The sequence below is a fragment of the Caulobacter vibrioides genome, assembly GCF_002858865.1.
In the GTDB taxonomy this organism is placed as follows: domain Bacteria; phylum Pseudomonadota; class Alphaproteobacteria; order Caulobacterales; family Caulobacteraceae; genus Caulobacter; species Caulobacter vibrioides.
This window is the reverse complement of sequence record NZ_PJRR01000019.1, coordinates 56336-171678: the sequence shown is the minus strand read 5'-3', so window position 1 is coordinate 171678 and position 115343 is coordinate 56336. Positions and strand designations below refer to the sequence as shown.

Below are 115343 nucleotides of genomic sequence, written 5' to 3'. Positions count from 1 at the left end.
GGTGCTGGAGCGATCCGGCCTCCTGGCGCCCGGCGGCCTGACCAGTCGGACGGTGCGCGTGGCGCTTTCGCCCAACCAGGATCCCCGCGCGGTCGGCAAGGCTGTGCAGGCCTCGCTTCCGGACTCGCGGATGCGGGTGCGCGACCGTCTGGACGCTGCGCCGGGCGCGCGCCGGCTGATCGACCAGCTGGAGTATTTTCTGGGCTTCATCGGCCTGGCGTCGCTGGTCGCCGGCGGCCTCGGCGTGGCGGGCGCGGTTTCGGCCTATCTGTCCGCGCGAGAGCCGGCGATCGCCGTGCTGAAGGCGCTGGGCGCGCAGAGCGGCCTGATCCGCGATCTGCACCTGATCCAGATCGCGGTCCTGGCCCTGCTGGGGATCGCGATCGGCCTTGTCGTCGGCGGCGCAGCGCCTCTGATCCTGGGGCAGCTCGCGGGCTCCAGTCTGCCGGTGCCGGCGCTGTTCAAGGTCTATCCCCTGCCCCTGGCCAAGGCCGCGCTCTTTGGCCTGCTGGCTGCGGCGGCGTTCTCGTTGCTGCCCCTGGCGCGAGCGCGGACAACGCCGCCGTCGGCCCTGTTCCGGCGCGCCCCCAAAGGTCGGCTTCCGTTCGGCGTCGAGACGGTCGGCGCGGCGCTGGCCGGCCTGGGCCTTGCCGCGCTGGCGGTCGCCACGGCGCCGACGCCGATGGCCGCCGCGATCATGATCGCCGGCGTGGCGGTGTCGTTTGGCCTCCTCGCCGCGCTGGGCCGGTCCGCGGCCTGGGCGGCCGGCAAGGCGCGGGGCCTCACCCGAGGCCCCGCCAAGCTGGGCCTCGCCAACCTCGCAGGGCCTCGCTCGGCGGCGCGAACGGCCAGCCCGGCGATCGGTCTGGGCGTTGCGCTCCTGGCGTGCGTGGTGCTGATCCAGTCGGCGCTGCTGGCCCAGGTCAGCGACGTGGCTCCCCGCACCGCGCCGGCCATGGTGTTCACCGAGATTCCGGCCGACCAGGCCGCGACCTTCGAGGCGACGGCAGCCTCGGTCATGGGACCGCTGACCGAGGACACCTATCTGCGCATGCCGTTCGTCACGGGTCGCATCATCGCGGTGAAGGGCAAGCCGATCGATCCGAAGAGCGTCAAGCCCTCGGCGCGATGGGCGTTCGACAACGACATCAGCCTGTCGACCCTGGGCAAGGAGCCGAAGAACGCCGGCGTCGTCGCCGGGCGTTGGTGGGCGGAAAACGACACCGGTCCGCCCAAGCTGGCCATGAGCGCCGAGATCGCCGAAGCCGCCGGCCTCAAGCTGGGCGACACGGTCACCCTGCTGGTTCTGGGTCAGGAGATCCAGGCGCGGATCACGGTGCTACGGACCATCGAGTTCGGCGGTTTTGGACCCAACTTCAACCTGATCCTCAATCCGGCGACGCTGGAAGGGGCCGAGCTTCGCAGCGTGGCGATCGCGCGTATGGACAAGGCCCAGGAAGCCGCCCTCACCCGCAAACTTGGCCAGACCCTGCCGACCGTCAACGTAATCAGCGTGCGCGAGCAGTTGGAGTCGGCCGCCGCCCTCTTCGACCGTCTGGCCCTGGCCGTACGAGGCGCGGCGGCGGTGGCCGGGCTGGCGGGCCTCCTGGTGCTGGCCGGCGCCATCGCGGCCGGCGCCCGGGCGCGGGCCCGGGAAGCCGCGACCCTGAAGGTGCTGGGCGCCACGCGGGGTCAGATCCTCCTGGCCTATGTGATCGAGTACGGCGCGGTCGGTCTGATCGCCGGGGCGGCCGGCGTGCTGTTCGGCTTTGCCGCCGCATGGCCGGTGGTGGTCAAGGTTTTCGAGGCCACGTGGAGCGTCGACTGGAGCGGTGTGCTGGCCCTGCTGGCGGGCGCGACGGGCCTGGCGACCCTGGGCGGCCTGATCGCCGCGAGCCTCGCCCTGGCGCAAAGGCCAGCGCCGGTTCTGCGGGGGGACTAGCGGCTCCGCAGAACCGGCCTTGGTCGCTTGGCCGGTTTAACCGCCGACAAGAGGGAGGCGGGGCGATCCGCCAGGACAACCGGCGTGATCGCACCGAAGCGCGACGGCCGGCTCCTACCAGACGAAGGTGCCCGCCGATCTGGCGGGCAAGGACGCCTTGAAGCGCGCTCCGGCCGACGCTATTGCGAAGTCGACCGCAGCGGTCGACACGTTCAGCACGATCAGCACGCGCTGACCATCGGGGTTCTGAAACGCAACGGTCCGAAGTCCCTCGATCTTGGCCGGCGAGCCGATCCGCACCGCGCCGGGCTTCACGAAACGGCTGGCGTGGCCAAAGGCGTAGTATTCCTGCGTGCGGGTGACCGCGCCGGTCTGGCTATCGATCGAAACCACCCCGCGACAGTCACCGCAGCCGCCCGCGTGGGGGCCGAACTTTTCGTCAAGCGCCAGGTTCCACATCAGCACGCCGCGCGCGTCGCCGCGCGTGGAGCCGATGATCAGCTGCTCGACCATCCAGGCGAAGCTGTCATCGAACTTGGGCGCCCATTCCCCGCCCGAACACTCGGTGAAGAACACCTCCTTGTCGGGATAGGCCGCGCGCACCTTGTCCTGCGCCGAGACCTCGCCCGCGTAGCAGTGCCAGGCCACGCCCGTCAGGAACGCGCGGGCCTTCGGGTCGGCCAGGACCGTCAGTGGCTGCTGGGGCTGGTCCCAGTTGTGGTCCCAGTCGAGCACGCGGGTCTTGATCTTCTCGCGCTTGAACACCGGGGCCAGGTGCTCGCCGAAGAACCGCGCGCGATCCTGCGGCAGCCACCGCATGCCCGGATAGTTCTCGGGCTCGAAGTCAGGCTCGTTCTGGACGCTGAGATAGTCGGTGGGCACGCCGACCTTGGCGGCTTCCTGAACGTAGCGGGCGAAGAACGTGGCGTAGACGGGGTAGGCCTCGGCCTTGAGCTGGCCTTTGAGCAGCGAGCCCGTGGTCTTCATCCAGGCCGGCGCGCTCCAGGGCGAGGCCATGACCTTCAGCTCGGGATTGATCTTCAAGGCCGCCCGGACGGTGGGAAACACGTGCTGCTTGGGCCGCGCCAGCGAGAAGTGCTTCAGCTCCGGATCCGGCGCGCCGTCCGGCGTGTCATTGAGGCTGTAGTGGTCCAGCGAAAAGTCGGACGCGCCGATGGTCACGCGGGTGAAGCTGAAGCCCAGACCGCCCTCCCCGCGTCCGAACAGTTCGCGCAGCAGCGCGTCACGGTCGGCGGGCTTGAGCTTGTTCTGGATCAGCCAGGCCGAGGCGTCGGTGATCGACGCGCCGAAGCCGACAATCGACTGATGACGCTCCTGGGCGTCGACCGCGATCACCGGCAGTCCGGCCAGCGCCTCGGCGGACGAGGCCGCCACTGGCGCCTGCGCGGCCAGGAGCTGGCTCTTGTCGCCGGTCGTCACCCAGGCGCGGAGCTTGGGCGCGGCCAGGACCGGCGAGGTCGCGGCCAGCGCCGCGACCGTGATGGACAAAAGGCGAAGGCGCATCAGGGCTTCCTCGACCAGGACTTCAGCTTGGCGCTGCCGGTCAAGACGGGCTCGCCGGCGTTGCGGCCCACATAGAGCGGATAGGTCCCCGCCGCGATGGTCCAGCCCGGCTTGGCGGTGTCGTAGTCCGCCAGGATACGCGGCTCGACGGTGAGGGTCACCCGCTTGGTCTCGCCGGGCGCCAGATCGACCTTCTGGAAGCCGGCCAGACGTAGCATGGCTTTACGCTGGCCCGAGGTGACATAGAGCTGAGGCGTGTCGGCGCCGGCGACCTTGCCGGTGTTGGTGACGTCGAAGCTGACCTTCAGGCCATCGCCGTCCTCGACCTTGAGGTTCTTGTAGCCGAAGCTCGTGTACGAAAGGCCATAGCCGAACGGATAGAGGGGCCGGCGCTTTTCCTGGGCGAACCAGCGGTAGCCGACCGCCGCGCCTTCAACGTAGCGAACCGGGAAGCCCTTGATCGGTCCCGCCTTCTGGCCGGCGCGGCGGGCGTCATCGATCGCCGCCTGCTCGGCGAAGCCCGGCGCGCTGGCGCGCGGCGCTTGGTCCTCGCTCTTGGGGAAGGTCATGGCCAGACGGCCCGACGGATTGACCTCGCCAAACAGCAGGCGCGCAATCGCCTGACCGCCCCGCTGGCCCGGATACCAAGCCTGCAGCACCACCCCGACCTTATCGAGCCAGGGCATCAGCACCGGACCGCCGGTCTCGAGCACGACGACCGCGTTCTTGTTGGCCGCCGACACCGCCTCGATCAGCGCGTCCTGGTTCTCGGGCAGCGCGATCGACGGGGCGTCCTGGGCCTCGGTCTGCCAGTGCCAGGCGAACACGATGGCGACGTCGGCGTCCTTGGCGGCCGCGGCTGCGGCGACGGGGTCCTTGCCGTCGATATAGGAGACCTCGGCGTTGGGGTTCGCGGCCTTGATCGCCTGCAGCGGTGAAGACGCATGCCAGGTGACCCGTACGAACGAAGCCGCCTCGCCGCCGTTCAGCGGGATCTCGACCGGCGCGCCGCCCACCGAGCGGACCTGCGAGGAGCCGCCGCCCGAGATCACGCCCACGTCGGCGTGGGCGCCGATCAGAACGATCTTCTTGGCGCTCTTGGCCAGCGGCAGCAGTCCGCGATCGTTCTTCAGCAGCACCGAACCACGCTCGGCCACGGTCTGGGCGACCTTGGCGTGGGCGTCGTAGTCGATCGGCTGGGCGCTCGTCGGGGTCGGATTGTCCATCAGGCCCGAGGAGATCACCCCGTGCAGGATACGCCGGACCATGTCATCGACGCGGGCCTGGCTGACCTCGCCCTTGGCCACGGCCGCCTTGAGGTCTTCGCCAAAGAAGATCTGGGCGTCGAGCTCCTGGCCCGACTGCTGGTCCAGCCCCGCCAGCGCCGCCTTGACCGTACTGTGCACCGCGCCCCAGTCCGACATCACCCAGCCCGGATAGTTCCAGTCGCGCTTGAGCACCTTGTTGAGCAGGAAGTCGTTCTCGCAGGCCCAGTCGCCATTGACCTTGTTGTAGGCGCACATGACCGAGGCGGGGTTGCTCTTCTCGATCGCGATCTGGAAGGCCAGGAGGTCGCTCTCGCGCAGATCCGCCTCGTCGATCTGGGCGTCCATCACGTGGCGCCCGGTCTCCTGGGCGTTCAGCGCGAAGTGCTTGATCGTCGAGACGATCTTGTTGGACTGCACGCCCTTGATCTGTTCGGCGACCATCTCGCCGGCCAGCAGCGGGTCTTCGCCCAGATACTCGAAGTTTCGGCCCGCCCACGGGTCGCGGGTCAGGTTCACGCCGCCGGCCAGCAGGACGTTGAAGGTCTTGGCGCGGGCCTCGGCCCCGATCATCGCGCCGCCGTCAAAGGCCAGCTTCGGCTCGAAGGTGGACGCTAGAGCCAGGCTGGACGGCAGGGCCGTGGCCACATCGCCCTTGCGCTGCTCCACCTGGTTGGCGACGCCCAGGCTGGCGTCGCTTTCGCGCAGGGTCGGGATGTTCAGGCGCGGCACGCCCGGCACATAGCCGGCTGACGGGATCATGTCCGTCGGCGCCGGCTTGGCCATCGGCGGGAACAAGCCGTGCAGATAGGTGATCTTCTCATCGAGCGTCATCTGTTTGACGAGCGCGTCGGCCCGCACCCAGGCCGGATCGCTAGGGCGAGCGGTCAGGGGCGCGCTGTCCTTGGTCGGCATGACCTGCGCGACCGCGCCCGACATCGGCAGGAACGCGAGCAACGCCACGGCGGCGGTGGTCCGGCACAGGATCCGCAAGGCGGATGATGGCTGGGCGGCGGTCGTCATGGCGGTACTCCGGATAAGCTTGGCTATGAGGTGGGAACAGGCGCGAGCGGCGGCGCCGGACAGGCGTGCGCGACGAACTCGGCATGGGAGGGCATCACGTTCAGGCACTTGCCGATGACCGTCTCGATATTGCCGAGGAACCGGGCGATCTCGTCGTCGGACTGGACATGCACGAGCGGGTCGTAGGCGCGCGGAATGACGCCCTGGCCGAGGAAGACCTGGATCCAGCTCTCCTCGGTGAACAGCTCGTCGTCTTCGCGGAACACCCGGCCGTTGGCGCGGAAGAGATCCATTTTCCGCTGCAGCGTGGCGGGGATCTCCATGTCGCGGCAGTAGCGCCAGAATGGGCTGTCGTCGCGCTCGGTGGCCTTGTAGTGCAGGATGATGAAGTCGCGGATCCGCTCGTATTCGAAATCGGTCTGGCGGTTGAACTCATCGATCGTCGCCTGATCGAAGCCGGCGTCCGGCAGCAGCCGCACCATGCGGATCACCGCAGACTGGATCAGGTGCAGGCTGGTCGACTCCAGAGGCTCCAGGAAGCCGCTGGCCAGGCCGATCGCGACGCAGTTCTTGTTCCAGATCTTCTTGCGCTTGCCGGTCTTGAAGCGGATGCGCAGCGGGTCGGCGCGCGGTGCGCCGTCGAGGTTCGAGAGCAGGACGCGCTCGGCCTCGTCGTCGTCGATGTACTGGCTGGAATAGACGTGGCCATTGCCCGTGCGGTGCTGCAGCGGGATGCGCCACTGCCATCCCGCCGTATGCGCGGTGGAGCGCGTGTAGGGCGTGAAGTGCTCCGAGCGATCGCACGGCACGGCGACGGCGCGGTCGCAGGGCAGCCAGTGCGTCCAGTCCTCGTAGCCGGTCTTCAGCGCCTGCTCGATGATCAGGCCCCGGAAACCCGAGCAATCGACGAAGAGGTCGGCCGTGAGCACCTCGCCGTCGTCCATGGTCACCGACTGCACAAAGCCGTCTTCGGCGCGCAGGGTGACATCGACGATCTTGCCCTCGCGACGCGTGACGCCGCGGGCCTGGGCGAAGGTCGACAGGTGCTTGGCGTAGAGGCCCGCATCGAAATGGAAGGCGTGAGCGATATGGCCGATCGGCGACTCCGCCATATCGGGCCGGGCGCGCATGAACTTGTTGCTCAGCGCCATGGCGTTGTTGATCGACAGGTTGTCGAATTCGCCCGCTCGGCCCAGGTCCCGCATGCGCAGCCAGTACTGATGGCAGCGCAGCCAGCCCAGGTCCTGGCCGATGACGCCAAAGCCGTGGAGATAGCTCTCGCCCTGGCGCCACCAGTTCTTGAACTGGATGCCCAGCTTGAACGAGCCCTGCGTCTTGCGCAGGAAGTCGTCCTCCTCCAGCCCGAGCAGTTCGTTGAATTTCTTGATGGCGGGGATGGTCGCCTCCCCCACCCCGACCGTGCCGATCTCCTCGGACTCGACGAGGACGATCTCGTAGAGCCCCTGGAACAGGCGCGAGCAGAGCGCGGCCGTCATCCATCCGGCGGAGCCGCCGCCAGCGATCAGAATCTTTTTGAGCGGTTGCAACCACCCGCCTCCCGTTAGGTCGTAGGTCGGGGCCGCCTTTCGACGACCCCGCCCCGATTGGTTCTTGCCTGGCGAACAGAGCCGCTGGGGAGAGCGACCCGTTCAGCCCCCGGCTTAGAACCGATAGTTCACGCCGAACAGAATCTGACGGCCGTACTTTTCGTAGGTTTCGGGCAAGGCGCCGCCGCCGCTGGTCTTGGTCCCGCCGCCGTCCAGGCCCAGACGGGTGCGGTACGCCGTATTGGTCAGGTTGTTGACCTGGACCAACAGCCCCAGGTTCTCCATCGGCCCGTCCTGGAAGGTGTAGCCGATCTGGGCGTCGACCTGTTTGTCAGCCAGGATCTCGGTGAAGCCGCGCGTGGCGAACAGCTGCACCACCTCGCCCTTGAACGCCGAACGATAGCGCTGGCTGATCCGCGCCTGGAAGCCGCCTCGCTCATAGTAGCCGGTGACGTTGTAGACCGTGCCCGACAGGCCGGGGATACGGACCTTCTGCTTGGGGTCGGTGCTGGTGGTCGGGTTCAGGTTCGACTTGGTCAGCGACAGGCTGCCCTGCATGCCGAAGCCCTTCAGCAGGTCGGCGAACTGGCCAAGATCGACGGCGCCGCTGAATTCCAGGCCCTTGACCACGCCGCCGTTGCCGTTGGCCGGCAGGGTGATCTGGCCGATCGGGCTGATGGTGATGCCCGGCGGGATGGCCGTGGCCGTCGTGGGCAGCGGGATGCCGGTGAAGTCGAACTTGCCGGTCTGCGAATAGATGTAGGTGTCGAGCTTCTTGTAGAAGCCGGCCACCGACACATAGGTCGCGGGGCTGACGTACCACTCGTAGGCAAGGTCGGCCGCCTTGGCCATCCAGGGCTTCAGGTTCGGGTTGCCGCCGCTCGCCGACCACGGATTGACCGTCGTGCCCGGTGCGCAGGGCTGGCCCGAACAGACCAGCGAGTTGAAGCCCGGCGTGACGTTGGCGCGCATGTCGTCCATGCGCGGACGGGCCATGGTCTTGGACAAGGCGAAGCGCAGGCGGTGGCCGCCGCCCAGGTCATAGATCAGGTTCATGCTGGGCAGGACGTCAGTGTAGTCGTCCTTGACGTTGATCTTGGTGGGCGTGATCGGCTTGCCCGGTTCGGTGCCGTTGATCACGACGCCCGAAGAGGCCTGCTCCTGCTTGACCACCTGAACGCCGAGGTTGCCGCGCAGGTCGCCGGCCTGGAAGTTGGCGCGGGCGAAGAAGGTCGTGACCTTCTCGGTAATCTCCCAGGTCTTGTCGTAGTAGTTGGCGTCCAGGATCGGCGCCCAGTTGTAGTACTTGCGCCAGGCGTCGCCGATGTTGACGCTCAGCACGCCGCCGAAGCCGGCGAAGCCGAGCTGCGTCGGGTCCACGAGGTCGGCCGCGTCGACATAGACCTGCTGGCGACCGTTCTTCAGGAACAGGTCGTTGTCCGAGACGGTCTTGCCCTTGTCGCGCTTGGTGTGGTTCACGCCCGCGCTGACCTGGGTGATGAAGCCGTCCAGCTCGTGCTCGAGGTGGACGTCGATCGTGGTCACGTCCTCCTTCACCTGCGGGAAGCGAATGGCACCGTCGTGGCCCCAGCCGCCCCAAGGCGCGCGATCGCCCAGCGTCACCTTGCCGGCGTCGGCGTAGTTGAAGCCTTCGTCGTACTGCGAGAAGCCGTTGTCAGCGACCTGGAAGCCGATCTTGTCTAAGACGCGGCCGATGTTAGGCGTGGCCGGCGTCACGCCACCGACGCCGCGGCCATAGCCGGCGTACGTCTCCATGATCTGTTCCTTCCGCTTGTTGGAGGAATAGGACAGATCGGCGACCAGCTTGGTGCGGTCCGAAAGCTGGAACTCGTTGTTCAGACCGGCCGAAAACAGCTGGTCCATACGGGTGTTGTAGTCATTCCGCAGCTGGGGGACCGCGTTGTTGAGCAGACCGCTGCGCGCGAACTGCGAACCGCCCAGGTCTTCGGTCTTGATGTTGGTGAAGGTGGCGTTGTCCGCCCAGCCGTTCGAGAACCATTGCGCCCCGCGCGTGGTCTCCTCCTGCCGGAACGTCGAATAGTAGAGGTCCAGGGTCGAGTGGATCTGGTCGTTCGGCTGGTACTCGAAGATGCCGATGACCGCGTCGCGCTTGTTGAGGCGCGAGGTCGCGAACAGCTCCTGGCCGTTGAGGATCAGGGCGTTGTCGGCGCTGTCGGGCGTGACGGCGAAGCCGAAGGCCTCATAGCCATAGGCCTTGTAGTGCTTCACCTGCGAGGGTGAATCCAGGTGGGCGTAACCCAGAGCCACGCCGAACGTGCCGTCGGCGAACTGGTTGATGTAGCTGGCGCTGTAGCGGCCGCCCCAGTTGCTGACATCGTCGTTCAGCTTCTTGCCGGCGGTCTTCTCGCCGCGGATGTTCACCGCAACGGCGCGCTTGCCGAACTCGAGCGGCCGCACGGTGCGCAGGTCAGCCGTGCCCGACAGGCCCATGCCCGAGACCTGGGCGTCGGGGGTCTTGTAGATCACGACGCTGGACAGCAGTTCTGACGGATACTGGTCGAACTCGACGGCGCGGTTGTCGCCGGAGCTGGCCTGCTGGCGGCCGTTGAGCAGCGTGGTGGTGAAGTCTGGCGCGAGACCCCGGATCGAGATCACCTGGGCGCGGCCGTTGACGCGCTGGGCGGCCAGACCCGGCAGACGCGCGATCGACTCGCCGATCGAGACGTCAGGCAGCTTGCCGATGTCTTCCGCCGACACGGCCTCGACGAATGAGGTCTCGTTCTTCTTGATGTTAATCGCGTTCTGAATGCCGGCCTTGATGCCGGTCACCACGATGGCCTCGACGGTGTCGTCCTCGGCCTTGGGCGTCTGGGGAGCCGACTGCGCCCAGGCGGCGCCGGACCCGGCCAGGGCCAGGGTGATCGCGGCGGCCGAGGCCGTGCCGTAGAATCGCTTGTTGGACGGACGCGCGCCGCCGTTCGTGCGGTTTCGCATAAGCTCTCCCCCTTCTAATTCGCCCTGCTGCGGCGAGATATCGTTCTTGTTGTCAGGCCAGTAGCCGTGAATGCGCCTCCATGGAAGCGCTTCCAATTGCACTCAAGGCGACAACGTTGTCAAGCTCAGGCGGTCTAGAGGTGGGGCGCGGTGGTAGTTTGCCGTGTCACGACGGCATGCTCGAGCTCGTCGAAAATCGCCGCGTCGGAGACGTTGACGCCCGTCAGGCGCGCGACCAGCAGCTCGACGGCGCGCTGGCCCAGGACCTTGACCGGCTGGTGCACCGTGGTGAGCGGCGGCCAGACGATGCCGGCCACAGGCGCATCGTCGAAACCTGTGATCGACAGGTCCTGCGGGATACTGAGCCCCCGCGCATGGGCGGCGGACAGGACGCCGGCGGCCATGTCGTCGTTGGCGCAGACCAGCGCGGTCGGCTTGAGCGGATGATCCAGAAGCTCCGGCGCTAGGCGGGTGCCCGACCGGAAGGTGAAGTCCCCCCGGAGCACGACACAGTCGCCCTCCCCCAGCCCCTGCTCGGCGAGCGCTCTGCGGAAGCCCTGCAGACGTCGGTCGGCCGAAAGGTGCCCTTCCAGGCCGGCGATGAAGCCGAATCGTCGGTGACCCAGACGCAGGAGCTCGCGGGTCATGTCATAGCCGCCGGCCTCGTCGTCGACGCCGACCCCGTCGGCCTTGCCGCGTCCCGGACCGCCAGGCGAGACGGTCACGACCTTGCAGCCCTGCGCCAGCGCCGCCTCGATCAGCGCGACGTCGTCGCTGTAGGGCGGCGACAGGATCAGGCCCTCGCAGCGTTGGGTGGTGATCAGGTCCAGGATCCGCTTCTGGTGATCGGGCGTCTGTTGCGGAACGTTCTGGACCAGCACCTGGTAGCCCAGCGCCAGACAGGCGCGCAGCGCACCCAGCTCCAGCGCGGATTCGTAGTACGAGTTCGGCTCGTTCTCGGGATCTGACGCGAAGACGAAGGCCAACAGCCGGCTGGCCCCGCCCGCGAGGCTGCGCGCCTGCGGATTGACCTTGTACGCCAGCGTCTCGACCGCCTGCATCACCCGCGCGCGGACCTCGTCGCGGACATTCGGACCACCGTTCAGCACCCGCGAGACCGTGACGCGCGCCACACCCGACAGGCGGGCGACATCGTCGATCGTAGGTCTTTTGGTGGTCAAATGGAGCTCCCCCTTCGAGCGCCGGGAAGATGGTCAGGAAAGCAAAGCAACACAAGCGGCTCAACGTCATGACGCGCACGGACCGACAGAGACCCGCCCTTGGTTGACCGCTGTTCCCGGCTCTGAGCCAATCAGAGGCAGGAGGTAGCCATGACTCGCGCCAAGCGTATCCTGACCGGAGGGGCCATCGGCCTTGTCGTGGTCGCCCTTGTCGCGGCCTATTTCGGCTCGCCGGTGCTGGCCCTGCACAGCCTGACCGAGGCGGCCAAGACCGGCGATCGGGCCAAGCTGGAGCGTCTCGTCGACTTCCCCGCTGTTCGGGAAAGCCTGAAGTCCCAGCTCAAGGCGGCGATGACCCGGGCGTTCGAGCAGGACCCCGAGCTGCGCGACAACCCGTTCGCCGCGTTCGGTCAGCTCCTGATGGTCGGCGTCGTCGACAAGGCGGTCGATGCCTACGCCACGCCGGACGCCATCGCGCAGATGGTGGCGACCAGCCGCGCGCCGTCGAAGATCTCGCCCTCGGATCATGGGCCGCACGTCGAGACCGCCAAGCCGCGCGCAAAGTCCGACACCGAGATCCGCTACGGCTTCCAGGACCTCGACCACTTCAAGGCGACCTATCGCGACAAAGCCAAGCCGGAAGAGCCCGCATTTGGCCTCACGCTGGAGCGGCAAGGCCTGTTCCGTTGGAAACTGGTGCGGATCGACCTCGCGCCCGCGACCTAGAGCGACAATCCGGCCAGTCTGGCCAGGGCCGGAATGTCGAACGATTGCTCCAGGACAGCCGCGATCTCGTCGAGGGCCAGATCCACGCGTGTGGCTTGATCGACGGCGTCGGACGCCGCGCCCAGCTCCGCCAGAAGCGCCGCGCGGGCCTCACCGCGATCGAACAGGCCGTGGACGTAGCAACCGCTGACCCGACCGTCCGCCGAGACGGCGCCGTCCGTCTCACCCGTGTCGAACGTCAGCATCGGCCGGGCCACGCCTGTGGTGCGGCCGACATGCATCTCATAGCCCTCGAAGCGCGCGCCACCGTCCAGGCGGCCCGTGACCGGCCGTAGCGTCTTCTCACCGGTCATCACGGTTTCGACGTCGAGCAGGCCAAGGCCTTCCGAAGTCCCCGGCGCGCCCTCGACGCCGTCGGGATCGGCCACGCGCCGGCCCAGCATCTGATAGCCGCCGCAGATCCCCAGCACGCGGCCGCCGCGCCGCAGATGGGCACGCAGGTCGATGTCCCAGCCCTGGGCGCGAACAAAGTCGAGATCCTCCCGCGTGGCCTTCGTGCCGGGCAGGATCACCAGGTCGGCGTCGCCCGGCAGCGCCGAGCCCGGCGGCACGAAGGCGAACTCGACCCCAGGCTCGGCGCGCAGCGCGTCGAACTCGTCGAAATTGGCGATGCGGGACAGCATCGGAACTACAATACGGACCCTGCCGCCACGCCCGGCCGAACGCACGTCCAGCACGACCGCGTCCTCGGCCGGGAGCCGGCGCGCCGCCGCCAGCCACGGCGCCATGCCAAGGTCGGCCCAGCCGGTGCGCTCTACGATCGCCCGCCGACCGTCGTCGAACAGGGCCGGATCGCCGCGAAACTTGTTGATCAGGAAGCCCTTGATCATCGCCCGATCTTCCGGATCGAGCACGGCGTGCGCCCCCACCAGGGCGGCGATCACATGGCCCCGGTCGATATCGCCGACCAGGACGACCGGCACATCGGCGGCGCGGGCGAAGCCCATATTGGCGATGTCGCCGGCCCGAAGGTTGATCTCGGCCGGGCTGCCGGCCCCTTCAACGATGACGAGATCGCTCTGGCGTTCCAGTGTGCGAAAGCTCTCCACCACGGTCGGCAGCAGGCTGGCCTTGTGGTCCTGATAGCCGCGCGCAGCCCACGCGCCGGCCATCCGACCGCGCACCACCACCTGCGCGCCGATATCGCTCTGCGGCTTGAGCAGCACGGGGTTCATGTCGACCGTCGGCGCCGTCCGACAGGCGATCGCCTGCAGGGCCTGGGCGCGGCCGATCTCGCCGCCGTCTGCGGTGACGGCGGCGTTGTTCGACATGTTCTGAGGCTTGAAGGGCCGCACCGCGAAGCCGCGATTGGCGAACACCCGGCACAGGCCGGCGACCAGCACCGACTTTCCGACATCCGAGCCGCAGCCCTGGATCATCAAGGCGGCCATGCGCTGCTTTCCTCCAAGACAAGGTGGCCGGGGGCGAGGGACACCGTCCCCCGCCCCTCCCATCCCTAGAAGCGCGCCCGCAGACCCAGGAACGCGCCCCGGCCCGGCGTGCCGTAGTTCAGGATGGTCTGATAGTCCTTGTCCAAGGCGTTCTCGACCCGGCCATAGACCTCCAGGGTCTCGCTGATCGGATAGGACGCCCGCAGATCCACCGTCGCATAGCCCGACACCGGTACGGTGTTGGCCTCGTTATTGTAGGTCTTGCCCACATAGCGCACCGCCACCGTGGTCGAGAGCCCCACCGGCCAGCGATAGGTCGCCGACAGGTTGGCGAGGTCCTTCGGGCGACGCGACAGCTGCTTGCCGGTGTTGGCGCCCGCCGCCAGTTCGGCCTCGGTATAGGTGTAGTTGCCGGTGATCGTCAGACCCTCGATCGGACGCGCCTCGGCGATCAGCTCCAGCCCTTGCGCCTTGGTTTTCTGCAGATTGCGGTAGTAGCCGAAGCGGAAGACCCCGCCCGGCGCGCACATCGCGTCGGTCGCGCCGAACGAACACGAGAAGAAGCGGATCTCGTTATCGGCCTCGCGATGGAAGACCGTCGCCGAGGCGCGGACCTTACCATCGAGGAAGCGCTGCTCGACGCCGGCTTCCCAGCTGTCGAACTCTTCTGGCGAGAGCGCGGCGTTACCGTATTCGCTGAACAGCTCGTAGAGGCCCGGCGCGCGGAAGCCCTGGCTGTAACCGGCGCGCAGCACGGTGGCCCCGTCGTTCAGCGCCCAGGCCGCCCCAACCTGACCCAGGGTGTGGGTTCCGTAGGCGTCGTGGTCTTCGTAGCGCAGACCGCCGGTCACCGTCAGGCCGGGCGCGATCTCGGCCTGCAGTTGGCCGTAAAGGCTGTCGGCGCTGGTCTTGCCGGTGCGGAACGCCACGTTCGGATTGGCGACCGACGGCGAGCGGGTGCGCATGCGCGAGCGTTCGCTCTCGGCGCCGAAGGTCGCGGTCCAGGTCTCGGTGATCGCGAACACGCCCTGATATTCCCAGCGCTTGTTCTTGCCGGCCGCGTCGAACGTCATCGGCACGGCCGCGCGGGCGGGGTTGTAGTTCTCGCGGTCGGTGTCGGTATAGGCAAAGCCGACGCGGTTGTTCCAGCGACCGTCCAGCAGGGCGGCGTTCAGGCCTTGATAGACCACCAGCTCCTTGGTGCGCCCAAACTCGGGGCTATCGGCGTTGAAGCCGTCGAAGTCGTTCTTGCCGCGCGAATAGACCGCCCGGGTCTCGACCGAGACCGTATCGGTCAGTTTCACCCGCAGGCGACCCGAGGCGCCGGCGTTCTGATAGCCGTCCGCCTCCTTGCCCGTCTTGTGGGCGGAGAAACCGTCGGTGGTGTAGTAGCCGCCCGCGACACGCCAGGTGACCTTGTCCGAAGCGCCGCCGACGGCGCCGCGCAGATAGCCGGTCTTGCGCGCGCCGGCCTCGGCCGACAGCGAGCTGGTGAACGGCGTGGTCGGTTCGGCGGTGACAATGTTGACGACGCCGCCGACCGCCTGGCTGCCCCACAGGGTGGATTGCGCGCCGCGCAGCACTTCAATGCGCGATATGTCGCCGACCAGCAGGTTGCCGCTGTTGAAGCCGCCCTGGATGGACGACGGATCGTTCAGCTTGACGCCGTCGATCAGCACGACGGTGTGATGGCTCTCGGCGCCGCGGATATAAAGGCTGGTCGCCGTGCCGACGCCGCCGTTGCGGGCGAAGGTCACGCTGGGCGTCTGGGCCAGCAGTTCGGTGACCGAGATCGCCTGGCTGGCCTCGATCGCGGGCTGGGTCAGGACGGTCACCGCGGCGCCGACCTTCTCGATCGGTTGCACGGTGCGGGTGGCGGTGACCACCAGCTCGGCGACGCCGTTGGCGCCGGTGGCGCCGGCCACATCAGCCTCAGGGGCCTTCTGGTCATCGGCTAGCGCGGGCGCGGCAAGCAGCGCGGTGGCCAGGGCGGTGGAGCTCAAGAGGGCTCGGATCATAATACAGTCTTCCCGTTATGAACGACCCACGCGACGTCTCGAACGCCCGCGAAGACGCGGACGCTCAGGCCGCCGCGCGGCCTGTTGACTGTCGTTTCTCGGGAGATCCCGTTCGTTCGGCGCACCCCGGCCGAGCGATGAACGACTGCGCCGGGCAGGTCTCCTGGCTCACGGGTCAATGCTTCTAGGCGTCGCCTTCCCAGGCCTTGGGGGCCCAGTGGCATGTGACGCGAAGCTCGCCGCTTACAGTTGCGGGGGCAGCCGAGGTCTTCAACCTCGTTCCCTTTTCATCCTCTTTCGAGGAACCTGACGCGAAGCCAGAGCTACATGCTGCACCGCACACGGTCAATGTGGCGCTTGGGTGACGGGATGTCGGGCTTCGGGCCCGAGCCTTGTTTCGGTTCACGACCCTGGGCTGACCTTGGCTCCCTGCGTCCTCCGAGGCGCGCTCAGGAGCACGCACCTCAGGATGAGGTGTTCAGCAACGGGTTTCCTCATCCTGAGGTGCGAGCCGTAGGCGAGCCTCGAAGGACGCAGTGCGGTAGAAGCCCGACCTCCCCGGCGAATGCCGGGGCCCAGATTCAGCCGGAACGGCTGGGGATGACGCGCCCTCGCTCCGGGCTGAAAGGATAAGCGTGAGCGGGTTCGATCTGGACCCCGGCATTCGCCGGGGAGGTCGGGTTTCTGGAAGTATGCTCGGGACTGCTTTCGACCCTGGGCGGACCTTGGCGCGTGTATCGTTAGTTACATATGCTTAGGCCATGCCTGCCGCAGAGCCGCCGCTTCAACCGATTGCCCCTTGGCCCCTGTCGGACGCCGAGGCTACGTTTATTAGGGAGACGGTCGAGCGCGTATTAGGTGCCGACACAGTGGTTCGCAATTTTGGAACCGACCCTGACCGGCTCGACCTGCATATCGAAACGAGCACGGCACCCGGCCTGAAGCTGGACGAGTGCAAAGGACACCTGTGGTGTCGAATTGAAAGGCCTATTTTTCTCATCGCTACAAAGCGCGGCACCCGCGCACACGGCCCCGCGAAGGTAGCGTACCGTCAGGGCATCATACTCTGACGGATGCCCCTGCGCCCGAACTCCACCTTGAGCGGACATTGGCCCTATGTCGGGAGCGAAACCTCTAAAGCTCGTCCTTCGAGGGATGGGGCATGGCCATTGCGTAGGATCATGACCCCTTTGGCCGTCCCGAGATGGAGGCCACGTGCATAGCCCGAAACCTGCTGCCAGCCTGTGTCGGTCTCCTCCTCAAGCGTCACTGCATACGGTCGTTTTCCGCGAGACCCAAACTTGCAGAAGAGCCGGACGGTGCCCGAGAGAAGACCATCTAGCGCCCTTGCGAATTCGGCTTCTCGGTCGGGATTATGGGCGGGAAACCACTCAATCGAAAAGAACTCATGCTGAATTCCGATTTCGTCGTTGTTCTGGAGGTTCAACCACAACGACCAATCCAGCCCTGGCTGCTTAGGGATATTCGCGGCCAGTTCAACTGGCGCATCTTCGTCCCATTCGAGGGCTAGAGCATGCTTTTCAGCGGCTCGGATGAACAGTTCACGGGCGCGGGCGATCATCCCGTCCACCCGCACTTCTGATGCCTCACCGGTTCCACGCCTGAACATGGCATCGAGCGTAGCGCGAGCCGATGTCTGCAATCCACCCCTCACCGACCTTGGTGATGTCCGCTTGCTGGATTGACGATCGAACGGTGTCTTCCGAGCACCCCAATCCCCGTCATCGCACGAGGATTTCCGCGCCGAGGTCCTAACCCAATCAACGCCTTAGCCCGCCGAGCGACGGGCCTATCCAAAATCGACGCCTCACCCACCAAACCACCTGCACAATGATTCCACCTCGTCGCGAGGAAAGGGCGCATGGCCAGCGACCATTTGCGGCGGCGGGGGGCGGTCGAGCGGGGACAGGTTCGAGGGGGGTACTCGGACGGTCCGGGGATCTGGTTGCTGGCCAGACCCGCCCGCCGTCGGCGTGGTCGCGGGAAAGGGTTCGTCCCTCTTCGATCGCCGGGCGCTGCCGGAAACGGAAGCGCCCGGGTCCCGGTAAGGCCCGAACAGGGCCACCTTCCCGGGAGGCTGGCGGATAACGGCTGCGCGGAGCGTTCGGCTTCGTCGAAACGGTATTCTTATCTCGCAATCCGGACGAACGTCCGGCGCTCCGCGTCCCTTTCCATCCCTTCAGCGGCAGGCCGCGTGAAGCAGCGGCGTCGTGCTCATATCGAGGAACAGGCTAGCGCTGGCCGGATATTCCTCGCACACTCGTTTGAAAGCGCGATCAACGGCGCGGGGAGAAGTAAGAGTATGTCCGAGGCCCAGTCTCCTCAGAAGGCGTCATCGTGGACGCTGGCCGCATTCGCGGCGCCCTGCATTCCAGTGGCGGCCATGGGCCTGCCGCTCGTGGTGTATCTCCCCGAATACTACATCAATTCCCTGGGCCTCTCGCTGACCGTGGTGGGTTCGGCGTTCCTGATCGTCAAGCTGATCGACATCCTGTTCGATCCGCTGTTCGGCGGTCTGCTGGATCGGACCCGCATGCGGATGGGCCGCTTCCGTCCGTGGATGCTGATCGGCGCGCCGATTCTGACCGTAGGCTGCTATGCGTTGTTCATGGCCAAGCCTGGCGTGGGGTCGCTGTATCTCTGGTTCTGGCTGTCGGTGCTGTACGCCGGCTACTCGATCGTCGTGCTCTCCCAGACCGCCTGGGGCGCGGTGCTCTCCAGCGACTATCAGCAGCGCTCGCGCATCTATGGCTGGTGGCAGGGCGCCAATGTCGTCGGGATGATCCTGGTGCTGTGCCTGCCGCCGTTCATCACCGGCGTGCTCAAGGGCGACCATATCGACAGCGTCCGGGCGATGGGCTGGTTTATCGTCATCCTGCTGCCGATCACGGTGCTGCTCGCCGTCATGACCGTGAAGGAGCCGGCGGCCCCGCCCCAGCACGGCAAGACGGGCCTGAAGCAATACTGGCGACTGCTGATGCGCCCGTCGGTGCAGCGCCTGCTGTTCGCGGACCTTCTGATGGGCCTGGCTCCCGGCATCGCCGGCACGCTGTTCCTGTTCTTCTTCGAGCGGATCAAGGGCTTCGACAAGACCCAGGCGGGCGTGCTGCTGCTGGTCTACTTCCTGGCCGCCCTGGCCGGCGCGCCGCTGTGGCCCATGCTGGCCAAGAAACTCGGCAAGCACAAAGCGCTCGTCGTCGCCGCAGTCGTCTACGCCTTCGTCCAGGTCGGCGCGGTGTTCATGCCCGCAGGCAGCTCGGTGATGGGTATGTTGCTGCTGGTGCTGGCCGGCCTGCCCTACTCGGCCGCGCCGGTGCTGGTGCGCTCGATGATGGCCGACATCGGCGATGAGGAGCGCCTGGAAAGCGGCGTCGACAAGACGGGCCTGCTCTACGCCATCGTCACCGGCACGGTGAAACTGGGCTACGCTCTGGCGGTGGCGGTGTTCATCGCGCTCGGTTGGATGGGTTTTGATCCCAAGGTCTCCACGCCCGAAGGCGACGCGGCCCTGATCGGCATGTACGCGATCGCGCCGGCCGCGCTGGGACTGGTGGTCGCCGCGATCATGATGCGCTATCCGCTGGACGCGACCCGTCTCGCCGAGATCCAGCGCCAGCTTGCGGCGCGGGACGCGGCGGCGGCGGACGCCTCCAAGTCCTCAGCCCCGTCGGATTCGCATGTCCCCTCAAACGCCGCCCTTGGCCCCGCCGAGTGACGACCAGCACCCGCTGTTCGCCCTGATCGAGATCATGGCGAAGCTGCGTGATCCGAACGGCGGCTGCCCCTGGGACCTGGAGCAGACCTTCGCGACGATCGCGCCCTATACGGTCGAGGAAGCCTATGAGGTCGCCGACGCCATCGAGCGCGGCGACCTGTCGGACCTAAAGGAAGAGCTGGGCGACCTCCTGCTGCAAGTCGTGTTCCATTCGCGCATGGCGCAGGAGCAAGGGGCCTTCGACATTGCGGACGTCGCGCGCGCCATCTCCGACAAGATGATCCGCCGACATCCCCACGTGTTCGGCGATCACGCCTACGAAGACCTCTCCGCTCAGGTGGCCGGCTGGGAGCAACTGAAGGCCCAGGAGCGCCAGGCCAAGGCCAAGACGGGCGTGCTGGACGACGTGCCGACCGGCCTGCCCGCCCTCACCCGCGCCGTGAAGCTGACCAAGCGCGCCGCCCGCGTCGGCTTCGACTGGCCGACGGCCAACGAGGTGCTCGACAAGCTGCGCGAAGAGACCGACGAGATCGCGGTCGAGATCGCGGCCGGCGATCTGGCCAAGGCGCGCGAAGAGCTGGGCGACATCCTGTTCGTCTGCGCCAACCTCGCCCGCAAGCTGGACGTCGATCCCGAAGACGCTCTGCGCGCCACCAACGCCAAGTTCACGCGCCGTTTCGGCTTCGTCGAGACCGAACTGGCCAAGCGCGGCAAGACGCCTGATCAGTCCGATCTCGCCGAAATGGACGGGCTCTGGAACAACGCCAAAGCTGCGGAGAAGAAGGGCTGATGGCGCGGATCGCCATCGCCTCTGACCATGCCGGCTTTCAGCTGAAGACTGAGCTGACGACATGGCTCGAGGCTGGCGGCCACGAGGTGACGGACCTGGGGCCCAGCACGGGCGAACGCGTTGACTACTCGGACTACGGATATGATCTGGCGGAACATATCGCCCTTGGCCAATCCCAATACGGCATCGCCATTTGCGGGTCAGGCATCGGCATCTCAATCGCCGTCAACCGCCATCCTGGATGCCGATGCGCCTTGGTCAGCGAGCCTGTCGCCGCGCGCCTGAGCCGCGAGCACAACGACGCCAACGTCATCGCGCTGGGCGCGCGCCTCGTGGAAGTCGATACGGCAAAGGCTTGCGTACAAGCATTCCTGACCACCGATTTCGCGCGTGGTCGTCATGTCCTCAGGGTCGAGAAACTCGGAGCTCCGCCTGGCCTTACGACGACTGAACAGCGGCGCTGACCTGTGCGCCGGGGAACTGGCGCTCGAACCGCCCCAGGGCCTGAGCATCGAGGCGGGCGACCAGCGTCACCTCGCCGCCTGGGCCGTCATAGCGGCTGAGCACGCGGCCGTTGCGATAGATCCAGGCCAGGGCCTGTCCGTCCTGTGCGGCGAGGCTCACCTCCACCGGGGGCGAGTCATCGATGAGGCCCGCGATGCGCCGCAGCAGCGCCTCGCACCCCTCGCCCGTGACCGCCGAAACCGCCGAGGCGTCGTTGCGCCGGGCCTGTCCCTCGACGATCTCGCGATCATCTTCCGACAGCAGGTCGACCTTGTTCCAGACCTCGACGACAGTCTTGCCCTCGTCGAAGGTGACGCCCAGTTCGGAGAGCACCGTCTCGACGTCACGGGCTTGCGCCTCGCTGTCGGGATTGGCCACATCGCGGACGTGCAGCACGACGTCAGCCTCCTGCACCTCCTCGAGGGTGGCGCGGAAGGCCTCGACCAGCTCGTGGGGCAGGTCGGAGATGAAGCCCACCGTATCGGACATGATCGCAGGGCGACCGTCGGGCAGCTTCACGGTGCGAAGCGTCGGGTCCAGCGTGGCGAACAGCATGTCCTTGGCCAGCACCTCGGCCTCGGTCAGCCGATTGAACAGCGTGGACTTGCCGGCGTTCGTATAGCCGACCAGGGCGACGGTCGGGTACGGAACCTTCTTGCGAGCGCTGCGGTGAAGCGTGCGTGTCCGCCGAACCTCCTCCAGCTCCTTCTTGAGCTTGAGGATCGTGCCGGCGATCAGGCGGCGGTCGATTTCAATCTGGGTTTCGCCGGGGCCGCCGGTCGAGCCGGTGCCGCCGCGCTGACGTTCCAGGTGGGTCCAGGTCCGCACGAGGCGCGAGCGCTCATAGTCGAGCCTGGCCAGCTCGACCTGCAGACGGCCCTCGCGGGTCCGGGCCCGGCGAGCGAAGATTTCGAGGATCAGGCCGGTGCGGTCGACGACCTTCACCTTCAAGGCCTTCTCGAGATTACGCTGCTGGATGGGCGTGAGCTGGTCGTCGAAGACCGCGACATCGATATGCTCGACCTCGCAGATCGCGGCGAACTCCTCGACCTTGCCCTTGCCGAACAAGGTGGCGGGCGTGACGACGCGCAGAGGCGCGACCAGCGCCTCCACGACGTTGAGATCAAGCGCCACCGCAAGGCCGACGGCCTCCTCGAGCCGGGCGTTGGGATCCCGGGCTTCGAGGGCGGCCTGGCCCCGCAAAGGGCGTGCGGGATGGATCACGAGCGCCTTCAGGATCGGCGCGGCGTGGTCAATCGACTTGGAACTGGATTTGGACAAACGGCTCTAGGGTCAGTCGTCGGCGTCGGCGCTCGGCTCATAGAGCTGAACGGGTTGAGCCGGCATGATGGTGGAAATGGCGTGCTTGTAGACCAGTTGCGACTGGCCGTCGCGACGCAGCAGGACGCAGAAATTGTCGAACCAGCTGACCACGCCCTGCAGCTTGACGCCATTGACGAGGAAGATGGTGAGCGGCGTCTTCGACTTGCGAACGCTGTTCAGGAAGGTGTCCTGAAGATTTTGCTTCTTTTCGGCGGACATACGGGGGTTCCCCTCTCATTGTTCTCGGAGGGCCACACGCCCCCCACACAAACAAGGTCATGCTAGAGGATTTTTCGCCGAAAGCGACACGCTCGCAGCGAAAAATTCCATCCAGCCTTGCGACCGAAAGCCGCCAACCCCGGAGATTGTTCCGATGTCAGACGGCTTTCTGGCGCGCCCGCTCGATATAGAGAGCCCGCAGCCGTTTCGCCACCGGGCCCGGCTTTCCGTCGCCCAGCTTCACGCCGTCCACCTGAACGATCGGGGTCACCAGAGAGCCCGCGCCGGTGATGAAAGCCTCACGGGCGGCCTGCGCCTCGGCGATGGTGAAGGGCTTTTCGTTGATCACCATGCCGCTCTCGCGGATCACGTCCAACAGCGTATAGCGGGTCACGCCGCGCAGGATGTTGGCGTTGGTGTCGCGGGTCCGCAGAGCCCCCTCGGCATCGACGATCCAGGCGTTCGACGACGCGCCCTCGGTGACCAGGCCCATGTCGTCGACAAACCACGCCTCGATCGCGCCGCGCTCACGGGCGGCTTGCTTGGCCAGGGCGTTGGGCAGCAGGCCGATCGACTTGATGTCGCAGCGGCCCCAGCGGTTTTCCTGAACCGAGATCACCGAAGCGCCCTGAGCCGCCTTGGTCTCGCTGGCCGCACGGTCCAGCGACCGCGCGGTCACCACCACTGACGGAAGGACCGCCGGGTTCGGGAAGGCGTGATCTCGCCGCGCGACGCCCCGCGTCACCTGCAGATAGCAAAGCCCTTCACGCACCTTGTTGCGCCGCACCGCCTCGCGCAGGACCATCGTCAGGGCGGCCTCGCTCATCGGATGGGCGATGCGCAGCTCATCAAGACTGCGCCACAGGCGGGCGAAGTGCCCTTCGGCGTCCGCCAGCTTGCCGTCGAACACCGCCCAGACCTCGTACACGCCGTCGGCTAGCTGATAGCCGCGATCCTCGATATGCACCGCCGCCTCGCCGTGGCGAACAAACCGGCCATTCACATAGGCGAAACGCGACATCTACTCTTCCTCATCACCCCGAGCGCCGGAAACGCCCAGGGACTTCAGCTTACGGTGCAGGGCGGACCGCTCCATGCCGATGAAGTTGGCCGTCCGCGAGATATTGCCGCCGAACCTCAGGATCTGGGCGTTGAGGTACTCGCGCTCGAACAGCTCGCGCGCCTCGCGCAGCGGCAGGGCGATGATCCGCTCCGCCCCGATCGCGCCGGCGTTGCCCGCGCTGGGCTGCTCGGCGCCCGACAGCATTTCGGCCGTGATCACGTCGCCGGGCTCGCCCGACGCCAGGATCAGCATGCGCTCGACGTTGTTGCGAAGCTGGCGAACATTGCCCGGCCATGCCTGGACCTGAAGCGTCGCCAGAGCATCCTCACCGAGGCGCCGGCGCGCCAGACCCGTCGCCTCGCTGATGCGCTCGACGAAGTAGTTGATCAGTTCCGGAATGTCCTCACGCCGCTCGGCCAGCCCCGGAACGCGCACAGGCACGACGTTCAGCCGGTGGAAGAGATCCTCACGGAACCGCCCGGCGGCGATCTCGTCACGCAAGTCACGCGAACTGGACGAAATGACGCGCACATCCACCTGGACGTCATTGTCGCCGCCCACCCGGCGGAAGCGCTGCTCCACCAGAACCCGCAAGATACGGCCCTGGGTCTCGCGCGGCATGTCGGCGACCTCGTCGAGATACAACGTCCCGCCGTGAGCCCGCTCGAACACGCCGATCTTGCGGGGCCGGCCGCCCTCGCCTTCCTCGCCAAACAACTCGACGTCCAGTCGTTCGGGCGCCATGCCGGCGGCGCTGACCGCGACAAACTCCTGACGGGCGCGCGTGCTCGCCCCATGGATCAGGCGCGCGACGAGTTCCTTGCCCGCGCCCGGCGGACCGGAGACCAGAACGCGGCTGTTGGCGGGCGCGACCTTCAGGATCAGCTGCCGCAGAGCCTGGGCCGGGGCCGATTTGCCGATCAGGCCGTCCGGAGACAGGGTCTGCGCACGAAGCCGACGGTTCTCCCGGCGAAGCCCCGCCGCCTCAAGGGCGCGCTCGACGATCAGCAAAAGCCGGTCCGACTTGAACGGCTTTTCGAGGAACTCGTACGCGCCGCGCTTGATGGCGCTGACGGCCGTCTCGATGTTGCCGTGGCCCGAGATCATGATGACCGGCAGGTCGGCGTCCAAGGCCTTGACCATGTCGAGCAGCTCAAGCCCGTCCATGCCGCCGCCCTGCATCCAGATATCCAGCACCAGCAAAGCGGGCTTGCGCGCCCGTATCGCGGCCAGGGCCTGGTCGGAGTCGGCGGCCGTGCGCACAGCATAGCCTTCATCCTCCAGGATGCCGGCGACGAGATCCCGAATGTCGGCCTCGTCATCCACCACAAGAACGTCGGCGCTCATATCATCTCCTCAACGCCACTCTGGGCCGCGACGGGCAGACGCGCGGTCGTTGGAAACTTCATCACGACGCGCGCGCCAGGCGGCTCGCGCGCATCGACGAGGGCCAGGCTGCCGCCGTGGTCCTCCATGATCCGCTTGACGATGGCCAGGCCAAGGCCTGTGCCCTTCTCGCGGGTGGTCACATAGGGTTCGGTCAGGCGGTCGCGGTCCTTGGCGGGCAGACCCACACCATTGTCCTCGACCGTCACGCACAGCTCGTCGCCTTCACAGACGAGGGTCGCGGTGATGCGCCCTTGGAGCTCAGGCTCGTTGGCGCGGCGCGCGCCGACCGCCTCGCCGGCGTTCTTCAGGATGTTGGTCAGCGCCTGGCCGACCATGCGTTCATCGCTGGTGATCCAGACGTCGCCATCGCCCGGCTCCTCCAGTCTGACCTCAATCTCGGCGTCCTGGAACCGTTGGGCGAAGACAGCCTGTCGCAGCATCTCCGTGAGGTTCGACGGCTCGAAGCGCGGCGCGGGCATGCGAGCGAACGCTGAGAACTCGTCGACCATGCGCCCGATGTCGCCAACCTGCCGGATGATGGTGTCGGTGCAACGATCGAAAGTCTCCAGATCGCTCGCGATCTCCTTGCGGTACTTCCGGCGAAGACGTTCTGCGGAGAGCTGGATCGGCGTCAGCGGGTTCTTGATCTCATGGGCGATCCGGCGGGCGACGTCCTTCCAGGCTGCATTTCGCTGGGCCGCTACCAGACGGGTGATATCATCGAAGGTCAGAACGAGCCCTTCTGCGAAATGGCCGGCCGCCCGCACGCGGAGCCGACGCGTCTCGCCCTCGCGCATGATGTCGACCTCGACGTCCGTATCGGGCCGGCTTTCCGAGAGCGAGGTCATGACCGTTTCGAACTCTGGCGCCAGCGCGATGAGATCCACGCCGAGCGCGTCATCGGGCAAGCCCAAGAGCGCCACAGCGCGCCGGTTGACCGCCGAGATCTTGCCGCGATCATCAAGGCTGACCACGCCCGCGCTGACGCCCGAAAGCACTGTCTCGATGAACTGACGGCGGCTTTCGGCGTCCAGGCTGGCGGCCTTTAGCGCGGCCTGCTGGAGCTGGAGCTCGCTGGTCATCATGTTGAAAGCGTTGGACAGCGCTCGGATTTCCTCTGGCCCCCGCTCGACTTCCACACGTGCGTCGAGATCGCCGCCTGAGACGCGGCCGGCCGCCTCGACCAAGCCTGCGACAGGCCCGGCGATGGAGTTCGCCGCCGCAATGCCCACCCAGATGGCGGCCACCAGCACAAGCAGGGCCGTCTCCAGATAGCTCAACCCGAAGATCGCCTGGATGCGGCCGCGACTGCGCTCGGCGTCGCGATAGGAGACCAGGGCGTCCTGAGTTTCGATGAGGTGGTTGAGAATGCCCTTCTCGATCGGTCGAACGACGTAGAGATAGCCGTCGTCGAACCCCTTGAGCTTGTAGAGCGTGCGGAACAGATCCGTCGATACAAAGCGCTGAGCGCTCGCCTCGCCGCCATCCGCCCAATCGAAACTTGCGGGCGGCGGCGCCAGGAAGGGCGGCGCGCCTTCCGCCTCGGTGCGGGCCAGAATCCGACCGTCGCGATCGAGCACATAGGCGGCCGAAAATCCGTTGTCCTGCGTCAGGCCGGCCAGAAAATGACCGAAAGCGACTGGCGACTGCGCCAGCGCCGGAGCGGCCTGGTTCAGGCTGGCCGCCATCGGGCCGATATGCTCGGAAATATAGTTCTTCTGCTGTTCGACGTAGGAATTGGCGACCTTGGCCGAGTTGCCGACCACGGTCTGGACCCGCTCACTGAACCAGCCATCGACGCCGCGGTTGACCAGCACGCCGAAGAACAGGGCGACGATGACGGCAGGCGCTACGGCCGCCAGCGAAAACAGACCTACAAAGCGCAGGTGCAGGCGAGCGCCTGCGTCGCTGGCCCGTGCGTCGATCAGCTCATACAGCCGCAGGCCGACGATGGTCGCGACGCCCAGAATGAGCACGAGATTGAAGCCGAGCACCACCAGGATGACGGTGCTGGCGGCGCCGATCGAGTCCGTGCGCGGTGGTGAAGACGCCAGGGCGACGCCTGTTACGGTCAAGATCACCGCCAGCGCGTATCCGCCGCCCATCAGATAGCGCGACCGCAACACCCCCCGCCACCAGGCCCGGCTAAACCGGGTCGGCGGGCTATCGGATCCCGTCGCGTAAGCCACTGAAGACATCGCTCACGAGTTTAGGAGCGTGTGGCTCAAATTCAACAGTTATGTGCCGCGAAAGCTGCAGCCGTCAGCGACGACCGCGGGTCATCTCCACGCCAAGGTCCTGGATCTTCTTGCGCAGCGTGTTGCGGTTGAGGCCCAAAATCTCCGCAGCGCGCACCTGGTTGCCGCGCGTCGCCGACAGGGTCAGCTGGATCAGCGGCCTCTCCACCTCCTCCAGAATCCGATCGTAGAGCCCCGGCGCCGGGACGCCGTCAGGCTGATCGGCGAAGTGCGACGCCAGATGGCGCTCCACCAGAGTCGAAAGCGTCACAGGCCCTTCTTCGGCCCGTACCGCAGGCGCGTGATCCTGCAGCTCCCGGTCCACGATGCGGTAGGTGATCAGCTCTTCGGCATAGAGCGCGCACATCCGACGCATCAGGTTTTCGAGTTCGCGCACGTTCCCCGGCCAGGGATGACTCTTCAGACGGTCCAGGGCGCCTTGGTCGATGGTCTTGGCCGGCAGGCCCTCCCGCGCGGCTCGAAGCAGGAAGGTGCGCGCCAGATCGGGAATGTCTTCGGCGCGATCGCGTAGCGGCGGCAAGCGGACGGGCGCGACGTTCAAGCGGAAGAAGAGATCCTCGCGGAACAGGCCCTGCTGGATCAGGCCGCGCAGGTCGCGATTGGTCGCGGCGATGATGCGCACGTTCGGCCGACGGCCGGTCTTCGGGTTGATCACCGGCTCGGTGCCATCGATCACGCGAAGCAGACGCGTCTGGGCGTCCAGGGGCATGTCGCCAATCTCGTCGAGGAACAGCGTGCCGCCGTCGGCCTCGACCAGCCGGCCGTTGTCCCCTTCCCCGCGTCCGAACAGCTCGGCCTCGACCCGCTCACGCGGCACGGCCGCCAGGTTGATGACCACGAACTTTCCGTCGCGACGACGGCCAAGCTCGTGCAGGGCGCGCGCCACCAGTTCCTTGCCGGTGCCGCTTTCGCCGAGGATCAGAACCGTCAGATCCGCTCCAACCAGGCGCGCGATGGTGCGGTAGACCTCCTGCATCGGCGCCGAACGCCCGATGAGTGGGAGGCGCTCGTCGCGCATGGCCCGCGCCTGGGCCTTGGAGGCCTCAGTGTCCGCTGGCCGCGACAAGGCGCGCCGCGCCGCAGCCGTAACGTCATCAAGGTCGAACGGCTTGGAGACGTATTCGAACGCGCCCGCGTCGGCGGCGTTGACGGCCGTCAGAAGGGTGTTCTGCGCGCTCATGACGATGATCGGAAGCTTGGGCCGCTCCTTCCGGATCCTGGGCAGAACGTCGAAGACGTTCTCGTCAGGCATCATCACATCGGTCACGACGAGATCGCCCTCGCCGTCGGTCACCCACTTCAACAATGTCGTGGCGTTACCCGTGGCGCGGACCTGGTAGCCCAGGCGGGTGAAGGCTTGACTGAGGACGAGACGGATAGAGCTGTCGTCGTCGGCGATCAGGATTTTCTTGCTCGCGGCGTTCATGCTCGGACGTCTCCGGAAGCGGCTTCAGGGGCAACAGGCAACAAGACGCGGAAGACCGTTCGGCCGGGCTCCGATTCAAAATCGATCAGACCGCCATGGGCGGTGACTAATTTTGTGACCAAAGCCAAACCCAGCCCCGTGCCGTTCGACTTGGTGGTGACAAACGGCTGGAAGAGATGATCGCGCAGCGTGGCGGGCACGCCCGGTCCGTTATCGATCACACGCACCTCGATCGGCGCGCCGCTCGTGGCTTTCCCATCAGCCCCACGGACACGGACGCCGGGCCGCCAGGCCGTGTGGATCGACAGCACACCACGGTCGTCGCCACGCATATGGGCGGCCTCGGCGGCGTTCTTCATCAGGTTCAGGAAGATCTGGATCAGGTGATCCTCATCCCCCCAGACAGGCGGCAGCGAAGGATCGTAGCTTTCCTTCAGCGTCAGGCCGTCTGCGACGCCATTGGCCACCAGCGCGCGCACCCGATCCAGCACCTGGTGGATATTGACGGGCTCACGCATGGTCGGAGCCTGCTCCGAAAACGCCTCCATGCGATCCACGAGACGGCGGATCCGATCGGTTTCGTCGACAATGAGTTGCGCCAGGGGCTGGTCGACGGCGCTGGCGCCCGTCTTCAACAGTTGCGCGGCGCCGCGAATGCCGGCCAAGGGGTTCTTGATCTCGTGGGCCAGCATCTTGCCGAGGCCGACGACGGAGCGAAGTCCGGCCGCATCGGCGCTGCGGTCCACGCCCAGGACGCCCTTCACGTGCAGGGTCAGAAGAACCGAGCCATCTCCCAGTGGCACGGCCGCGCCGTCCGCCTCGAAGGGCGGCTGACCGAAGAGATTGACCTCGACCCCGTGCTCGCGAACGAGGCAACCCTCGAACACGGCGCGATCCAGCAGTGACACCAGCACCGACCCGGGCGGCAGCGCTGCACGGAACCGCCCGCGCGCCAGAAGCGACAGACCGTGGCCGAACAGAGCCTCTGCGGCCTCGTTCACGGCGACAAGACCGCCGTCGTGATCAACGACCAATGCAGGCTCGGGGCTCAAGTCGAAAGCTGCAGCTTTCAGAGCTTCGGTGGCCACACCACCCAGAACGCGGGCGCGATCGGTCATGCGGCTTGCCTCCCCTCGGCTAGCCAAAGCGTACGGAGAGCGCTTTCCACAGCGACAGGATCTTCAAGGCGACAGAGACTGGCGCGCGCGGCCCTTCGCGCTTCGGCGGTTTCTGGCCAAGGCGCAGCCTCGATGTACGACGCAAGATGCTTGCGGAACATCTTCAAGCCCAGCCGCTCGCCATAGAACGACAGGCTCCGTCGGAAGTGGGTGATGGCGATGGCCAGACGCTCTTCCGCCTCCGGCTCCTGGAAGCCGCGCCCCTCCAGCGCCGCCTCGATCGCGCCCGCGATCCAGGGCCGCCCATAGACACCACGGCCGATCATCACGCCGTCGGCGCCGGACTGCTCCAGCGCCTGACGCGCGGTTTCGCCGTCGACGATATCGCCGTTCACAAGGACCGGCACAGAGACAGCTTGCTTGACCGCCGCCACCGCCGTCCAATCCGCGACGCCCTTGTAGAACTGGTTGCGCGTGCGCCCATGCACCGTGACGGCCTTGGCGCCAGCGGCTTCAGCGCGCCGCGCGATGTCAGGGGCGTTCAGGCAATCGATATCCCAGCCCAGCCGCATCTTGACCGTCACCGGAACATCCACGGCCTCTACGGCCGCCGCGACGAGGGCTTCGGCGAGGTCAGGCTCACGCATCAGAGCCGAGCCGCAGGCCGCGCCTGCGGCGACTTCCTTGGCCGGGCAACCAAAGTTCAGGTCGATGATCTCCGCGCCGGCCTCCTGGGCCATGCGCGCACCCTGCGCCATGAAGTCGACGTCGCGCCCCACCAACTGGATCACCGTGAGCGGCAAGCCCTCGCCGACGGCGGCGCGGCGCACGACGTCAGGACGCCCTTTGGCGAACTCGGCGCTCGCAACCATTTCGGTGGCCACATAGGGCGCGCCAAGCGCCGAGGCCGTCTCTCTGAAGGGCAGATCCGACACGCCGGTCATGGGCGCTATCCACACCCGGCCCGGAACCTCGACGCCACCGATATCGAGCGCTTTGCTCATTTTGTAATCATCCCCACAGCTACGTTTTTAGGCATATTGTGCGGCGCAGTAAAGCCCGGATCGACTGGACAAGCGGCGCGGCCAGACTAAACAGCCGCCATGACCTTCTCCGTCGTCATCGTCGCCGCAGGCTCCGGAACCCGGGCCGGGCCAGGCCAAGCCAAGCAATGGCGCGTTCTGGCCGGTAAGCCCGTCCTGCGCTGGTCGGTGGAAGCGTTTCTGGCGGCGGGCGCGGGCGAGGTCGTGATCGTCACCACGGCGGACGGCGAAGCCTTCCTCCCGCGCATCCTGGAGGGCCTCCAGGGCTGGCGCTCGACTCTGGGCGGCGCGACTCGGGCGCTATCTGTCCAGGCAGGCCTTGCCGCCCTGTCCGAGCGCCCGGGCGCTGAGCCGGTGATGATCCACGATGCGGCTCGCCCCTTCGTGTCGCGCAACGTGATCCTCGCCTTGCTCGGGGCGCTGGCCGACGCCGACCTCGCCCTGCCCGCCCTCGCCGTCGCCGACACCTTGAAGCGACAGCCGACCGGCGAAGCGGCTCAGACCGTCTCGCGCGAGCACCTGTGGCGCGCGCAGACACCGCAAGCGGCGCGTCGCGATACGCTCATCGCCGCCTACGCCGCCTGGACCCATGGAGAACCCACCGACGACGCCCAGGTCGTCGAGGCCGCTGGCGGGCGCATCGCTTTGACCGCGGGTGACCCGCTTCTCACGAAACTGACCTATCCAGAGGATTTCGCCATGGCCGAACATCTCGCCGGCGTCGCGCGCGTCACCCGTGTCGGCCAAGGCTTCGATGCGCATCGCTGGGGCCCTGGCGAGGAGGTCTGGCTCTGCGGCGTTGCGATCAAGCACGACGAGACCCTGGTGGGGCACTCGGATGCCGACGCCGGCCTGCACGCGCTGACCGACGCCATCCTCGGCGCGATCGGCGAAGGCGACATCGGCGACCACTTCCCGCCCACGGACCCCAAGTGGAAGGGCGCCGCCTCCGACCAGTTTCTGAAGCACGCGGTCGATCTGGTGACCGCCAAGGGCGGCGCGCTGGTCAATGTCGACGTGACGCTGATCTGCGAGCGCCCCAAGATCAAGCCGCACCGCCAGGCCATGCGCGAGCGACTGGCCGAGATTCTCTCGATCCCGGTCGACCGCGTCAGCGTCAAGGCGACCACTACCGAGAAGATGGGCTTCACCGGCCGCGGCGAAGGCCTCGCCGCCTCGGCCGTCGTCGCGGTCGAGACGCCGGCCTGATTGGGTTAGGCTGAACGCCCGCGAGACCGGAGGCTCTCATGTTCCCCCTCGAAATCCAGACCCTGTCACGCCTGCTGATCGACGAGGCCCGCGCGCGGTCCCTCCGACTGGTGACAGCGGAAAGCTGCACAGGCGGGCTGGTCGCGGGCGCGATCTGTTCGATCTCCGGCGCCTCGGACGTCTTTGAGCGCGGCTTCGTGACCTACACCAACCGGGCGAAGTCCGAGATGCTGGGCGTCGCGGGGGATCTCCTCGCCGACTATGGCGCGGTTTCGGAACCCGTGGCGCGGGCGATGGCGGAAGGCGCCTTGCGGGAGAGCAACGGCCATGTGGCGGTCGCGATCACTGGCGTCGCCGGTCCGGGCGGCGGCACACCGATGAAGCCCGTCGGGACCGTCCATTTCGCCGTGGCGCGGGCCAACCGCTCGGTGGCCCACCGCCACGAGCGTTTCGATGGCCAGACGCGCGAGGCCGTGCAACTGGCCGCCGTCCTTACCGCGCTGGAGATGCTTCGCGAAGCCGTTGCCTAGGCGCCGTGCAGTTGCTGGGCGCGTGCTTCGAAGCAGGCGATCAGCTTGCCCGCCGCGCGGTCCACGTTCGCGGCCAGCATGGCGTCTAGCAGCGCGGACTTGAACGCAAACTCGATGACGAATTCGACACGGGTCGCATCGCCCTCGGGCATAAAGCGCCAGCCATTGCTGAGGCGCTTGAACGGGCCGTAGAGCAGGCTGACATCGATCGATCGGGCGTCTTTGTCACGACGAACGCGGGTCGCGAACTTCTCGCGCAGAAACGAGAAGCCCACCTGGGCTTCAGCGTCGACGGTGCTCACGGGCCCATCGACGCGACCATTCCAGGTGCGCATGCCCGTGATCCAGGGCACGAACTTCGGATACGCCTCGACGTCTCCGACCAGCTCGAACAGCTGGTCGGGCGTATAGGGCAGCACCTTCGTAACGACGTGACGGTGCAAGGCTTAGGCGGTACGAGCGTCGAGGGCGCGCCGCGCGGCCTGCAACTTGGCGAAATCCTCGCCGGCGTGGTGCGACGAGCGGGTCAGCGGACTGGACGACACCATCAGGAAGCCCTTGGCGCGGGCGATCGCCTCATAGGCCTTGAACTCCTCAGGCGTCACGAAACGGTCGATCGCCGCGTGCTTGCGGGTCGGCTGCAGGTACTGGCCAATGGTGATGAAGTCGACGCCGGCCGAGCGCATGTCGTCCATCACCTGCATGACCTCTTCCTTGGTTTCACCAAGACCGACCATCAGGCCCGACTTGGTGAACTGCGAAGGGTCACGCTGTTTCACCCGATCCAGCAGGCGAAGTGAATTGTAGTACCGCGCGCCAGGCCGGATTTTCAGATAGAGCCGCGGCACGGTTTCGAGATTGTGGTTGAAGACGTCCGGCTTGGAGTCGATCACCACATTCTCGGCCCCCTCCTTGCGCAGGAAGTCCGGCGTCAGGATCTCGATCGTCGTGCCCGGGGCGGCGGCCCGGATGGACGTGACGACCTCGGCGAAGTGGCGCGCGCCGCCATCCAGCAGATCATCGCGGTCCACCGAGGTGATGACCACATGCTTGAGGCCCATCTTGGCCACGGCCTCGGCGACCCGGCGCGGCTCGTCGGGATCCAGCTGGGTCGGCAGCCCTGTCGTGACGTTGCAGAAGGCGCAGGCGCGGGTGCAGATCTCGCCCATGATCATCATGGTGGCGTGCTTCTGGCTCCAGCACTCACCGATGTTCGGGCAGGCGGCCTCTTCGCAGACCGTGTGCAGCTTGTGCTCGCGCACAATGCCCTTGGTCTCGTTGTACTGCCCCGATCCGGGCGCGCGCACGCGCAGCCACTCCGGTTTGCGGAGCACCGGCGTGTCCGGGCGGTTCTGCTTTTCGGGGTGGCGCGCCGCCCGGTCTTCCGAGCCGCGAGCCTTGAGGGTGTCGATCACCGTGGCCATGGCGCCTAAATCGGCCTTCTTGCCCTCCGGATCAAGCGCTTGATCTTGCGTAAGCCCGCAAGGCGCGAAATGACTGAGCTGTATGCGTCGCCGTCTCCTCGCAGCCGTCCCGGCTATCGCGCTCAGCCTGGTCGTCTCCGCCTGCGGTGACGGGGCCTCCCGCGCGCCGTTTGCAGAGAGTCGAACGCCGCCGGCCCTGACCGCCCGCTTCTATCCGTCACAGGGATGGGCCTGGGGATACATCCAGTCCGGCGACGGTCCAGTGCAGCGCTACGGCGTCACCGCGCCGCCGGTGTCGCCCCGAGGGACGATCCTGATCCTCACCGGTTATGGCGAAACAGCTGAAAAGTGGTTCGAAACCGTGTCGGACCTCACGCGGCGCGGCTTTACCGTCTGGGTCCTAGAACGTCAGGGACAGGGCGGGTCTGAACGACTGACGCCGTGGCGTGACCTTGGCCACATCGACAACTTCGATCCTGACGTGGCGGTCGTCAAAGCGCTGGTCAATACAGTGATCCGCCCCAAGGGCGGGGCGCGCTTCGTTGTGCTGGGACATGGTGAAGGCGGCTTGGTCGCGCTGCGAGCGGCGCAGACAGGTCTGCCCATGGACGCCCTTGTGCTCTCATCCCCGGCGTTCGGCCTGAGCGCCCTACCCCGGCCCCGCTCCGATTTCGCCAGATTTACGCCGGCGCTGAGAACCCTCCGACTGGGCTGGGTCCGCTCTTCGGACCAGAGGGGCTGGCGTCGAGACGGTCCGGACGGCAAGGCTGCGGGCCTCACCCACGACGCCGACCGCGGCAAGGTTCAGGCCGCCTGGATGCTGGCCAACCCGGATCTTCGCATGGGCGGGCGGAGCCTGGGATGGTTCGCCGCGTTCTTCGACGCGTCAGAGGCCGCCGCGCGCGATATTGGCAAGGCGACCGTCCCCGTCCTGATGCTCAACGCCGGCCGTGACCGCGTCGTCACCGCAAAACCTCAAACGCGCCTCTGCAGGGAGATGAAGGCCTGCCGCGAGATCCGCTACGCCGAAGGCGCACACGACCTGCACATGGAATCGGACGCCGTTCGAGTCCCTTGGCTGACCGAAGTTGCGAAGTTCGCAGCGCCCGATGCGCCGCCAAAACCCAGTCCGACGAAGGATCAAGGTCACGGATTGTGACTCTTCCTTGCAAAGCTGGACCTTCCTCGGCAGACTCGCTGTTTAACGAACGAGAGCGCCCACCGCTCATCGGGGAGGTTTCGCCGGGATGCCGGTAGCTTACGACGTGCGGAACGGCCAAAAGGCCATCTTCGACGCCCTCATCGACGCCCGCGACAAGTTCGGCGCAAAGAAGCCGATCCTGGAGGACCAGGATCGCAACCCGCTGACCTATACGGATCTGATCCGGGCCAGCTTTGCGCTCGGCCGCAAGATCGCCGCCATGACCAAGCCTGGCGAGCATGTCGGCGTGCTGCTGCCGTCGGGCGCGGGCTCGGTGGTCACGTTCTTCGCGCTACACGCCTTCGGGCGCGTGCCGACGATGCTGAACTTCACCGCCGGCATCCGGAACATCAAGGCCGCTTGCAAGCTGGCCAAGATCAACCGCGTGCTCACCGCGCACAAGTTCATCGAGCTGGGCAAGCTGCACGACATCGTCGATGCGATCGCCGAGCAGGCGCAGGTGACCTATCTGGAAGACGTTCGGGGCACGATCGGCCTTCCGGACAAGCTGTTCGCCGCCGCAGCCGGTATGTTCCCACGCCAGTTCCGGGCGCCGGCCAAGCCCTCGGACAAGGGCGTGGTGCTCTTCACCTCTGGCAGCTTCGGCGCCCCGCGCGGCGTTGTGCTGACCCAGGAGAACCTCGTCCAGAACGCCATGCAGGTCGCGGCGCACATCGAGCTCGACCCGGATTGGGTGATGTTCAATCCCCTGCCCGTCTTCCACTGCTTCGGCCTGACCGGCGGTGTGATCCTGCCGATCCTGACCGGCATGAAGGCGTTCCAGTATCCCTCACCCCTGCACACCAAGCAGATCCCGCCGCTGATCAAGGACGCCAAGGCCTCGATCCTGCTGGCGACCGACACCTTCGTGAACCAGTACGCCCGCGCGGCCGAGTCCGACGAGCTGTCGGGCCTGGAGTTCGTGGTCTGCGGCGCCGAGAAGGTTCGCGACGAGACGCACACGTTGATCAAGGAGCGCTTCGGCGGCGTGCCGCTGCTCGAGGGCTACGGCGCGACCGAGGCCTCGCCCGTGATCGCGGTGAACAAGCCGACCGACAATCGCCCCGGCACCGTCGGCGGACTGCTCCCGGGCCAGGAGGTGCGGATCGAACCCGTCGAGGGCATCCCCGAAGGCGGACGCCTGTTCGTGCGCGGTCCGAACATCATGGCGGGCTATCTGCGCGAGGACGGCGGCGTCGACGCCCCTGAGGGCGGCTGGCATGACACCGGTGATGTGGTCACCATGTCCGACGACCAGTGGATCACCATCAAGGGTCGCGTGAAGCGCTTCGCCAAGATCGGCGGCGAAATGGTCTCGCTGACCGCTGCTGAAGACCTCGCTTCGGCGGTCTGGCCGGACGGTCGCCATGCGGTGATCTCGATGCCCGACAAGAAGAAGGGCGAGAAGCTCATCCTGGTCACCGATCGCCACGACGCTGACGTCGCGCCGCTTGTCGCGCATGCCCAGACGATCGGCGCGCCCGAGCTGGCGGTCCCGCGCAAGATTCTGAAGGTCACCGAAGTGCCCGTGCTCGGCAGCGGCAAGACGGACTATGTCGCGATCCAGCGCATGGCGGAAACCGACACGCAAGCGGCCTGAGTAAGCTCCGGCGGCCTGCTCGCGGTCGTCGGCTAGAATGTCGCGCCGAGCGCTTCGAGCTCGGCGCGGAAACCCTGCTTGCGGATGTGCGCCGCCCGAAGGTCGGCGACGAAGCTCGCGTGATCCGGATATTCGCCGAAATCCGCGATCATGGCCGCCAGGGACTCGGCTTCCAGCAACTGGCGGGCGGCGTCAGCGTAGCGCGTCGCGACGCCATAGGTCAGCACGTGCTGGATGGAGCCGCGCAGCAAGAGGCTCGCCGCAAGCGGATAGCTTCCCTCCAACCGTCGCGCCGCCTCGGTGATCAGGACGTCGTCCGCGCCGTTGATCTCACCCGAGCGCGACAGGATCAGACGCGACGCCGCCGGAAAGTCGGGCCACGACACGAAGAACGCCAGAGCTGTGTCAAAGCGCGGGAAGCGACGCACGACCGCCTTGGCCTGATCCTCGGCCTCGACGTCGTCGAAGTCCGGAAGGCTCTTCAGATAGGCCCGGAGAAGCGGAATGGAGAGCGTGCGCTCGAACTCAGCCCAACGTCGCTTCTGCGCTTCCTGATGATGTCCTGTGGCCTCCAGCGCCTCCAGCATCACCTCTTCCCAGGCGGCGCGCTCCTCGACGGACGTCGGATGGCGGCCCCGTGCTTCACCGGGCGCACCGGCCTGCAGGGTGGCCAGGGCGTCTTCGCCACGGCCCGCCGCGAGAAGGCGTCTGGCGATCTCGGCTGAGACCAGCGGCGTGCGACGAAGCTCAGGCGCGAAGGTCGCCTCGAAGGCGTCGATATCGCCGCTGGCGTCCGCCAGGCGCCGCAAGGCGTCCTTGTAGACCGCCGACATCGGGTCAGCGCCCCGCAGCCGCTTGGCGTTCATCGCCAGGACCGTTTCCAGCACCTCGCGCAGATGGGCCCGCCCCTGCGGTCCCATGGCGGGGGCCAGGGCGCTGGCGAGCGATCCCATCTGGGCGTGATAGTCAGTCGCCAGGATCTTGGCCGTTCGCTCCGCCAGAGCGATCGGCTCGGGCACGGCCTTCTCGGCGATGGCGCCGATGGCGTCACGGGCCGCCAGGAACACATCACCGATCGGACCGTCGGGCTGGCTGAGCCGATCCAGGGTCGGAGAGGCCAGATCCAGCAGATCGAGCATGAGATCGAGCGCGGCGGTCGCATCGTCCTGAGCCAGCCGCTCGATCATCCGGCGATGAAGGTCCAGGTCCCGGGCGAACGCCGGACGCTTGCGCCAGTGGATCCGCGACGAAGACTTGCCGATCGTCGCCAGGCGCTTGGAAATCTCCAGCGTCAGGCCTTCGCTGCCGGCCTCAGCAAACAGCTCCAGCCGAAGCACCCGCTTGACGTGGCTGTCACTGGACAGGTCGAGCAGGATGGCGGCGAGCCGCTCAGCGCCAAGATCGGCCAGATTGGCTTCGGAAAGGGTCGTCTTCGACCCCTTCCGCACCTTCGGCTTTTCGCCCGCTGTCGCGGCGGCCTTGCGCGCCATCCAGACTCCCTAAGCTGCCCTAGATGTGCAGCACGCGTCCGTAGGCGTCCAGAGCCGCTTCGTGCATCGCTTCCGACATGGTCGGGTGGGCGTAGACGACGCCGTGCAGGTCTTCTTCAGTGGCTTCCAGGGTGATGGCGGTGACGAAGCCCTGGATCATCTCGGTCACTTCGTGGCCGATCATGTGAGCGCCGATCAGCGCGCCCGTCTTGGCGTCGAACACGGTCTTGACGAAGCCCTCGGTCTCGCCCGCCGCCACGGCCTTGCCGTTGACGCGGAACGGGAAGCGGCCGGCCTTGACCTCGATGCCCGCCGCCTTGGCGCCGGCTTCGGTGTAGCCCACCGAGGCCACTTGCGGATTGGCGTAGGTGCAGCCCGGGATCGGCGAATGGACGTTGGGCGTCTTGTAGCCGGCGATCGCCTCGGCCGCGTGGATGCCCTCGTGGCTGGCCTTGTGGGCGAGCCACGGCGCGCCGGCGATGTCGCCGATGGCGTAAAGGCCGGGCACGTTGGTGCGGCAGTGCTTGTCGGTCACGACGTGACCACGATCCAGGCTCACGCCCAGCGCTTCCAGGCCGTCATTGTTGGGCGCGATGCCGACGGCGACGATGCACTTCTCGGCGGTCAGCTGCTCGATCTTGCCACCGGCTTCGACGGTGACGGCGACGCCGTCCTTGGTCTTCTCGATCTTGCTGACCTTCGCGCCGACACGGAACTTGATACCGCGCTTCTCGAACGCCTTCTGGGCGGCCTTGGAAACTTCCTCGTCCTCGACCGGCATGATGCGGTCAATGGCTTCGACGACGGTCACTTCGGCGCCCAGCGCACGGTAGAAGCTGGCGAACTCGATGCCGATGGCGCCCGAGCCGATCACGACCAGCGACTTGGGCATAGACTTGGGCGCCAGGGCGTCGCGGTAGGTCCAGATCTTGTCGCCGTCCGAGACCGCGCCGATGGCCGGGATCTCGCGGGCGCGGGCGCCGCTGGCCAGGATCACGTTCTTGGCCTGCACCGTGCGGCTGCCGCCGGCCTTCAAGGCGACAACGACCTTCGGAGCCGGCGCGCCCTTCTCAAGCTTGGCCTCGCCCTCGATCACCTCGATCTTGTGCTTCTTCATCAGGAAGGCGATGCCGCCCGACATGTTCTTGGCCACGCCGCGCGAGCGCTCGATGATCTTGCCGAAGTCGAACGAGGCCTTCTCGACCGACAGGCCGTAACCGCCCAGATGCGACAGCTGCTCGTACACCTCGCCGGACTTCAGCAGCGCCTTGGTCGGGATGCAGCCCCAGTTCAGGCAGATGCCGCCCAGGTTCTCACGCTCGACGATGGCCGTCTTCAGGCCCAGCTGGCTGGCGCGGATCGCGGCCACATAGCCGCCAGGACCGGCGCCGATGACGACGACATCGAATTCCGTGGACATGTTCTTCTAACCCTGACTTTGGCGACCGCGCGAGGGAGCGCAGCGGCGCCGATCGACCAGTCTGCAAACCGGTCTGGGAGAAACTAGAGCAGCGCCTCGACCGCGACCTTCAGGTCTTCGGGCTTCACGGTCGGCGCGAACCGATCGACGACCTGACCGTCCTTGCCGATCAGGAACTTGGTGAAGTTCCACTTGATCGCCTCAGTGCCCAAAACGCCCTTCTGCTCCTTCTTGAGGAACTTGTAGAGCGGGTGGGCGTCGGCGCCGTTGACGTCGATCTTGCTCATGACCGGGAAGCTCACGTCGTAGGTCAGCGAACAGAAGTTCGCGATCTCGGCGGCGTCGCCCGGCTCCTGAGCGCCGAACTGATTGCAAGGGAAGGCCAGGACCGTGAAGCCACGGTCCTTATGCGCCTTGTAGAGCAATTCCAGGCCTTCGTACTGAGGCGTGAACCCGCACTTGCTGGCGGTGTTCACGATCAGCAGCACCTGGCCGCGATAGTCGGCCAGGCTCACGTCCTGGCCGTCCAGCGTCTTGGCGGAATAGTCGTAGACCGACATGGCCATCTCCTCCCCGCGACCTGATCAGACGATCAGGGTCAGCGGCTCTTCGATCAGCGGCTTGAACGCCGCCAGGAACTTGGCGCCGACCGAGCCGTCGACCACGCGATGATCGCAGGTCAGGGTCACGGTCATGACCGTGGCGACCTTGATCTCACCGTTCTTGACGACCGGACGCTGCTCGCCGGCGCCGACGCTCATGATCGCGCCTTGCGGCTCGTTGATGATCGAGGCGAACGACTTGATGCCGAACATGCCGAGGTTGCTGATCGAGAAGGTGCCGCCCTGGAATTCCTCGGGCTTCAGCTTCTTGTCCTTGGCGCGCTGGGCCAGGTCCTTCATCTCGGCGGAGATCTGCGCCAGGCCCTTGGTCTCGGCCTTGCGGATGATCGGCGTGATCAGGCCGCCATCGACCGCCACGGCGACGGCGATGTCGGCGTGGTGGTGCATGGCGATGCCTTCCGGCGTGTAGCTGGCGTTGGCTTCCGGCACCTGCTTCAGGGCCACGGCGGCGGCCTTGATGACGATGTCGTTCACCGAGACCTTCACGCCCTGCTTTTCCAGCAGGCTGTTGATCTTGGCGCGGGCGGCCAGCAGGGCGTCGATCTCAAGATCGATCGTGAGCGGGAAGTGCGGCACGTCGCGGAAGCTCTCCGTCATGCGACGGGCGATCGTCTTGCGCATGCCGTCCAGCGGGACGAGGTCGTAGGAGCCGGCGGGAATGCCCATCTGCTCCAGCGACTGGATCTGACGCGGCGCGGCGGCGGTCGGAGCGACGGCGGCGGGCGCCGAGGCCGGAGCGGCCTTAGCGGCCGGCGCGCCCGACTTGGCGGCTTCGACGTCCGACTTCACGACGCGGCCGTGCGGGCCGGTGCCCTTGAGGGCCTTCAAGTCGAGACCGGCGGCCGAAGCCAGACGGCGGGCCAGGGGCGAGGCCAGGACGCGCGAGCCGTCAGCGGCGACCGGAGCGGCCGGCGCGGGCACGGCCGGAGCCGGGGCGGCGGCCGGAACCGGCGCAGCGGCGGCGGCTTTCGGGGCTTCGACCTTCGGGGCCGGCGCGGGGCTGTCGCCCTCGCCCGTCAGCTTGGCGATCAGGGCGTTGACCTTGACGTTCTCGGTGCCGGCCTCGACCAGGATGGCCTCGACCACGCCTTCATCGACGGCTTCGACTTCCATCGTCGCCTTGTCGGTCTCGATCTCGGCGATCACGTCGCCGGCCTTAACGGTGTCGCCGACCTTCACGTGCCACTTGGCGAGGGTTCCCTCCTCCATGGTGGGCGACAGGGCGGGCATCAGGATGTCGATCGACATTGAGCTTGTTCCTCAATCCTTCGGGACGGTCGCGAACCCTTTCGTCTGCGAGGGCCGGCGTCCACGATACCCCGCTTTGGGGCGGGATGAATGTCTTGGCCAAGAGCAGCGGCCCCCGCCAGGGGCGAGGGCCGCGATCTCTTAGCGGTAGCAGACCGCCTTGGCCGCCTTCACGATCTTCTCGACCGACGGCAGGCTCAGGGCTTCCAGGTTCGCCGCATAGGGCAGCGGCACATCTTCCTGGCAGACCCGCAGCGGCGGGGCGTCCAGATAGTCGAAGCCGAACTCGGTGATGCGGGCGACGATCTCGGCGCCGACGCCCATCGGGCCCCAGCCTTCCTCGACCGTGACCAGGCGGTTGGTCTTCTTGACGCTTTCCAGGATGGTCGCGTGGTCCATCGGACGGATCGTGCGCAGGTCGACGACCTCGGCGGCGATGCCTTCCTTTTCCAGCTCCTCGGCCGCCTTCAGGGCGAAACCGACCATGCGGCTGTAAGCCACCAGCGTGACGTCCGAGCCTTGGCGACGGACCTTGGCCTTGCCGATCGGCACGACCCAGTCCTCGACGTCCGGGATGTCGAACTCGTGGCCGTACATCATCTCGTGCTCGAGGAAGACGACCGGGTTCGGATCGCGGATGGCGGCCTTAAGCAGGCCCTTGGCGTCAGCGGCGTCGTAGGGCGCGATGACCTTCAGGCCCGGGACGTTGCCGTACCAGGCAGCGTAGTCCTGGCTGTGCTGGGCGCCGACGCGCGAGGCCGCGCCGTTCGGGCCGCGGAACACGATCGACGACTTGATCTGGCCGCCCGACATGTAGAGCGTCTTGGCCGCCGAGTTGATGATGTGGTCGATCGCCTGCATGGCGAAGTTCCAGGTCATGAACTCGACGATCGGCTTCAGGCCGGCCATGGCCGCACCGACGCCCATGCCGGCGAAGCCGTGCTCGGTGATCGGGGTGTCGATGACGCGACGGTCGCCGAACTCCTGCAGCAGCTCACGGCTGACCTTGTAGGCGCCCTGATACTGGGCGACTTCCTCGCCCATCAGGAACACGCGGTCATCGCGGCGCATTTCCTCGGCCATCGCGTCGCGCAGAGCGTCGCGAACCGTGATCTTCTTCAGCGGCTTACCGTCGATCTCGGGATCGGCGAAGGTCGAAACGGCCGAAATCGGGCCGCCAGCGGCCGGAGCCGCAGCGACTGGGGCCGAAGCGACCTCAGCGGCGGGAGCAGCAGCAGCCGGAGCGGCGGCTTCACCCTCGCCTTTCAGGCGGGCGATCAGCGTGTTGACCTTGACGTTCTCGCTGCCGGCCGGAACCAGGATGGCTTCGATCACACCTTCGTCCACGGCTTCGACTTCCATCGTCGCCTTGTCGGTCTCGATCTCGGCGATCACGTCGCCGGCCTTGATGGTGTCGCCTTCCTTCACCAGCCACTTGGCCAGGGTGCCTTCCTCCATCGTCGGGGAAAGCGCGGGCATCAGGATGTCCGTCACTCGGCGGCCTCCAGGTAGACGTCGGTATACAGTTCCGAGGGATCGGGCTCGGGGCTCGTGCGGGCGAATTCGGCGGCCTCGGCGACAATGCGCTTCACTTCGGCGTCGACGCCCTTCAGGTCGTCTTCGGTGACGCCGGCCTTGGCCAGGCGTTCCTTAATGTGATCGATGGGATCGCGGGTCGTCTTGACCTCGTCGACCTCTTCCTTGGTCCGGTACTTGGCCGGGTCCGACATCGAGTGGCCGCGATAGCGATAGGTCTTCATCTCGAGGATGTAGGGACCTTGGCCGCTACGGGCGTGCTCGGTGGCGCGAGCGCCGGCTTCACGCACGGCGATGACGTCCATGCCGTCGACTTCCTCGCCCGGGATGCGGAACGAGACGCCGCGCTTGTGGAACGCGGTTTCCGAGGCGGCGCGCTCGACGGCGGTGCCCATGGCGTACTGGTTGTTCTCGATCACGTACACGACCGGCAGCTTCCACAGCTGGGCCATGTTGAAGCTCTCGTAGACCTGACCCTGGTTGGCCGCGCCATCGCCCATATAGGCGTAGGAGACGTTGCCGTTGTTGCGGTAGCTGTTGGCCAGGGCCAGACCGGTGCCGAGCGCGACCTGGGCGCCGACGATGCCGTGACCGCCGTAGAAGCCGGTGGCGATGTCGAACATGTGCATCGACCCGCCCTTGCCCTTGGACGAACCGCCGGCCCGGCCGGTCAGTTCGGCCATCACCTCGCGGGGATCCATGCCGGCGGCCAGCATGTGGCCGTGGTCACGATAGCCCGTGATGATCTGGTCGCCCTTCTGCGAGATCGACTGCATGCCGACCGCGATGGCTTCCTGACCGATGTACAGGTGGCAGAAGCCGCCGATCAGGCCCATGCCGTACAGCTGGCCCGCCCGCTCCTCGAAGCGGCGGATGAGCAGCATGTCCTGATAGAATTTCAGGAGTTCGTCCTTGCCGACGAAGGCGTTGACACCGGTTTCCGGCGCCTTCCCCTCGGAGGCTTCAGCCTTGCGCGTGCGCGCCATTCAAATCTCCCTGGCCAATCTTCATCGCGGCCTTCATCCGATGAGCGCTTCCCGCCGAAAATTCGTCGGTTCCGCGAAGGTAACGCCCTGATGTTCACTCAGATCAAACGCTGATCCTGGCGATCCCCGTCTGACCCGTCGTCATTCCCGAGATGTAGCGACAGATCAGCGCGAACGCTTGACCCGGATCACATAGTCCCTCGGATCGGCGTATCCCAGAAGGGAGCGCGCGCGCTCCTCCAAAAGATCAGCCGACAGACTGCCGCTGCGTAATAGACGAGCGCGGGCCTCAAGGTCCATCCTCTCTGCGCGTATCTTCCTGAGTTCTCTCGTTTTTGCTGCGAGGTCCGCATTGCGCTGCGAGATGGAAAGCAGACCCCGATCACCCGTCAGAGCGTGAAAGGCGAAGTAGAAAATCAGGAAGAAGATCGCCGCAGTCGGCAGGAAGGGTTGCAGTCGGGCGAACATCTTAGCGTCCCAAAGAGGGATTCGTAGGATCGCCGACTGGCCTTAACGCCTTCTAAATCCGGGCGTTGAGCAGGGTTATCGGCCGATCGCCCGCCAGGCGAGCGATGCTTTCATCTGAGATGGTTTCATCCGCATCTAGATACCGCGCCGCCGAAGCCATTTCGCGCTCGCGAACACGGGAAAACTGGTCTCGTTTGAAACGACCGGCGCGCTTTTAGAAAATTTGTGGGTAAACGCCGTTCGACGAAGCCCATCCCTCCCCCTGCAAAGGCGCGCCGGCGGGAATCGGACATGAAAAGAGCGTGCCCGCTCGCGCGGACACGCTCCTGTCGTCTCGACTATTCCAAGACTGTTTAGCGACCCTTGAGGGCGGCTCGGCCGGCGTAGACGCCCTGATCATCCAGCATTTCCTGGATGCGAAGCAGTTGGTTGTACTTGGCCGTCCGGTCTGACCGCGCCAGCGAGCCGGTCTTGATCTGACCGCAGTTCAGAGCGACCGCCAGGTCCGCGATCGTGCTGTCTTCGGTCTCGCCCGAACGGTGGCTCATCACGCTGGTGTAACCGTGACGATGCGCCAGCTCGACCGCGTCGATGGTTTCCGAGAGCGTGCCGATCTGGTTGACCTTCACCAGGATCGAGTTGGCCAGACCCTTGTCCAGGCCCATCTGCAGACGCTTGGGGTTGGTGACGAACAGGTCGTCGCCGACCAGCTGCACCTTCTTGCCAAGGGTGTCGGTCAGCAGCTTCCAGCCGTCGAAATCGTCTTCGGCCATGCCGTCCTCGATCGTCAGGATCGGGAACTTGGCGACCAGACCAGCCAGGTAGTCGACCATGGCGGCTGGATCCAGCGACTTGCCCTCGCCTTCAAGCTCGTACTTGCCGTTCTTGAAGAACTCGGTCGAGGCGACGTCGAGGCCCAGGACAAAGTCGTCACCGGCCTTGTAGCCCGCCTTCTCACCCGCCTTGACGATGAAGTCGAGTGCGGCTTCAGCCGACGCCAGGTTCGGCGCAAAGCCGCCTTCGTCGCCGACATTGGTGTTGTGACCCGCGTCCTTCAGAGCCTTCTTCAGGGCGTGGAAAATCTCTGCGCCCATCCGCAGGCCTTCGCGGAAGTCCTTGGCGCCGGTCGGCAGGATCATGAACTCCTGGATGTCGATCGGATTGTCGGCGTGAGCGCCGCCGTTGATGATGTTCATCATCGGGGTCGGCAGCACGCGGGCGTTGACGCCGCCGACATACTTGTAGAGCGGCAGGCCGGCGGACTCGGCGGCGGCCTTGGCGGTGGCCAGCGAGACGCCGAGGATGGCGTTGGCGCCCAGACGCGCCTTGTTCGGCGTACCGTCGAGCTCGATCATCAGGTTGTCGACCCGACGCTGGTCTTCGGCGTCGACGCCCGACAGCGCGTCGAAGATCTCGCCATTGACGGCGTCGACCGCCTGCTGGACGCCCTTGCCCAGATAGCGAGCCTTGTCGCCATCACGCTTTTCGTTGGCTTCGTGAGCGCCCGTCGAGGCGCCCGAGGGCACTGCGGCGCGACCGAACGCGCCGTCCTCGAGAATGACGTCGACTTCGACGGTCGGGTTCCCCCGGCTGTCGAGAATTTCGCGGGCGATGATGTCGACGATCTCGGTCATGGACTTCTCCTCAAGGCCAAAGGCGCGGGAGCCTTAGCCGCCAAGCGTCCAAGGCGCAACTTGACTTCCCCATGGGAGGCCGCGTGAACGTCGATAACCCAAGGGAGGACCCGATGCTGCTCATCGAACGACGCGGCGCCATCGCCATTGTGACGCTCAATCGCCCCGAGGCGATGAACGCTCTCTCCAAGGCGCTGAGATTGGCCCTCCATGACGCTATCGTCCAACTCGACCAGGATCCGGACGTCAGCGTCGTGATCCTGACCGGCGCCGGCGATCGAGCCTTCACCGCCGGGCTGGATCTCAAGGAGCTTGGCGGCGATCCCGCGGCCATGGGCGCAGCGAACGATCAGGATGCGCGATCGAACCCTGTGCGAGCGGTGGAGACCTGCCGTAAGCCCGTGATCGGGGCGATCAACGGCGTCGCGATCACTGGCGGTTTCGAACTGGCGCTGGCGTGCGACGTGCTCCTGGCTTCCGAGAACGCGCGCTTCGCCGACACCCATGCGCGGGTCGGCATCATGCCGGGCTGGGGGCTGTCTCAGAAGCTGTCGCGCCTGATCGGGCCCTACAGGGCCAAGGAGTTGTCCCTCACCGGCAACTTCCTCGACGCCCGCACCGCCGCTGACTGGGGGCTGGTCAATCGCGTGACGACAGCGAGCGAGCTGTTGCCCACCGCATTGCGTATGGCCCAGGACATGGCGTCCATTCCGGTGGAAGCCCTGTCGTTCTACAAGTCCCTGATCGACGACGGATACGCCGTGGCGTTCGGTGAGGGGCTGGCGCTGGAGCACGAGCGGTCCAGCGCTCACAATCGCACGGTGACGCCCGAGCGTGTCGAGGCGCAGCGACGCCAAGTCATGGAGCGCGGCCGAGGCCAGTAGGACGGGCTGTCTTCACGCCTGCAGGATGGGCGAGAAGCCCCCCTGCCCCAGTCGGAACAGCACCTTTCCTGCGCCGAAATCCAGCTCCACCCTCGCGAAGAGTCGGAGCACATCGACCCCGAACAGGGCGGCGGGCCGATCGTTCAGCCCCCAGTGGTTGAAGACATGCAGATCCGCGAACGCCATGGGCGTATTGGTCAGGCGCAGGTCTCCCATCGTGATGGCGGGAATGACGCGGAACTCGCCAAGCTGGATCTCACCACTGGCGGTGAGCAATCGGATCGGGCGAACCAGATCGGATGAACGGCGCCGCTTTGCGGCGATCGATCGAGCCAGCGCCATGTTGCCGATGCTGACCCCGCCGCCGGAGTCGATGAAGGCCAATGACCTTGCACCGGCGATCCGGGAGTGGGCCAGGGTGAGCCGCCCAAACCGCGAATCCGCCGAAACCGTGACCTCCCGCGAACTGGCGTACGGCTCGAAGCCTGGCGCGCTGCGGCGGATCTCCAGCTGGTTCTTTCGGAAGTCGATGATGACGTTCCGCCCGTCCAGGGCGTCGACGCCGAGAAGGCCATCAGCGCCTACCCGTTCATACGGCAGGACGGGCAGGATGCTGTTGGTCAGCCCCGTGTCGCCGGCCCGCAAGGAGCGCACCAGCGCGGTCTGGCACGTGACCGCGCCGGTGGCGCCGTGAACCAGGACGTCGGGTCCTCGCGGCAGCTTGAGGCGTTCGGCCAGACCAGGCGTCAGGACCGTCTTGTCGGCGCCGGTGTCGACGACGAAGCGAAAGCCCGCCTCGCCGTTGATCGTCGTGGCGACCGTCAGGCGGGCGTCGCTATCGAGCGCTGCGTCCAGGATCACCAGCGGATCTTCGCCGGCGCCGGTCTCGCGGCTACCGGGAATCGTGAGGGGCGTCTGGCTCGCCACCGCAGCCTGAGCGCTGGCGCCAAGGAGGCCGGGCGCGGCCAGGATCGAGCCCAGACCTCCGGCCAGCGTGCGACGTGTGAACATCGGCCTGCTCCTCCCGGCGGGAAGGATAACACCGTTTTCGACACACTCGACGAAAATACGACGAAAAGCGCCGCCGGGACGAAACCCGGCGGCGCTTTCGAATCGTCAGAGGCGAAAGGAGACTTAGTCTTCCTTCGGCGTCAGGATCTGCTTGCCGTTGTACATGCCGGTCTTCAGATCGACATGGTGCGGACGGCGCAGCTCGCCCGTGTCCTTGTCCTCGATGAACGAGTTGGCGCCCAGGGCGTGGTGCGACCGGCGCATGTTCCGGCGAGAAGGCGAAGTTTTTCTTTTAGGAACGGCCATCGAAGTGACTCTGCTCGCTGAGCGTGAAAATCGAGAGCGGCGGCTTGGGAGCGCCCGAGCCGCCGCGTGAGGGCGGGCTTATGCCCGAATCTGTGGGAAGATGCAACCTCGTGATCAGACGAGGCGTCCATGCTCCTTCGCCGCCGCGATAAAGCTGGCGAAAAGCGGGTGCGGGGCGAACGGGCGGCTCTTCAGTTCGGGGTGATACTGGACGCCGATGAACCACGGATGGTCGTCCCGCTCGACGATTTCGGGCAGCACGCCGTTGGGCGAGCGACCGGTCAGTTTCAGGCCTGCGTCCTCCATCAGGTGGACGTAGCCGATATTGACCTCGTAGCGGTGGCGGTGGCGCTCGCTGATCTCGGTGGCCCCATAGATCTCGGCGATCTTCGATCCGGCCGTCAGGACGGCGTCATAGGCCCCCAGGCGCATGGTGCCGCCCAGGTCGTCGTTGGCGCGGCGCTGGACGGTCTCATTGCCCTTGATCCACTCGGTCATGATGCCGACCACGGGACGCTCGGTCGGGCCAAACTCGCTGGAGCTGGCGTCGGTGATTCCGGCGACGTTGCGCAGGGTCTCGATGACCGCCATCTGCATGCCGAAACAGATGCCGAAGTACGGCACCTTGCGTTCGCGGGCGAACTGGGCCGCGCGGATCTTGCCTTCCGCGCCGCGTTCGCCGAAGCCGCCGGGCACCATGATGGCGTGGGCGTTCTCCAGGCGCGCCGCAGCCGCCCCCTCGTCGCCCTCGAAGGTCTCGCTCTCGACCCAGTCGAGATTGACCTTGACCTTGTTGGCCAGGCCCCCGTGGTGGAGAGCCTCGATCAGCGACTTGTAGGCGTCCTTCAGCACCGTGTACTTGCCGACGACAGCGATGGTGACCTCGCCGTCGGGGTGCTGGACGGTGTCGTCGATGGTCTTCCAGCGCGACAGGTCCGGGGCCGGCGCATCGCGCATGCCGAAGACATCCAGCACCTCGGCGTCCAGACCCTGCTCGTGATAGTCGATCGGCACGGCGTAGATGGACGAGCTATCCATCGCCTGGATCACCGCGCTGGGCCGCACGTTGCAGAACTGGGCGATCTTGCGCTTTTCCTCCGGCGGGATCTCCTGCTCGCAGCGGCACAGCAGGATGTCCGGCTGGATGCCGATCGAGCGCAGTTCCTTGACCGAGTGCTGGGTCGGCTTGGTCTTCATCTCGCCGGCCGTCTTGATGAACGGCAGCAGGGTCAGGTGCACATAGCAGCTCTGGCCGCGCGGCAGGTCCTGGCGCAGCTGGCGGATGGCTTCGAAGAACGGCAGCCCCTCGATGTCGCCGACCGTGCCGCCGATCTCGACCAGCACGAAGTCGACGGCCTTCTCGCCCGTCTCGTCCATGGCCGGCGACAGGACGAAGTCCTTGATCTCGTTGGTCACGTGCGGGATCACCTGGACGGTCGCGCCCAGATAGTCGCCGCGGCGCTCCTTCTCGATGATCGTCTTGTAGATCTGGCCGGTGGTGATGTTGTCGGCCTTGGTCGCCGACACGCCGGTGAAGCGCTCGTAGTGGCCCAGGTCCAGGTCGGTTTCGGCCCCGTCGTCGGTCACGAAGACCTCGCCGTGCTGATACGGGCTCATCGTGCCCGGATCGACGTTGAGATAGGGGTCGAGCTTACGAAGGCGGACCTTGTAGCCGCGCGCTTGCAGCAGCGCGCCGAGCGCCGCCGAGGCCAGACCTTTGCCAAGCGAGGAAACCACGCCGCCGGTGATGAAGATGTACCGCGTCATGGGCGATCAGATTACTCGTGATTCGTGGACGCGGGGAGCAAAGACCCGCGTTCATCAACAAGATTAAACCCCCGAGGTCGCCCTCGGGGGTCGGTGAAAGCGCCGTCTGGGACGGTTAGGGCTTGGGCTGGCCGGCCGGGGCGGTGGCCGGAGCCGGCTCGGCGGGGGCCAGGAGCGCGGGCTGCTGGACGGCCGGCGCCGGGGTGTTGATCTGCGGCGTCGGGGCCTGGATGCCGCCCGGCTGGGCCGACGAGGGCAGCGAGTTCAGCGAGCCCGGAGCCGGCGTCGGGGCCGGAACGTTCTGCAGGGTCTTGGCGTCCAGGCCCTTGATGCTGTCGGCGACCGAGCCGCTCTTGTCCAGACGGCCGGTCAGGATGGTCAGCACCAGGCTGATGGTCAGGAAGATCGAGAACAGGATCCAGGTGATCCGGGTCAGGAGGTCGCCGGCGCCGCGCGCGGTCATCAGGCCGCCCGAGTTACCGCCCATGCCAAGCGCGCCGCCCTCGGAGCGCTGCAGCAGCACCACCCCGATCAGGCCGAGGCAGACGACGATGTTGATGGCCAGCAGAACGCCGATGAGCATGCGAATGTGTTCTCGATCCGGGCGCGGGCCAAACCCGCGCGAAAAACGAAGCGGCCCCTCTACCACTAGAGGCGGCTCCGCGCCATAGCTGGGAAGCGTACACGCAAACGCAAGTCCCCAAGCCTTTCCCAAGGACCGCATGATCCTCGAGACCGAACGCCTCATCATCGCCCCGCTGACGGTCGACGACGCGCCGCTGATCTATCCGTTCTTCAGCGACGCCGAGGTGATGTCCACGCTCGACCAGGAGCCGATCGAGGACCCCGACGCGGTCGCCGCGCGAGTCGGCGCCCAGGTCGAGGAGATGGCCGGCGGCGACGCGGCCTACTGGGCCATCCGCCGCGCGGCCGACGGGGCCTTCATCGGCTTTTGCGAGCTGTTCGACATCGACCGCCGCCGCGACACCGCCGAGATCCGCTTCGCCGTCGCCCGCGAGGGCTGGGGCCAGGGCTTTGGCCAGGAGGCCTTAAGCGCCCTCCTCGCCCAGATCGCCGCCGACGGTCTGAAGGCCATCACCGCCCGCGTCCACGTCGGCGACGTCCCCGCCGAACGCCTGCTGGCCAAGCTGGGCTTCCGCCCCGACGGCTACATGAAGGGCGCGGTGCACCGCGACGGCGAACGCCGCGACCGGCGGATCTATGGGCTGAGGCTGTAAGACGGAGCCGCGCCGAGCGCCCCCTCCGTCACGCGGCTCCGCCGCGCGCCACCTCCCCCGTTTCACGGGTGAGGAGGGCTGTCATCCTGCCCCGCTTGCGGGGGAGGTGGATCGACGCCGTCAGGCGGCGAGACGGAGGGGGCGCTGCTGCGGGCGCGTTTCATCGCCCCCACGCGATCCCTCGCTGAGTTGATGGAAAGGGACGCGGAGCGCCGGACATCCGTCCGGAGAAGTTTGAAAAATACCGTTTCGACGAAGCCAAGCGCTCCGCGCAGCCGTTATCCGCCAGCGTCCCGTCAGGTGGCCCTGTTCAGGCCTTACCGGGACCTGGGCGCTTCGGTTTCCCGAAGTCCCAGCGGTCGAAGAGGACGAGCCAATACAGGCTAAGACACATCCTTTTGCCTTCAACCACGCCGACGGCGGGCGGGTCTGGCCAGCAACCAGATCCCCGGACCGTTCGAGTATCCCCCTCGAACCTAGCCCCGCTCGACCGCCCCCCGCCGCCACGATGGTCGCTGGCCATGCGCCCTTTCCTCGCGACGAGGTGGGTAGAGACTACGACAGGTTTCGGGGCCGGGGACGAAACGGCGGAAACCCCCATCCAATCCCCTCTCTCATAGAGAGAGGGAGGGGCCCAAGCGAAGCTTGGGAGGGTGAGAGGTTTCACCCTTTCCGGACAAGGCGGGGCTGACAAGCGACTGAAAATACGAGACTTTACGGCCAACACCGTAACCACTCACCCTCCCACGCCTTGCAGCGTGGGCCCCTCCCTCTCTCTAAGAGAGAGGGACCTGAACGCTCGTCCGCAGCGGGGGATAAGCCCCCTGCTCGGCCCGCATCCGGTAGGCCATCACCGCCGTGTGGCCCAGCTTCTCCACCAGGCGCCAGTTGACGATGGCGCCCAGCGGCGCGCCGACCACGGGGATGAACTGGACCAGTTTGGCCAGATCGATGTGGTCGCGGTACTGCTGCTGGAAGGCCCGCCAGTCGAAGTCGTCCAGGTGGGCCGGATGGGCCCGCGCGTCCCAGTCGTCCATCGCCGCCAACACGCCGGCGCGGTGCTCGCCGTCCGAGAACGCCAGCTCGAAGATGTGCAGGATGAACAGGCGCTCGCTCAGCACCGTGCCGTCATGGCCGAACACCGCGGCGATCTCGAACAAGAGCTTGATCTTGAAGCTCATCAGCAGCGGAAAATCGGCCGCCGCCAGCAAAAAGCCCCCGGCCCCGGTCACCCCGCCCTCGACGGCGGCCGTCTTCTTCCAGCCGTCGATCGCCTTGGCCGCGTGGGCCCGGCGCTCGTCCAGGGTCAGACCCGTCAGCGGCGAGCCGGTCGTAAAGTCCGACCCGACCAGCAGCGCCCGCGTCATGCCCTCGATGGCGCTGGTGATGGCCGCGTGCACCTTGTCGGGGATGATCTTGTTGATGCGCTGCTGCGCCGCGCGCGCCAGGCCGTTCAGCGGCCCCGGCGGCTGGGTCATCTCGGCGCGCCAGGCGAGGAGGTCGTGGGAGAGGGTCATGGGGTTGAGATAGGGGTTTTAGGCGCGCGGGAGAAGGTGGCGCGAAGCGCCGGATGAGGGGTCACCCCGCCCTCGCCCGCCCCCATCGCCCAAACCAACAGCCCCGTCATTCCCGCCCTTGTGGCGAGTGTTCACCGAGGCCGACAATGGCTCGCTGTCGCGATCTGAATGTCTGAACTCGGCGCATGTGCTCATGGCAGCGCGGGACCCCATTGCAGACATCGACGGTGTCCGTGAGACTGCCCGGATGAAACGCCTCTTCATCGCATTAGCGGTCATGCTTTCTGGCTGCTCTCCAGTGAAGCATACCTACACCGTAGAAACGGCGGAAGCTGAGAGCCCGGTTGCGTCTGCTGCGGTCTCCGTATGCCGTCAGCCGACATGGTCGCTGCAGCAATCAGGAACCCGCTTTACCGGCGTTAACCGCAGCAGTTGCGAGGGGTCTGGTTTCGTCCGCCTGACTCATCAAGACGGAACGACGACGGATTGCAAAGTGGGATACGTGACAACGATGGATCAGACCTTGGCTTACAAAGTCAGTGGTCGATCGTGCGCCCCCCAACTGTGAACTTCCACTTCCACCCCGACCAGAAGATCGGAAGGTCCGCTTTCGGCGCCGGAGACCGGCTTTGTCGGTAACGGTGTATCCCCTCATTTGAGGGCGGGAATGACGGAGGTTATAGGGCCAAAACAAACACTCCCCCCTGTGTCATCCCGGCCGAAGCGCGCAGCGCGGAGCGCCGGGACCCAGGGGCGGCGCGCACAGCGTTTCGTCACCCCCTGGGTCCCGGATAGCCTCTGCGAGGCTTCCGGGATGACACCGGTTTTAAACCCCGACCTCCCCGGCGAACGCCGGGGTCCAGATCGAACCCACTGACCTTGGTGAGCCGGCAAGGCGGCCAGGCGCGAACACCCAAACCGCTCCGGATGTATCTGGGCCCCGGCGTTCGCCGCACTGGCGTGTCGCCGGGGAGGTCGGATGGTGGGATGAGGCGTCCGCTCTTCCACCGTCATCCCGCGCTTCATGCGCGGGACCCATGGTGCAGCTTCCACGTGAAAATGTGAGCGATCCCCGCCCGTGCGGCGGACAAATGGGTCCCGCGCATAAAGCGCGGGATGACGGGGATTGTTTGGGAAAAGTCCCCTGCCCTCCGCCCTCGGCGAAGGGAGCCCCCCTTACATCTCACGGCGAGACGATCGCAGGGCTGTCCAAGTCACTCAAGGACCGCCCGCCGGGCGGCCGCCGCGCGGCGACGCGGAGCGTCGTCCTTGACTGACTTGGTCAGTCCTGCACGCTGCAGCCTTCGAGAGATTTAAGGACGGGACTGCCGGGGCCTACGGAGTTCACTCTGCTCTCGATGGCCCGACGCCAACCTATTGGATAGAACTATGTCTATCGACCGCATGCATAAGCTTCGTGCATCCCCCAATTTCAGGCTTCATGAGTTGCCGGAAGAGGAGCGAGATGACGCTGGCTCCATACGCGCAAACATCGCAGAAATGCACCGTCGCTCGACGTCCTTTTGGTCTGGTCGGAATCTATTCCAAAGATGCGCAGAACAATCTGTATTCGACTATGCCAACCAAAGAACTTACCACGAGTGGCAACTTTGTGCCGCGCGAGACTGCGTTATGAGCATTTATCACTTTGGACGCATTATTGAAGGCATCGACATATCAATATCAAAATGCCCACAGCTACGCGAGATCATCGACGGCAAATCAAAACGGGAAGCGAGAAAGCGCTTTGAGCGCTATTTCCCTTCCTACATCACACTAAGACATGCAATTGCGCACTCTGCCGAACGATCCAACACCCTAAAAGACGCTTCCCGTCACGGGAGATTATCTTCGCGTAAAATTGAACTAAACCCAGATGTTTCAGTCCTAGTTGGGAGCGAAGCAAGCATGTTGTTGGTACACGACAACATCTATGGCACCACATTCTCTTCAATGTGGGACGGCGCTCTCGTTCGTTGCGAGATCAATGATCAATCGGGCGTCTGGCTGGATGAGATTACAGATGCTTATTGGGCCTCATTCGATAAGATCATTGATCCAAATCCCGAACCTCCGCCAAGGATAACCGTATCGTCGCAGCCTCCAGCTGACTTCTGACAGATAGCAGATATCGACCCAAATTCGCCCACACCTCCCCCGCTCTAATCCCCATCATCCCCAGCCCCCGCACCTCCCCCGCCCCGCCGAAGCGGCCTATATCCCTGTCCTGACGTTCACCACGCTGGACCCAAGGCTTGTCCACCCAGTTCAAACTGCCGCTGGCTTCGCCGCTGACCCATGGGCGGGAGGACTTCGCCGTCTCGCCCAGCAATGGCGATGCGGTGGCGCGGCTGGACGCCTGGCCGGACTGGGCCGAGGGGCGCCTCGTGCTGGTGGGGCCGGCAGGGTGCGGCAAGAGCCATCTGGCGCGGGCCTGGGCGGCGGCGACGGGCGCGGTGGTGGTCGAGGCGGCTGATCCGCACGCCATGAGCGTCGACCTGTCGGCCCTGCGCGGCCGGCCGGTGCTGGTCGAGGACGCCGACCGCCGGGCGCAAGGCGCGGCGGTGTCGGACGAGGCGCTGTTTCACATTCTGAACATGGCCGGGGTGGACGGCGGGACCGTGCTGCTGACCGGCCGCACCGCGCCCCTGACCTGGAGCGCCGAGGTGGCCGACCTGCGCTCACGGCTCAACGCCCTGTCGGTGGCCGAAATCGCCGAGCCCGACGATGCGGTGCTGGAGGCGGTGCTGCGCCGGGCCTTCGCCGCGGCCTGGTGGAAGCCCGAGCCTGATCTCTACCCCTACCTTTTGGCCCGCCTGCCCCGCTCAGCCGCCGAGGCGCAAGCCGCAGCGGCCTTGCTGGCCGAGGCGGCGGCCGATGGCCGGCGGGAGCTGACCAAGGCCCTGGCGCGTGAAGTGCTGGAGGGGTTCGAGGGGGATGAGGGGTAGGCCGTGACGCTCCTTCTCCCCTTGCGGGAGAAGGTGTCAGCGCAGCTGACGGATGAGGGGTCGATCGCCCTATCCGCCCAGAAACCCCTCATCCGGCGCTTCGCGCCACCTTCTCCCACAAGGGGAGAAGGCGTTTTCAAGCTGTCTTCACCGCGTCATTCACCGCGTTCACCATGACGGAACAAAGTTCGCCTATATAGAGTCCATGACCGACGCCCTGCCGATCGCCGCCAACGCTCCTGTCGCCGCCAACGCCAGCGCCTTGACGCTGGACGCCGAGCTGATGGCCTCGCCCGAACGGTTCTTCAATCGCGAGCTGTCGTGGCTGGCCTTCAACCAGCGAGTGCTGGAGGAGAGCTCCAATCCGCGCCATCCGCTGCTGGAGCGGCTGCGGTTCCTGTCGATCAGCGCCAACAACCTCGACGAATTCTACATGGTGCGCGTGGCCGGCCTGAAAGGTCAGGTGCGCGAGGGCGTGCGGGTGATCAGCCAGGACGGCCTGATCCCCAGCGAGCAGCTGAACCGCATCAACGCCTCGGCCGCCGAGCTGATGGCCGAGCAGCAGAAGATCTGGCGCCTGCTGCGCACCCAGCTGTGGGACGAGGGCCTGAAGCTGCTGGACGCCAAGGACATCGAGGGCGACGACAAGGTCCGGGCCGAGGAGATCTTCCGCAACCAGATCTTCCCGGTGCTGACGCCGCTGGCCATCGATCCGGCCCACCCGTTCCCGTTCATCCCGAACCTGGGCTTCTGCCTGGCGCTGAAGCTGCGGCGGATCGCCGACGACAAGCACCTCTACGCCCTGGCGCCGATCCCCTCGCAGGTGCGGCGGTTCTGGGAGCTGAGCTCGGTGGTGTCGCGCGGGCGCAAGCGCCAGCGCAAGATCGTGGCGCTGGAGAGCCTGATCATCCTTTTCCTGGAGCACCTGTTCCCCGGCTACGAGGTCGAGGGCCGGGGTCTGTTCCGCCTGATCCGCGACAGTGACCTCGAAATCGAGGAAGAGGCCGAAGACCTGGTGCGCGAGTTCGAGGCGCGGCTGAAGAAGCGGCGTCTGGGCCAGGTGGTGCGGGTCAAGATCCAGACCACCATGCCGGCAGACCTGCGCGACTTCATCGTCGAAGGCCTGCGCGCCGAGCCCGAGGATGTGGTGCTGCTGGACGGCAAGCTGGGCTTGGCCCAGATGAGCGAACTGATCCCGCCGGACCGTCCGGACCTGAAGTTCCCGCCCTTCAACGCCCGCTTCCCCGAGCGTATCCGCGACCACGGCGGCGACTGCTTCGCGGCGATCCGCGAGAAGGACATCCTGGTCCACCACCCGTTCGAAAGCTTCGATGTGGTGGTGCAGTTCCTGCGTCAGGCCGCGCGCGATCCGAACGTGCTGGCGATCAAGCAGACCCTGTACCGCACCTCCAAGGACAGCCCGATCGTGGCGGCCCTGATCGAGGCGGCCGACAACGGCAAGAACGTCACGGCCCTCGTCGAGATCAAGGCCCGCTTCGACGAGGAAAATAACCTCAAATGGGCGCGCGACCTGGAGCGGGCGGGCGTGCACGTGGTGTTCGGCTTCGTCGACTGGAAGACCCACGCCAAGCTGTCGGTGGTGGTGCGCCGCGAGGGCGAGGCCCTGCGCACCTATTGCCACTATGGCACCGGCAACTATCACCCGCAGACGGCCAGGGTTTACACCGACCTGTCCTTGTTCACCTGCGACCCGGCCCTGGGGCGCGACGGCGGCAAGCTCTTCAACTTCATCACCGGCTACGCCCAGCCCGGGCGGCTGGAGAAGCTGTCGTTCTCGCCCCAGACGCTGAAGCCTGATCTCCTGCGGATGATCGCCCTGGAGGCCGACGCCGCGCGCGAGGGCCGGCCGGCCGGGATCTGGGCCAAGATGAACGCGGTCGTCGACCCGCAGATCATCGACGCGCTGTACAAGGCCAGCCAGGCGGGCGTGCAGATCGACCTCGTCGTGCGCGGCATCTGCTGCCTGCGTCCGGGCATCAAGGGTCTGTCGGAGAACATCCGGGTCAAGTCGATCGTCGGCCGGTTCCTGGAGCACTCGCGCATCGTGGCCTTCGCCAACGGCGCGCCCATGCCCAGCGCCCAGACGCGGCTCTATATGAGCTCGGCCGACTGGATGCCGCGCAACCTCGACCGCCGGGTGGAAAGCCTGGTGCCGATCGAGAACCCGACCGTGCACCAGCAGGTGCTGGACCAGATCATGGTCGCCAACCTCAATGACGAGGCCCAGAGCTGGAAGCTGGGCAGCGAGGGTGACTACGCCCGCGACCCGGCCTGGAAGACCAAGGGCGCGTTCTCGGCCCACGACTACTTCATGACCAATCCCAGCCTGTCGGGACGCGGTCACGGGGCCCGCGACCTGCCGCGCGCCTTCGACCACGTGGGTCCCAAGCGCAAGCGGTGAGGCGCACAGCCCTCGCCGTTCTGCTGCTTCTGCCGGCCCTGAGCGCCTGCGCGCCCAGGGGCGAGCGACGGGCGGAGATCTGCGCGATCCAGGCCCTGCCCGCCCGTCCCGGCTTCGACCGCTTCGGCGCGCCGCCGCCGGGCGTCGAGAAAACCGCCCAGGCCACGGCCGAGGTCTATGGCCCCGGGATCGCCGGCGGCTATGGCGTGCGCTGGTGGGGCCCCTGCGGTCCCAGCGCCAAGAGCACCGACATGCTGCTGCTGGGCCCTGCCCCCTGGGCCCTGACCAAGGGCGGCCCCCGCGCCGACGGCCACCAGGTGGCCTACGGCACCTGCTACCACCGGCGCGAGGCCGACGGCTGGCGCACCGTGGCCTGCCGCATCAATCCCTAGGCCGGACCGGATAAAGTCATCCCCATGGAAATTCGTCGCGAGACGAACGGTCCCGCTTTCCCCCGACGGGGAATAGGCTAAAGGACGCGCATGCCCTTCCAGGCCCCGCGCGACGCGGCTGTAATCGATATCGGCTCAAACTCGGTCCGCCTTGTGGTGTACCGGTTGGAGGGCCGCGCCATCTGGACCGTGTTCAACGAGAAGGTGCTGGCCGGCCTCGGCCGCGACCTCGCCAAGACCGGCCGCCTGTCGCCCGAGGGCGTCGTCCAGACCCTGCAGGCGCTGAAGCGCTTCCGCGCTGTTCTGGAGGCGGTCAATCCGGCCGAAACCTTCGTGGTGGCCACCGCCGCGGCCCGCGAGGCCCTGGATGGCCCGCACTTCATTACGCGCGTGCGCGAGGAGACCGGTTTCACCGTCCGCGTGCTGTCCGGCGAAGAAGAAGCCCACTACGCCGCCGTCGGCGTGCTGGCGGGCGCACCCCACGCGACCGGCGTGGTCGGTGACCTGGGCGGGGCCAGTCTCGAGCTGGTTCACCTGTCGGCCACCGGTGCGGGCCGTGGGGTCACCCTGCCGCTGGGCCCGTTCAGCCTGGCGGGTCCCGGCGGGACCGGCAACGGCTTCGACGGCGAGCGCGTACGGCGCCTGGCCCAGGAGCGGCTGGCGCCTGTCGCCGCCGATTTCCGCACCGACACCTTCCACGCCGTGGGCGGCGCCTGGCGCAACCTCGCCCTGCTGCACATGCGGCTGTCAGGCTATCCGCTGCACGTCGTCCACCAGTACACGATCAGCGCCGGCGAGGCGCTGGACGCCGCACGCCTGGTGGCCCATCAGTCCAAGAGCTCGCTGGAACGCATAGAGGGCATGAGCAAGAAGCGCTCGGAGACCCTGCCCTACGCCGCCATCGTGCTGGAGACCCTGATCGAGCAGCTTCAGCTGAAGCGGATCGAAATCTCGGCCTATGGCGTGCGCGAAGGGCTGCTGTTCGAGGCCATGCCGCCCCGCGTCCGAGGGCTGGACCCCTTGATCGAAGGCTGCGGCGCGCTGGGCCATCGGCAGGGCGTCGCCGACGAGCTGGGCCCGGCGCTCGACGCGTGGATCGCGCCCGCCTTCGAGGACCTTCCGCCGCTGTTTGGCGACCGGGACCGCGTGCTGATCTCCGCCGCCTGCCGTCTGGCCGACATGGGCGTGCGCCTGCACCCAGACCATCGCGCCGACCTGGTGTTCGAACAGGTTCTGCGCGCGCCGATCGCCGGCCAGGGCCACGCCGAGCGCTGCTTCCTGGCCACCGCCGCCCACGCCCGCCACGCCACCAATTTCCACCCGCCGGAACTAGAGACGCTGGAACGCCTGCTGAGTCCTGCCCAGCTGAAGCGCGCCCGCGCCCTGGGCGCGACCATCCGCCTGGCGTGCGACCTGTCGGGCCGCAGCCCCAGCCTGCTGGGCCGCTCGCGCCTGACCCTGGATAGCGCCCATCTGATTGTGTCTGCAGAGCCGGGCTTTGCCGACCTCGTTCTTGGTGAACAAACCAATAAGCGCGCCAATACTGCAGCACAGCATCTTGGACTCAAACCCAAGATCATAGCGGCCTGATACAGGTATAGTTCAGATTTCGCTCATGATTAACTGGCTGTGAATCTCCCCAATACGGGGCAATTGACAGAATGCCGCACAATTCTGCAGGAAAAAAGCACGGTTTGTTAGCCTTGCCACGCGCAACCTTCCTCCAACAACAAATGTGGAGGTCAGTGATGTTGCAGCGTAAGTTCGACTATCTCGACGCTATCGCTCCGGCTGCGGCCGCTCGCAAGCGCCCCGAACTCCGAGTGGCCAATGACCACGACGCGCCGGTGACCAGCGCCGCGCGCACCCTGCAATCGGAACTGGGCCGTGTGTTCGCCCAGGAAAGCAGCTGGTCGGTTCGCCGCACGGTCGCCATCGGCGTTGTGTTCCATCTCGGCATCTTCTGCGCTCTGGGCCTGGCCGCCGGCGGTGCGCTTTCCCAGTTCGCCCATTGATCGCTCAGGCTTCCTGACCGCGTCTACCCCGGCTAGTCCGCCAGTTCTGAGCCACTCGGCATCGGATCACCCCGATCCAGCTCGAGAAAATCGGTGAAGGGCAGCCCGTAGACGCGGTCAAAGAACTCGGCCTGGTAGCGGAACGGCAGGTTGGCGTCGCTGTTCCACAGCATGACGATGCCCGTCCGCGTCGCCGGCTCGAACATCATGGTCGCGCGATACCCCGCCACCCCGCCGCTGTGGCCGACCAGATCGTGACCGCGGTAGGTGAAGCTGCGCATGCCAAGGCCATAGCCCGGTCCCTTGAGCTCCCGCGCGATATTGAGGCGGCCGTAGGGACGCCCGGTGCCGACCCGGGACCGTTGAACCTCGCCCAGTACGGACGGCGACAGCACGTCGGGCCGCAACCCCATCTGGGCCTGCATCCAGATCGCCAGGTCCACGATCGTCGAGTTCACCCCCGCTGCAGCCGGCACGTGATAGTACGCATCAGAGAACGGCAGCGCACGACCGTGACGCGTTGGCCTGGCCCATTGGGCCGAGGACTTCAAACCGGCCTCCCCGAAGGTCGTGCTCTTCATGCCCAGCGGCTCGAACAGACGGCGTTTGACCGCTTCGGCATAGTCTAGACCGGTGCGCGCGTGGATCACCTCGGTGATCGTGTCATAGGCGATGTTCTGATAGGTGTGACAGGTCCCGGGCGGACACACCGGCTTCAGCGCCGCGAACGATCCGCGAATGACGTTCGGGTCCTCCCCGTCCTCCAGCCGACCATCGTAGGCGTTGCGACCCAGGCCCGTGCGCTGGGAAAGCAGTTGCTCCAGCGTCAAGCCCACCTGCGCGTCGCCGGGCAGCTTCAGACTGGTGTCGAACGCCGAAAGCGGATCCTGAAGTGATAGCGCGCCATCGGCCGCCAATCGGGCGGTCAGGGTTCCCGCGACGGTTTTCGACAGCGAGGCCCAGCGGAACACGGTCCGCGCATCCACCGGCGCCCCGCCCTCTGCTGTGACGCCATAGCCCTGAACGAAGGAAAGTCGCCCCTTCTCGACGACGGCGACCGCCAGTCCCTGCATCGACCGATCGGTCATCATCGCCCGCAGGCGGCTGTCCACGCCGCGGTAGTCGATATCGCCCCGCCAGTCTTGCGGCCGCTCGGGCGGCGCGGGCGCGGCGGCCAAACCATGCGGCGCGCTCGTCAGGCGACCGGTGGTGCGCGGCAGGAGCATCGCGCCGAGAAGCAGCAGCAGCAGCACCGCCGCGCCGACGGCCACCCAGATGCGATGCGGCTTGCTGACCTCGACGCGCTCGGGGTCGATTTTGGGCACGGGATCCTGCGGCGGTTCGGGGGCAAATCAGCGACGCGCCGACTCGCAGCGCCGCATCCATTTCTAGTGAAGAAGCCGCCGATCGTCAGGCGCTAACGCTGTCCTCAGGCGAACAAGGCGGCATAAAGCTCGCGGGCGCTCACAGGTTTGGCGACACAGGCGGTCATGCCCGCATCGCGACAGGCCGCGACCTCGTCGTCCGAGACCGCGCCGGTGACCGCCACCACGGGCGTCTGACGATTGAGGCCCGCCGCGCGGAGCCGGCGCGTCGCCTCCAGCCCGTCCATGCCCGGCATGCGCACATCCATCACGATGGCGTCGAAGCGCTGGTCTTCGCACACCGCCAGAGCGCTCAGCGCATCCTCGGCGACATCGACGACGGCCCCGAACGCCTCCAGAATCCCGCGCAAGGTGCGCCGGTTGATGTCATGGTCGTCGACGACCAGGATCCGCGGCGCGTCCAAGCGTGGCGCCAGCACGAGGTCCTGCTCTTCGGCAAGCGCCTGGATCGTCGGCTCGGCGCCCGCCGGGGTCGGCAGGCGCAGGACGAACCGCGCGCCGCCCTCCGGCGCAGAGCTGGCAGCGAGCTCGCCACCCATCAGACGCGCCAGGTCGCGACTGATCGCCAGGCCAAGACCCGTGCCGCCGAAGTTCCGCGCGGTCTCGCTTCCAAGCTGTTCGTAGGGATCGAACAGCCGGATGATCTGCGCCTCGGTGAGGCCCGGTCCGGTGTCCCGGACCTCGATCTCCACGGCCGCCGCCCCGCTGGCGACCGGCCGGACGTCGACGGTGATTCCGCCTTCCGTCGTGAACTTCACGGCATTGCTGATCAGGTTGTTGAGCACCTGCCGCAGACGCATGGGATCGCCCCGCACCCAGCGCGGCAGGCGCTCGGCGCCGGTCAAGGTCAGGGTCACCCCCTTGGCCTCGGCCGCCCCGCGCCAGAAATCGACGGCATCGGACACCTGAGCCCGCAGGTCGTGGTCGACCATTTCGACGCCCATGCGGCCGGCCTCGATCTTGGACAGATCCAACAGGTCGTTGAGCAGGGTGCGCATCATCCGGCCCGCATCGGCGATGAGACCGGCGCTGCCCGCGTCCAAGCGTCCAGCGCCATTGACGATGGCGTTGATCGGCGTTCGCAGTTCATGGCTGACCATGGCGATCAGGGCCGAACGTGCGGCCACTTGGGCCTCGGCGGCGCGTCGCGCCTCCCGCTCGGCCTTCATCGCCCGGTGCGACCATAGGAAGGTCATGGCGATGGTCAGGGTGAACAGCCCGCCGCCGATCAGGAAGTACGGCAAGACCGGATCGCCGCCGCCGCCCGCAAGCAGAGGCGTGATGAACAGATAGGCCACGTGCGGCCCCGCGCCGCTGATGAACGCGACCATACAGCCTTCAGCCCCCATCAGGGCGGTGAAGATCGAGGCCGACAAGAGCAGCATCGCACCGGCGGCTCCGGCGGGCGTGCCCATCTCCCACAACGGCAGGGCCAGCCAGCCGAACACCGTGGCCAGGGCGACATCGGAAACGAGGTTGACCCAGACGCGGTCGGTCGGGTCAGCGGCGTTGATGAACCGCTTGAGCGCATAGAGCTCACAGATCTGGACGACGAGGTAGGCGACCGACCAGCCGAACAGGAACGGCATGTTCTTGAGGATCAAGGCCGCCACGCACAGGGTGACGATCACGAACAGACGCAGCGGAACCTGCTTGCGGCGCGACAACGCCGCCGGGCGATAGTCCTCAGCCAGGTTTGTCCAGAATGTCCGCAACACCGTTCCCATCTGGACGCGCACCCAGTCTGCCCGAGTTTAGATCGCGTTAGGTTCAAGCGTAAGCTATCGAACCGCCCGAAAGCGCCCTAACGCAATGCCCCCGGCGGCTGCATATCGACTTTCGGTCAGCCCGTCCAAGCGAGACAGGCTTGAGAGCCGCCAGCATCGCGCGTGAGGCCAGTTCAGGCGCCTGAAACCCGCGATCGAGGCGCCAGCGGGACGCCAAGACCGCGAATTTGAGCCTTAAACAAGGACGATCAATCGTTCTTGGGGGCGCGACGCACCTCGACCACCCGCACACGGGCGCCGTCCAGCACCAGCGCCAGTTCGCCGCGCTTGATCTTGAGCGCATCGGAACCGAACGCTTCGCGTCGCCAGCCCGTAAGGGCGGGCGTCGTGGCGTTGTCATCGGCGGCGATCTTCTCAAGGTCGGAGACCGTGGCGATCAGCTTGGAGGCCACACCGGCCTCTTCCGCACGCGCCTTCAGCAGCACCTTGAGGAGCTCGACGACGGCGCCGGCGTTCTGAGGCGGCGGCGGGCCGGGCTTGTCGACGACGGGCGCGTAGCCTTCCGGATCGGCCAGAGCGTCCTTGATCGCCGCCAGCAGGTCGGGACCAAACTTGCTGCCGCCAAAGCCCTTGGGCACGCCTCGCAGATTGTTCAGCGCCTCGAGATTGCCGGGCGTCTGGGTGGCCAGCTCGTCGATGGCCTCGTCCTTCAGGATCCGGCCGCGCGGCTGGTCGCGGTTCTGGGCGGTGCGCTCGCGCCAGGCGGCGACGGCCTTGAACACGGCCAGATACTTCGGCGCGGTCTTGCGCGGACGCAGGCGACGCCAGGCCTTTTCCGGGTCGACATCATAGGCGGCCGGGTCGGAGATGGCGGTCATCTCTTCCTCGACCCAGGCCAGACGGCCCGAGGTTTCCAGGCGCTCGCGCAGGATCGGGAACAGCTTGGCCAGGTGGGTCACGTCGGCCAGGGCGTAGCTGAGCTGCGCGTCGGTGAGCGGACGTCGGGCCCAGTCGGTGAAGCGGCTGGACTTGTCGATCTCGATCCGCAGCATCTGACGCACCAGGGCGTCATAGGCGATCTGCTCGCCGAAGCCGGCGGCCATGCCGGCGACCTGCGTGTCGAACAGCGGCTTGGGCATCGCCTTCAGATTGTTGAAGATCTCGACGTCCTGCCGGGCGGCGTGGAACACCTTGAGGATGCGCTCGTCACGCATCACGACCAGCAGCGGCTCAAGATCGATATCATCGGCGAGCGGGTCGATGACCGCTTCCTGGGTGGGGGACGCGACCTGGATCAGGCACAGCTTGGGCCAGTAGGTCGTCTCGCGCATGAACTCGGTGTCCACGGCGACGAAAGGCTCGCCCGCAAGGCCATTACAGAACGCCGCCAACTCGGCGGTGGTGGTGATCAGCTTCATCCGCTGCTAATAGCCTCGCGCACCCCCGAGTCTGCAAGCGTCAAGACGCGCCAAGCATGGCCGGGAAGCAAATTTTCCGCGAGTTCGGACGGCGTCGTCGCCTTCCGACAGACCAGAGCGAGCGAATGAGCGATCTGCCCAACGGCCTCACCTACGCCCAGGCGGGTGTCGATATCGATGCGGGCAACGCCCTGGTGGACGCCATCAAGCCGCTGGCCAAGGCCACGCGCCGCCCCGGCGCGGAAGCCAGCCTGGGCGGCTTTGGCGCGCTGTTCGACCTGAAGGCGGCCGGCTATGACGATCCGCTGCTGGTGACGACCACCGACGGCGTCGGCACCAAGCTGCGCATCGCCATCGACACCGGCATGCACGCCACGGTCGGCATCGACCTGGTGGCCATGTGCGTCAACGACCTCTTGGCCCAGGGCGCCGAGCCGCTGATGTTCCTGGACTATTTCGCCACCGGAAAGCTGGATGTCGAGACGGCCAAGAGCGTCGTCGCCGGCATCGCCGAGGGCTGCAAGATCTCGGGCTCGGCCCTGGTGGGCGGCGAGACCGCCGAAATGCCGGGCATGTACGCCGACGGTGAGTACGACCTGGCCGGCTTCTCGGTCGGCGCGGTGAATCGCGACGCCGTGCTGCCCAAGCTGGATCAGCAGCGCGCGGGCGACATCATCATCGGCCTGGGCTCGTCGGGTCCGCACTCGAACGGCTACTCGCTGGTGCGCCGCGTGGTCGAGCGCTCGGGCTTGGCCTGGGACGCGCCCTGCCCCTTCGAGGACGGCAAGACCCTGGCCGAGGCGCTGATGGCCCCGACCCGCATCTATGTGAAGTCGCTGTTGCCGCTTCTGAAGTCGGGCCGCGTCAAGGGCGGCGCCCACATCACCGGCGGCGGCCTAATCGAGAACCCGCCGCGCGCCATCGCCGAGGGTCTGGCCGCCGAGTTCGACTGGAACAGCTGGGCCATGCCGCCGGTGTTCGACTGGCTGGCCCAGACCGGCGGGATCACCGAGCACGAGATGCGCCGCACGTTCAACTGCGGCGTGGGCTTCATCATCATCGTGGCCCAGGCCGACGCCGAGCCGGTGCTGGCGGCCCTGCTGAACGCCGGCGAGGACGCCTTCATCTGCGGCCAGCTGGTGAAGGCTTAGGCCACCTTCTCCCCTTGCGGGAGAAGGTGGCCCGCGCAGCGGGTCGGATGAGGGGTTGCGCGGCGGATTCCGCTCGCGGCTGACGCCTTCTTCGACCCCTCATCCGTCGCCTGGCGGCGACACCTTCTCCCGCAAGGGGAGAAGGGTTTTGGGGAATGGAATGACCCAACCCACCAAAGTCGCCGTGCTGATCTCGGGCCGCGGCTCCAACATGGAGGCGCTGGTTCGCGCCGCCCAGGCGCCCGGCTGTCCGTTCGAGATCGCCCTCGTGCTGGCCAACAAGCCCGACGCCAAGGGCCTGGAGATCGCCGCCACAGCCGGGGTCGAGGCGCTGTGCGTCGATCAGAAGCCGTTCGGCAAGGACCGCGAGGCCCATGAGCGGGCCATCGACGCAGCCTTGCGCGCACGCGGGATCGAGGTCATCGCCCTGGCCGGCTACATGCGGATCCTGACCCCCTTCCTGGTCGACGCCTGGGAGGGCCGGATGCTGAACATCCACCCGTCCCTGCTGCCCGCCTATCCGGGTCTCGACACCCACGCCCGCGCCATCGCCGCCGGCGAGTTGGAGGCCGGCTGTACGGTCCATCTGGTCACGGCCGGCGTCGACGAGGGTCCGATCCTGGGCCAGGCCCGCGTGCCGATCCTGCCCGGCGACGACGAGCCCGCCCTCGCCGCCCGGGTGCTGGAGCAGGAACACAGGCTCTACGCCGACACCCTGGCGACGTTCTGCCGCGGCCTTTGAGCGGCGAAAGCCGAAGGTTGACGCGCATTTACGACGCTGGGTCAGAGAATTGTCACGGTCGCACGAGATAGTGCCGCCATGGACGCCTTCCTGAATCAGACCTTCGCCCTCGCGGCCGACAACAGCTTGTTGGCGGGCGGGTTGCTGTTCGTGCTGACCCTGCTGGAAGCGCTTCTGGTCGTCGGCGTGCTGATCCCCATCGTCGGCGTCATGCTGGCCGCCGGCGCCCTGGTGGCCCAAGGCGTGATGCATCCAGTCGAGGCGGTGCTGTGGTGCAGCGCCGGCGCGGCGGTCGGTGACGCCCTTTCCTATCTGCTCGGCCATCGTCTGGGCGGCCGCCACGGCGCTCGCATGTTGTTCTCGGGCCGTCGGCGCCTGTTCGCCCGCGCCAAGCTGCTGGCCCGCCGCTACGGCACGGTGGCGATCATCGCCGCCCGCTATCTCGGCCCCGTCCGCCCGATGATCCCGATCCTGGCCGGCATGAGCCGCGCCCGCCCCTGGCGGTTCCATATCGCCAGCGCGCTGACCGCGCCGATCTGGGTCGTGTCGCTGATGGCCCCGGGCTACTTGGCCGTCGTCAATCTGCAGCGCCTGGATCTTGATCCGGGCGTGGCCGGTCCGCTGGCGGTCGCGGCGCTGATCATCGTCGCCACGATCTGGCTGGCTTTCCAGCGGCCGCGCGCCGTCCTGGCCTAGACCGAGCGGTAACGTCGCTCGGCCCATAGCGCGCCGCCCAGCACGATGGCCACAGCGATCCACAGCGCCGCCGCCCCCACCGTCAGATAGGTCAGCGCCCCCAGCGCGCCGCCGCACGCCAGGCCCGCCCACAGCAGCGCATAGCGCCACCAGTCGCGCGGCTCTCCACCGACGATCGCGCCGGCGATCCTTTGCCCGACCTTGACCAGGGCGCCGGTCATGTAGGTCAGGCCCACAGTGACGTCGCCGTTACGCTGGAAGACCGCATTCTCGGCGCCCATCGCCATCGCCACCGCCGCAATCCCCGCGCGATCGTGTCCCAGCGCAAGCAGGATCGCGCCGATCGCCAGCAGCATGGCCTCCAGGACCAGCACCGGCGAACGCCGCGCCTCGCCCAGCGCCCGGGCCATGAGCGCGCCCAGCACCACGCCCGCGACGAAGGCCGCGACCAGCCCCAGGACCGTCAGCGCCGCCGCCCAGTGGCTCGTCGCCAGGGCCACGCCCAGGCGCGTCGAGTTGCCGCTCATGAACGAGACGAAGAAGCCGCCCAGCTTCAGAAAGCCGATCGCGTCGACATAGCCCGCCACGCCCGACAGCGTGACCGCCAGCGCCACCTCGCCGCGTCCGTAGTGCTGCACGCCCAGACTCCCGCGCAAAAGAAAACGGCCGGATCGTCTCCGATCCGGCCGCTCTGCGTCATCAGAAATGTCGACGGCGATTAGCCGACGATTTCGTCTTCCGTGAAGAACTGGGCGATTTCGATGCCGGCGTTCTCCAGGCTGTCCGAGCCGTGGACCGAGTTTTCACCGATCGACAGGGCGAACAGCTTGCGGATGGTGCCTTCGTCGGCGTTTTCCGGGTTCGTGGCGCCCATGACTTCGCGGTACTTCAGGACGGCGTTGTCGCCTTGCAGCACTTGGACGACGACCGGCTCGGCGGTCATCTGGCCCACGAGTTCGCCGTAGAACGGACGCTCGGCGTGGACTTCGTAGAACTTCTTGGCTTGGGCTTCGGTCAGCTTCACGCGGCGCTGAGCGACGATGCGCAGGCCGGCGGCCTCGATCACAGCGTTGATGGCGCCGGTCAGGTTACGACGCGTGGCGTCCGGCTTGATGATCGAGAAGGTGCGTTCGGTCACGACAGTGATCTCACAGAAAAGTTGTGAATTGGGAGGTTGCGGGCTTATAGCCGTGCGCCCCGCCCTCGCCAACCCCACCGCGTAAGCTTCACAAAAATGCTGCAGATCAACGACCTGACCTTCAATGCGTGGGGCCGGCGCTTTTTCGACAAGGCGACCGTCAGCCTGCCGCCGGGGGCCAAGGTCGGCCTGATCGGACGAAACGGCGTGGGCAAGTCGACGCTGTTCAAGCTGATCCTGGGCCAGCTGCACGCGGGCGATGACGAAATCAGCCTGCCCAAGAGCGCCCGCATCGGCTCGGTCGACCAGGAACACCCGGCCACGCCGGTGAGCCTGCTGGAGACCGTTCTCGAGGCCGATGTCGAGCGCCACACGCTGATGACGCGGCTTGAGACCGCTGATCCCGAGGAGATGGGCGAGATCTGGGCCCGGCTGATCGAGATCGACTCCGACTCCGCCCCGGCCCGCGCCTCAGAAATCCTGGCGGGCCTGGGCTTCACCCAGGAAGACCTGCGCCGGCCGATGAGCGAGTTCTCGGGCGGCTGGCGCATGCGCGTCGCCCTGGCCGCGGCCCTGTTCGCCGAGCCCGACATGCTGCTGCTGGACGAACCGACCAACTATCTCGACCTGGAAGGCGCCCTCTGGCTGGAGGCCCGCCTTCAGAAGTATCCGCACACGGCGCTGATCGTCAGCCACGACCGCGAGCTCTTGAACAACAGCTGCACCCACATGCTGCACCTGGCCGGCGGCAAGCTGGAGCTCTACACCGGCGGCTACGACGACTTCGAAAAGCGCCGCGCCGAGAAGGCCCGCCTGCAACTCTCCGCCAAAGCCAAGCAGGACGCCGAGCGCGCCCACCTGCAGGCCTTCGTCGATCGCTTCAAGGCCAAGGCCTCCAAGGCCGCCCAGGCCCAGTCGCGGATGAAGCGTCTGGCCAAGATGGAGCCGGTGGCCACCACGATCGAGGAGCGCGTCGCGCCCTTCACCCTGCCCTCGCCGCCCAAGCCCCTGCCCCCGCCGCTGATCCGGCTGGAGAAGGCCAGCGTCGGCTATGAGGCGGACCGCGCGATCCTGAAGAACCTGAACCTGCGCATGGACCTGGATGACCGCATCGGTCTTCTGGGCGTCAACGGCGCGGGCAAGTCGACCTTCGCCAAGATGATCGCCGGCGCGCTGGGCGTACAGGCCGGCGAGTTCCACCGCGACAAGAAGATGAAGGTCGGCTGGTTCCACCAGCACCAGATCGAGGCGATGGATCCCAACGACACGCCGCTGGAGATCATCCGCCGCGCCATGCCCGAGGCCTCGGAAAGCTCGCGGCGCTCGAAACTGGCCCAGTTCGGCCTCGGCTTCGAAAAGCAGGAGACCAAGGTCGAGAGTCTGTCGGGCGGCGAGCGGGCGCGCCTGCTGCTGAACCTGGTGGCGATGGACGCGCCCCACATGCTGATCCTGGATGAGCCGACCAACCACCTCGATATCGACAGTCGCCGGGCCCTGCTGGACGCGCTGAACGACTATATGGGCGCGGTGATCCTGATCACCCACGACCGTTCGCTGATGGAGCTGGTCGCCGACCGCCTGTGGCTGGCGGCCGACGGCACGGTCAAGTCGTTCGACGGCGACATGGACGACTACGCCAGGTTCGTGTTGGAGCGCGCCAAGCAGGCCGTGAAACCGACCCAGGTCAGCCGCGAGCCTGAAAAGCCCGTCGCCCCGCCCACGAAGAAGGCCGCCGTCGAGCCGCTTCGCCGCAAGGTCGAGGCCGCCGAGCAGGTGATGACGCGGCGCACCCGGGACCTCGCCGAACTGGAAGCCCAGCTCGGCGACCCGGATCTCTACGTCAAGAACCCGGGCAAGGTCGCCGAACTGACCAAGCGCCGCGACAACGCCCAGGCCAAGCTGAACGAAGCCGAGGAGGCCTGGATGAGCCTGGCCGAGGAGCTGGCCGAGGCCGAAGGCTGAGCCAACCTCAGGGTGAACGGCCGCTAAACCATGTCGTTTAGCGCTTCCCGAACGTGTGTCGCCGCATGGTGCGACCCATGAGCACAGGTCACCCCCGCAACCATGTCGTAGCCAATCCGGAAGGATTGTCGTCGCACGTCGTGTTGGAAGCGTTCGCCGAATGGGTGAACACCCGCATCGGCGAGGCCTTGCGGATCGAGATGGATCTGGCCTTCCGCGATCGCCCCTTCGACGTCGAGGTGGGCCGCTCGCCCGCCCTGGTCGGCTGGGAGCACAAGTTCATCCAGCCGGGCGCGCCCGCGCCGCGCGGCAAGATGTGGACGGTCTATCGCCTGCATGACCAGAAGGACCGTCCGGTTCACCTGCCGCAGTCCGGCGATCTGGTCGAGGACCTGACGCCGCTCCTCGGAGAGCTCGGCTATCTGGGCGTGTTCGAGGACGGCGTGGCGCAGTTTCCAGGCGTGGGTAAGCGCTGACCGCCTGCCTCCTCAGCGGCGATGGTGCTCGTCGCGCGGCTTGTCATACAGCGTGCGCAGATAGGCGGTGACGTCGGCGATCTGGATCGCCGTCATCGCCTTGGCCGGCATGGCGTAGTGACCGACCGAGGCGATCGCCTCCAGCTCCCAGTCCAATCGGTAGTCCGCATACTTCTTGGCGACCTCTCCGAAGGGCGGCGCGTCCATGCGCGGGCTGACGCCATCGGCGGTGATCGCATGGCAAGTGGCGCATTGCTTGGCCGCGAAGGTCGCGCCCCGGGCCGGCGAGCCGGGAATGGCGTCGTCCGCCTCCGCGGCGGGCCGGGACGCCTGCGCGATCGTCGTCGCCGGGACCATCAAAGCCATCATCGCCAGGGCGGTCGTCAGAAGCCTGCGCATGTCGGTCACTCCCGTCATGGCGACAATGCGCCCAACGCTCGCCTACGCCAACTCAGGGCCAGCGCGTAGGAGCAAGATCCCCGGAACGCTCTAGCCGCACTTGACCTGCTGAACCACGCCCGTATCGGCGTTGAACAGGATGTTCAGGCGGTCGGGGCGATAGTCCATCGTGACCGGGCAGGTCGTGCAGGCGACCCGCCAGCGGGAGGGGTCGACCGGCGCCGGCAGGCTGGTGCGGAGCTGGCCGATGAACTGCTGGGCGTCCTTCAGGCCGCACTCGTCCTTGGGCTCGCTTTGCGGCGGCGGCGTCGGGAGCGCGATGGCCGGCGGCGCGGTCGGCGTCGTCGGTGGTGGCGGCGGCGCGGGCTCCGGTGCGCTGGAGCAACCCGCCAGAACCATCGCCGAGATCAACACTGCAAAGGTCCGCCTCATGCCTGCTTCTCCCAACCCCGCTCGGCGCCCTGGCGCCAGTACGACACCGGATGCCCGGCCTTCTTGAACGTCGACCAACGTCCGCGCGCCTGCGCCAAGGCCTGATCGTCACGCCCGTCGAACAAGAGGATGCAGCGCGAAACCCCTGAAAGATCTCCAGGTTCGGCCCCGTCGATGAGAAACAGCGCATCGCCGCTGTTGGGGTTTCCCTCTGCGGCGGTCAGCAGCACGGGCTGTCGCTCGGCCATCGGCTCGCTGGCCAGGCCATGCGGCAGGAAGCTGTCCTCCCGCCAGGTCCAGAGATGCTGATCCAGGGCCTCGATCCGGCGCGGATCGCCGCCGCGCACCAGCGCCTTCCAGCCGCGCCCCAGCGTCTTTTCCAGGAGCTCGGGCAGCACCGCCTCGAGCGGCGAGCGCTCGAGGTGATAGAACCAGACCTCGCAGGGGTTAGCCGTCATCGAAATTCCCTGTCATCCCGGGCGAGCGTAGCGAAGACCCGGGACCGCGACAAACGCGGCGCTTGGGGCGGTCCCGGCTCGGCGCGCTTTGCGCTGGGCCGGGATGACAGCCTCTTCGGATCAGCCTTCGTAGGCGTCGGCGACGAGGCGGTTGAGCAGACGCACGCCATAGCCCACCGCGCCATCGGGCACGGTCGGATCGGCCGAGGGCTTCTTCCAGGCGACCGAGGCGATGTCGAGGTGGGCCCACGGCACGCCGTTGACGAACTTCTGCAGGAACAGGCCCGCCGTGATCGAACCGGCCGGACGCCCGCCGATGTTCTTCATGTCGGCGATCGGGCTTTCGATCTGCTTCTCATAGGCGGCCGGCAGCGGCAAGCGCCACAGGCTCTCACGCTCGGCCTTGCCGGCCGCGAGAAGTTTTTCCGACAAGCCGTCGTTATTGCTGAACAAACCGGCGTAGTCATGACCCAGCGAGATGATGATCGCGCCGGTCAGGGTGGCCAGGTCGATCATGAACTGGGGCTTGAAGCGTTCCTGCGTGTACCAAAGCGCGTCGGCCAGGACGAGGCGGCCTTCGGCGTCGGTGTTGATGACCTCGATGGTCTGGCCCGACATCGAGGTGACCACATCGCCCGGACGCTGGGCGTTGCCGTCGGGCATGTTCTCGACGAGGCCCAGCACGCCGATGGCGTTGACCTTGGCCTTGCGGCCGGCCAGGGCGTGCATGACGCCGGCCACGGCGGCCGCCCCGCCCATGTCCCACTTCATGTCTTCCATGCCGTCGGCCGGCTTGATCGAGATGCCGCCGGTGTCGAAGCACACGCCCTTGCCGACGAAGGCGATCGGCTGGGCCGACTTATCGGCCGCGCCCATCCACTTCATGATAACGAGCTGGCTTTCGCGGACGCTGCCCTGCCCCACGCCCAGAAGGCTGCCCATGCCCAGCTTGGCCATCTCGGCCTCGCCCAGGATCTCGACCTCCAGACCCAGGCTTTCCAGGCTCTTGGTGCGGGCGGCGAATTCTTCCGGATGCAGGATGTTGGCCGGCTCGGAGACGAGGTCGCGGCTGAACACGATGGCGTCGGCCAGGGCCGCCAGGGGCTCATAGGCCTTCTGCGCCTTGACCGGATCGGCGGCCGCGATCTTGACCACCTGGACCGAGGGCTTCTTCTCAGCCTTCTCGGTGGTGCGATACTTGTCGAAGCGGTACGCGGCCAGGCGCGCGCCGAAGGCGGCGCGGGCGGCGGTCTCGGCGTCGGCGCCCAGCTTGAGCACCAGCTCGACCACGCCCGAGGTCTTCACGGCCTGGAAGGCCGAAGCGGCGGCCAGCTCGACCGCCTCGGGCTCGACGGCGCCGGAGCCATCCACCCCAACCAGAACCACACGTGCGGCTTCCAGTCCGTTCGGGGCGACGATGTCGAGCGTCTGGCCCTTGGCGCCCGTGAAGCGTCCGCCGGCGATGGCGCGCGCCAGGGCGCCGCCGGTGGCCTCGTTGGCTGCGCGGGCTTCGGGCGACAAGGCGGCGCCTTCGTGAGCCAGGACCGCGAGCGCGGCGGTGGCGCCGGCCTGGGTGTCGACGGGAACGAACTCGATACGCATGCCGCGCTCCTGCAATTTGGGCGACCGTAAGCGGCGCATCAGACCGCGCGCCGGCTCACCTCATCAAGGCGGCATAGTCCAATGCCGCGCCTTAGAAAAGGCTCCGTTCGGCTACAGTCGGGACGGCCAAGTTCGGTCCCCGGTTGTGCTGGCGTTAAGCCCCCGTGTAGAACGGCGCATCTTCGGGGTTCGTCCCACGAATCCATCCGCCCCGATCCCCGTCTTCATGCGCCTCATCGAACGCTATCTCTTCCGGCAGTTGCTAGGCCCGACGCTTCTGGCGACCGCGGCGCTGGTGGCGCTTGCCCTGCTGGCCCGCAGCCTGTCGGAGTTCGATGTGCTGGTGGAGCAGCGCCAGAGCGCGCTGGTGTTCCTGAAGATCATCCTCCTGGCCCTGCCCCAGCTGCTGGGCATCATGATGCCGCTGGCCCTGTTCGTCGCCGCCCTGGTGGCCTTGAATCGGCTGCACACGGAGCAGGAGATCGTGGTCTGTTTCGCGGGGGGCATGAGTCGCTGGCGGGTCATCTCGCCGGCCATGCGCCTGGCGGTCATCGCCGCTCTGATCTCGCTGATCTCGGGTCTGTGGCTGCAGCCCTGGAGCGCCCGCCAGATCCGCGAGACCGCCTTCCAGATCAAGACCGACGTCGCCGCAACCCTGGTCCAGCCGGGCCAGTTCACCGAGCCTGGCCCGGGTCTGACCGTCTACGCCCAGTCGATCGACCGCGATAACAAGATCCAGAACCTGTTCATCCACCAGGAGCTGCCCAACGGCGCGGCTTCGACCTATTCGTCGCGAGAAGCCGAGATCGCCACCCGCAAGGGCGAGCCGGTGCTGATCATGCGCCACGGGTCCAACCAGCAGTTCTCGCGTGACGGCGTGCTGCAGTACACGTCCTTCGACGAGTACACCTTCGATCTGTCCAGCCTGTTCCACAGCGACGAGCTGCTGCACTACAAGATCGCCGACCGTTATCCGCACGAGCTGTTCTTCCCGGACCTGACCCAGGAATGGGAACAGCGCAACAAGGACAAGCTGCTGGCCGAAGGGCACTCGCGCTTCGCCGGCCCGCTCTACAACATCGCCTTGATGAGCATGGCGCTGGCCGCCGTGCTGGGCGGCTCGTTCAGCCGCATGGGCTATGGCAAGCGCATCGCCGCGGTCGGCGCGGCCGCCGCGATCGTCCGCATCGTCGGCTTCGGCGTCCAGGCGGCGTGCGAGGATGATCCCTGGCTGAACGTGCTGCAGTACATCGTGCCGCTGGCCGCCACGGCCTGGGCGATGTCGCAGATTTTCCGGCAGAGGGTCTCGCCGCGTCGCAAGACCAAGCCCGCCACCCCGGCGCCCGCGTTTTCGGGAGCCGCATGATGCTGACCATGGGCATGCTGGAACGCTATGTGCTCAAGCGCACCATGGGCGCGCTGGTCGGCGCCCTGGCGGTGCTGAGCGCGATGGTGATGCTGATCGCGTTCGTCGACATCGCGCGCAATGTCGGTACACGCGCCGACGCCAGCTTCCTGCGGCTGCTCTACCTGACCATCCTTCAGGCCCCGGCGACCATTCTGGTCCTGGCGCCCTTCATCTTTCTGTTCGGAACCATGTGGGCGTTCGTCGAGCTGAACCGCCGTAGCGAGCTGATCGCCATGCGCGCGGCTGGGATCTCGGCCTGGCGCTTCATCATGCCGGCGGCCGCCTCGTCATTCGTGATCGGCCTCCTGACGATCACCCTGCTCAATCCGCTGACTACGGCGATGACGGCCAAGTTCGAGACCGAACGCGACCGCACGATGAACGGCTATCTGAAGGAAGCGCCCAAGGGGACATGGCTGCGCCAAGGCGACGACAAGACCCAGATCGTGATCCGCGCCCGGGCCCGCGAGCTCGTCGACGGCTCGGTGCGCCTGCGCGGGGTGTCGCTGTTCGTCTACACGCTGAACGCCAAGGGGGTGATGGACTTCACCCGTCGCATCGAGGCCAACGAGGCGCGCCTGGAGCCTGGCTTCTGGCGGCTGAGCGGCGTGCGGGAAGCCACGCCCGGCGCCGGCGCCATTCGCTCGGACAGCCTCTCCATCCCCTCGAACCTGGACGATCGCACAGCCTCGGAGCGGTTCAACACGCCGCAAGCGGTGGCGCTGTGGCGCCTGCCGGCCACGATCCAGCGGACAGCCGACGCCGGCTTCTCGGCCGCGCCCTTCAAGCTGCGCCTGCAGCAGGATCTGGCCACGCCCCTGCTCTTTGCGGCCATGTCGGTCCTGGCGGCGGCCTTCTCGCTGCGCCTGATGCGCCTGGGCGGGCTGGCCATGCTGGCCGGGTCGGGCGTCGCCCTGGGGTTTGGGTTCTTTTTCTTCAACGAGCTGTGCAGCACACTGGGACGGGCCGACGTTCTGGCCCCGTTCGTCGCTGCCTGGACCCCGCCGACCGTCGCGCTTTTGGTGGGCTTCACTTTGCTTTGCTATACGGAAGATGGGTGAGTCATTGTTTCCAGGGTCGTTCATGACTGAAACGCGCTCCAGCGTCCCATCCGCCGGCCGCGCGCTGCTGATGAGCGGCGCGGCGTGGCTGACGCTGGCCTGCGCCAGCGCGGCCCACGCCCAGCAGAACCTCGCGACGATCCCGCAGACGCCGGTGATCAAGACCGCGCCGCCCGACGGCCTGGGCGACGACGGCTACTATCTGGAATCGGACCTTCTGATCCGGGACGACAAGAACCAGATCATGACCGCCGAGGGCGCGGTCGAGGCGCGCTATCAGGGCCGCACCCTGCGCGCGGACAAGGTGATCTATGACAGCAAGACCGGCGCGATCACGGCGGACGGCAATGTCCAGCTGATCAATCCCGACGGCACGGCCGAATTCGCCGATCACCTGGAGCTCGACAGGGATATGAAGGCGGGCTTCGCCCGTAACTTCGCCGCCCGACTCGAGCAGAACATGAAGGTCGCGGCCGCCAGCGCCGTGCGTCGCAACGAGAACATCCAGGAACTGAACAAGGCGATCTATACGCCCTGCGAGGTCTGTGCCGAAAAGCCGACCCCGACCTGGTCGGTCTCGGCCGACAAGATCGTCCAGGATAAGCCCAAGCAGCTCATCTACTACAAGAACGCCGTCATCCGCATGTGGGGCGCGCCGGTGCTCTACCTGCCGCTGTTCTGGCATCCGGACCCGCAGGCCAAGCGCAGCTCGGGCTTCCTGGCGCCCAAGCTCGACTTCTCGAGAGGTCGCGGCGTTTCGTACAACCAGCCCTACTACCACGTGATCTCGCCGTCATCGGACGTGATCCTGGCGCCGCAGATCAACAGCCAGGTCAATCCGTTCCTGAACGTGACCTACCGCAAGCGCTTCTACTCCGGGACGCTCGAGGCGCGCGGCGGCTTCACCTACGACAAGGAATTCGACATCCGGGGCGACCGCTTCGGCGAGGAAACCTTCCGAAGCTACGTCCTGGCCAACGGCAAGTTCGACATCAACCAGCACTGGAAGTGGGGCTTCTCGGCCGAGCGCGTCTCGGACGCGCTGCTGTTCGACAAGTACAAGATCAACGACGTCTATCAACAGCGCGGGCTGTTCACGAGCGACGATCACCGCCTGGTCTCGCAACTCTATGCGACCCGTCAGGCGCAGCGGTCGTGGTTCTCGGTGTCGGCGGTTTCGGTACAGGGGCTGCGCGTCGTGGGCGTGACCTCGGCCGGCACCGCCAATGCGTTCGAGAACAGCGGCACGTTCCCGCTGATCGGCCCACTGGTGGAAGCGCGCTGGGAGCCGGAGAAGCCGGTCCTGGGCGGTCGACTGCGCCTGCAGGGCTCCGGCGTGATGCTGAACCGCTCTGAGTCGCAGTTCGGCGAGGCGCCCTACTTCCTGGGCGCTTACAAGGGTCAGAACGGCGTCGACTCCAGCCGGGCCAGCGTCAAGGCCGACTGGCGCGCCAGCAACATCATCGGACCTGGCCTGAAGGTCTCTCCGTTCGTCCAGGCGCGCGGTGACGCCTATTCGATCAAGACCTTCGTCACCCCCGCCGCCAGCGCGCTGGGCGATGACACCCAGGAGACCTACACCCGCGCGCTCGGCGTCGGCGGCGTGGATTTCAGCCTTCCGTTCTACAAGCCGCTGACCAAAGGCGGCAGCGTGGTGCTGGAGCCGCTGGCCCAGGTCGCGCTCGGCTCGGACAGCTCGCGCGTGCCTGTGGTCGTGGCCCGCGACGGGACCAAGCGCTACCTCTACAACGAGGACAGCGCGACCATCGAGTTCGACGAAACCAACCTGTTCCAAGCCAACAAGTCGCCGGGCTTTGACCTCTACGAAGGCGGTCAGCGCCTGAACGTCGGCGGCCGCGCCACCTTCGCGCGCCCCGACGGCCGTGGCGGCAGCATCCTGGTGGGGCGCAGCTTCCGATCGGAGTTCGATCCGCTGCTGCCCACGCGCACGGGCCTGCAGATGAAGTCTTCCGACTGGATCGTTGCGGCCACCGTCACGCCGGTTCGGGGGATCAACGCCTTTGTCCGTACGCGCCTAGACTCCAAGACTCAGGACATCCATCGGATCGAAACCGGCGTCGACGCCTTCACCACGCGCGGCAGCGGCTCGGTTCGCTATCTGAAGGACGAGCTGGACGCTAACGGCAACCGCCAGGAAAACTTCGAAGCGCGCGGTGAGCTGAAGCTGACCAAGCGCTTCTCCGTGACCGCGTTCGGGCAGCGCGACATGGTCCAGGACGTCTGGCGTCGTCGCGACCTCGGTGTCGCCTACCAGGACGACTGCGTTCGCATCGACGTCATCTACCAGCAGGAAGACCGCTACGCCTCGACGGCCAGCGGTTTGCGGCTGCAACCTGATCGTACGATCGTGTTCCGCCTAACGCTCGCCACATTGGGTGATACAGGGTACAGCAGCAACTAAGTGACCGCGCTTGGGGGCGTGCGGGCGGACCCGCAGGCTTGCCAAGCGTGACTATCGGGGGCGACGGCCGCAAGGACACGTCGGTCGGACGACCGCCGCCACCGAGACTGTAATAATCGACCGCGCTCCGAAAGGAGCGGCAGGGCCTAGAGGAACGACACTATCCATGCGGTCTGCGCGTAGCGTGACGACTTTCGCGGCCGGCGCCGCGTCCATTCTCGCCTTGACCGTGGCGAGCCTCGGCGCGCCCGCCATGGCCATGCAGCAGGCGGCCCCTGAGGGCGTGGCCCAAGCGCCGTCGGCGCCGGCCGCGCCACAACCGCTGTCGGAAAGCGTGGCGGCGGTCGTCAATGACGACATCATCTCCAGCTACGACCTGATGCAGCGCATGCGCCTGCTGATGGCGACCTCCGGCATGCAGCCCACCCAGGAGAACCTGCCGCAGATCGAACAGGAAGCCCTGCGCTCGCTGATCGACGAGCGCCTGCAGATGCAGGAGCTCAAGCGGGTCGAGAAGCAGCAGAAGATCACGATCATCTCGACCGACAAGGAAGTCGAAGAGCAGATCGGCGACATCGCCCAGTCCAACCGCCTGCAACCCGAACAGCTGAAGCAGCAGCTGGTGGCGCAGGGAATCGGCCTCGATACCTGGCGCGCCCAGCTGCGCGCCGAGTCCAGCTGGCAGTCCTGGATCCAGGGGCGCTATGGGTCGCGCCTGCGCATCGGCGAGGACCAGATCAAGGCCTATCAACGCCGGCTGGCGGATGCGGCGGCCAAGCCGCAGTACCAGATCAGCGAGGTCTTCCTCGACGCCGCCCGCGTGGGCGGCATGGAGGTCGCCGTTAATGGCGCGACGCAACTGATCAACCAGATGCAGCAGGGTGCGCCGTTCGCGGCCGTCGCCCGTCAGTTCTCGGGCTCGGCCACCGCCGCCAACGGCGGCGAGGTCGGCTGGGTCAGCCAGGGCGAGATGCCGACCGAGGTCGACGCCGCGCTGGAACAGCTGCGTCCGGGTCAGCTGTCGCGCCCGATCCAGGTCAAGGACGGCGTCTACATCATCTACCTGCGCGACAAGCGTGCGGGCTCGAAGACCGCGATCGTCGACCTGAAACAGGTCGCCGCGCCGCTGGCCGCTGACGCCACCGAAGCCCAGATCGCCGCCGCCACCAAGCAACTTGTCGACCTGAAGCCCAAGATCACCAGCTGCCAGAGCCTTGAAGCGACGGCGGCCAAGGTCGACGGCCTGGTCGCCGGCGACCTGGGCGAAGCGGAGATCACCGACCTCGCCCCCGCCTTCCAGGAGGCGGCCAACAAGCTCGAAATCGGGCAGATCTCCGACCCGATCCGCACCGACGCGGGCCTGCATCTGATCGCGGTATGCGGCAAGCGCCAGGGCGGCGCCAACGCGCCGACGCACGACCAGATCGAAAACCGCCTGCGCGGCCAGCAACTGGCCCTGATCGCCAAGCGCTATCTTCGCGACCTGCGCAACCAGGCGACCATCGAAACCCGGTGACGTCGCGCCCCCTCGCCATCAGCGCCGGCGATCCGGCCGGCGTCGGCGCGGAGATCATCGCTAAGGCTTGGCGTGCGCTACGGCAGGACGGCCCCACCTTCGTCGTGATCGGCGACGCACAGCTTCTGGCCTCGGCCGGCGGCGGCGTGAAGGTGCGCGCCGTCACCCGGCCGCAGGAAGCCGCCCAGGTTTTCCCTGACGCACTCCCCGTGCTCGACATTCCCGTGCTTTCGCCGGTTGTCTACGGCCGCCCTTCCCCGAGCCACGCGCCCCAGATCATCCGCTGGATCGAGACAGGGGTCGGGCTGGCTTTGTCGGGCGCCGTCAGCGGCCTGGTCACCGCGCCGATCGCCAAGGCCCCGCTTTACGAGGCCGGTTTCCAGTTCCCCGGCCACACCGAGTTCCTGGCCGAACTGACGGCGGCGGCCAGCATGGTGGGCGCAAGGGGCCCGGTGATGATGCTGGCGGCGGGTGACCTGCGCGCCACGCTCGTGACCATCCACACCGCGCTGGCCAAGGCGCCGTCGGCGCTGACGACCGAGGCGATCATCAACAGCGGACTTGTGACCGCCCAGGCCCTGCGCAAGGACTTCGGCATCGCCGAGCCGCGTCTGGCCGTGGCGGCGCTGAACCCGCACGCCGGCGAAGGCGGCGCCCTGGGACGCGAGGAAATCGACATCATCGCGCCGGCGGTCGAAGCGCTTCGCGCGCTGGGCGTCCAGGCGTCCGGCCCTGCGCCCGCCGACACCCTGTTCCATCCCGAGGCCCGGGCGCGCTACGACGGGGTGCTGTGCATGTACCACGACCAGGCGCTGATCCCGGTGAAGATGCTGGACTTCTGGGGCGGCGTGAACATCACCCTGGGCCTGCCCATCGTGCGGACCTCGCCTGACCACGGCACCGGCTTCGACATCGCCGGACGCGGGATCGCACGGCCCGATAGCCTGATCGCCGCCATCCAGCTGGCGGCCAAGATCGCCGCCCGTCGCGGCATTTAGAACGGCCTGCCTATCCGTCGGATAGACAGGTGGAGAGACACAAGATGAGCCTGGCCGATCTGCCGCCCCTGCGCGAGGCCCTGGAACGCCACGACCTGATGGCGCGCAAGAGCTTTGGCCAGCACTTCCTGCTGGACCTGAACGTCACCCGCAAGATCGCGCGCCTGGCCCAGGTTGGCGAGGGCGACACCGTCGTCGAGGTCGGCCCTGGTCCCGGAGGCCTGACCCGCGCCTTGCTCGAAACCGGCGCGCGTGTGGTGGCGATCGAGAAGGACAGCCGCTTCCTGCCGCTGCTGGCCGAAGTGGCCGAAGTGGCCGAGGAACGTCTTGAGCTCGTGGAAGGCGACGCCCTCAAGGTCGACGCCGCCCAGGCTGCCGGCGGGCCGGCGCACGTGGTCTCCAACCTGCCCTACAACGTCGGCACCCAGCTGCTGATCAACTGGCTGACGGGCCCGTTCCGACCGCTGTCGATGACCCTGATGTTCCAGAAGGAAGTCGCCGACCGGATCGTCGCGCAACCGGGCGACGACGCCTACGGACGCCTGGCCGTGATCGCCCAGACTCTCTGCGAGGCCAGGACCGTGATGGACCTGCCGGCCAAGGCCTTCACGCCACCGCCCAAGGTGGCCTCGGCCGTCGTCCGCCTCGTCCCCAAGGCTGAACCGCCGCCCGCCGAGGTGGTCGCGGCGCTCGAGCGTGTGACCGCCGCAGCGTTCGGCCAACGGCGCAAGATGCTGCGATCCAGCCTCAAGGCGCTGGGCGGGGCCGATCTTTGCGAGCGCGCCGGCGTCAGCCCGGACGCCCGGGCCGAGGTGATCGACCTTGCGGGCTTCCTAGACCTGGCAAGGGCGACGCTGGGCGGCGGGGATCAGTAGCGCCTTTCAGCTTCGGTTCATCCACGGCGCCGCTTGATGGTCCCGTAAGCCGAGGAGAGCGCCGTGGCCATCCGCCTGATCCTGATCTGCACCCTGCTGTCGCTGGCCGCGCTGTCGGTGTTGGTGGACGGTCATCGCGCCGCTCCGATCACGGCGCGGGCGCCTGTCACGACGGCGGGATAAACCCGAAGCGTCAGCCGAGCGGGCGGCGACGGTTGTGGCCTATTGACGCCGCGCCCTCCGCCCTCCAGCTTCGCGCGGTTTTTTGAGCGGGGCGGATGTGACCACCAACAGCGCGACAAGGGCGCCTTCGACGGTCACGCGGCGTCTGTTGTTCATGGCGCTGACCCTCGCCGCCCCCGCCATCCTGCTGATGGCCGCTCTCGTGGCCGTGCAGTACACCGAGGGGCAACGGCGCTTCGCCGCCCAGCTGGTGACCACCACCCGCGCCTTGTCCCTGGCCACGGACCGCCAGATCGGTCAGGGCCAGAGCGTGCTGCAGGGCTTGGCCGTGTCCCCCGCCTTGTCGCAGGGCGATCTGGCCACCTTCGAGAAGCAGGCGCGCGAAGCTGTCGACGGCCGCGACGGCTGGATCGTGCTGATGGACAAGGACCGGCAGTGGATCAACACTCGCATGCCGCCCGGCGCGCCGCCCCCCAATGCGCCCCCCAGCGAACAGAGCTGGCGCGAGATGACTACGGGCAAGTCCAACGTCAGCAATCTGATCCCGCGCCCCAATGCGGGGCCCATCATCGGCGTCAACATGCCGGTGCTGGTGGATGGACAGATCTTCGTGCTGGCCTACATGCAGCACCCGGCGGTGTTTCATGCCCTGATGACCGGCCAGGGCCTGCCCGAGACCTGGACCGCCAGCATCGTCGATCGAAACGCCGCCCTCCTGGCGAGGTCACGCGACCAGGAGAAGATGCTGGGTCGCCATGCCAGCCTCGACATGCAAAGGGCCATGGCCCTGGCGCAGGACGGCGTGGTCGACACCCATACGCTCGACGGCGTCCAGACCCTGTCGGCTTTCAGCCGCTCCCCCACCTATGGCTGGACCTTCATTGTGGGCGTGCCGCACGATGAGCTGAACCGGACCATCCTTGGCTCACTTGGCCCTGCCCTGTTGGGGTCGGCGCTGATGATCGCCCTGGGAGTCATGGCCGCCCTGGCGTTTGCGCGTCCCATCTCGCGGGATGTGCGCGGTCTCGTCGCCGAGGCCGAGGCCTTGGCGGCCGGCGCGCCCCTGGCGCCGGCGCCCTCAGCCCTGCAAGAGATCGCCGAGGTCCGCGGTTCGCTTCGCGCCGCGGCGGAGATCCTGCGTCACCGCGAAGAAGAGGCCCGCACGGCCGCCGAGCGTCAGCAGTTGATGATCAATGAGCTGAACCATCGGGTGAAGAACACCCTCGTAGTGGTTCAATCCTTGGCCCGGCACAGCCTCAAGGGAGGCGGCGAGCTTGGTCTGGCCCAGTTCAACGAGCGGCTGCTGGCCCTGGCCGGCGCGCACGATCTGCTCACGCGCCGCAGCTGGGAAGGCGCGGACCTTGGCGAACTGGTCGCCGAAGCGCTGCAGCCCTATGCCACCCAGGTGAGCATCGAAGGACCCGCAACGCCGCTGGCCCCGAACGCCGCCGTGGCCTTGGCCATGATCCTGCATGAACTGGCCACGAACGCCTCCAAGTATGGCGCGCTGTCCACCGAGGCGGGCCGGATCCAGGTCTCCTGGACCATGGAAAGCCGCACCCGTCTGCGCCTGATGTGGCGCGAGCGGGGCGGCCCGCCGGTCAAGCCACCGTCTCGACGCGGCTTTGGCTCGCGACTGATCACATCCAGCCTGAGAGGCGATCTCTCCGGCGCCTCGGAGTTCGACTACGCGCCCGAAGGTCTGACCTGCGTCTTCAGGCTGCAGACGCCGCCGCGCGCCGCATCCTGACCAAGATCGATCGTCTCCACGCTCGCATGTCGGCCTGGCGCATCGGCCGGGAAACGGATCACCTGGGCTCAGGACCGTCTGCGCAGCGGGAACTGATGGCGCCGTTGGGCTCTTGATTGGGCAAGGGTCGCGCAGGGCGACCGCTCACGGAGTCCCCACCATGTCTATTCTCGCCTGGCTGCTTATGGGCCTGATCGCCGGTTTCATCGCCAGCAAGCTCGTCAACCGCAACGGTGGCGGCGTGCTGCTGGATATCGCCCTTGGCGTCGTCGGCGCGTTTGTCGGCGGCTGGTTGTTCACACAGTTCGGCAACGCCGGCGTCTCGGGCTTCAATCTCTACAGCCTGCTGGTCGCCACGATCGGCGCCGTGGTGATCCTGGCGCTGTATCACCTGGTCTTCGGCCGACGCGCGCTTTAGGCAAGGTCGCGGCGGCGGGCGGTGGCTCGTCGCCCGCCCTAGATCTCTTCCTTCAGAAGATCGCTGACCAGATCGCCGATCCACGGGTTGCGCGCCCGCTTCAGCCGTTCGGCGTGGTAGATGTGGGCCAGATCAGCATAGGCCCGGTCGAAATCGTCATTGAGGATGACGTAGTCAAACTGCTCCCAGGCCGCGACCTCGTCCTTGGCCCGCGACAGACGGCGGTGGATGACCTCTTCGCTGTCCTGGCTGCGCGTATGCAGGCGACGGCTCATCTCGGCCAGCGACGGCGGCAGGATATAGACCAGCACGCTGTCGGCACCGGCCTGCTTGTGCACCTTCATCGCGCCTTGAAAGTCGATGTCGAACAGCACGCTTTCGCCGCGGCTCAGCGCATCCATGATCGGCGCCTTGGGGCTGCCATAGAAGTTTCCGTAGACCTCGGCCCATTCCAGGAACGCATCCTCGGCCAGCATGCCCTGGAACTTGTCGCGCGAGACGAAGTGATAGTCGCGGCCGTCATGCTCGCCAGGGCGCGGATCGCGCGTGGTGGCGCTGATCGACAGGTGCAGATCGCCGTGGTCGGAGACGAGGCGGCGGGTCAGCGACGTCTTGCCGACGCCCGAAGGCGCGACGACCATCAGCAGCAGACCACGATGGGGATGATGGGACTTATTCAACGTTCTGAACCTGCTCGCGGAACTGCTCGATGACGGCCTTCAGCTCCAGACCGATCGCGGTCAGGCTGGTCAGGGCCGATTTCGAGCAGAGAGTGTTGGATTCGCGCATGAATTCCTGGGAGAGGAAGTCGAGCCGCCGACCCGATGCGCCCTCGCCCGACAGCAGACCGCGCGCGGCCACCACATGGCTGGCCAGACGGTCCAGTTCTTCGCGCACATCGGCCTTCACCGCCTGGGCGGCGGCTTCCTGAACGATGCGATCCTCGCTGGCGGCCTCGCCGACCAGTTCGGTCATGCGTCGGGCGAAGCGCTCCTTGATCACCGCTGGCTGGCCGGCGGCTTCGGTCTCGGCCTGGGCGGTCAGTTGCTCGATCCGGGCGACCAGGCCGCTCAGGATCGGATCCAGCGCCGCCCCCTCTTCCAGGCGCGCCGTCTTCAGGCCGTCCAGGGCCTGCGCGATTGAAGCGGCCATGGCGGCTTCGACCGCAGCGCGCGTCTCGGCGTCGTCTTCGTCCTCGCGCGCCTCGATCACGCCCTTGAGCGCCAACAGGCCATCCAGGCTCGGCTTGGCGATCATGCCGGTGGCCACATAGGGGCCGCCGGCGGTGAGGTAGCGCTCCAGGACCTGGACATTCACCCGGGTCTCGCCCGAGACCTCCGCCCGCTTGGCCTGGACGTTGACGGTCAGTTGGCCGCGCTGGAACCGCGCTTGGGCCCCGTCACGCGCGGCGCGCTCCAGGCCTTCGAAGCCCGGCGGACCGCGAAAGCGGGTCTCAAGGTTGCGGCCATTGACGCTGCGGGCCTCCACCGCCCACGACCAGGCGCCGTGCGCGCCTTCAACACGCGCGAACCCTGTCATGCCCGACAGTGGCATGCCTCAGCCCCCGGCCAGCGGCGCAGCGGCCGGCTTGGCCGGCGCCTTGCCCGCGCGTTCACGCTCGATCTGACGCCACTTGACGACGTTGGCGTTGTGCTCTTCCAGCGTCCGGGCGAACACGTGCCCGCCGGTGCCGTCGGCGACGAAGTACAGATCTTCGCTCTTGGGCGGGTTCATCACCGCCGCCAGGGCCGCACGACCCGGATTGGCGATCGGCGTCGGCGGCAGGCCGTCGATCAGATAGGTGTTGTAGGGCGTCAGGCGGCGCAGTTCCGACAGGAAGATGCCGCGCCCCAGCGGGCGTCCCCGCGAGATGCCGTAGATGATGGTCGGGTCGGAGCCCAGGCGCATACCTGTCCGCAAACGGTTGACGAACACGGCGGCGACGCGCGGACGCTCCTCGGCCAGGCCCGTCTCCTTTTCCACGATCGAGGCCAGGATGACGGCCTCTTCCTTGGTCGAAAAGGGCAGGTTCGACGCACGATCGGCCCACAGGGCGTTCAGCACCGCATCGCGATCGTCCATCATGCGCTGCAGGACGGCCGCGCGGTCCTCGCCGCGTTGCACTTCGTAGGTCTCGGGCAGGATCGCGCCTTCAGGCGGCGTGGCGGCGTTCCCCGTCAGCACCGCAGACTTGTTGAGGATGTCCATGACCATGTCCGAGGTCAGGCCCTCGGGGATGGTGATCCAGTGACGGACAATCCGGCCGCGGCGGACGGCGTCCAGCACCTGGGCCATCGAAGCGCGGCTGTTGAACTCGTACTCGCCGGCCTTCAGCGTCCGCGCCGCGCCGGTAACCTTGGCGGCGGTCATGAAGATCGACGAGGAACGGATCACGCCGCCCCGCTCCAGGCTGGAGGCGATCTCGGGCAGGCTGGCGCCCTTGCGCAGGACAACGGTGGTCTTGTCGCCCCCCTTCGCCGCGGGGCCAGGTCCGTTATAGACCCAGGCCGCGCCCAACAGGGCGACCATGCCGACCACGACCAGCGTGGCGGCGGCCCCGAGCAGGGCCCTCATCATGCGACGGCCGGCGGTGGCCGTCTCACGGCGGGAGCCCGCTCCCTTGGGAGCACGGGCGCGGGGCGGCGGTTTCTTGCTCACGAGACCTTCTTGAACACGACCGAAGCGTTGGTGCCGCCGAAGCCGAAGCTGTTGGACACGGCCACATCGATCTTCATCGGCACGGCCTTGTGCGGGGCGAGATTCATCGCGACCTCGACATCGGGATTGTCGAGATTGATGGTCGGCGGGGCGATCTGGTCACGGATGGCCAGGATCGAGAACGCCGCCTCGATCGCGCCGGCCGCGCCGAGAAGGTGGCCCGTCATCGACTTGGTCGAGGACATGACGACGTTCTTGGCGTGATCGCCGAGGAACCGCTCGACCGCCTTGGCCTCGATGCCGTCGGCCATGGTCGAGGTGCCGTGGGCGTTGACATAGTTGATGTCCGAGGGCTTCAGGCCCGCGTCACGCACGGCGGCGGCCAGGGCCCGCGCGCCACCCTCGCCGTCTTCCGACGGGGCGGTGATGTGGTAGGCGTCGCCCGACAGGCCATAGCCTGCGACTTCAGCATAGATCTTGGCGCCGCGCGCCTTGGCGTGTTCGTACTCTTCCAGCACCAGAACGCCCGCGCCCTCGCCCATGACGAAGCCGTCGCGGTCCTTGTCGTACGGGCGCGAGGCCTTCTCGGGCGTGTCGTTGAACGCGGTGGCCACGGCGCGGCAGGCCTGGAAACCGGCGATGCCGACCTTGCAGACGGCCGCCTCGGCCCCGCCGGCCACCATCACGTCGGCGTCGCCATACTTGATCAGGCGCGCGGCGTCGCCGATCGCATGGGCGCCGGTGGCGCAGGCGGTCACGACCGCGTGGTTCGGGCCCTTGAAGCCGTACTTGATCGAGACCTGACCCGAGATCAGGTTGATCAGGGCTGACGAGATAAAGAACGGGCTGACGCGTCGCGGGCCCTTGGCCTCAAGCTCCAGCGCCGTGTCGGCGATGGTCGACAGACCGCCGATGCCCGAGCCCAGGATGACGCCCGTGCGCCACTTGTCCTCGTCGGTTTCCGGAACCCAGCCCGAATCCTTGATGGCCTCATCGGCGGCGGCGACGCCGTACAGGATGAAGTCATCAACGCGCTTCTGATCGCGCGGGCTCATGGTCTGGTCAGGATCGAACGAGCCTTCGACATCCGGGCCGCCGCCACCGCGACCATCGACGCGCGGCACCTCGCAGGCGACCTGGCACGAATAGTCGGTGGGGTCGAACGCGCTGATGCGGTTCGCGCCGGACTTGCCGGCGAGGATGTTCTTCCAGGTGATGTCGACACCCTGGCCGAGCGGGGTCAGCAGGCCGATACCCGTGACGACGACTCTACGCATGGCTCACTCCCAACCTTCGATGCGGGACGCCGGATGTGGGAAAGACCCCCGCTCCGCGCCTCCGCGAATCTTGGCCTCAAACGAAAACCGCCGCGCGCACGATGGCAAGAGCCCGTGCGGCGCGGCGGAAATACTCCGGTTCGCGAACAATGCGAACCTGAAGACCTTAGGCGGTCTTTTCCGTGATGAACTTCACGGCGTCGCCGACCGTTTGGATGTGCTCGGCGGCGTCGTCCGGGATTTCGATGTCGAACTCTTCTTCGAACGCCATCACCAGCTCAACGTTGTCGAGGCTGTCGGCGCCCAGGTCGTCGATGAAGGAAGCCTTCTCGGTGACCTTCTCGGGATCGGCATCCAGGTGCTCGATGACGATCTTACGCACGCGCTCGAGAATGTCGGACATTCTGTTCAGTCCCTCTTGATCAAATTCAGAAGCCGCAGTCCCCCTCCCAGAGAGATCACCACGGCTCGTCGGGCCACCGCCTATCACGTTCTTTTTCGGGTGACCAGCGGCGCCGGTCTCCCGCGAACCGCTCCGGCGGCGGGCGGCTTCAACGGTTGAGACGATCAGACTCGTTGAAACACGTGGTTGATGTATTCACCATCTCGCTCGCTGTCGACAACCCTGAAACCGGTGCGTTCCGCCAAAATATTCGGCGATCTGCCGAGCAGAAAAACGGAATGAAACCGGGTGAAGGCAAAACAGTAGTCATAGCAAGGCGACGCATGCGCCATCTTGCCGCCCGGCTTCAACAACGCATGGAAGGCCTGGAACTGCGCGACGGGGTCCCGAAAATGCTCGATGACGTTGTTTGAGAAAATCCCGTCGAACCCGCCAGAGACCCCATCCCAGACCTGGGCTCCGCTCTCGGCGATGGCGCCGGCGGCGTTGGGCTCATGGGCGACGATGTCCCATCCTTCGCCCTTGAGGGTCTCCAGAGTGCGATTCCAGCCCCCGCCCGCGCCCCAGTCCAGATACCGGCCGCCCGGTTCGGCCTGCAGCGACCGAAAGGCCCGCAGTTCGTTCGCCGTGGTGTCGCCCTCGGCATAACGAGAATAGAGGACCTGATAGTCCTTGCCGACGAAGGCCTCATCGAGATCCAGGTACTTCTGCGGGCCGAAAACGCAGTCGCAGCCCGGGCAGACATAGCGTTCGAGGCGGCCGCCGCCGAAATAGCAGCGGTCCTCGCGAATCTCGAAGCCGTTGCGGCCGTCCGTATGCCCGCAGACGATGCAGGTCAGGGAGCGCTGCGCCAGGATCGGCTCATAGGCCACATCCAGCGCGCTCCAGAACGCTTCGGTGAAGTAGCGCTCGGTGAGGGCGGCCTGCGCCTCCAGTTTGTCGAGGCGAGCCCTCAGGGCGTCCGCCTCGGCCCGAGCGGCGGCTTCGCGCGCGGCGGTCTCCGCCAGCGCCAGATCGGTCGCCTGGGATGCGCCCAGCCGTCCCAACCAGGACAATCCAGCCACCATGACGATACCTCCTCGAAGCCTCGCCAAAGCGGCTGGAACTTAAAGTCCTTAGATCATCGCCATGCCGCCGTTGACGTGCAAGGTCTGACCCGTGACGTAACCGGCCTGGTCGCTGGCGAGATACACGCAGGCGGCGGCGATATCCGCCCCCTCGCCCAGCTTGCCGGCAGGAATGGTCGACAGGATGCCGGCCTTTTGTTGTTCGTTCAGGGCGTCAGTCATCGGGCTGGCGATAAAGCCGGGCGCCACGCAGTTGACGGTCACGCCCCGGCTGGCCAGTTCCTGGGCCAGGGCCTTGGAGAAGCCGATCATGCCGGCCTTGGAGGCGGCGTAGTTGGTCTGGCCGGGATTGCCCGTGACGCCGACGATCGAGGTGATGCCGATGATCCGGCCGGCGCGGCGCTTCATCATGCCCTTGGCCGCAGCGCGCGACAGGCGGAAATAGCCTTCCAGGTTCACCTTGATGACGGTGTCCCAGTCCTCGTCCTTCATACGCACGATCAGGCCGTCGCGGGTGACGCCGGCGTTGGCGATCACGATATCCAGCGGCGCGCCGGCGGCTTCTTCGGCCTTGGCCACCAGGCCATCGACCTGTTCGGCGTCGGAGAGGTTGGCGACGACGGTCGAGGCGCGCTCGCCCAGTTCCGCCTTCAGCTCGGCCAGGGCCGATTCCCGCGTGCCCGAGAGCACGACATGCGCGCCCTGGGCGTGCAGGGCGCGGGCGATGGCCCCGCCGATGCCGCCCGTGGCGCCGGTGACGAGCGCGGTCTTGCCGGTGAGATCAAACATGCTCGGACTTCCTTGGGCTTAGAGCGACTTGGCGAACGCTTCGAGGTCCGCCGGCGTGTTGAGGGGAACAGCTTCAGCGTCCGGGGCGATGCGCTTGGCCATGCCCGACAGCACCTTGCCGGCGCCGGCCTCGGCGAAACGCGTGACGCCGCCTTCGGTCGCCATCCAGGTCATGCTTTCGCGCCAGCGGACGCGGCCGGTGACCTGCTCGACCAGCAGCTTGCGGATCACGTCCGGATCATGGATCGGCGCGGCGGTGACATTGGCCACCAGCGGCGCGCGAGGGGCGACGATGGTCGCGGCGGCCAGGGCGGTCGCCATCTCGTCGGCGGCCGGCTGCATCAGCGGGCAGTGGAAGGGCGCCGAGACGTTCAGCGGAATGGCCCGTGCGCCCAGTTCCTTAGCCTTCTCGATGGCCTTGTCGACGGCGGCCTTGGCGCCCGAAATCACGACATTGCCGTTGTTGTTGTCATTGGCCACGACGCAGACGCCGACTTCCGAGCCGGCGGCGGCGGCGGCTTCGGCTAGGGCCAGATCCGTCTTGGGCCCGATCAGCGAGGCCATCGCGCCCTCGCCCACCGGCACGGCGCGCTGCATGGCCTGGCCACGCAGCTTCAGGAGGCGCGCAGTGTCCGACAGGCTGATGGCGCCGGCGGCGGCCAGGGCCGAGTACTCACCCAGCGAGTGACCGGCGACGAAGGCGGCCTTGTCGATGCCGACGCCGAATTCCTTCTCCAGCGTCCGCGTCACCGCCAGGCTGACGGCCATCAAGGCCGGCTGGGCGTTCTCGGTCAGCGTCAGGTCGCCTTCGGGACCTTCCTTCATCAGGGCGAACAGCTTTTGGCCCAGGGCGTCATCAACCTCCTGGAAGACTTCGCGCGCCGCGCTGAACGCTTCGGCGAGATCGGCGCCCATGCCGACCGACTGACTGCCCTGACCCGGGAAAATGAAGGCGATGCTCATCGAAGCCCGCTCCGTTTCTAAAGAGATTCAAGGCCGGGAGGGTTAGGGTAAAGCCGCCGGACGAGCAAGTGCGACGCCGTGTGGCGACCAAGGCTTGCAATCACCGCGACCACGTCCAAAGTGCGCGCGCCCACGTACCCTGACCATCTTTCCTTCGGAGTCGCGCCATGAAGATCGTTCTCGCCGGTGTCGCCGCAGTCGCCCTCGCTTTCGCGTCCCCCGCCCTGGCCGCCCTCAAGGCCGGCGACAAGGCCCCGGACTTCAGCGCCAAGGGCGCCCTGGCCGGCAAGGACTTTGACTTCAACCTGGCCAAGGCGCTGAAGAAAGGGCCGGTGGTGCTGTACTTCTTCCCGGCCGCCTACACCGCCGGCTGCACCGCCGAGGCGCGCGAGTTCGCCGAAGCCACCCCGGAATTCGAAAAGCTGGGCGCCACGGTGATCGGCATGACGGCCGGCAATGTCGACCGCCTCAAGGACTTTTCCAAGGAACACTGCCGCGACAAGTTCGCGGTCGCCGCCGCCGACAAGGCGCTGATCAAGGCCTATGACGTGGCCATGGCGGTGAAGCCCGACTGGTCCAACCGCACCTCTTATGTGATCGCCCCCAACGGCAAGATCCTGCTCAGCCACACCGACGGCAACTTCATGGGCCACGTCCAACAGACGATGGGCGCGGTGAAGGCCTACAAGGCCAAGAAGTAGTAGCGAGCGTTTTTGGATTCCGACCAGCCGCGCGGGTTGAGCCCCGCGCGCGCCTGCGGTCATGATCGGCCATGACCGATCTCGCGCAAATCGAACTCGCCGTTCGCGGCCTCGCCGTCGGCGCCTTCGCCGCCACGGGCGTTTCGCTCGCCGCCAGCCGCAAGATGACGCCCGTCCGCTGGCTGGGCGTGCTGCTCATGGCTTGCGCGATCTCGCATGTGATCGACAGCCACTTCTTCTACACTGAGCAGCGCCACTTCAGCGCCCTGACCTGGGCTCTGTCGGCCTGGACCGCCGCCGTGTTCTGGCTGTTCTGTTCCGTCTTGTTCGAGGACGAGCCGAACATCCCGACGTGGCGGTTCATCGTTCCCGCCTTCGTGATCGTTCAATGGGCGGCGGGCGCGTTCCTGCCGCCCTCCCCCGCTCGTGGCGCCGTCTGGTGGAGCTTCGCGGCGGTCTCGGTGGTGATTCACGGCCACATCCTGCTGATGGCCTGGCGCGGTTGGCGGATCGACCTGGTCGAGCGTCGCCGCCGCCTGCGCGCGCCGATCGCAGCGGCGGCCACGGGCTACATGTTCGTTCAAACGCTTTGCGATTTCGGCTTCGGTCAGGGCCCAGTCCTGCCGAGCCTCGCCCAAGCGTTCGGGCTGGCCGCGCTGGGAGTCGGCTCGGCGCTGGCCCTGCTGCGCGCCGAGCCGGTGCTGGTCCAGGCCTCACCGGCCGCCGGCGAAGCACCCTCCCCGAAGGCCGCCGAAGCCCTCGACCTCACCCCCGCCGACCGCCTGGTCCTGGCGCGCCTCGACAAGGCGATGAACGAGAACGAGGTCTGGCGCGGCGAGGACCTTTCGATCGGCGCCCTGGCGGCGCTCGTCGGCGCGCCTGAGCACCGCCTGCGCAAGCTGATCAACGGCACGCTGGGGCACCGCAACTTCGCCGACTACGTCAATGGCCGGCGGATCGAGGCGGCCAAGATCGCCCTGGCCGATCCCGAGCAGGCGCTGAAGTCGGTGTCGACCATCGCCTATGAGCTGGGCTTTGCGTCCCTGGGTCCTTTCAACCGGGCCTTCCGCGCCGCGACGGGCGTGACCCCTACCGCCTGGCGCCTGGAAGCGACACCCGCCTACGCGCCCCTGCGGCTGGTCGAAACCGGGGAAGGCGCGTCGAAAAGCGACAAGCGGGCCTGATTTCAACATCGGCGCGACGGCTCAAGATCCGCGGGCTTCCCTGGCGACGTCCCACCCATTGCCGGAGCCCCCGATGCTAGACCACCTGATCCCCTTCGCCCGCAACTGGCTGATCGGCATGCAGATCGACGTGACACGCTATGCCGTGTTCTCGATCGGCGTCTGGTTCGTCCTCTGGGTGCTGCTCGCCAAGCCCATGGCGGGCCGCAAGATCCGCGACACCCGACCTGCTGGGCGGCAACTGCTGACCGAGTTCGCGATCTCGATCCGCTCGGTGATGGTGTTCTCGACCTTCGGACTGATCACCTTCGGCCTATTCCGCGCCGGCTGGCTGCCCGGGCCACTGATCGCCAAGGGCTGGGGTCCGGTGTGGTTCTGGACCAGTCTGGTCCTGATGATCATCGCCCATGACGCCTGGTTCTACTGGACGCACCGGATGATCCACGACCGGCGCCTGTTCCGCACCTTCCACCGGCGTCATCACCGGTCGAACAACCCCTCACCTTTCACCGCCTATAGCTTCGACCTGGGCGAGGCCGCCATCAACGCGCTGTTTGTACCGCTGTGGATGATCCTGATCCCCACCCAGTGGCCGGTGGTGGGTCTCTTCATGCTGCACCAGATCGTTCGCAACACGCTGGGCCATTCCGGCTATGAGCTGTTCCCGGCTCGCAAGGACGGCCGGCCGCTGATCCCCTGGCTCACGACGGTCACTCATCATGACCTGCACCACGCGCAGGCGGGATGGAATTACGGCCTCTATTTCACCTGGTGGGACAAGCTGATGGGCACCGAGCACCCGGAGTATCTGCAGCGCTTCGCGGCCGTTACGGCCCGCAAGGACAAGGCTCTGGCGGCTACCAGTTCGCCTTCACCAGCTTGACCATGGCGCGGGCGTCCTGGAGCCGCCAGGTCTCCCGCTCGTTGCTGACGCCGCGCAGGCTGACCGTAAACTCGGCCGGCAGGTCGAACGGACGGGTCAGGCTGAGATCAACGCCCTCGTCGCCCATCGTGCCCCCACCAAAGGCGATCGAGCCCACCGGCTTGCCGTCCAGCGTCAGGGACGAGCGGATGTTCGCCCGCGCCACCGGGGCCACGCCCGGGGCGGTGATCGACTGGCTGGCGTTCATGTCCATCGACAGGCGGATGAAGTTGGCCCGCGGCAGCAGGCCGAAACCGAACAGCTTCGACATCGACGAGCGAAGACGCGCCTCGCTCTCGTTCCACGAGGCGCCCAGGGCCAGCGAGCGCTGCCCCACCCGTTCGTCGTCGGGCTTCTGACTGAGGTTCAGGTCGAGATCGTAGGTCGGGTTCTCGGGCATGCCCGACGACTTGACCGTCAGCGCGACCTTTTCCTTGTCGGTGGAGAGGTCCAGAGGCAGAGCCGCATAATAGCCGGCGAAGCGGCCGTCCTTGGCCGAGACCGACATGGCCGGCTTCTGGATGATCTCGGCGTGCGCGACACCGGCGGCCGAAACCGCCGCGAGCACGATCCAAAGACGAGCACCGATCCCCATGCACGCCAGCTAGCATACTTGGCCTTGGGCTTGGAAGCCTTGCGAGCCATTTGTAGGACAGTTCGCGTGAACGCCCGTTTTGACGGCAACCCCCGCCTCGGCTTGCGTTTGTTCCCCATATCCTGTAGGAGCGCGCGTTCTCACGGAAGGCGGTCTTGCACGCACCCATCCGGGACCGGGGTTCGCCCCGCTCGGCTTGCAGGATCCATCGTGGTCGACGGACTTCCGTCGTCGTCCGCGCCGCTTTCCACAACGGAAGAAGGAAAACATGGCGTTCTACGAACACGTGGTCATCGCGCGGCAGGACATCTCGCCGCAACAGGCCGAAGCTCTGAACGAGCAACTCAAAGCCCTCATCGAAGAGAATGGCGGTCACATCGCCAAGATCGAGTACTGGGGCCTGCGCAACCTCACCTACCGCATCAAGAAGAACCGCAAGGGCCACTATTCCCTGCTCGCGATCGACGCCCCGGCGCCGGCCGTGAAGGAAATGGAGCGTCAGCTGCTCATCAACGAAGATGTGCTGCGCTTCATGACCATCCGCGTGGAAGAGCTGGACCTCGAACTCTCGCCGGTCCTGGCCCGTCGCGATCGCGGCGACCGCCCGGAACGTCCGCGCGAAGACTTCGGCGCTCAGGCTCAGGCGTAAGGGAGAGATAGATCATGACCGATACGACTGCTCCTGAAGCCGGCGCTCCGGCCGCCGCCGCTGGCGGCGCTCGCCGCCCGTTCTTCCGTCGCCGCAAGGTTTGCCCGTTCTCGGGCGCCAACGCGCCGAAGATCGACTACAAGGACGTGAAGCTGCTGCAGCGTTACGTCTCGGAACGCGGCAAGATCGTTCCGTCGCGCATCACCGCGGTGTCGGCCAAGAAGCAACGCGAGCTGGCCAAGGCCATCAAGCGCGCCCGCTTCCTGGCTCTGCTCCCCTACGTCGTGAAGTAAGGGAGACGCCACGATGAAAGTCATTCTGCTCGAACGCGTTGAAGGCACCGGCGTCCTCGGCGACGAAGTCACCGTCAAGGACGGCTTCGCCCGGAACTACCTGCTGCCCCGCGGCAAGGCCCTGCGCGCCACCAAGGCGAACCTGGCCACCTTCGAAGCTCAGCGCGCTGAGATCGAAGCCCGCAACGTGAAGAACCGCGAATCCGCCGAAAAGAACGGCGAGTCGCTGGACGGCACGCAATACATCCTGATCCGTCAAGCTGGCGAAAGCGGCCAGCTGTACGGTTCGGTCGCGGGCCGCGACGTCGCCGACGCCATCAAGGCGGAAGGCGGCAAGGTCGATCGTTCGATGGTCGTCCTGGACAAGCCGATCAAGACGCTCGGCGTCCACGAAGTGAAGGTGAAGCTGCACGCCGAAGTGACCATCACGGTCACCCTGAACATCGCGCGCAGCCAAGACGAAGCCGAGCGCCAAGCGCGCGGCGAGAACGTGATCAACTCGCAGTTCGAGGAAGATCGCGCGGCCGAAGCCGAAGCCGCCCAAGACATGGCGGAAGGCGGCGCCGGCTCGTTCGAAGGCGACCACTACGAAGCCTAATCCCGTCCGGGATCGGAGCTTTGTTACGAAAGGCGGCGCGGAGCAATCCGCGCCGTTTTTTTCTGCGCCCGTTATGAGAACGCTTCGATGCTGGGCGCCTTGTGTCTAAATTATGAACGACCCATGTTCTCGATGCGGGGCGACTAGACCCCGCCAGCGCCGACGGCCCCGCCGCCAAGCGCTTGATCACGAGAGGGGTAATCGATGCGCTACAAGACCTTCCTACTCGCTGCAGCCTCGCTGGCCAGCGTCGCGACCATGGCCAACGCCCAGAGCGCCACGGACACCGATCAGACGTCCGTCGACGAACTCGTCATTACCGGCACCCGCACGGCGGGTCGATCGCGACTGGACACCTTGGCCCCCGTCGACGTGGTCAGTGAAAAGGCGCTGACCCGCACCGGCACCACCGAACTGGCGCAGTCGCTGTCGACGCTGGCGCCCTCGATCAACTTCCCGCGCCCGGCCATCACCGACGGCACCGACCACATCCGCCCGGCCACCCTGCGAGGCCTCGCCCCTGATCAGACCTTGGTGCTGGTCAACGGCGCCCGGCGTCATTCCTCGGCCCTGGTCAATGTGAACGGTTCGATCGGACGCGGCTCGGCCGCTGTCGACCTGAACGCCATCCCGACCATCGCGCTCGACCGCGTCGAAGTGCTGCGCGACGGCGCCTCCGCGCAATATGGCTCTGACGCCATCGCCGGCGTCATCAACCTGCGCCTGCGCGAAGCGCGCTCGGGCGGCGGCGCGACCATCACCTATGGCGGCTACAACACCCTGGTTGAAACCGCACGCAACACCGACGGCCGCCGCGAGCGCGATGGCGAAACCGTCACCCTCCAGGCCTGGCAGGGCCTGCCGCTGGGCGCCGACGGCTTCCTGACCGTCTCGGCCGAGTATCGGGACCGCAACCCCACCAGCCGCGGCGACATCGATGTTCGCGTCACGCCGGCCAGGGTGACCTCGCGCTACGGCGACGCCGAGGTGAAGGACAAGACCGTCTATCTGAACGCCGGCCTGCCGGTCGGTTCGGGCTGGGAAGCCTATGGCTGGGCCGGCTACCAGACGCGCGAAGGCGGCAGCGCGGCCTTCCCGCGCATCGTCGGCGACGCGCGCCAGACGCCGGTCGCCTCGATCTATCCGAACGGCTACCTGCCGATCATCGCGACCGACATCGAAGACTCGACGGCCGCCTTCGGCCTGAAGGGCGATCTGGCGAGCTTCAAGGTCGACCTGAACGTCGTCTACGGCAAGAACAAGATCGACTACCGCACCGAAAGCTCGGCCAACGCCTCCTATGGCGCAGCCAGCCAGACGAGCTTCAAGTCCGGCGGCATGACCTACGACCAGACAGTGGTCGGCCTGGACGTGTCGCGCGGCGTGGATATCGGCGCCTATGAGCCGCTGAACGTCGCCTTCGGCGCTGAAGCGCGCTGGGAAGGCTATTCGATCCGCGCCGGCGAGCCGACCTCGTATAACCGGGGTCCGATCACCACGGCCGCGGCGGGCGCGCAGGGCTTCCCAGGCTTCCAGCCGTCGAACGTGCTGTCGCGGGACCGCGACAATATCGGTCTCTATCTCGACCTGGAATCGCGCCTGACCGAGCGCTTCACCGCCTCGGCCGCCGTTCGCTACGAGGACTATTCGGACTTCGGCTCGACGACGACCGGCAAGCTGGCCGCGCGCTACGAACTGACCGAGGGCTTCGCCATTCGCGGCGCGGTCTCGACAGGCTTCCGTGCGCCGGCGCTGCAGCAACAGTTCTTCACCACCACCTCGACCAACTTCATCATCATCAACGGCGTCTCCACGCCGGTGGAGGTCGGCACCTTCCCCGCCACCAGCGCCGTGGCCAAGGTGCTGGGCGCCAAGCCTCTGGAAGCCGAGAAGTCGGACAACCTGTCGGCCGGCGTCGTCTTCCAACGCGGTCCGTTCGAGCTGACCGTCGACGCCTACCAGATCAAGATCGACAACCGGATCGTGCTTTCGGAGAACATCCAGGGCTCGGCCACCGGCTCGGCCACGGCGGTGGCGATCTACAACCTGCTGGCCCCGTTCAACGTGACGGCGGCGCGCTTCTTCCTCAACGGCGTCGACACCCAGACCAAGGGCGTCGACGTGGTGGCGCGCTACCGGATCGACGACGACCAGGCCGGCCGGTTCGACCTGACGGCGGCGGCCAACTTCAACAAGACCGACGTCACCAAGCTGCCGACGACCAACACCCTCTCGTCGCTGCCGGTTCCGCCCAGCCTGTTCAACCGCGCCAACGTGCTGACCTTCGAGGAAGGCACGCCCAAGCGGAAGATCACCCTGGCCGGCGACTGGAGCCGCGAAGCCTGGGGCGCGACGCTGAAGACCACCTTCTACGGCTCGGTCCTGTCGCCCAACAACGACCCGACCGGCGCCTTCGACGTTCGTACGGGTTCGAAGGCTGTCGTCGATCTGGAAGGCCGCTACGCTATCAACGAGCGGCTTAATCTGGCGATCGGCGCCAACAACCTGTTCGACGAGTACCCCAACCGCACGCCGGCCAACGTCAACACGACGAACGCGACGGCCTTCACCGGCTTCTCGCCGTTCGGCTTCAACGGCCGCTTCTTCTACGGCCGGATCAGCGTCAGCTGGTAGGCCATCCAGGGCCTTCCGACCGAGCTTAGAGGCGGGCGCGGAGAGCGATCTCCGCGCCCGTTCTTTTAGTCCCAACGTCAGAAGCGGACGCCCCGCCGACCGCCGCGCCTTGCGCTTGGAGCCAGCCAAAACATACACAGAACATCCCCGTTCATCTTGGGGCGCCGGGCCAACTGGCCCGCGCGTCGCAAAGCGCGTCGCGTTAACCTGTGCCGATGTCTCTCGTCCCTGCGCTCGACCTCGTTCTTCCCGGTCTTCCCGAGCCCACGATCAACGTGGCGCCGCACAACATGGAAGCCGAACAAGCGCTGCTGGGCGTCCTGCTGTATGACAACGCCGCCTATGAGCGCCTGAGCGACAATCTGCAGGCCCGCTGCTTCTACGAGCCCTTCCACCAGCGTCTGTTCCAGGCGATCGAGACCCACGTCCGCAAGGGCCAGCTGGCCGAGCCGATCCTGCTGGCCGACGAGTTCAAGAAGGACCCCGCCTTCGAGGAGCTGGGCGGTCTGCGCTATCTGGCCGACCTCGTCGACCGCGCGCCGCCAGCGGCCAATGTCGGCGACTACGCCCGCGTGATCTTCGACCTGTCGCTGCGTCGCGAACTGATCCGCATCGGCGGCGACATCGCCACGGCGGCGCAAGGCGGCAACGACGAAAAGCGTAACGCCCGCGATCAGATCGAGGCGGCGGAACAGAGCCTCTACAGCCTGGCCGAAAGCGGCGCGGCCTCTTCGGGCTTCGTGTCCTTCGGCGACGCCCTGCGCGGCGCGGTCGAGATGACCGCCGAGGCCTATAGCCGCGACGGCGGCATGTCGGGCGTCTCGACCGACCTGATGGACCTCGATCAGAAGATCGGCGGTCTGCACCCGTCCGACTTGATCATCCTGGCCGGACGCCCCTCGATGGGTAAGACGGCCCTGGCGACCAACATCGCCTTCAACATCGCCAAGAAGTATGCCTACGAGATCCAGCCCGACGGCACGAAAAAGACCGTCCAGGGCGGGGTCGTGGCCTTCTACTCGCTGGAAATGAGCGCCGAGCAGTTGGCCCTGCGTATGCTGGCCGACGCCTCGGGCGTCTCGGGCGACCGCCTGCGTAAGGGCGAGATCGACGCCAGCGAGTTCGGCCGGGTACGCGACGCGGCCATGGAGCTGCAGAACGCGCCGCTCTATATCGACGCCACCGGTGGTATCTCGATCGCCAAGCTGACCGCCCGGGCCCGCCGCCTGAAGCGCCAGGTGGGTCTCGATCTGATCGTGGTCGACTACCTGCAGCTGGTGACGGGCTCGGACCTCGGCGCTAACGCCAACCGCGTGCAGGAAGTCTCGCAGATCACCATGGGCCTGAAGGCCCTGGCCAAGGAGCTCAGTGTCCCGGTCATCGCCCTGTCGCAGCTGTCGCGTCAGGTCGAACAGCGTGACGACAAGCGTCCCCAGCTCTCCGACCTTCGGGAATCGGGCTCGATCGAACAGGACGCCGACATGGTCTGGTTCGTGTACCGCGAGGCCTATTATGTGGGCCGCGCCGAGCCGCGCGAAGGCACGCCCGAGCACCTGACCTGGCAGGAAGAGATGGACCGGCTCCAGGGCCTTGCCGAAGTGATCATCGCCAAGCAACGTCACGGCCCCATCGGCACCGTGCGCCTGTCGTTCAACAGCGACACCACCCGCTTTGGCAACCTGGCCCGCGACCACTACTTCGCCCAGGCGCGGAACATCCCGTCGGACGAATAGGCGGCGGCTTTGGGTGGTTTGCGTACGTTGGCCTGTTAGATTGGCTGCCGATCACCGGGGGTGCACATGACTGTAATGCAGTGGCTTTACGCGGTGGCGATCGCGATGGTCTTGGCCGCTCTGCTACAGCTTCTGGGAACACTGTTCGCCAACCTGGTAAAAAGGCACTCGCCTGAGACCAAAATCGTGATGGTCGCCCGCTTCATCGCGTTCTTTATCTTCTTTCTGTACTCAGCCGCTCGGACCATAGCCCCAGGCCTTGATCGGCACATCCCGCCAGCAGCATTCGTTTTCGGCTGGGTGATCGTCGGCGGCGTAGCGCTTCACCTACTTTCTGAAGCACAGACCAGCAAGAAGCCATCAACCAGCTCTGAAGCAGAACCACCGACCGTCGGCTAAGGGTGGATGGCGGACTCCAAGCCTAAGGTGGATCGGCCGAGTGCCATCATTCCTCTTCACGGGGCTTCCAGCGAATGAGCCCCTTCATCTCCCATTCTGAGAGTGCGTCCTGTGTTCTCTCGATCTTCGATTGGCGAGAGACCACAAACGTGTAGGTGGGCTTCCCAATGACTTCTACGGCACCGGAAACAGCGTTGAAAAACGATAGAATTATTCGTTTCTGATATTCGGAAGCATGGTCCGAAAATTCAATAGTGACGGCAAATGGCATGCATCAAGGATAACGCCATAGCTTTAGGTCGCAAGCAGACCGTTTTGACGTCTGGCCAGGGTCGAAAGCCGTCCAAACCCGCGACAGCTTCCCGCCAGCGAACAACAGGACCCGGAAACATCAGCCCGAAGGGTTTGACGCGCCCGACTGCCTCGGGCCACGGTTGAGGCTCTCCAAGCCCCGACGAGTCACATGGACTTCAGCCCCCTGCCCACCTCCAGCCTGATCGGCGCCTTTCTATTGGCGTTCCCGGCGCTGTTCTCGATCGTCAATCCGGTCGGGGCGGCGCTGATCTTCGATCAGGCGATGGGCGGTCGCTCGCGGCCCGAACGCCTGAAGCTGGCGCGCGCCATCGGCTTCTACGCCTTCCTGGTGCTGCTGGGCTCGCTGCTGCTGGGCGGCTATATCCTGAACTTCTTCGGCGTGAGCATCGGCGCGCTGCGGGTCGCGGGCGGCCTCGTCGTGGCGATCCGGGCCTGGGGCCTCCTGATGGACCCCGAGCAGAACGAGGACCGCAAGGCCAACCAGACCGAGTCGGCCCAGAGCCACCACGACGTGGCCTTCTTCCCGCTGACCATGCCCTTCACCACCGGTCCGGGTTCGATCTCGGTGGCCATCGCCCTTTCCTCTCAGCGACCGACAGAAGGCGACGCCGTGGCGCCGTTCTTCATCGGCGCCAGCCTCGCAGCCGCCCTGGTCGCTGTGCTGGTCTGGCTCTGCTACAGCGCCTCGGGACAGGTCACGCGCCTGCTGGGCCCGTCGGGCGCGCGGGTGCTGTCGCGACTGGTGGCGTTCCTGCTGCTGTGCATCGGCGTGCAGATCATCGCCTCGGGCGTTGAGAACCTGGTGGCCAAGTTCCTGCTCGCGCACCCGGGTTAAGCCGTTGAACCCACGCGCCGCGTCGGCTAGGCCCAAGCCGTGACCGACGCCCAAGACACCCGCATCACCATCGATCTCGACGCCCTGGCGCATAACTACGCCGCCTTGCGCGCGCGCGCCGGTGACGCCGAGGTGGCGCCGGCGGTCAAGGCCGACGCCTATGGCCTCGGCGCCGCGCCCGTGGCCGATCGCCTGTGGGCGGAAGGCGCGCGCAGCTTCTACGTTGCCCGGTTGGCTGAGGGCGTGGCCCTGCGCCGGTCGCTCGGTGACCGCGAGGCCACGATCTATGTGCTGGACGGCGCGACGCCGGGATCGGGCGAGGCGCTGGAAGGCGCGCAGCTGGTCCCCGTGCTCAACAGCCTGCCGCAGGTCGAGGCCTGGAACGTGCAGGCGCGTTCGGGTCGGCTGCGGGCGGCCCTGCACATCGACACCGGCATGAACCGCCTTGGCCTGCGCCCCGAGGAGCTGAAGGTGCTGGTCGGGTCCTTCGACCGGCTCAAGCGCTTGGATGTGGAGCTGGTCGTCAGTCACCTGGCCTGCGCCGACACCCCCGAGCATCCGCTGAACGCCACCCAGCTGGCGCGTTTCCAGGAGGCCGCCGCCTTGTTGCCGGGCGTCCGGCGCAGCCTGGCCAATTCCGGCGGCCTGTTCCTGGGCGAAGCCTATAGGTTCGACCAGACCCGCCCCGGCGTCAGCCTCTACGGCGGTGGCCCCGAAGGCCGTCCCCACCCCGAGATCCGGGCGGTCGCGACCGTCGAGGCGCCGATCCTGCAGGTCCGCGTGGTGCCGCGCGGTGAGAGCATCGGCTACGGCGCCGGATGGACCGCCAGCGACAACACCCGCGTCGCCATCATCGCCGCGGGTTATGCCGACGGCGTCCCGCGCGCCGCCTTCCCGCGCGGCGAGGTGTGGTTCGACGGCGCGCGGCGGCCGATGCTGGGCCGCGTGTCGATGGACCTGATCGCGGTGGACGTCACCGACTGCGATGCGGCCCGTCCCGGCGCGATGGTCGAGCTGTTCGGCGCCAACCTTCCCGTGGACGACGCCGCCGACGCCGCCGGGACCTCGGCCTATGAGCGCCTGACCCGACTGACGCTGCGCGGGGTTCGCCGATACATCGGCGCGGCACGCTAGCCCCGTGCGTCCGCCTTTGGCGCAGGCGGGTCTCACCCTGTAGTCTCCCCGCATCCGAGAATCAGGAGACCCCATGGCCCGCGACGGCGCCGTTTACGCCTGCCAGTCCTGTGGCGCGGTCCAGACCAAGTGGTCGGGACAGTGCTCGGCCTGCCAAAGCTGGAACACCCTGGTCGAGGAGGTCAGCGCCAAGCCGCCGGGAGCCCTGTCGGCGACCAAGGCCACCCGCGTGCGCGGCCTGCAGTTCACGGGCCTGGAAAGCGAGACCGCGCCCCCGCCCCGCATCCTGACCGGCGTCGACGAGTTCGACCGTGTGTGCGGCGGCGGCGTGGTGCCGGGTTCAGCGCTGCTGATCGGCGGCGATCCGGGCGTGGGCAAGTCCACCCTGCTGCTGCAGGTCTGCGCCAGCGCCGCCGCGCGCGGCGTCTCCTGCGCCTATATCTCCGGCGAAGAGGCCGTGGAGCAGATCCGGGGCCGCGCCGACCGCATGGGTCTGGCCAAGGCCAATGTCAGCCTGGCCGCCGAAACCGCGCTGCGTGACATCCTCGATGGCCTCAAGCGCGACAACTTCGACCTCGTGGTTATCGACTCGATCCAGACGCTGTGGAGCGACGCCCACGAGGCCGGTCCCGGCACCGTCACCCAGGTCCGCGCCTGCGCCACCGAGCTGGTGCGCCTGGCCAAGAAGAAGGGCGTTGCGATCCTCCTGGTCGGCCACGTCACCAAGGACGGCCAGATCGCCGGCCCGCGCGTCGTCGAGCACCTCGTGGACGCTGTGCTGTCGTTCGAGGGCGAGCGCGGCTATCCGTTCCGGATCCTGCGCGGCGCCAAGAACCGCTTTGGCGCGACCGACGAGATCGGCGTGTTCGAGATGGGCGATGTGGGCCTGCGCGAGGTCAAGAACCCCTCGGCCCTGTTTCTCAACGAGGGCGGCGAGCGCGCCGCCGGCGCGGCGGTGTTCGCCGGCATCGAGGGCTCGCGCCCCGTGCTCGTGGAATTCCAGGCTCTGGTCGCGCCTTCGGCCTATGGAACGCCGCGCCGCGCCGTCGTCGGCTGGGACTCTGGACGCCTCGCCATGGTGCTCGCCGTGCTCGAGGCCCGATGCGGCCTTGGTTTTGGCGACAAGGACGTCTATCTGAACGTCGCCGGCGGCCTGCGCATTACCGAACCGGCGGCGGATCTCGCGGCGGCGGCGGCCCTGGCCTCTTCCGCCCTGGACGTCGCCCTGCCCCAGGACTGCGTCGTGTTCGGCGAACTCAGCCTGTCGGGCGAAGTCCGCCCGGTCAGTCGGATGGAGACCCGTTTGAAGGAAGCCGCGAAACTGGGGTTTGACCGCGCGCTCGGCCCGCTCGCCGGCCTGCCGGAAGGCGGCGGCGCCCTGCCCGTGGCGGGCGTGGCGCGGTTGACGGACGCCGTCCGCCGGATCGGCGACGAAATCTGGACCAGCCTGACGTGACCCCGTTCGACATCATCGCCGGCCTGCTGCTCCTGATCTCAGGCGTCACGGGCTGGGTGCGCGGCGCCTCGCGCGAGCTGACCTCGGCGCTGTCCTTCATCTTCGCCGCCGCCATCGCCCTGTTTGGCCTGCGCGTCACCGGCCCGCTCTTCCGCGAGATGATGGACCCCGACTGGGCGGCGACCGCCACGGCGATCCTGGTCGTCTTCGTTATCGTTTTCCTGATCGTGCGTCTGATCGGCGGGCGGATCACCGCCAGCCTGCACGACACCTCAGCCGGCGTTCTCGACCAGGCGGTCGGCGCCGGCTTCGGCCTGATACGCGCCCTGGTGATCCTGGGCGTGTTCAATCTTCTTCTGCATCTGGCGACGCCCCCGGATCGCATGCCGCGCTGGGTGGAGGACTCGATTTTCTATCCGCTGTCGGAAGTCAGCGGCACCGTGCTGAAAGTCTTCGCCCCCAAGGGCAAGGCCCTGGCCGGCAAGATCGCTCCGGCGATCAAGGACGCCGTCAAGGACGGCGGCGACAATACGTCCGGCGAGGAATCGTCGGGAAAAGGCTATGATGAGAACCAGCGTCGGAACCTCGACGACCTGGTGGAGAAATCGCGATGACCTTCCTGGGCCAGTCGACTGACCGCTATTCCTCGAGCCCCTGGCGGGACCCGGAGGACGACAGCCTGCGTCTGGAATGCGGCGTGTTCGGCGTGTTCGGCGTGCGTGACGCCGCCGCCATCGCCGCGCTGGGCCTCCACGCTTTGCAGCACCGCGGCCAGGAGGCCTGCGGCATCGCCGCCTTCGACGGCAATCGCTTCCACACCGAGCGGCACATGGGCCATGTCGGCGACGCCTTCACCGGCGCCGACCTCGTCCAGCGCCTGCCGGGCAACATGGCCATCGGCCACACGCGCTATTCGACGGCCGGCGGCAGCTTCATCCGCAACGTCCAGCCGATGTTCGCCGATCTCGAAACCGGCGGCGTGGCGATCGCCCACAACGGCAACCTGACCAACTTCCTGACCCTGCGCGAGCGCCTGGTGCAGGAAGGCGCGATCTTCCAGTCGACCTCGGACTCCGAAGCGATCCTTCACCTGATCGCGCGCTCGCGGAAGGCCAAGATCGTCGATCGCTTCGTCGATGCGATCAGCCAGATCGAGGGCGGCTACGCCCTGGTGGCGATCACCAACAAGAAGATGATCGGCGTGCGCGACCCGCTGGGCATCCGGCCGCTGGTGCTGGGTGATCTGGACGGCAAGCCGGTGCTGGCGTCTGAGACCTGCGCGCTCGACATGATCGGCGCGCGCTTCGTCCGCGACATCGAGCACGGCGAGATGGTGGTGATCGAAGAGACCGGCATCACCTCGACCAAGCCCTTCCAGACCGCTCCGGCGCGTCCTTGCGTGTTCGAGTATGTCTATTTCGCCCGTCCCGACAGCGTCGTGAACGGTCGCTCGGTCTATGGCGTGCGCAAGCGCATGGGCATGAACCTGGCCAAGGAAACCGGCGTCGAGGCCGATGTCGTGGTGCCCGTGCCCGACAGCGGCGTGCCGGCCGCCCTCGGCTACGCCCAGCAGAGCGGCCTGCCGTTCGAGATGGGCATCATCCGCAACCACTATGTGGGCCGCACCTTCATCCAGCCCACCCAGGGCGTGCGCGAACTGGGCGTGCGCATGAAGCACAGCCCCAATCGCGCGGTCCTGGCCGGCAAGCGCGTCGTCCTGATCGACGACTCGATCGTGCGCGGCACTACCTCGCTGAAGATCGTCCGCATGGTTCGCGAAGCCGGCGCCAAGGAGGTCCACCTCCGCTCGGCCAGCCCGCCGATCAAGTGGCCCGACTTCTACGGCATCGACATGCCCGAGCGTGAGCAGCTGCTGGCGGCCAACAAGTCGCTGGAAGAGATGGCCCGGTTCCTGGAGGTCGACTCGCTGGGCTTCCTGTCCGTGGACGGTCTCTACGACGCCCTGGAAGCGGGTCAGCGCGACCCGGCGACCCCGCAGTTCACCGATCACTACTTCACCGGCGACTATCCGACCCGCCTGACGGACCGCGAGATCGCCGAGGGTCGCAACGAAACCAACGACAAGCAGCTTTCGCTGCTGGTCAGCGCGTGACATATCCCTCGTCCCGCCAAGACTGGGCGGGACGAGGATTTTGTCCATGGGTTTCAAGAGCCTGCTCGATAAGCTGAAAATCGAGCCCTACGTCATCGCCCTGTTCGGCATGGTCGTGCTGGCCTCGGTTCTGCCTGTCCGCGGCGCGGCGGCGGAAGGCCTGTCGGTCATCGTCAAGCTGGCGATCGCCCTGCTATTCTTTCTGCACGGCGCCAAGCTGTCGCGCGAGGCTGTGGTGGCGGGCGTCACGCACTGGCGCCTGCACCTGACGATCCTGGCCTTCACCTTCGTGATGTTCCCGGTGCTGGGCCTTGTGGCCAGCAAGCTGGGCGTTCTGTCCTCGACCCTGGCGGCGGGCATGCTGTTCCTGTGCTGCCTGCCGTCGACGGTGCAGTCGTCGATCGCCTTCACCTCGATCGCTCGCGGCAATGTCGCCGCGGCGGTCTGCGCGGCCTCGGCCTCCAACCTGTTCGGCATCTTCATCACGCCGGTGCTGGTCAGCGTCCTGATGCATACCGAGAGCGGCGCAGCCGGGGGCTGGGAGTCGATCAAGGACATCATCGTCCAACTGCTGCTGCCCTTCATTGTCGGCCAGCTGGCCCGGCCGCTGGTCGCCCAATGGGTCGAGAAGCACAAGCAACTGGTCGGCTATGTCGATCGCGGCTCGATCCTTCTGGTGGTCTACGCCGCCTTCAGCGAGGCGGTCGTCGGCGGCATCTGGGCCAAGGTCTCGGCCGTGGAGATGATCGCGTTGCTGCTGGCCTGCTGCGTTCTGCTGGCGATCGTGCTGGCCGCCACGACCTATGGCGCGCGCGCGCTCGGCTTCTCGAAGGAGGACGAGATCACCATCATGTTCTGCGGCTCCAAGAAGAGCATGGCGACGGGCGTGCCGATGGCCGGCATCCTGTTCCCCGGCCCGACCGCGGGGGTCATCGTGTTGCCGCTGATGATCTTTCATCAGATCCAGCTGATGGCCTGCTCGGTGATCGCCCAGCATTACGCCAAGCGGCCGTCAGAAATCCTAGAGGCTTAAGGGCTTCCGCCGGTTTTCGTTTCCGCTTCCCTGCTCTAGAACGCGCCCATGACCTCCGACTCCTCCAAGCCGCTGGCCGGCCGCATCGCTCTTGTCACCGGCGCCACGCGCGGCATCGGCGAAGCCGTCGCCCTGGGCCTGGCCAAGGCCGGCGCGCACGTGATCGCCGTGGGGCGGACGCAAGGCGCTCTGGAAGCGCTGGACGATGCGATCCTGCAGGCGACGGGCGAGCGCGCCACGCTCGTACCGCTGGACCTGCGTGAGGCCGATGGCCTGGATCACCTCGGCGCGGCCATTCACAAGCGCTGGGGCAAGCTCGACATCCTGGTCGGCGCCGCCGGCGTGCTGGGCCCCCTGACGCCCGTCAGCCATCTGGAGCCCAAGGGCTGGGACATGATCCTGTCCACCAACCTGACGGCCAACTGGCGCCTGATCCGCAGCATGGATCCGCTGCTGCGCGCGTCGGACGCCGGCCGGGCGGTGTTCTTCTCCAGCAGCGTCGCCAAGAGCCGTCCCGCCTTCTGGGGCGCCTACGCCGCGACCAAGGCCGCCCTGGAGGCCCTCGTCGACGTCTATGCCGACGAGATGGAGAACACGACTGTTCGCGCCTTCTGCGTCGACCCTGGCGCCATGCGGACCAAGATGCGCTCCGCCGCTTTCCCGGGCGAAAACCCCGCGACGGTCCCCGCACCAGAGACCATCGCGCCGTTCATGGTCGATCTGCTGCGCACTGATCGCGAGGCGGCCAAGGGTGTGGTTCGCTTCAAGGAACGCGGCCAGGAATCAGCGTCGATCGACGCCTGACCGATTCGGCGGCGCCGCCTTCATGGACGCAAGGGTTGTCTGACGCTGTCAGACTTCCACTCTGGATGGCGATTTTAGAACCGCGTTCGGCGATAGGTCGCCCCAAACGGGAGCATTAGCGGCCCGTTAACCATGCGCGGCCAGTTGTGATGCTTGATAGTCCAAGCAACCCACCGGGACCTCGAATGGCTCTGTTCTCTATTGGCCGCGACACAGGCGACCAAGCCAATCGTATTTGCGAACTTGAAGGCATTGTCGCCGCCATTCAGCGTTCCCAGGCTGTGATTGAGTTCAATCTCGACGGGTCGATCATCACGGCAAACGACAACTTCCTGCGCGCTGTCGGTTACGGCTTGGGCGAGATCCAGGGGCGCCACCACAGCCTGTTCGTCGATCCGGCCTTCGCCGCCGGTGCGGAGTATCGCGACTTCTGGCAACGCCTAAAGGCCGGTGAGTTCCTGACGGGAAAATACAAGCGCGTCGGTAAGGGCGGCCGTGAGATCTGGATCCAGGCCACGTACAATCCCGTGTTCGACCGGCACGGCAAGCTGGCCAAGGTCATCAAGTTCGCGGCTGACGTCACCGCCGCCGAGACCGAGCGGCTTGAAAGCGAACGCGAGCGGGACGCCATGCGGCAGGAGCAGGACGAGATCGTCTCAGCCCTCGCCAACAGCCTCCAGAGACTGGCCCAAGGCGACCTCACCGTCCGGATCGACGCGCATTTCGACGCGCGCCACGATCGGCTGAAGGCGGACTTCAACGCGGCCGTCGACAGCCTCAAAGACGCCATGGGCGCGATCGCCGAGGCCGCCGGCGGCATGGAGAGCGGCGCGGTCGAGATCGCCAGCGCCTCCAACGACCTCTCCAAGCGTACCGAACAACAGGCCGCCAGCCTGGAAGAGACCGCCGCCGCGCTCGACGAGATCACTGCGACCGTCAAGCGCAGCGCCGATGGCGCCAAGCAGGCCTCGGCCGCCGCTTCCTCGGCCAGTCGCGAGGCCGACCGCTCCGGCGAGGTCGTCCGCGAGGCGGTCTCCGCCATGGGCGAGATCGAGAAGTCCTCGGGCCAGATCACCCAGATCATCGGCGTCATCGACGAGATCGCGTTCCAGACCAACCTTCTGGCCCTGAACGCCGGCGTCGAAGCCGCCCGCGCCGGTGAAGCCGGCCGGGGCTTCGCGGTCGTCGCTCAGGAGGTCCGCGCTCTGGCTCAACGCTCCGCCGAGGCGGCCAAGGAGATCAAGCAACTGATCGCCAGCAGCACCGCCCAGGTCGAGCGCGGGGTTCGCCTTGTCGGCGACACGGGCCAGGCGCTGACCGCCATCGTGGCCAAGGTCGGCGAGATCGACACCCTCATCCGCGAGATCGCCGAGTCCGCCCAGGAGCAGGCGACGGGCCTGAACGAGGTCAACTCCGCCGTCAACCAGATGGACCAGGTCACCCAGCAGAACGCCGCGATGGTCGAACAGGCCACGACGTCGGCGGCCCAGCTGCGCGGCGAGGCCCAGGATCTGGCGCGGCAGGTCTCGCGGTTCCAGACGGGCGCGAGCTATGTCGCCCAACGCCCGCAAGCCGCAGCGCCGCGCCCCGAGCCCGCCATGGCCGCGCCGCGCGCCCGAATCCAGGCTTCCGCGCGCCCCGGCTCCGCCGCCGTTGCGGTCGCGCCGTCCAGCGATTGGGAAGAATTCTGATCCCGTGGGGGGACGAACCCGCAGTAACGGGTTCTAGATGGCCGCCGCTGACAAAGCGGCGGCCATTTTCGGCTCTGCTTAGCGCCCTTTAGGGCGACCGGGCCCGGTGTTCCCACGAACCGTGCGCGAACCCGCAGCCGGACGGCGCGGCGCGGCGGCCTTGCCGCCGGCCGTCTTGGTCCCGACCTTGTAGCTGGGCGTCGTGGCGACCTTCTTCTGGGCGCGCGGCCCCTTGGCCTTCACGGACTTGACCGCCGCCTTGCCGGGTTCCGACACACCGGCGGCCTCGCTCGGAGCAGCCTTTGCGACGGCGGGGCCCTTTTTCTTCACGGGCTTCACCGCCGCCTTACCCGGATCCGGCAAGCCAGCAGCCTCCGCCGCCTTGGCGGCGGCTTCAGCGGCCAGGCGCTTGGACTTCTTGACCGTGTTGCGCGAGGCGCGGATGCGCTCTTCTTCCCGCTCCCGGCGCTCGAACTCGCGCTTGCCACGGCCGCTGTGCCCCTTGGCCTCGCCATCGGCGTAGGGGTTCGCGCCCGACTTGATCGTGATCCGCAGCGGCACGCCGGGCAGATCGAAACTCTCGCGCAGGCTGTTGATCAGGTAGCGCCGATAGTGATCGGGCATCTGGTCGGCGCGGCTGGAAAACAGCACGAACGTCGGCGGACGGGCCTTGGTCTGGGCCATGTACTTGGGCTTCACGCGACGACCACTGACCGCAGGCGGCGGGTGACGCTGCATGGCCATTTGCAGCCAGTCGTTCAGGTCGCGGGTCTTGACCTTGGTCGACCAGTCACGATGCGTCTTGATCACCGCCGGCATCAGGTGGCCGATGCCCTTGCCGGTCTCGCCCGAGAGCGCCACGACCGGCGCGCCGCGCAGCTGGGGCAACATGCGCTCGGCGTGCTCGCGGAAGGCGGTAAGGTGCGCGGCCTGGTCCTCGATCAGGTCCCACTTGGCCAGCACGAACACCACGGCCCGCCCTTCCCGCTCCGCCAGGTCGGCGATCTGCAGGTCCTGGATCTCGAACGGATGGGTGGCGTCCATGACCAACAGCACCACCTCGGCGAAGGTGATGGCGCGGATGGTGTCGGCGGTCGACAGCTTCTCCAGCTTGTCCTGGACCTTGGCCTTGCGGCGCAGGCCGGCCGTGTCGACCAGGCGGATCTTGCGGCCGTCCCATTCCCAGTCGACCGAGATGGAATCGCGGGTGATGCCCGCTTCGGGACCGGTCAGCAGGCGATCTTCGCCCAAGAGGCGGTTCACCAGCGTCGACTTGCCCGCGTTGGGGCGGCCGATGATGGCGATGCGGATCGGCTTGCTGTCGTCGTCCTCGTCGTCGCCGGCCTCGACTTGAGGCTCGAAGGCCAGCAGAGCGGCATAGAGCTCAGCCATGCCCTCGCCGTGCTCACCCGAGATCGGGATCGGCTCGCCCAGGCCCAGACGGAAGGCTTCGCCGGCGCCGGCCTCGCCCGCCTTACCCTCGGCCTTGTTGGCCGCGACGATGACGGGCTTGTCGCGCTTGCGCAGGATGGCGGCGAACACCTCGTCGAGCGCGGTGACGCCCTCGCGGCTGTCGAAGACGAAGAGCGAGACGTCCGCCTCTTCGATCGCGGCCTCGGTCTGGGCGCGCATCCGCGCCTCGAGGCTGGAGTCGTCGACATCCTCGAAGCCGGCGGTATCGATGAGCTCGAGCTCAAGATCCCCCAGGCTGCCGGAGGCGTAACGGCGGTCGCGCGTGACGCCCGGCTGGTCGTCGACGATCGCCAGCTTCTTGCCGGCGAGGCGGTTGAACAGCGTGGACTTGCCCACATTGGGCCGGCCGACGATGGCGAGTTTCAAAGGCATAGGCGTCCAGTAGTCGATTTTCGCCCCTATCGCAAAAGGGAGCCGAAAAAGCGAAGGCCCGGGCCGGCTTGCGCCGACCCGGGCTTCAAGGGTTTGGGCCTCAGGTCCCGCGCGGGACCGGAAGCTTAGCGGATAGCGATCAGCTCGGCGTCGTCGGTGACGAGATAGATCATGTCACCCACGGCGATCGGGTTCAGCAGGACCGGCGAACCGATCTTCAGGGTCTTTTCCTTGGCGCCGGTCTTGGCGTTCAGGGCGACGGCCTCACCCTCGCTGGACACCGTGATCAGGCGGCCATTGGCCAGGATCGGGGTCGACCACAGACGCGGCTTCTTGGCCCGCTTCTTCTTCTGCTTCTTCGAGAGGTTGGCCGAGTCGTTCAGATCCTGGATCCAGTAGACCGAGCCGCTTTCGCGCGACACGCAGATCACCTGGCCGGACTTGTCCACGACGTAGACGACGTCGCCCGCCGCCCATGGCGTGGTGATCGCGGTGACGGGCAGGCTCCAGCGCGCCTGGCCCGAGCGCAGGTCGGTGGCGGCGAAGACGCCCGAGTGGCTGACGGCGAAAACGTCGCCCTTGTAGATCACCGGGCGGCCCGGGATGTCGCGGATCTCCGACAGCGCGTTGGTGCGGCTGGCGCGGCTCAGCGCTTCGTTCCACAGGTCGTTGCCGTTAGCGGCGCGCAGGGCGACCAGTTCCCCCGACGCGAAGCCGGAAACCACCGTGTCGCCGCTGACGGCCGGCGTCGAGGCGGCGAGGATGCGCGCAGGTTCGCTGAGCGCCTGATAGGTCCAGCCTGGCACCCCGTTCTCCGACGCGAACGTCAGGAGTTCGTTGTCGGTCGAGACGACGAAAACCCGGCCATCGACAACCGTCGGCGCAGCATGGATCGGCGTGGAGGTCGGTTGGGTCCAGCCCATCGCGCCGGTCGCCGCGTCGATCTGGGCGACGAAGCGGAAGCCCGAAGCCACGTAGAGCTTGTTGTCGGGGCCCAGAGCGACGCCGCCGCCAAAGCCCAGGCGGTCATTCTTCTTGGGGATCAGCCCCAGGAAGCCGCCCTTCGTCGTCGGGCCGGCGGCCGGACGCAGGTCCTTGCGCCAGATCGTGTCGCCGGTGCGCGCGTCCATCGCGACCACGTCGGCTTCACCGTCCATCACAAAGATGCGGTCACCCGAAGCGACCGGCGGCGCGGTGACGTGGAACTTGGCCCCGCCCTTCTTGCCGAAGCCCTTCTTCCAGGCGATCTGGAAGGCCTTGCCCGCATCAACATGCTCGATCGACTGTTCCGGATTGCCACCCGGCAGACGCCATTCGGTCTGCACGACGGGATCGGGCAGGAAGAAGTCGGCGCCCTTCAGCGACTCGCTGGCCTCGACCTTCTGGTCAAAGGCGATGATCGAAATCCGCTGACCTTGGCTGGCCGTGCTCTTGTTCTCGTCGCTCTTGTCGAAGGGGTTGAGCTTGGAAACGGTCGAGCAACCGCTGACCGTCACGGCCGCCGTCATCAGCGCGACCAGCGCGACGGAACGCTTGGAGTTCATCTTGAGGCTCATTGGGCGGCGTTCGGGGCGACGGCGGGCGGCATTTGCATCATAGGCGGCGCGGACGGCAGCGTCGCCGCGGCCTTGACCGCCGCGGCCAGATCCTTGGCCGAGCCGGAGTCGATCAGTTGCATCGCCGCCTGGGCGCGCTGGCGAATGGCTTCGGATGTGTTGGCGTCCAGCGAGTTGGCCAGGATCACGAACTCCGAGCGCGCGCCGGCCAGATCACCGGCCTGCAGCTTGGCGAAGGCCAGGGCTTCCTTGGCGTACACGCGATATGGGCTCTTTTCCCCCGCCAAAGGCGTCAACCTCGTCTCGATGTCCTTGTAGGAAGCGGTGTCCATCAAGGCGAAGGCGGATTTGAGGCGGGCCAGATCACCGATCATCGGGCTGGGAGCGACCTTGGCGGCCTCGTCGAAATAGCCGACGGCCTCCTGGGTCTTTTTCTCCTCAAGGCGGATGGCGCCCATCTGCATCAGGGCCAGGGACTTGTAGCCCTTGGCGTTGGTGTCAGCGACAGCCTTGAAGCCGGCGAACGCCTTGGTCGGCCCTTGAGTCTGCGCGGTCTGCAGTGCGGCTTGATAGGCCTGCGAGGCCTTGTCGGTCAGGCCGGTCTGATAGCTGGTCCAACCCCAGTAGCCGCCCACGCCGATCACCGCCGCCGCCGTCACCGCCGCCACCCAGGGCAGCGACTTCTTGGCTAGCGTGCGGTAACGCTCCGCCCGAAGCTGTTCTTCGACTTCGTCAAAAACATCGACCACGAAACGAGGCTCCGAAAACAGGCGCTGGCCCTTGGGCGCTTCCCGCTCATGCGAGAAACACCGTCGGGTTTAGGACAGATTGTGGCGGACGAAGGGCCGTCCGCTGAGGCGGCGAACCTATAGCGTGCCGCGCGCGGTCGCAACGCGCCGTTTTACGGCTTCTTGGCGTAGTAGGTTTCCGCCGGCCCCGGGAAGCTGCGATCACGCACGTCGCTGGCGTATTGCGCGGCCGCCCGCTCGATCTCGCCCTTCAGGTCGGCGTAGCGACGCACGAACTTGGGCGTCCAGTCGAACAGGCCCAGCATGTCGTCGACGACCAGCACCTGGCCATCGCAACCG

102 protein-coding genes, 5 pseudogenes and 1 riboswitch (2 of these 108 running past the window's edge) are annotated in these 115343 nt (G+C 66.9%); of the genes and pseudogenes, 52 read left to right on the top strand and 55 right to left on the bottom strand.

Going from position 1 to position 115343, the window contains the following annotated elements; genetic code table 11:
* Positions 1-1942, top strand: partial view of an ABC transporter permease gene (locus CVUC_RS15035; protein WP_101685842.1) — the 3' portion only. The gene continues 581 nt to the left of window position 1, outside the view; 1942 of the gene's 2523 nt are visible here — the last part of the coding sequence; its start codon lies beyond the left edge, outside the window; the stop codon is at positions 1940-1942.
* A 114-nt stretch (positions 1943-2056) separates the two neighbouring features.
* Here CVUC_RS15035 and CVUC_RS15030 read toward each other — a convergent pair whose 3' ends face one another.
* From CVUC_RS15030 to CVUC_RS15010, 5 genes are all read right to left on the bottom strand, one after another.
* Positions 2057-3466 (bottom strand): glycoside hydrolase family 30 protein, encoded by a 1410-nt coding sequence (locus CVUC_RS15030; RefSeq protein WP_096033295.1) that lies wholly within the window; start codon positions 3464-3466, stop codon positions 2057-2059.
* A complete protein-coding gene (locus CVUC_RS15025) occupies positions 3466-5754 on the bottom strand; it encodes a beta-glucosidase (protein ID WP_096033294.1) in 2289 nt (762 codons plus the stop codon). Before CVUC_RS15025 ends, CVUC_RS15030 begins: the two co-directional genes overlap by 1 nt.
* A gap of 23 nt (positions 5755-5777) precedes the next feature.
* Positions 5778-7301: a tryptophan halogenase family protein gene (locus CVUC_RS15020; protein ID WP_096033293.1), complete on the bottom strand. Its 1524-nt coding sequence runs from the start codon at positions 7299-7301 to the stop codon at positions 5778-5780.
* A gap of 114 nt (positions 7302-7415) precedes the next feature.
* A complete protein-coding gene (locus tag CVUC_RS15015) occupies positions 7416-10277 on the bottom strand; it encodes a TonB-dependent receptor (RefSeq protein WP_096033292.1) in 2862 nt (953 codons plus the stop codon).
* A 134-nt stretch (positions 10278-10411) separates the two neighbouring features.
* On the bottom strand, positions 10412-11458 hold the full coding sequence (locus CVUC_RS15010; protein ID WP_096033291.1) for a LacI family DNA-binding transcriptional regulator: 1047 nt from the start codon (positions 11456-11458) through the stop codon (positions 10412-10414).
* Positions 11459-11608: 150 nt separating this feature from the next.
* Here CVUC_RS15010 and CVUC_RS15005 point away from each other — a divergent pair, with 150 nt between their 5' ends.
* Positions 11609-12184 (top strand): DUF2939 domain-containing protein, encoded by a 576-nt coding sequence (locus CVUC_RS15005; RefSeq protein ID WP_096033290.1) that lies wholly within the window; start codon positions 11609-11611, stop codon positions 12182-12184.
* Here the strand turns inward: CVUC_RS15005 and CVUC_RS15000 are convergent.
* The 3 genes and pseudogenes from CVUC_RS15000 to CVUC_RS20515 form a co-directional block, all read right to left on the bottom strand.
* Positions 12181-13635 carry a cobyric acid synthase gene (locus CVUC_RS15000; protein WP_096033289.1) on the bottom strand — a complete coding sequence of 485 codons (1455 nt, stop codon included), beginning with the start codon at positions 13633-13635 and terminating at the stop codon, positions 12181-12183. The two genes, CVUC_RS15005 and CVUC_RS15000, sit on opposite strands and share 4 nt — an antisense overlap.
* Before the next feature lie 65 nt (positions 13636-13700).
* On the bottom strand, positions 13701-15653 hold the full coding sequence (locus CVUC_RS14995) for a TonB-dependent receptor plug domain-containing protein (protein ID WP_096033288.1): 1953 nt from the start codon (positions 15651-15653) through the stop codon (positions 13701-13703).
* A gap of 136 nt (positions 15654-15789) precedes the next feature.
* A riboswitch (cobalamin riboswitch) is annotated at positions 15790-15978 on the bottom strand.
* Between the two features lie 225 nt (positions 15979-16203).
* A pseudogene (locus CVUC_RS20515) lies at positions 16204-16317 on the bottom strand (hypothetical protein); the annotation flags it as partial.
* On the opposite strand from CVUC_RS20515, the pseudogene CVUC_RS20510 reads away from it, so the two are divergent.
* Positions 16283-16378 (top strand): annotated as a pseudogene (locus tag CVUC_RS20510) (hypothetical protein); the annotation flags it as partial. The pseudogenes CVUC_RS20515 and CVUC_RS20510 overlap by 35 nt on opposite strands.
* 389 nt (positions 16379-16767) lie before the next feature.
* Here the strand turns inward: CVUC_RS20510 and CVUC_RS19755 are convergent.
* Positions 16768-17244, bottom strand: coding sequence for a hypothetical protein (locus CVUC_RS19755; protein WP_125469929.1), 477 nt, complete (start codon positions 17242-17244; stop codon positions 16768-16770).
* Positions 17245-17318: 74 nt separating this feature from the next.
* Here CVUC_RS19755 and CVUC_RS20505 point away from each other — a divergent pair.
* The 5 genes and pseudogenes from CVUC_RS20505 to rpiB all read left to right on the top strand — a co-directional run.
* Positions 17319-17429: pseudogene (locus tag CVUC_RS20505) on the top strand (hypothetical protein); the annotation flags it as partial.
* A 75-nt stretch (positions 17430-17504) separates the two neighbouring features.
* Positions 17505-17722: pseudogene (locus tag CVUC_RS20050) on the top strand (hypothetical protein).
* A 254-nt stretch (positions 17723-17976) separates the two neighbouring features.
* A complete protein-coding gene (locus CVUC_RS14980) occupies positions 17977-19389 on the top strand; it encodes an MFS transporter (RefSeq protein WP_096033286.1) in 1413 nt (470 codons plus the stop codon).
* Positions 19352-20179 carry a nucleoside triphosphate pyrophosphohydrolase gene (gene mazG, locus CVUC_RS14975; protein WP_096033285.1) on the top strand — a complete coding sequence of 276 codons (828 nt, stop codon included), beginning with the start codon at positions 19352-19354 and terminating at the stop codon, positions 20177-20179. The genes CVUC_RS14980 and mazG overlap by 38 nt, the downstream gene beginning before the upstream one ends.
* Positions 20179-20643: a ribose 5-phosphate isomerase B gene (gene rpiB / locus CVUC_RS14970; RefSeq protein WP_096033284.1), complete on the top strand. Its 465-nt coding sequence runs from the start codon at positions 20179-20181 to the stop codon at positions 20641-20643. Before mazG ends, rpiB begins: the two co-directional genes overlap by 1 nt.
* Here the strand turns inward: rpiB and hflX are convergent.
* The 8 genes from hflX to dusB form a co-directional block, all read right to left on the bottom strand.
* Positions 20618-21964: a GTPase HflX gene (hflX, locus tag CVUC_RS14965; protein ID WP_096033283.1), complete on the bottom strand. Its 1347-nt coding sequence runs from the start codon at positions 21962-21964 to the stop codon at positions 20618-20620. The two genes, rpiB and hflX, sit on opposite strands and share 26 nt — an antisense overlap.
* A gap of 12 nt (positions 21965-21976) precedes the next feature.
* The gene (gene hfq / locus CVUC_RS14960) at positions 21977-22225 is read right to left on the bottom strand and encodes an RNA chaperone Hfq (protein ID WP_010919613.1); all 249 of its coding nucleotides are present in this window, start codon (positions 22223-22225) and stop codon (positions 21977-21979) included.
* A 157-nt stretch (positions 22226-22382) separates the two neighbouring features.
* Positions 22383-23246, bottom strand: coding sequence for a D-amino-acid transaminase (locus CVUC_RS14955; protein ID WP_096033282.1), 864 nt, complete (start codon positions 23244-23246; stop codon positions 22383-22385).
* A complete protein-coding gene (ntrX, locus tag CVUC_RS14950; protein ID WP_010919611.1) occupies positions 23247-24635 on the bottom strand; it encodes a nitrogen assimilation response regulator NtrX in 1389 nt (462 codons plus the stop codon).
* A complete protein-coding gene (locus tag CVUC_RS14945) occupies positions 24632-26875 on the bottom strand; it encodes a sensor histidine kinase NtrY-like (protein ID WP_012640318.1) in 2244 nt (747 codons plus the stop codon). Before CVUC_RS14945 ends, ntrX begins: the two co-directional genes overlap by 4 nt.
* 64 nt (positions 26876-26939) lie before the next feature.
* Complete coding sequence (locus CVUC_RS14940) at positions 26940-28361, bottom strand: sigma 54-interacting transcriptional regulator (protein ID WP_096033281.1); 1422 nt, start codon at positions 28359-28361, stop codon at positions 26940-26942.
* Positions 28358-29479, bottom strand: coding sequence for a two-component system sensor histidine kinase NtrB (locus CVUC_RS14935; protein WP_012640317.1), 1122 nt, complete (start codon positions 29477-29479; stop codon positions 28358-28360). The genes CVUC_RS14940 and CVUC_RS14935 overlap by 4 nt, the downstream gene beginning before the upstream one ends.
* The gene (dusB, locus tag CVUC_RS14930; RefSeq protein WP_096033280.1) at positions 29476-30483 is read right to left on the bottom strand and encodes a tRNA dihydrouridine synthase DusB; all 1008 of its coding nucleotides are present in this window, start codon (positions 30481-30483) and stop codon (positions 29476-29478) included. The genes CVUC_RS14935 and dusB overlap by 4 nt, the downstream gene beginning before the upstream one ends.
* A 99-nt stretch (positions 30484-30582) precedes the next feature.
* Between dusB and CVUC_RS14925 the strand changes: the two genes are divergently transcribed.
* A complete protein-coding gene (locus tag CVUC_RS14925) occupies positions 30583-31731 on the top strand; it encodes a bifunctional 2-C-methyl-D-erythritol 4-phosphate cytidylyltransferase/2-C-methyl-D-erythritol 2,4-cyclodiphosphate synthase (protein ID WP_096033279.1) in 1149 nt (382 codons plus the stop codon).
* 38 nt (positions 31732-31769) lie between these two features.
* Complete coding sequence (locus tag CVUC_RS14920) at positions 31770-32261, top strand: CinA family protein (protein WP_010919605.1); 492 nt, start codon at positions 31770-31772, stop codon at positions 32259-32261.
* Here CVUC_RS14920 and CVUC_RS14915 read toward each other — a convergent pair.
* Both CVUC_RS14915 and lipA read right to left on the bottom strand, forming a co-directional pair.
* Positions 32258-32704 carry a type II toxin-antitoxin system RatA family toxin gene (locus tag CVUC_RS14915; RefSeq protein ID WP_096033278.1) on the bottom strand — a complete coding sequence of 149 codons (447 nt, stop codon included), beginning with the start codon at positions 32702-32704 and terminating at the stop codon, positions 32258-32260. The two genes, CVUC_RS14920 and CVUC_RS14915, sit on opposite strands and share 4 nt — an antisense overlap.
* Positions 32705-32707: 3 nt before the next feature.
* Positions 32708-33685: a lipoyl synthase gene (gene lipA, locus CVUC_RS14910; protein WP_096033277.1), complete on the bottom strand. Its 978-nt coding sequence runs from the start codon at positions 33683-33685 to the stop codon at positions 32708-32710.
* 82 nt (positions 33686-33767) lie between these two features.
* Between lipA and CVUC_RS14905 the strand changes: the two genes are divergently transcribed.
* Positions 33768-34844: an alpha/beta fold hydrolase gene (locus CVUC_RS14905; RefSeq protein WP_096033276.1), complete on the top strand. Its 1077-nt coding sequence runs from the start codon at positions 33768-33770 to the stop codon at positions 34842-34844.
* A gap of 88 nt (positions 34845-34932) precedes the next feature.
* The gene (locus tag CVUC_RS14900) at positions 34933-36486 is read left to right on the top strand and encodes an AMP-binding protein (protein WP_010919601.1); all 1554 of its coding nucleotides are present in this window, start codon (positions 34933-34935) and stop codon (positions 36484-36486) included.
* Between the two features lie 32 nt (positions 36487-36518).
* Here CVUC_RS14900 and CVUC_RS14895 read toward each other — a convergent pair whose 3' ends face one another.
* The 8 genes from CVUC_RS14895 to eno all read right to left on the bottom strand — a co-directional run bounded on the left by CVUC_RS14895 (position 36519) and on the right by eno (position 45891).
* The gene (locus CVUC_RS14895; protein WP_096033275.1) at positions 36519-37976 is read right to left on the bottom strand and encodes a DUF6880 family protein; all 1458 of its coding nucleotides are present in this window, start codon (positions 37974-37976) and stop codon (positions 36519-36521) included.
* A 19-nt stretch (positions 37977-37995) separates the two neighbouring features.
* Positions 37996-39396 (bottom strand): dihydrolipoyl dehydrogenase, encoded by a 1401-nt coding sequence (gene lpdA, locus CVUC_RS14890; RefSeq protein ID WP_096033274.1) that lies wholly within the window; start codon positions 39394-39396, stop codon positions 37996-37998.
* An 83-nt stretch (positions 39397-39479) separates the two neighbouring features.
* A complete protein-coding gene (locus CVUC_RS14885) occupies positions 39480-39962 on the bottom strand; it encodes a glutathione peroxidase (protein WP_096033273.1) in 483 nt (160 codons plus the stop codon).
* A gap of 18 nt (positions 39963-39980) precedes the next feature.
* The gene (locus CVUC_RS14880) at positions 39981-41267 is read right to left on the bottom strand and encodes a pyruvate dehydrogenase complex dihydrolipoamide acetyltransferase (RefSeq protein WP_096033272.1); all 1287 of its coding nucleotides are present in this window, start codon (positions 41265-41267) and stop codon (positions 39981-39983) included.
* Between the two features lie 141 nt (positions 41268-41408).
* The gene (locus CVUC_RS14875; protein ID WP_096033271.1) at positions 41409-42761 is read right to left on the bottom strand and encodes a pyruvate dehydrogenase complex E1 component subunit beta; all 1353 of its coding nucleotides are present in this window, start codon (positions 42759-42761) and stop codon (positions 41409-41411) included.
* The gene (gene pdhA, locus CVUC_RS14870; RefSeq protein WP_010919594.1) at positions 42758-43789 is read right to left on the bottom strand and encodes a pyruvate dehydrogenase (acetyl-transferring) E1 component subunit alpha; all 1032 of its coding nucleotides are present in this window, start codon (positions 43787-43789) and stop codon (positions 42758-42760) included. Before pdhA ends, CVUC_RS14875 begins: the two co-directional genes overlap by 4 nt.
* A gap of 165 nt (positions 43790-43954) precedes the next feature.
* Positions 43955-44257, bottom strand: a complete 303-nt coding sequence (locus CVUC_RS14865) for an FtsB family cell division protein (protein ID WP_096033270.1) — start codon at positions 44255-44257, stop codon at positions 43955-43957.
* A gap of 353 nt (positions 44258-44610) precedes the next feature.
* A complete protein-coding gene (gene eno, locus CVUC_RS14860; protein ID WP_010919592.1) occupies positions 44611-45891 on the bottom strand; it encodes a phosphopyruvate hydratase in 1281 nt (426 codons plus the stop codon).
* Positions 45892-46004: 113 nt separating this feature from the next.
* Here eno and CVUC_RS14855 point away from each other — a divergent pair, with 113 nt between their 5' ends.
* The gene (locus CVUC_RS14855; protein WP_010919591.1) at positions 46005-46775 is read left to right on the top strand and encodes an enoyl-CoA hydratase; all 771 of its coding nucleotides are present in this window, start codon (positions 46005-46007) and stop codon (positions 46773-46775) included.
* A gap of 12 nt (positions 46776-46787) precedes the next feature.
* On the opposite strand, the gene CVUC_RS14850 is transcribed toward CVUC_RS14855, so the two are convergent.
* The 4 genes from CVUC_RS14850 to secG all read right to left on the bottom strand — a co-directional run bounded on the left by CVUC_RS14850 (position 46788) and on the right by secG (position 50442).
* Positions 46788-47786 (bottom strand): retropepsin-like aspartic protease, encoded by a 999-nt coding sequence (locus CVUC_RS14850; protein ID WP_101685841.1) that lies wholly within the window; start codon positions 47784-47786, stop codon positions 46788-46790.
* Between the two features lie 123 nt (positions 47787-47909).
* On the bottom strand, positions 47910-48092 hold the full coding sequence (gene rpmF, locus CVUC_RS14845; protein ID WP_010919589.1) for a 50S ribosomal protein L32: 183 nt from the start codon (positions 48090-48092) through the stop codon (positions 47910-47912).
* Positions 48093-48206: 114 nt separating this feature from the next.
* Entirely contained in the window at positions 48207-49859 is a 1653-nt protein-coding gene (locus CVUC_RS14840; protein WP_096033269.1) for a CTP synthase, read from the bottom strand.
* 115 nt (positions 49860-49974) lie between these two features.
* The gene (gene secG, locus CVUC_RS14835) at positions 49975-50442 is read right to left on the bottom strand and encodes a preprotein translocase subunit SecG (protein ID WP_012640311.1); all 468 of its coding nucleotides are present in this window, start codon (positions 50440-50442) and stop codon (positions 49975-49977) included.
* A gap of 139 nt (positions 50443-50581) precedes the next feature.
* Here secG and CVUC_RS14830 point away from each other — a divergent pair, with 139 nt between their 5' ends.
* The gene (locus CVUC_RS14830; protein WP_012640310.1) at positions 50582-51097 is read left to right on the top strand and encodes a GNAT family N-acetyltransferase; all 516 of its coding nucleotides are present in this window, start codon (positions 50582-50584) and stop codon (positions 51095-51097) included.
* A 288-nt stretch (positions 51098-51385) separates the two neighbouring features.
* On the opposite strand, the pseudogene CVUC_RS20500 reads toward CVUC_RS14830, so the two are convergent.
* A pseudogene (locus CVUC_RS20500) lies at positions 51386-51505 on the bottom strand (hypothetical protein); the annotation flags it as partial.
* A 368-nt stretch (positions 51506-51873) separates the two neighbouring features.
* A complete protein-coding gene (locus CVUC_RS14815) occupies positions 51874-52614 on the bottom strand; it encodes an EcsC family protein (RefSeq protein WP_096033267.1) in 741 nt (246 codons plus the stop codon).
* A 1389-nt stretch (positions 52615-54003) separates the two neighbouring features.
* Between CVUC_RS14815 and CVUC_RS19750 the strand changes: the two genes are divergently transcribed.
* The 6 genes from CVUC_RS19750 to CVUC_RS14780 all read left to right on the top strand — a co-directional run bounded on the left by CVUC_RS19750 (position 54004) and on the right by CVUC_RS14780 (position 60391).
* Positions 54004-54732, top strand: a complete 729-nt coding sequence (locus CVUC_RS19750; RefSeq protein ID WP_125469928.1) for a hypothetical protein — start codon at positions 54004-54006, stop codon at positions 54730-54732.
* Positions 54733-54869: 137 nt separating this feature from the next.
* On the top strand, positions 54870-55562 hold the full coding sequence (gene hdaA, locus CVUC_RS14800; RefSeq protein WP_096033265.1) for a DnaA regulatory inactivator HdaA: 693 nt from the start codon (positions 54870-54872) through the stop codon (positions 55560-55562).
* A gap of 205 nt (positions 55563-55767) precedes the next feature.
* Entirely contained in the window at positions 55768-57984 is a 2217-nt protein-coding gene (locus CVUC_RS14795) for an RNA degradosome polyphosphate kinase (protein WP_096033264.1), read from the top strand.
* Positions 57981-58376, top strand: coding sequence for a hypothetical protein (locus CVUC_RS14790; protein ID WP_096033263.1), 396 nt, complete (start codon positions 57981-57983; stop codon positions 58374-58376). Before CVUC_RS14795 ends, CVUC_RS14790 begins: the two co-directional genes overlap by 4 nt.
* Positions 58377-58466: 90 nt before the next feature.
* Positions 58467-59966, top strand: a complete 1500-nt coding sequence (locus CVUC_RS14785) for a Ppx/GppA phosphatase family protein (protein WP_010919577.1) — start codon at positions 58467-58469, stop codon at positions 59964-59966.
* Between the two features lie 155 nt (positions 59967-60121).
* Positions 60122-60391 carry a hypothetical protein gene (locus CVUC_RS14780; protein WP_164468126.1) on the top strand — a complete coding sequence of 90 codons (270 nt, stop codon included), beginning with the start codon at positions 60122-60124 and terminating at the stop codon, positions 60389-60391.
* A 32-nt stretch (positions 60392-60423) separates the two neighbouring features.
* Here CVUC_RS14780 and CVUC_RS14775 read toward each other — a convergent pair whose 3' ends face one another.
* From CVUC_RS14775 to rnd, 3 genes are all read right to left on the bottom strand, one after another.
* Positions 60424-61716 (bottom strand): serine hydrolase domain-containing protein, encoded by a 1293-nt coding sequence (locus tag CVUC_RS14775; protein ID WP_164468125.1) that lies wholly within the window; start codon positions 61714-61716, stop codon positions 60424-60426.
* 104 nt (positions 61717-61820) lie between these two features.
* Complete coding sequence (locus CVUC_RS14770) at positions 61821-63503, bottom strand: ATP-binding protein (protein ID WP_010919574.1); 1683 nt, start codon at positions 63501-63503, stop codon at positions 61821-61823.
* Positions 63504-63751: 248 nt separating this feature from the next.
* The gene (rnd, locus tag CVUC_RS14765) at positions 63752-64921 is read right to left on the bottom strand and encodes a ribonuclease D (protein WP_096033261.1); all 1170 of its coding nucleotides are present in this window, start codon (positions 64919-64921) and stop codon (positions 63752-63754) included.
* A 125-nt stretch (positions 64922-65046) separates the two neighbouring features.
* Between rnd and purM the strand changes: the two genes are divergently transcribed.
* The 3 genes from purM (at position 65047) to CVUC_RS14750 (ending at position 67510) form a co-directional block, all read left to right on the top strand.
* Positions 65047-66072 (top strand): phosphoribosylformylglycinamidine cyclo-ligase, encoded by a 1026-nt coding sequence (purM, locus tag CVUC_RS14760; protein WP_096034773.1) that lies wholly within the window; start codon positions 65047-65049, stop codon positions 66070-66072.
* Between the two features lie 160 nt (positions 66073-66232).
* Positions 66233-66814 (top strand): phosphoribosylglycinamide formyltransferase, encoded by a 582-nt coding sequence (gene purN / locus CVUC_RS14755; RefSeq protein WP_096033260.1) that lies wholly within the window; start codon positions 66233-66235, stop codon positions 66812-66814.
* A 78-nt stretch (positions 66815-66892) separates the two neighbouring features.
* Complete coding sequence (locus CVUC_RS14750) at positions 66893-67510, top strand: DedA family protein (RefSeq protein WP_010919570.1); 618 nt, start codon at positions 66893-66895, stop codon at positions 67508-67510.
* Here CVUC_RS14750 and CVUC_RS14745 read toward each other — a convergent pair.
* Positions 67507-68106: a YoaK family protein gene (locus CVUC_RS14745; RefSeq protein WP_096034772.1), complete on the bottom strand. Its 600-nt coding sequence runs from the start codon at positions 68104-68106 to the stop codon at positions 67507-67509. The two genes, CVUC_RS14750 and CVUC_RS14745, sit on opposite strands and share 4 nt — an antisense overlap.
* Between CVUC_RS14745 and CVUC_RS20490 the strand changes: the two genes are divergently transcribed.
* Positions 67990-68232: a hypothetical protein gene (locus CVUC_RS20490; RefSeq protein WP_012640304.1), complete on the top strand. Its 243-nt coding sequence runs from the start codon at positions 67990-67992 to the stop codon at positions 68230-68232. The genes CVUC_RS14745 and CVUC_RS20490 overlap by 117 nt on opposite strands.
* On the opposite strand, the gene ndk is transcribed toward CVUC_RS20490, so the two are convergent.
* The gene (gene ndk / locus CVUC_RS14740; protein WP_010919569.1) at positions 68229-68648 is read right to left on the bottom strand and encodes a nucleoside-diphosphate kinase; all 420 of its coding nucleotides are present in this window, start codon (positions 68646-68648) and stop codon (positions 68229-68231) included. The two genes, CVUC_RS20490 and ndk, sit on opposite strands and share 4 nt — an antisense overlap.
* 96 nt (positions 68649-68744) lie before the next feature.
* On the opposite strand from ndk, the gene CVUC_RS14735 reads away from it, so the two are divergent.
* Both CVUC_RS14735 and CVUC_RS14730 read left to right on the top strand, forming a co-directional pair.
* Positions 68745-70610: an ABC-F family ATP-binding cassette domain-containing protein gene (locus CVUC_RS14735; protein ID WP_096033259.1), complete on the top strand. Its 1866-nt coding sequence runs from the start codon at positions 68745-68747 to the stop codon at positions 70608-70610.
* Positions 70611-70687: 77 nt separating this feature from the next.
* Positions 70688-71086 (top strand): hypothetical protein, encoded by a 399-nt coding sequence (locus CVUC_RS14730; RefSeq protein WP_024265736.1) that lies wholly within the window; start codon positions 70688-70690, stop codon positions 71084-71086.
* Positions 71087-71098: 12 nt separating this feature from the next.
* On the opposite strand, the gene CVUC_RS14725 is transcribed toward CVUC_RS14730, so the two are convergent.
* The 4 genes from CVUC_RS14725 to CVUC_RS14710 form a co-directional block, all read right to left on the bottom strand.
* On the bottom strand, positions 71099-71485 hold the full coding sequence (locus tag CVUC_RS14725) for a c-type cytochrome (protein WP_423748631.1): 387 nt from the start codon (positions 71483-71485) through the stop codon (positions 71099-71101).
* Between the two features lie 90 nt (positions 71486-71575).
* The gene (locus CVUC_RS14720) at positions 71576-71917 is read right to left on the bottom strand and encodes a hypothetical protein (protein WP_012640303.1); all 342 of its coding nucleotides are present in this window, start codon (positions 71915-71917) and stop codon (positions 71576-71578) included.
* Positions 71914-72375, bottom strand: coding sequence for a DNA polymerase III subunit chi (locus CVUC_RS14715; protein WP_010919563.1), 462 nt, complete (start codon positions 72373-72375; stop codon positions 71914-71916). Before CVUC_RS14715 ends, CVUC_RS14720 begins: the two co-directional genes overlap by 4 nt.
* A 120-nt stretch (positions 72376-72495) precedes the next feature.
* The gene (locus CVUC_RS14710; RefSeq protein WP_096033258.1) at positions 72496-73977 is read right to left on the bottom strand and encodes a leucyl aminopeptidase; all 1482 of its coding nucleotides are present in this window, start codon (positions 73975-73977) and stop codon (positions 72496-72498) included.
* 226 nt (positions 73978-74203) lie between these two features.
* Here CVUC_RS14710 and lptF point away from each other — a divergent pair, with 226 nt between their 5' ends.
* From lptF to CVUC_RS14665, 9 genes are all read left to right on the top strand, one after another.
* Positions 74204-75343 carry an LPS export ABC transporter permease LptF gene (lptF, locus tag CVUC_RS14705; RefSeq protein WP_010919561.1) on the top strand — a complete coding sequence of 380 codons (1140 nt, stop codon included), beginning with the start codon at positions 74204-74206 and terminating at the stop codon, positions 75341-75343.
* On the top strand, positions 75340-76446 hold the full coding sequence (gene lptG / locus CVUC_RS14700; RefSeq protein WP_096033257.1) for an LPS export ABC transporter permease LptG: 1107 nt from the start codon (positions 75340-75342) through the stop codon (positions 76444-76446). The genes lptF and lptG overlap by 4 nt, the downstream gene beginning before the upstream one ends.
* Positions 76439-78868, top strand: coding sequence for an LPS-assembly protein LptD (locus CVUC_RS14695; protein WP_096033256.1), 2430 nt, complete (start codon positions 76439-76441; stop codon positions 78866-78868). The genes lptG and CVUC_RS14695 overlap by 8 nt, the downstream gene beginning before the upstream one ends.
* A gap of 166 nt (positions 78869-79034) precedes the next feature.
* On the top strand, positions 79035-80384 hold the full coding sequence (locus CVUC_RS14690) for a peptidylprolyl isomerase (RefSeq protein ID WP_164468124.1): 1350 nt from the start codon (positions 79035-79037) through the stop codon (positions 80382-80384).
* On the top strand, positions 80381-81382 hold the full coding sequence (gene pdxA, locus CVUC_RS14685; RefSeq protein WP_096033254.1) for a 4-hydroxythreonine-4-phosphate dehydrogenase PdxA: 1002 nt from the start codon (positions 80381-80383) through the stop codon (positions 81380-81382). The genes CVUC_RS14690 and pdxA overlap by 4 nt, the downstream gene beginning before the upstream one ends.
* A 44-nt stretch (positions 81383-81426) precedes the next feature.
* On the top strand, positions 81427-82257 hold the full coding sequence (gene rsmA / locus CVUC_RS14680; RefSeq protein WP_096033253.1) for a 16S rRNA (adenine(1518)-N(6)/adenine(1519)-N(6))-dimethyltransferase RsmA: 831 nt from the start codon (positions 81427-81429) through the stop codon (positions 82255-82257).
* A 63-nt stretch (positions 82258-82320) separates the two neighbouring features.
* The gene (locus CVUC_RS14675; protein ID WP_010919555.1) at positions 82321-82440 is read left to right on the top strand and encodes a hypothetical protein; all 120 of its coding nucleotides are present in this window, start codon (positions 82321-82323) and stop codon (positions 82438-82440) included.
* Between the two features lie 97 nt (positions 82441-82537).
* Entirely contained in the window at positions 82538-84190 is a 1653-nt protein-coding gene (locus tag CVUC_RS14670; protein WP_096033252.1) for a sensor histidine kinase, read from the top strand.
* A gap of 160 nt (positions 84191-84350) precedes the next feature.
* Positions 84351-84608: a GlsB/YeaQ/YmgE family stress response membrane protein gene (locus CVUC_RS14665; RefSeq protein ID WP_145991840.1), complete on the top strand. Its 258-nt coding sequence runs from the start codon at positions 84351-84353 to the stop codon at positions 84606-84608.
* A 38-nt stretch (positions 84609-84646) separates the two neighbouring features.
* Here CVUC_RS14665 and gmk read toward each other — a convergent pair whose 3' ends face one another.
* The 8 genes from gmk to fabD form a co-directional block, all read right to left on the bottom strand.
* Positions 84647-85288 (bottom strand): guanylate kinase, encoded by a 642-nt coding sequence (gene gmk / locus CVUC_RS14660; RefSeq protein WP_010919552.1) that lies wholly within the window; start codon positions 85286-85288, stop codon positions 84647-84649.
* Entirely contained in the window at positions 85281-86162 is an 882-nt protein-coding gene (locus tag CVUC_RS14655; protein ID WP_010919551.1) for a YicC/YloC family endoribonuclease, read from the bottom strand. Before CVUC_RS14655 ends, gmk begins: the two co-directional genes overlap by 8 nt.
* A gap of 3 nt (positions 86163-86165) precedes the next feature.
* Positions 86166-87266, bottom strand: coding sequence for an endolytic transglycosylase MltG (mltG, locus tag CVUC_RS14650; protein ID WP_096033250.1), 1101 nt, complete (start codon positions 87264-87266; stop codon positions 86166-86168).
* Entirely contained in the window at positions 87263-88543 is a 1281-nt protein-coding gene (gene fabF, locus CVUC_RS14645; RefSeq protein WP_010919549.1) for a beta-ketoacyl-ACP synthase II, read from the bottom strand. Before fabF ends, mltG begins: the two co-directional genes overlap by 4 nt.
* Before the next feature lie 166 nt (positions 88544-88709).
* Positions 88710-88946 carry an acyl carrier protein gene (locus CVUC_RS14640; RefSeq protein WP_004615098.1) on the bottom strand — a complete coding sequence of 79 codons (237 nt, stop codon included), beginning with the start codon at positions 88944-88946 and terminating at the stop codon, positions 88710-88712.
* A 164-nt stretch (positions 88947-89110) separates the two neighbouring features.
* Complete coding sequence (locus CVUC_RS14635) at positions 89111-90040, bottom strand: class I SAM-dependent methyltransferase (RefSeq protein WP_096033249.1); 930 nt, start codon at positions 90038-90040, stop codon at positions 89111-89113.
* A 21-nt stretch (positions 90041-90061) separates the two neighbouring features.
* A complete protein-coding gene (fabG, locus tag CVUC_RS14630; protein WP_010919547.1) occupies positions 90062-90802 on the bottom strand; it encodes a 3-oxoacyl-[acyl-carrier-protein] reductase in 741 nt (246 codons plus the stop codon).
* Positions 90803-90820: 18 nt separating this feature from the next.
* The gene (fabD, locus tag CVUC_RS14625; RefSeq protein WP_010919546.1) at positions 90821-91765 is read right to left on the bottom strand and encodes an ACP S-malonyltransferase; all 945 of its coding nucleotides are present in this window, start codon (positions 91763-91765) and stop codon (positions 90821-90823) included.
* A 167-nt stretch (positions 91766-91932) separates the two neighbouring features.
* On the opposite strand from fabD, the gene CVUC_RS14620 reads away from it, so the two are divergent.
* The 3 genes from CVUC_RS14620 to CVUC_RS14610 all read left to right on the top strand — a co-directional run bounded on the left by CVUC_RS14620 (position 91933) and on the right by CVUC_RS14610 (position 94533).
* Positions 91933-92466: a peroxiredoxin gene (locus tag CVUC_RS14620; protein WP_096033248.1), complete on the top strand. Its 534-nt coding sequence runs from the start codon at positions 91933-91935 to the stop codon at positions 92464-92466.
* 71 nt (positions 92467-92537) lie between these two features.
* The gene (locus CVUC_RS14615) at positions 92538-93650 is read left to right on the top strand and encodes a helix-turn-helix domain-containing protein (RefSeq protein ID WP_096033247.1); all 1113 of its coding nucleotides are present in this window, start codon (positions 92538-92540) and stop codon (positions 93648-93650) included.
* A 73-nt stretch (positions 93651-93723) separates the two neighbouring features.
* Positions 93724-94533, top strand: a complete 810-nt coding sequence (locus tag CVUC_RS14610) for a sterol desaturase family protein (RefSeq protein WP_096033246.1) — start codon at positions 93724-93726, stop codon at positions 94531-94533.
* On the opposite strand, the gene CVUC_RS14605 is transcribed toward CVUC_RS14610, so the two are convergent.
* Positions 94508-95167 (bottom strand): hypothetical protein, encoded by a 660-nt coding sequence (locus CVUC_RS14605; RefSeq protein WP_010919542.1) that lies wholly within the window; start codon positions 95165-95167, stop codon positions 94508-94510. The genes CVUC_RS14610 and CVUC_RS14605 overlap by 26 nt on opposite strands.
* Before the next feature lie 268 nt (positions 95168-95435).
* Between CVUC_RS14605 and rpsF the strand changes: the two genes are divergently transcribed.
* The 14 genes from rpsF to CVUC_RS14535 all read left to right on the top strand — a co-directional run bounded on the left by rpsF (position 95436) and on the right by CVUC_RS14535 (position 110854).
* Complete coding sequence (gene rpsF / locus CVUC_RS14600) at positions 95436-95816, top strand: 30S ribosomal protein S6 (protein WP_010919541.1); 381 nt, start codon at positions 95436-95438, stop codon at positions 95814-95816.
* A gap of 14 nt (positions 95817-95830) precedes the next feature.
* Positions 95831-96109: a 30S ribosomal protein S18 gene (rpsR, locus tag CVUC_RS14595; protein WP_004615089.1), complete on the top strand. Its 279-nt coding sequence runs from the start codon at positions 95831-95833 to the stop codon at positions 96107-96109.
* Positions 96110-96122: 13 nt separating this feature from the next.
* Positions 96123-96707 carry a 50S ribosomal protein L9 gene (gene rplI, locus CVUC_RS14590; protein WP_096033245.1) on the top strand — a complete coding sequence of 195 codons (585 nt, stop codon included), beginning with the start codon at positions 96123-96125 and terminating at the stop codon, positions 96705-96707.
* A gap of 204 nt (positions 96708-96911) precedes the next feature.
* Positions 96912-99341: a TonB-dependent receptor plug domain-containing protein gene (locus CVUC_RS14585; protein ID WP_096033244.1), complete on the top strand. Its 2430-nt coding sequence runs from the start codon at positions 96912-96914 to the stop codon at positions 99339-99341.
* 209 nt (positions 99342-99550) lie between these two features.
* Positions 99551-101074, top strand: a complete 1524-nt coding sequence (locus tag CVUC_RS14580; RefSeq protein WP_010919538.1) for a replicative DNA helicase — start codon at positions 99551-99553, stop codon at positions 101072-101074.
* A gap of 75 nt (positions 101075-101149) precedes the next feature.
* Positions 101150-101473: a hypothetical protein gene (locus CVUC_RS14575; RefSeq protein ID WP_125469927.1), complete on the top strand. Its 324-nt coding sequence runs from the start codon at positions 101150-101152 to the stop codon at positions 101471-101473.
* Between the two features lie 463 nt (positions 101474-101936).
* Positions 101937-102623 (top strand): MarC family protein, encoded by a 687-nt coding sequence (locus CVUC_RS14570; protein WP_096033242.1) that lies wholly within the window; start codon positions 101937-101939, stop codon positions 102621-102623.
* Positions 102624-102662: 39 nt separating this feature from the next.
* Complete coding sequence (gene alr, locus CVUC_RS14565; RefSeq protein ID WP_096033241.1) at positions 102663-103757, top strand: alanine racemase; 1095 nt, start codon at positions 102663-102665, stop codon at positions 103755-103757.
* 73 nt (positions 103758-103830) lie between these two features.
* The gene (gene radA / locus CVUC_RS14560) at positions 103831-105213 is read left to right on the top strand and encodes a DNA repair protein RadA (protein WP_096033240.1); all 1383 of its coding nucleotides are present in this window, start codon (positions 103831-103833) and stop codon (positions 105211-105213) included.
* The gene (locus CVUC_RS14555) at positions 105210-105827 is read left to right on the top strand and encodes a CvpA family protein (protein ID WP_010919532.1); all 618 of its coding nucleotides are present in this window, start codon (positions 105210-105212) and stop codon (positions 105825-105827) included. Before radA ends, CVUC_RS14555 begins: the two co-directional genes overlap by 4 nt.
* Positions 105824-107326 (top strand): amidophosphoribosyltransferase, encoded by a 1503-nt coding sequence (gene purF / locus CVUC_RS14550; protein WP_010919531.1) that lies wholly within the window; start codon positions 105824-105826, stop codon positions 107324-107326. Before CVUC_RS14555 ends, purF begins: the two co-directional genes overlap by 4 nt.
* 46 nt (positions 107327-107372) lie before the next feature.
* Positions 107373-108359: a bile acid:sodium symporter family protein gene (locus CVUC_RS14545; RefSeq protein ID WP_096033239.1), complete on the top strand. Its 987-nt coding sequence runs from the start codon at positions 107373-107375 to the stop codon at positions 108357-108359.
* Positions 108360-108407: 48 nt separating this feature from the next.
* Complete coding sequence (locus CVUC_RS14540) at positions 108408-109163, top strand: SDR family NAD(P)-dependent oxidoreductase (protein ID WP_010919529.1); 756 nt, start codon at positions 108408-108410, stop codon at positions 109161-109163.
* Between the two features lie 185 nt (positions 109164-109348).
* Positions 109349-110854, top strand: a complete 1506-nt coding sequence (locus tag CVUC_RS14535) for a methyl-accepting chemotaxis protein (RefSeq protein WP_096033238.1) — start codon at positions 109349-109351, stop codon at positions 110852-110854.
* A gap of 78 nt (positions 110855-110932) precedes the next feature.
* Here the strand turns inward: CVUC_RS14535 and der are convergent, their stop codons facing one another.
* The 4 genes from der to panB all read right to left on the bottom strand — a co-directional run.
* Complete coding sequence (gene der / locus CVUC_RS14530) at positions 110933-112699, bottom strand: ribosome biogenesis GTPase Der (protein WP_096033237.1); 1767 nt, start codon at positions 112697-112699, stop codon at positions 110933-110935.
* 125 nt (positions 112700-112824) lie between these two features.
* The gene (locus CVUC_RS14525) at positions 112825-114255 is read right to left on the bottom strand and encodes a PQQ-like beta-propeller repeat protein (RefSeq protein ID WP_096033236.1); all 1431 of its coding nucleotides are present in this window, start codon (positions 114253-114255) and stop codon (positions 112825-112827) included.
* A complete protein-coding gene (locus tag CVUC_RS14520) occupies positions 114252-115004 on the bottom strand; it encodes a tetratricopeptide repeat protein (RefSeq protein WP_096033235.1) in 753 nt (250 codons plus the stop codon). Before CVUC_RS14520 ends, CVUC_RS14525 begins: the two co-directional genes overlap by 4 nt.
* 152 nt (positions 115005-115156) lie before the next feature.
* On the bottom strand, positions 115157-115343 hold the end of the coding sequence (panB, locus tag CVUC_RS14515; protein WP_012640297.1) for a 3-methyl-2-oxobutanoate hydroxymethyltransferase. It continues 641 nt past the right edge of the window; only the last 187 of its 828 coding nucleotides appear in the window; the start codon falls outside the window, past its right edge; the stop codon is at positions 115157-115159.

Coding starts and splice junctions, on each gene's coding strand:
- CVUC_RS15030 (WP_096033295.1), bottom strand. CDS start 3,466: ATGCGCCTTCGCCTTTTGTCCATCACGGTCGCGGCGCTGGCCGCGACC.
- CVUC_RS15025 (WP_096033294.1), bottom strand. CDS start 5,754: ATGACGACCGCCGCCCAGCCATCATCCGCCTTGCGGATCCTGTGCCGG.
- CVUC_RS15015 (WP_096033292.1), bottom strand. CDS start 10,277: ATGCGAAACCGCACGAACGGCGGCGCGCGTCCGTCCAACAAGCGATTC.
- CVUC_RS15005 (WP_096033290.1), top strand. CDS start 11,609: ATGACTCGCGCCAAGCGTATCCTGACCGGAGGGGCCATCGGCCTTGTC.
- CVUC_RS15000 (WP_096033289.1), bottom strand. CDS start 13,635: ATGGCCGCCTTGATGATCCAGGGCTGCGGCTCGGATGTCGGAAAGTCG.
- CVUC_RS14995 (WP_096033288.1), bottom strand. CDS start 15,653: ATGATCCGAGCCCTCTTGAGCTCCACCGCCCTGGCCACCGCGCTGCTT.
- CVUC_RS14980 (WP_096033286.1), top strand. CDS start 17,977: ATGTCCGAGGCCCAGTCTCCTCAGAAGGCGTCATCGTGGACGCTGGCC.
- mazG (WP_096033285.1), top strand. CDS start 19,352: ATGTCCCCTCAAACGCCGCCCTTGGCCCCGCCGAGTGACGACCAGCAC.
- rpiB (WP_096033284.1), top strand. CDS start 20,179: ATGGCGCGGATCGCCATCGCCTCTGACCATGCCGGCTTTCAGCTGAAG.
- hfq (WP_010919613.1), bottom strand. CDS start 22,225: ATGTCCGCCGAAAAGAAGCAAAATCTTCAGGACACCTTCCTGAACAGC.
- CVUC_RS14955 (WP_096033282.1), bottom strand. CDS start 23,246: ATGTCGCGTTTCGCCTATGTGAATGGCCGGTTTGTTCGCCACGGCGAG.
- ntrX (WP_010919611.1), bottom strand. CDS start 24,635: ATGAGCGCCGACGTTCTTGTGGTGGATGACGAGGCCGACATTCGGGAT.
- CVUC_RS14945 (WP_012640318.1), bottom strand. CDS start 26,875: ATGTCTTCAGTGGCTTACGCGACGGGATCCGATAGCCCGCCGACCCGG.
- CVUC_RS14940 (WP_096033281.1), bottom strand. CDS start 28,361: ATGAACGCCGCGAGCAAGAAAATCCTGATCGCCGACGACGACAGCTCT.
- CVUC_RS14935 (WP_012640317.1), bottom strand. CDS start 29,479: ATGACCGATCGCGCCCGCGTTCTGGGTGGTGTGGCCACCGAAGCTCTG.
- dusB (WP_096033280.1), bottom strand. CDS start 30,483: ATGAGCAAAGCGCTCGATATCGGTGGCGTCGAGGTTCCGGGCCGGGTG.
- CVUC_RS14925 (WP_096033279.1), top strand. CDS start 30,583: ATGACCTTCTCCGTCGTCATCGTCGCCGCAGGCTCCGGAACCCGGGCC.
- CVUC_RS14920 (WP_010919605.1), top strand. CDS start 31,770: ATGTTCCCCCTCGAAATCCAGACCCTGTCACGCCTGCTGATCGACGAG.
- lipA (WP_096033277.1), bottom strand. CDS start 33,685: ATGGCCACGGTGATCGACACCCTCAAGGCTCGCGGCTCGGAAGACCGG.
- CVUC_RS14905 (WP_096033276.1), top strand. CDS start 33,768: ATGCGTCGCCGTCTCCTCGCAGCCGTCCCGGCTATCGCGCTCAGCCTG.
- CVUC_RS14900 (WP_010919601.1), top strand. CDS start 34,933: ATGCCGGTAGCTTACGACGTGCGGAACGGCCAAAAGGCCATCTTCGAC.
- CVUC_RS14895 (WP_096033275.1), bottom strand. CDS start 37,976: ATGGCGCGCAAGGCCGCCGCGACAGCGGGCGAAAAGCCGAAGGTGCGG.
- lpdA (WP_096033274.1), bottom strand. CDS start 39,396: ATGTCCACGGAATTCGATGTCGTCGTCATCGGCGCCGGTCCTGGCGGC.
- CVUC_RS14885 (WP_096033273.1), bottom strand. CDS start 39,962: ATGGCCATGTCGGTCTACGACTATTCCGCCAAGACGCTGGACGGCCAG.
- CVUC_RS14880 (WP_096033272.1), bottom strand. CDS start 41,267: ATGTCGATCGACATCCTGATGCCCGCCCTGTCGCCCACCATGGAGGAG.
- pdhA (WP_010919594.1), bottom strand. CDS start 43,789: ATGGCGCGCACGCGCAAGGCTGAAGCCTCCGAGGGGAAGGCGCCGGAA.
- CVUC_RS14865 (WP_096033270.1), bottom strand. CDS start 44,257: ATGTTCGCCCGACTGCAACCCTTCCTGCCGACTGCGGCGATCTTCTTC.
- eno (WP_010919592.1), bottom strand. CDS start 45,891: ATGACCGAGATCGTCGACATCATCGCCCGCGAAATTCTCGACAGCCGG.
- CVUC_RS14855 (WP_010919591.1), top strand. CDS start 46,005: ATGCTGCTCATCGAACGACGCGGCGCCATCGCCATTGTGACGCTCAAT.
- CVUC_RS14850 (WP_101685841.1), bottom strand. CDS start 47,786: ATGTTCACACGTCGCACGCTGGCCGGAGGTCTGGGCTCGATCCTGGCC.
- rpmF (WP_010919589.1), bottom strand. CDS start 48,092: ATGGCCGTTCCTAAAAGAAAAACTTCGCCTTCTCGCCGGAACATGCGC.
- CVUC_RS14840 (WP_096033269.1), bottom strand. CDS start 49,859: ATGACGCGGTACATCTTCATCACCGGCGGCGTGGTTTCCTCGCTTGGC.
- secG (WP_012640311.1), bottom strand. CDS start 50,442: ATGCTCATCGGCGTTCTGCTGGCCATCAACATCGTCGTCTGCCTCGGC.
- CVUC_RS14830 (WP_012640310.1), top strand. CDS start 50,582: ATGATCCTCGAGACCGAACGCCTCATCATCGCCCCGCTGACGGTCGAC.
- CVUC_RS14815 (WP_096033267.1), bottom strand. CDS start 52,614: ATGACCCTCTCCCACGACCTCCTCGCCTGGCGCGCCGAGATGACCCAG.
- CVUC_RS19750 (WP_125469928.1), top strand. CDS start 54,004: ATGTCTATCGACCGCATGCATAAGCTTCGTGCATCCCCCAATTTCAGG.
- CVUC_RS14795 (WP_096033264.1), top strand. CDS start 55,768: ATGACCGACGCCCTGCCGATCGCCGCCAACGCTCCTGTCGCCGCCAAC.
- CVUC_RS14785 (WP_010919577.1), top strand. CDS start 58,467: ATGCCCTTCCAGGCCCCGCGCGACGCGGCTGTAATCGATATCGGCTCA.
- CVUC_RS14770 (WP_010919574.1), bottom strand. CDS start 63,503: ATGGGAACGGTGTTGCGGACATTCTGGACAAACCTGGCTGAGGACTAT.
- rnd (WP_096033261.1), bottom strand. CDS start 64,921: ATGAAGCTGATCACCACCACCGCCGAGTTGGCGGCGTTCTGTAATGGC.
- purM (WP_096034773.1), top strand. CDS start 65,047: ATGAGCGATCTGCCCAACGGCCTCACCTACGCCCAGGCGGGTGTCGAT.
- purN (WP_096033260.1), top strand. CDS start 66,233: ATGACCCAACCCACCAAAGTCGCCGTGCTGATCTCGGGCCGCGGCTCC.
- CVUC_RS14750 (WP_010919570.1), top strand. CDS start 66,893: ATGGACGCCTTCCTGAATCAGACCTTCGCCCTCGCGGCCGACAACAGC.
- CVUC_RS14735 (WP_096033259.1), top strand. CDS start 68,745: ATGCTGCAGATCAACGACCTGACCTTCAATGCGTGGGGCCGGCGCTTT.
- CVUC_RS14730 (WP_024265736.1), top strand. CDS start 70,688: ATGAGCACAGGTCACCCCCGCAACCATGTCGTAGCCAATCCGGAAGGA.
- CVUC_RS14725 (WP_423748631.1), bottom strand. CDS start 71,485: ATGCGCAGGCTTCTGACGACCGCCCTGGCGATGATGGCTTTGATGGTC.
- CVUC_RS14720 (WP_012640303.1), bottom strand. CDS start 71,917: ATGAGGCGGACCTTTGCAGTGTTGATCTCGGCGATGGTTCTGGCGGGT.
- CVUC_RS14715 (WP_010919563.1), bottom strand. CDS start 72,375: ATGACGGCTAACCCCTGCGAGGTCTGGTTCTATCACCTCGAGCGCTCG.
- CVUC_RS14710 (WP_096033258.1), bottom strand. CDS start 73,977: ATGCGTATCGAGTTCGTTCCCGTCGACACCCAGGCCGGCGCCACCGCC.
- lptF (WP_010919561.1), top strand. CDS start 74,204: ATGCGCCTCATCGAACGCTATCTCTTCCGGCAGTTGCTAGGCCCGACG.
- lptG (WP_096033257.1), top strand. CDS start 75,340: ATGATGCTGACCATGGGCATGCTGGAACGCTATGTGCTCAAGCGCACC.
- CVUC_RS14695 (WP_096033256.1), top strand. CDS start 76,439: ATGGGTGAGTCATTGTTTCCAGGGTCGTTCATGACTGAAACGCGCTCC.
- CVUC_RS14690 (WP_164468124.1), top strand. CDS start 79,035: ATGCGGTCTGCGCGTAGCGTGACGACTTTCGCGGCCGGCGCCGCGTCC.
- rsmA (WP_096033253.1), top strand. CDS start 81,427: ATGAGCCTGGCCGATCTGCCGCCCCTGCGCGAGGCCCTGGAACGCCAC.
- CVUC_RS14665 (WP_145991840.1), top strand. CDS start 84,351: ATGTCTATTCTCGCCTGGCTGCTTATGGGCCTGATCGCCGGTTTCATC.
- CVUC_RS14655 (WP_010919551.1), bottom strand. CDS start 86,162: ATGCCACTGTCGGGCATGACAGGGTTCGCGCGTGTTGAAGGCGCGCAC.
- fabF (WP_010919549.1), bottom strand. CDS start 88,543: ATGCGTAGAGTCGTCGTCACGGGTATCGGCCTGCTGACCCCGCTCGGC.
- CVUC_RS14640 (WP_004615098.1), bottom strand. CDS start 88,946: ATGTCCGACATTCTCGAGCGCGTGCGTAAGATCGTCATCGAGCACCTG.
- fabG (WP_010919547.1), bottom strand. CDS start 90,802: ATGTTTGATCTCACCGGCAAGACCGCGCTCGTCACCGGCGCCACGGGC.
- fabD (WP_010919546.1), bottom strand. CDS start 91,765: ATGAGCATCGCCTTCATTTTCCCGGGTCAGGGCAGTCAGTCGGTCGGC.
- CVUC_RS14620 (WP_096033248.1), top strand. CDS start 91,933: ATGAAGATCGTTCTCGCCGGTGTCGCCGCAGTCGCCCTCGCTTTCGCG.
- CVUC_RS14615 (WP_096033247.1), top strand. CDS start 92,538: ATGACCGATCTCGCGCAAATCGAACTCGCCGTTCGCGGCCTCGCCGTC.
- CVUC_RS14610 (WP_096033246.1), top strand. CDS start 93,724: ATGCTAGACCACCTGATCCCCTTCGCCCGCAACTGGCTGATCGGCATG.
- CVUC_RS14605 (WP_010919542.1), bottom strand. CDS start 95,167: ATGGGGATCGGTGCTCGTCTTTGGATCGTGCTCGCGGCGGTTTCGGCC.
- rpsF (WP_010919541.1), top strand. CDS start 95,436: ATGGCGTTCTACGAACACGTGGTCATCGCGCGGCAGGACATCTCGCCG.
- rpsR (WP_004615089.1), top strand. CDS start 95,831: ATGACCGATACGACTGCTCCTGAAGCCGGCGCTCCGGCCGCCGCCGCT.
- rplI (WP_096033245.1), top strand. CDS start 96,123: ATGAAAGTCATTCTGCTCGAACGCGTTGAAGGCACCGGCGTCCTCGGC.
- CVUC_RS14585 (WP_096033244.1), top strand. CDS start 96,912: ATGCGCTACAAGACCTTCCTACTCGCTGCAGCCTCGCTGGCCAGCGTC.
- CVUC_RS14575 (WP_125469927.1), top strand. CDS start 101,150: ATGCAGTGGCTTTACGCGGTGGCGATCGCGATGGTCTTGGCCGCTCTG.
- CVUC_RS14570 (WP_096033242.1), top strand. CDS start 101,937: ATGGACTTCAGCCCCCTGCCCACCTCCAGCCTGATCGGCGCCTTTCTA.
- radA (WP_096033240.1), top strand. CDS start 103,831: ATGGCCCGCGACGGCGCCGTTTACGCCTGCCAGTCCTGTGGCGCGGTC.
- purF (WP_010919531.1), top strand. CDS start 105,824: ATGACCTTCCTGGGCCAGTCGACTGACCGCTATTCCTCGAGCCCCTGG.
- CVUC_RS14545 (WP_096033239.1), top strand. CDS start 107,373: ATGGGTTTCAAGAGCCTGCTCGATAAGCTGAAAATCGAGCCCTACGTC.
- CVUC_RS14540 (WP_010919529.1), top strand. CDS start 108,408: ATGACCTCCGACTCCTCCAAGCCGCTGGCCGGCCGCATCGCTCTTGTC.
- CVUC_RS14535 (WP_096033238.1), top strand. CDS start 109,349: ATGGCTCTGTTCTCTATTGGCCGCGACACAGGCGACCAAGCCAATCGT.
- der (WP_096033237.1), bottom strand. CDS start 112,699: ATGCCTTTGAAACTCGCCATCGTCGGCCGGCCCAATGTGGGCAAGTCC.
- CVUC_RS14525 (WP_096033236.1), bottom strand. CDS start 114,255: ATGAGCCTCAAGATGAACTCCAAGCGTTCCGTCGCGCTGGTCGCGCTG.